The 115,343-nt window shown below is 35.9% G+C and carries 114 protein-coding genes, 1 rRNA gene, 1 pseudogene, 3 riboswitches and 1 other annotated feature (1 of these 120 running past the window's edge); of the genes and pseudogenes, 39 read left to right on the top strand and 77 right to left on the bottom strand.

Going from position 1 to position 115,343, the window contains the following annotated elements; translation table 11 throughout:
- Together WAX74_RS10985 and WAX74_RS10990 are read right to left on the bottom strand one after the other, a co-directional pair.
- Positions 1-345: ribosomal RNA gene (locus WAX74_RS10985) — 16S ribosomal RNA — on the bottom strand; the annotation flags it as partial.
- A 334-nt stretch (positions 346-679) separates the two neighbouring features.
- Positions 680-1,543 carry a nucleotidyltransferase-like protein gene (locus WAX74_RS10990; protein WP_336497709.1) on the bottom strand — a complete coding sequence of 288 codons (864 nt, stop codon included), beginning with the start codon at positions 1,541-1,543 and terminating at the stop codon, positions 680-682.
- A 212-nt stretch (positions 1,544-1,755) separates the two neighbouring features.
- Here WAX74_RS10990 and WAX74_RS10995 point away from each other — a divergent pair, with 212 nt between their 5' ends.
- Complete coding sequence (locus tag WAX74_RS10995; RefSeq protein ID WP_053592040.1) at positions 1,756-2,100, top strand: YgzB family protein; 345 nt, start codon at positions 1,756-1,758, stop codon at positions 2,098-2,100.
- A gap of 49 nt (positions 2,101-2,149) precedes the next feature.
- On the opposite strand, the gene perR is transcribed toward WAX74_RS10995, so the two are convergent.
- From perR to bcp, 3 genes are all read right to left on the bottom strand, one after another.
- On the bottom strand, positions 2,150-2,593 hold the full coding sequence (perR, locus tag WAX74_RS11000; RefSeq protein ID WP_336497710.1) for a peroxide-responsive transcriptional repressor PerR: 444 nt from the start codon (positions 2,591-2,593) through the stop codon (positions 2,150-2,152).
- Positions 2,594-2,705: 112 nt separating this feature from the next.
- A complete protein-coding gene (locus tag WAX74_RS11005) occupies positions 2,706-3,650 on the bottom strand; it encodes a D-2-hydroxyacid dehydrogenase (RefSeq protein WP_336497711.1) in 945 nt (314 codons plus the stop codon).
- 2 nt (positions 3,651-3,652) lie between these two features.
- On the bottom strand, positions 3,653-4,135 hold the full coding sequence (gene bcp / locus WAX74_RS11010) for a thioredoxin-dependent thiol peroxidase (protein ID WP_336497712.1): 483 nt from the start codon (positions 4,133-4,135) through the stop codon (positions 3,653-3,655).
- Between the two features lie 195 nt (positions 4,136-4,330).
- Here bcp and WAX74_RS11015 point away from each other — a divergent pair, with 195 nt between their 5' ends.
- A complete protein-coding gene (locus WAX74_RS11015) occupies positions 4,331-5,620 on the top strand; it encodes a glutamate-1-semialdehyde 2,1-aminomutase (RefSeq protein ID WP_336497713.1) in 1,290 nt (429 codons plus the stop codon).
- Between the two features lie 41 nt (positions 5,621-5,661).
- Positions 5,662-6,744: an FUSC family protein gene (locus WAX74_RS11020; RefSeq protein ID WP_336497714.1), complete on the top strand. Its 1,083-nt coding sequence runs from the start codon at positions 5,662-5,664 to the stop codon at positions 6,742-6,744.
- Between the two features lie 581 nt (positions 6,745-7,325).
- Here the strand turns inward: WAX74_RS11020 and WAX74_RS11025 are convergent.
- The 10 genes from WAX74_RS11025 to mutY all read right to left on the bottom strand — a co-directional run bounded on the left by WAX74_RS11025 (position 7,326) and on the right by mutY (position 17,703).
- The gene (locus WAX74_RS11025; protein WP_413788957.1) at positions 7,326-8,228 is read right to left on the bottom strand and encodes an ABC transporter permease; all 903 of its coding nucleotides are present in this window, start codon (positions 8,226-8,228) and stop codon (positions 7,326-7,328) included.
- 14 nt (positions 8,229-8,242) lie between these two features.
- Positions 8,243-9,247 carry an ABC transporter permease gene (locus WAX74_RS11030; protein WP_336497715.1) on the bottom strand — a complete coding sequence of 335 codons (1,005 nt, stop codon included), beginning with the start codon at positions 9,245-9,247 and terminating at the stop codon, positions 8,243-8,245.
- Between the two features lie 68 nt (positions 9,248-9,315).
- Complete coding sequence (locus WAX74_RS11035) at positions 9,316-10,959, bottom strand: ABC transporter substrate-binding protein (protein WP_336497716.1); 1,644 nt, start codon at positions 10,957-10,959, stop codon at positions 9,316-9,318.
- A gap of 25 nt (positions 10,960-10,984) precedes the next feature.
- On the bottom strand, positions 10,985-11,968 hold the full coding sequence (locus tag WAX74_RS11040; RefSeq protein WP_336497717.1) for an ABC transporter ATP-binding protein: 984 nt from the start codon (positions 11,966-11,968) through the stop codon (positions 10,985-10,987).
- Complete coding sequence (locus WAX74_RS11045) at positions 11,943-12,962, bottom strand: ABC transporter ATP-binding protein (protein WP_336497718.1); 1,020 nt, start codon at positions 12,960-12,962, stop codon at positions 11,943-11,945. Before WAX74_RS11045 ends, WAX74_RS11040 begins: the two co-directional genes overlap by 26 nt.
- A 233-nt stretch (positions 12,963-13,195) precedes the next feature.
- Positions 13,196-14,947 carry an ABC transporter ATP-binding protein gene (locus tag WAX74_RS11050; RefSeq protein WP_336497719.1) on the bottom strand — a complete coding sequence of 584 codons (1,752 nt, stop codon included), beginning with the start codon at positions 14,945-14,947 and terminating at the stop codon, positions 13,196-13,198.
- A 58-nt stretch (positions 14,948-15,005) separates the two neighbouring features.
- On the bottom strand, positions 15,006-15,545 hold the full coding sequence (ntdP, locus tag WAX74_RS11055; protein ID WP_336497720.1) for a nucleoside tri-diphosphate phosphatase: 540 nt from the start codon (positions 15,543-15,545) through the stop codon (positions 15,006-15,008).
- A 132-nt stretch (positions 15,546-15,677) separates the two neighbouring features.
- On the bottom strand, positions 15,678-15,854 hold the full coding sequence (locus tag WAX74_RS11060; RefSeq protein WP_336497721.1) for a gamma-type small acid-soluble spore protein: 177 nt from the start codon (positions 15,852-15,854) through the stop codon (positions 15,678-15,680).
- Between the two features lie 38 nt (positions 15,855-15,892).
- A complete protein-coding gene (fabL, locus tag WAX74_RS11065; protein ID WP_336497722.1) occupies positions 15,893-16,639 on the bottom strand; it encodes an enoyl-[acyl-carrier-protein] reductase FabL in 747 nt (248 codons plus the stop codon).
- The gene (gene mutY, locus WAX74_RS11070; protein WP_336497723.1) at positions 16,636-17,703 is read right to left on the bottom strand and encodes an A/G-specific adenine glycosylase; all 1,068 of its coding nucleotides are present in this window, start codon (positions 17,701-17,703) and stop codon (positions 16,636-16,638) included. The genes fabL and mutY overlap by 4 nt, the downstream gene beginning before the upstream one ends.
- 123 nt (positions 17,704-17,826) lie before the next feature.
- Between mutY and WAX74_RS11075 the strand changes: the two genes are divergently transcribed.
- Positions 17,827-18,819, top strand: coding sequence for a metal-dependent hydrolase (locus tag WAX74_RS11075; RefSeq protein WP_336497724.1), 993 nt, complete (start codon positions 17,827-17,829; stop codon positions 18,817-18,819).
- 731 nt (positions 18,820-19,550) lie between these two features.
- Here WAX74_RS11075 and WAX74_RS11080 read toward each other — a convergent pair.
- The 3 genes from WAX74_RS11080 to recX are packed head-to-tail and all read right to left on the bottom strand — an operon-like array spanning position 19,551 to position 20,953.
- On the bottom strand, positions 19,551-19,817 hold the full coding sequence (locus WAX74_RS11080; RefSeq protein ID WP_336497725.1) for a YfhJ family protein: 267 nt from the start codon (positions 19,815-19,817) through the stop codon (positions 19,551-19,553).
- A 1-nt stretch (position 19,818) separates the two neighbouring features.
- Positions 19,819-20,148 carry a YfhH family protein gene (locus tag WAX74_RS11085; RefSeq protein WP_336497726.1) on the bottom strand — a complete coding sequence of 110 codons (330 nt, stop codon included), beginning with the start codon at positions 20,146-20,148 and terminating at the stop codon, positions 19,819-19,821.
- Positions 20,141-20,953 (bottom strand): recombination regulator RecX, encoded by an 813-nt coding sequence (recX, locus tag WAX74_RS11090; RefSeq protein ID WP_336497727.1) that lies wholly within the window; start codon positions 20,951-20,953, stop codon positions 20,141-20,143. Before recX ends, WAX74_RS11085 begins: the two co-directional genes overlap by 8 nt.
- 97 nt (positions 20,954-21,050) lie before the next feature.
- Between recX and WAX74_RS11095 the strand changes: the two genes are divergently transcribed.
- The 3 genes from WAX74_RS11095 to rlmD all read left to right on the top strand — a co-directional run bounded on the left by WAX74_RS11095 (position 21,051) and on the right by rlmD (position 24,345).
- Positions 21,051-21,947 (top strand): TIGR01777 family oxidoreductase, encoded by an 897-nt coding sequence (locus tag WAX74_RS11095; RefSeq protein WP_336497728.1) that lies wholly within the window; start codon positions 21,051-21,053, stop codon positions 21,945-21,947.
- A 52-nt stretch (positions 21,948-21,999) separates the two neighbouring features.
- Positions 22,000-22,806, top strand: coding sequence for a polysaccharide deacetylase family protein (locus tag WAX74_RS11100; RefSeq protein WP_336497729.1), 807 nt, complete (start codon positions 22,000-22,002; stop codon positions 22,804-22,806).
- 162 nt (positions 22,807-22,968) lie between these two features.
- Positions 22,969-24,345, top strand: coding sequence for a 23S rRNA (uracil(1939)-C(5))-methyltransferase RlmD (gene rlmD / locus WAX74_RS11105; RefSeq protein ID WP_336497730.1), 1,377 nt, complete (start codon positions 22,969-22,971; stop codon positions 24,343-24,345).
- Between the two features lie 19 nt (positions 24,346-24,364).
- On the opposite strand, the gene WAX74_RS11110 is transcribed toward rlmD, so the two are convergent.
- The 5 genes from WAX74_RS11110 to WAX74_RS11130 form a co-directional block, all read right to left on the bottom strand.
- Entirely contained in the window at positions 24,365-24,637 is a 273-nt protein-coding gene (locus WAX74_RS11110; RefSeq protein WP_336497731.1) for a hypothetical protein, read from the bottom strand.
- Between the two features lie 94 nt (positions 24,638-24,731).
- Entirely contained in the window at positions 24,732-25,160 is a 429-nt protein-coding gene (locus tag WAX74_RS11115; RefSeq protein ID WP_336497732.1) for a GNAT family N-acetyltransferase, read from the bottom strand.
- A 4-nt stretch (positions 25,161-25,164) separates the two neighbouring features.
- The gene (locus WAX74_RS11120; RefSeq protein ID WP_336497733.1) at positions 25,165-25,377 is read right to left on the bottom strand and encodes a hypothetical protein; all 213 of its coding nucleotides are present in this window, start codon (positions 25,375-25,377) and stop codon (positions 25,165-25,167) included.
- Between the two features lie 28 nt (positions 25,378-25,405).
- Positions 25,406-25,627: a hypothetical protein gene (locus tag WAX74_RS11125; RefSeq protein WP_336497734.1), complete on the bottom strand. Its 222-nt coding sequence runs from the start codon at positions 25,625-25,627 to the stop codon at positions 25,406-25,408.
- 79 nt (positions 25,628-25,706) lie between these two features.
- Positions 25,707-26,150, bottom strand: a complete 444-nt coding sequence (locus tag WAX74_RS11130; protein WP_336497735.1) for a hypothetical protein — start codon at positions 26,148-26,150, stop codon at positions 25,707-25,709.
- A 170-nt stretch (positions 26,151-26,320) separates the two neighbouring features.
- Here WAX74_RS11130 and WAX74_RS11135 point away from each other — a divergent pair, with 170 nt between their 5' ends.
- A complete protein-coding gene (locus WAX74_RS11135) occupies positions 26,321-27,091 on the top strand; it encodes an SDR family oxidoreductase (RefSeq protein WP_336497736.1) in 771 nt (256 codons plus the stop codon).
- 20 nt (positions 27,092-27,111) lie between these two features.
- Here the strand turns inward: WAX74_RS11135 and WAX74_RS11140 are convergent, their stop codons facing one another.
- Positions 27,112-27,834: a class I SAM-dependent methyltransferase gene (locus tag WAX74_RS11140; RefSeq protein WP_336497737.1), complete on the bottom strand. Its 723-nt coding sequence runs from the start codon at positions 27,832-27,834 to the stop codon at positions 27,112-27,114.
- 17 nt (positions 27,835-27,851) lie between these two features.
- Entirely contained in the window at positions 27,852-29,027 is a 1,176-nt protein-coding gene (locus WAX74_RS11145; RefSeq protein ID WP_336497738.1) for an MFS transporter, read from the bottom strand.
- Positions 29,028-29,454: 427 nt separating this feature from the next.
- On the opposite strand from WAX74_RS11145, the gene WAX74_RS11150 reads away from it, so the two are divergent.
- The 4 genes from WAX74_RS11150 (at position 29,455) to WAX74_RS11165 (ending at position 34,186) form a co-directional block, all read left to right on the top strand.
- Positions 29,455-29,640 (top strand): SE1561 family protein, encoded by a 186-nt coding sequence (locus WAX74_RS11150; protein WP_336497739.1) that lies wholly within the window; start codon positions 29,455-29,457, stop codon positions 29,638-29,640.
- A 410-nt stretch (positions 29,641-30,050) separates the two neighbouring features.
- A complete protein-coding gene (locus tag WAX74_RS11155) occupies positions 30,051-31,580 on the top strand; it encodes a fumarate hydratase (RefSeq protein WP_336497740.1) in 1,530 nt (509 codons plus the stop codon).
- A gap of 144 nt (positions 31,581-31,724) precedes the next feature.
- Positions 31,725-33,635 carry a heavy metal translocating P-type ATPase gene (locus WAX74_RS11160; protein ID WP_336497741.1) on the top strand — a complete coding sequence of 637 codons (1,911 nt, stop codon included), beginning with the start codon at positions 31,725-31,727 and terminating at the stop codon, positions 33,633-33,635.
- 269 nt (positions 33,636-33,904) lie between these two features.
- Entirely contained in the window at positions 33,905-34,186 is a 282-nt protein-coding gene (locus WAX74_RS11165) for a hypothetical protein (RefSeq protein ID WP_336497742.1), read from the top strand.
- A 518-nt stretch (positions 34,187-34,704) separates the two neighbouring features.
- On the opposite strand, the pseudogene WAX74_RS11170 reads toward WAX74_RS11165, so the two are convergent.
- Positions 34,705-34,926: pseudogene (locus WAX74_RS11170) on the bottom strand (oxidoreductase); the annotation flags it as partial.
- A 140-nt stretch (positions 34,927-35,066) separates the two neighbouring features.
- Between WAX74_RS11170 and WAX74_RS11175 the strand changes: the two are divergent.
- Positions 35,067-35,342 (top strand): transporter, encoded by a 276-nt coding sequence (locus WAX74_RS11175; RefSeq protein ID WP_336497743.1) that lies wholly within the window; start codon positions 35,067-35,069, stop codon positions 35,340-35,342.
- 3 nt (positions 35,343-35,345) lie between these two features.
- Here WAX74_RS11175 and WAX74_RS11180 read toward each other — a convergent pair whose 3' ends face one another.
- From WAX74_RS11180 to WAX74_RS11200, 5 genes are all read right to left on the bottom strand, one after another.
- A complete protein-coding gene (locus WAX74_RS11180; RefSeq protein ID WP_336497744.1) occupies positions 35,346-35,627 on the bottom strand; it encodes a hypothetical protein in 282 nt (93 codons plus the stop codon).
- A gap of 98 nt (positions 35,628-35,725) precedes the next feature.
- Entirely contained in the window at positions 35,726-36,016 is a 291-nt protein-coding gene (locus WAX74_RS11185; protein WP_336497745.1) for a DUF5316 family protein, read from the bottom strand.
- A 269-nt stretch (positions 36,017-36,285) separates the two neighbouring features.
- The gene (locus WAX74_RS11190; protein WP_336497746.1) at positions 36,286-36,720 is read right to left on the bottom strand and encodes a GlcG/HbpS family heme-binding protein; all 435 of its coding nucleotides are present in this window, start codon (positions 36,718-36,720) and stop codon (positions 36,286-36,288) included.
- Between the two features lie 182 nt (positions 36,721-36,902).
- Complete coding sequence (locus WAX74_RS11195; RefSeq protein WP_336497747.1) at positions 36,903-37,874, bottom strand: YihY/virulence factor BrkB family protein; 972 nt, start codon at positions 37,872-37,874, stop codon at positions 36,903-36,905.
- Positions 37,875-37,890: 16 nt separating this feature from the next.
- A complete protein-coding gene (locus WAX74_RS11200) occupies positions 37,891-38,283 on the bottom strand; it encodes a YtxH domain-containing protein (protein WP_336497748.1) in 393 nt (130 codons plus the stop codon).
- Positions 38,284-38,452: 169 nt separating this feature from the next.
- Here WAX74_RS11200 and WAX74_RS11205 point away from each other — a divergent pair, with 169 nt between their 5' ends.
- Together WAX74_RS11205 and WAX74_RS11210 are read left to right on the top strand one after the other, a co-directional pair.
- Entirely contained in the window at positions 38,453-39,820 is a 1,368-nt protein-coding gene (locus tag WAX74_RS11205) for an alanine/glycine:cation symporter family protein (protein WP_336497749.1), read from the top strand.
- Positions 39,821-39,882: 62 nt separating this feature from the next.
- On the top strand, positions 39,883-40,104 hold the full coding sequence (locus WAX74_RS11210; RefSeq protein WP_336497750.1) for a DUF1128 domain-containing protein: 222 nt from the start codon (positions 39,883-39,885) through the stop codon (positions 40,102-40,104).
- Positions 40,105-40,149: 45 nt separating this feature from the next.
- Here the strand turns inward: WAX74_RS11210 and WAX74_RS11215 are convergent, their stop codons facing one another.
- The 4 genes from WAX74_RS11215 to motA all read right to left on the bottom strand — a co-directional run bounded on the left by WAX74_RS11215 (position 40,150) and on the right by motA (position 44,780).
- Complete coding sequence (locus WAX74_RS11215) at positions 40,150-41,061, bottom strand: pseudouridine-5'-phosphate glycosidase (protein ID WP_336497751.1); 912 nt, start codon at positions 41,059-41,061, stop codon at positions 40,150-40,152.
- On the bottom strand, positions 41,058-42,158 hold the full coding sequence (locus WAX74_RS11220) for a PfkB family carbohydrate kinase (RefSeq protein WP_336497752.1): 1,101 nt from the start codon (positions 42,156-42,158) through the stop codon (positions 41,058-41,060). The genes WAX74_RS11215 and WAX74_RS11220 overlap by 4 nt, the downstream gene beginning before the upstream one ends.
- A 1,067-nt stretch (positions 42,159-43,225) precedes the next feature.
- A complete protein-coding gene (motB, locus tag WAX74_RS11225) occupies positions 43,226-43,993 on the bottom strand; it encodes a flagellar motor protein MotB (RefSeq protein ID WP_336497753.1) in 768 nt (255 codons plus the stop codon).
- Complete coding sequence (gene motA / locus WAX74_RS11230) at positions 43,977-44,780, bottom strand: flagellar motor stator protein MotA (protein ID WP_336497754.1); 804 nt, start codon at positions 44,778-44,780, stop codon at positions 43,977-43,979. The genes motB and motA overlap by 17 nt, the downstream gene beginning before the upstream one ends.
- A gap of 189 nt (positions 44,781-44,969) precedes the next feature.
- Here motA and WAX74_RS11235 point away from each other — a divergent pair, with 189 nt between their 5' ends.
- The 4 genes from WAX74_RS11235 to WAX74_RS11250 all read left to right on the top strand — a co-directional run bounded on the left by WAX74_RS11235 (position 44,970) and on the right by WAX74_RS11250 (position 48,413).
- Entirely contained in the window at positions 44,970-46,202 is a 1,233-nt protein-coding gene (locus WAX74_RS11235) for an aminopeptidase (RefSeq protein WP_336497755.1), read from the top strand.
- 91 nt (positions 46,203-46,293) lie between these two features.
- The gene (locus tag WAX74_RS11240; protein ID WP_336497756.1) at positions 46,294-46,428 is read left to right on the top strand and encodes a hypothetical protein; all 135 of its coding nucleotides are present in this window, start codon (positions 46,294-46,296) and stop codon (positions 46,426-46,428) included.
- Between the two features lie 258 nt (positions 46,429-46,686).
- On the top strand, positions 46,687-47,694 hold the full coding sequence (gene mreBH / locus WAX74_RS11245; RefSeq protein ID WP_336497757.1) for a rod-share determining protein MreBH: 1,008 nt from the start codon (positions 46,687-46,689) through the stop codon (positions 47,692-47,694).
- 149 nt (positions 47,695-47,843) lie between these two features.
- Positions 47,844-48,413, top strand: coding sequence for a beta-class carbonic anhydrase (locus WAX74_RS11250; RefSeq protein ID WP_336497758.1), 570 nt, complete (start codon positions 47,844-47,846; stop codon positions 48,411-48,413).
- Positions 48,414-48,513: 100 nt separating this feature from the next.
- Here the strand turns inward: WAX74_RS11250 and WAX74_RS11255 are convergent, their stop codons facing one another.
- Both WAX74_RS11255 and WAX74_RS11260 read right to left on the bottom strand, forming a co-directional pair.
- On the bottom strand, positions 48,514-49,059 hold the full coding sequence (locus WAX74_RS11255) for a GNAT family N-acetyltransferase (protein WP_336497759.1): 546 nt from the start codon (positions 49,057-49,059) through the stop codon (positions 48,514-48,516).
- 6 nt (positions 49,060-49,065) lie between these two features.
- Positions 49,066-50,868 carry a M3 family oligoendopeptidase gene (locus tag WAX74_RS11260; protein ID WP_336497760.1) on the bottom strand — a complete coding sequence of 601 codons (1,803 nt, stop codon included), beginning with the start codon at positions 50,866-50,868 and terminating at the stop codon, positions 49,066-49,068.
- Between the two features lie 153 nt (positions 50,869-51,021).
- On the opposite strand from WAX74_RS11260, the gene WAX74_RS11265 reads away from it, so the two are divergent.
- Positions 51,022-51,750 (top strand): TspO/MBR family protein, encoded by a 729-nt coding sequence (locus tag WAX74_RS11265; RefSeq protein WP_336497761.1) that lies wholly within the window; start codon positions 51,022-51,024, stop codon positions 51,748-51,750.
- A 32-nt stretch (positions 51,751-51,782) separates the two neighbouring features.
- Here WAX74_RS11265 and map read toward each other — a convergent pair whose 3' ends face one another.
- A complete protein-coding gene (gene map / locus WAX74_RS11270; RefSeq protein WP_336497883.1) occupies positions 51,783-52,532 on the bottom strand; it encodes a type I methionyl aminopeptidase in 750 nt (249 codons plus the stop codon).
- Between the two features lie 169 nt (positions 52,533-52,701).
- Positions 52,702-53,283 (bottom strand): energy-coupled thiamine transporter ThiT, encoded by a 582-nt coding sequence (gene thiT / locus WAX74_RS11275; RefSeq protein ID WP_336497762.1) that lies wholly within the window; start codon positions 53,281-53,283, stop codon positions 52,702-52,704.
- A 62-nt stretch (positions 53,284-53,345) separates the two neighbouring features.
- Positions 53,346-53,437, bottom strand: a riboswitch (TPP riboswitch).
- Between the two features lie 106 nt (positions 53,438-53,543).
- On the opposite strand from thiT, the gene WAX74_RS11280 reads away from it, so the two are divergent.
- Complete coding sequence (locus WAX74_RS11280) at positions 53,544-54,611, top strand: M20 family metallopeptidase (RefSeq protein ID WP_336497763.1); 1,068 nt, start codon at positions 53,544-53,546, stop codon at positions 54,609-54,611.
- Between the two features lie 57 nt (positions 54,612-54,668).
- Complete coding sequence (locus WAX74_RS11285) at positions 54,669-55,004, top strand: DUF4870 domain-containing protein (RefSeq protein ID WP_336497764.1); 336 nt, start codon at positions 54,669-54,671, stop codon at positions 55,002-55,004.
- Positions 55,005-56,018: 1,014 nt separating this feature from the next.
- Here the strand turns inward: WAX74_RS11285 and WAX74_RS11295 are convergent.
- The 6 genes from WAX74_RS11295 to WAX74_RS11320 form a co-directional block, all read right to left on the bottom strand.
- Entirely contained in the window at positions 56,019-56,888 is an 870-nt protein-coding gene (locus WAX74_RS11295) for an SGNH/GDSL hydrolase family protein (protein WP_336497765.1), read from the bottom strand.
- Between the two features lie 13 nt (positions 56,889-56,901).
- Positions 56,902-58,131, bottom strand: a complete 1,230-nt coding sequence (locus WAX74_RS11300; RefSeq protein ID WP_336497766.1) for an aminopeptidase — start codon at positions 58,129-58,131, stop codon at positions 56,902-56,904.
- A 3-nt stretch (positions 58,132-58,134) separates the two neighbouring features.
- A complete protein-coding gene (locus WAX74_RS11305; RefSeq protein WP_336497767.1) occupies positions 58,135-59,286 on the bottom strand; it encodes a DEAD/DEAH box helicase in 1,152 nt (383 codons plus the stop codon).
- A gap of 206 nt (positions 59,287-59,492) precedes the next feature.
- Positions 59,493-59,648 carry a Fur-regulated basic protein FbpA gene (locus WAX74_RS11310; protein WP_336497768.1) on the bottom strand — a complete coding sequence of 52 codons (156 nt, stop codon included), beginning with the start codon at positions 59,646-59,648 and terminating at the stop codon, positions 59,493-59,495.
- 63 nt (positions 59,649-59,711) lie between these two features.
- Complete coding sequence (locus WAX74_RS11315) at positions 59,712-60,284, bottom strand: VanZ family protein (RefSeq protein WP_336497769.1); 573 nt, start codon at positions 60,282-60,284, stop codon at positions 59,712-59,714.
- A 55-nt stretch (positions 60,285-60,339) separates the two neighbouring features.
- Entirely contained in the window at positions 60,340-61,062 is a 723-nt protein-coding gene (locus WAX74_RS11320) for an AAA family ATPase (protein ID WP_336497770.1), read from the bottom strand.
- Positions 61,063-61,118: 56 nt separating this feature from the next.
- Between WAX74_RS11320 and WAX74_RS11325 the strand changes: the two genes are divergently transcribed.
- The 4 genes from WAX74_RS11325 (at position 61,119) to WAX74_RS11340 (ending at position 63,442) form a co-directional block, all read left to right on the top strand.
- On the top strand, positions 61,119-61,316 hold the full coding sequence (locus WAX74_RS11325) for a hypothetical protein (protein WP_336497771.1): 198 nt from the start codon (positions 61,119-61,121) through the stop codon (positions 61,314-61,316).
- A 102-nt stretch (positions 61,317-61,418) separates the two neighbouring features.
- Entirely contained in the window at positions 61,419-61,616 is a 198-nt protein-coding gene (locus WAX74_RS11330; RefSeq protein ID WP_336497772.1) for a hypothetical protein, read from the top strand.
- A gap of 173 nt (positions 61,617-61,789) precedes the next feature.
- Positions 61,790-62,569, top strand: a complete 780-nt coding sequence (locus WAX74_RS11335; RefSeq protein WP_413788958.1) for a DUF2935 domain-containing protein — start codon at positions 61,790-61,792, stop codon at positions 62,567-62,569.
- Between the two features lie 96 nt (positions 62,570-62,665).
- Positions 62,666-63,442 (top strand): HAD family hydrolase, encoded by a 777-nt coding sequence (locus tag WAX74_RS11340; protein WP_336497774.1) that lies wholly within the window; start codon positions 62,666-62,668, stop codon positions 63,440-63,442.
- 678 nt (positions 63,443-64,120) lie between these two features.
- Here WAX74_RS11340 and serA read toward each other — a convergent pair.
- Positions 64,121-65,707, bottom strand: a complete 1,587-nt coding sequence (gene serA / locus WAX74_RS11345) for a phosphoglycerate dehydrogenase (RefSeq protein WP_336497775.1) — start codon at positions 65,705-65,707, stop codon at positions 64,121-64,123.
- Positions 65,708-65,813: 106 nt separating this feature from the next.
- Positions 65,814-66,041 (bottom strand) — a binding site (T-box leader).
- A 380-nt stretch (positions 66,042-66,421) separates the two neighbouring features.
- Here serA and WAX74_RS11350 point away from each other — a divergent pair.
- Entirely contained in the window at positions 66,422-67,786 is a 1,365-nt protein-coding gene (locus WAX74_RS11350) for an aspartate kinase (RefSeq protein WP_336497776.1), read from the top strand.
- Positions 67,787-67,830: 44 nt separating this feature from the next.
- Here WAX74_RS11350 and WAX74_RS21000 read toward each other — a convergent pair whose 3' ends face one another.
- From WAX74_RS21000 to WAX74_RS11380, 5 genes are all read right to left on the bottom strand, one after another.
- Entirely contained in the window at positions 67,831-68,808 is a 978-nt protein-coding gene (locus tag WAX74_RS21000; protein ID WP_413788959.1) for a GNAT family N-acetyltransferase, read from the bottom strand.
- A 406-nt stretch (positions 68,809-69,214) separates the two neighbouring features.
- Entirely contained in the window at positions 69,215-70,492 is a 1,278-nt protein-coding gene (locus tag WAX74_RS11365) for an MDR family MFS transporter (protein WP_336497777.1), read from the bottom strand.
- Positions 70,493-70,612: 120 nt separating this feature from the next.
- Complete coding sequence (locus tag WAX74_RS11370) at positions 70,613-70,960, bottom strand: YbjQ family protein (RefSeq protein WP_336497778.1); 348 nt, start codon at positions 70,958-70,960, stop codon at positions 70,613-70,615.
- Between the two features lie 76 nt (positions 70,961-71,036).
- Positions 71,037-72,323, bottom strand: a complete 1,287-nt coding sequence (locus tag WAX74_RS11375) for a globin-coupled sensor protein (RefSeq protein WP_336497779.1) — start codon at positions 72,321-72,323, stop codon at positions 71,037-71,039.
- A gap of 165 nt (positions 72,324-72,488) precedes the next feature.
- Entirely contained in the window at positions 72,489-74,246 is a 1,758-nt protein-coding gene (locus WAX74_RS11380) for an extracellular catalytic domain type 1 short-chain-length polyhydroxyalkanoate depolymerase (RefSeq protein WP_336497780.1), read from the bottom strand.
- 375 nt (positions 74,247-74,621) lie between these two features.
- On the opposite strand from WAX74_RS11380, the gene WAX74_RS11385 reads away from it, so the two are divergent.
- Entirely contained in the window at positions 74,622-75,134 is a 513-nt protein-coding gene (locus WAX74_RS11385; protein ID WP_336497782.1) for a hypothetical protein, read from the top strand.
- 131 nt (positions 75,135-75,265) lie between these two features.
- On the opposite strand, the gene WAX74_RS11390 is transcribed toward WAX74_RS11385, so the two are convergent.
- From WAX74_RS11390 to WAX74_RS11415, 6 genes are all read right to left on the bottom strand, one after another.
- Positions 75,266-76,546, bottom strand: a complete 1,281-nt coding sequence (locus tag WAX74_RS11390; RefSeq protein ID WP_413788960.1) for a nucleobase:cation symporter-2 family protein — start codon at positions 76,544-76,546, stop codon at positions 75,266-75,268.
- Entirely contained in the window at positions 76,543-77,130 is a 588-nt protein-coding gene (locus WAX74_RS11395) for a xanthine phosphoribosyltransferase (RefSeq protein ID WP_336497887.1), read from the bottom strand. Before WAX74_RS11395 ends, WAX74_RS11390 begins: the two co-directional genes overlap by 4 nt.
- Positions 77,131-77,277: 147 nt before the next feature.
- Positions 77,278-77,379, bottom strand: a riboswitch (purine riboswitch).
- Positions 77,380-77,470: 91 nt separating this feature from the next.
- Positions 77,471-77,764: a hypothetical protein gene (locus tag WAX74_RS11400; protein ID WP_336497783.1), complete on the bottom strand. Its 294-nt coding sequence runs from the start codon at positions 77,762-77,764 to the stop codon at positions 77,471-77,473.
- 139 nt (positions 77,765-77,903) lie between these two features.
- A complete protein-coding gene (locus WAX74_RS11405; RefSeq protein ID WP_336497784.1) occupies positions 77,904-78,812 on the bottom strand; it encodes a methyl-accepting chemotaxis protein in 909 nt (302 codons plus the stop codon).
- 26 nt (positions 78,813-78,838) lie between these two features.
- Positions 78,839-79,927, bottom strand: a complete 1,089-nt coding sequence (locus WAX74_RS11410; protein ID WP_336497785.1) for an NAD(P)/FAD-dependent oxidoreductase — start codon at positions 79,925-79,927, stop codon at positions 78,839-78,841.
- Between the two features lie 2 nt (positions 79,928-79,929).
- Positions 79,930-80,961, bottom strand: coding sequence for a S66 family peptidase (locus WAX74_RS11415; protein ID WP_336497888.1), 1,032 nt, complete (start codon positions 80,959-80,961; stop codon positions 79,930-79,932).
- Between the two features lie 124 nt (positions 80,962-81,085).
- Between WAX74_RS11415 and ypfJ the strand changes: the two genes are divergently transcribed.
- From ypfJ to WAX74_RS11440, 5 genes are all read left to right on the top strand, one after another.
- Positions 81,086-81,934 (top strand): KPN_02809 family neutral zinc metallopeptidase, encoded by an 849-nt coding sequence (ypfJ, locus tag WAX74_RS11420; protein WP_336497786.1) that lies wholly within the window; start codon positions 81,086-81,088, stop codon positions 81,932-81,934.
- A gap of 123 nt (positions 81,935-82,057) precedes the next feature.
- A complete protein-coding gene (gene dapF / locus WAX74_RS11425) occupies positions 82,058-82,918 on the top strand; it encodes a diaminopimelate epimerase (protein WP_413788961.1) in 861 nt (286 codons plus the stop codon).
- A gap of 23 nt (positions 82,919-82,941) precedes the next feature.
- Entirely contained in the window at positions 82,942-84,279 is a 1,338-nt protein-coding gene (locus WAX74_RS11430; RefSeq protein ID WP_336497787.1) for a response regulator, read from the top strand.
- Positions 84,276-85,322: a HEAT repeat domain-containing protein gene (locus WAX74_RS11435; RefSeq protein WP_336497788.1), complete on the top strand. Its 1,047-nt coding sequence runs from the start codon at positions 84,276-84,278 to the stop codon at positions 85,320-85,322. Before WAX74_RS11430 ends, WAX74_RS11435 begins: the two co-directional genes overlap by 4 nt.
- On the top strand, positions 85,319-86,740 hold the full coding sequence (locus tag WAX74_RS11440; protein WP_336497789.1) for a glycosyltransferase family 2 protein: 1,422 nt from the start codon (positions 85,319-85,321) through the stop codon (positions 86,738-86,740). The genes WAX74_RS11435 and WAX74_RS11440 overlap by 4 nt, the downstream gene beginning before the upstream one ends.
- A gap of 118 nt (positions 86,741-86,858) precedes the next feature.
- On the opposite strand, the gene WAX74_RS11445 is transcribed toward WAX74_RS11440, so the two are convergent.
- Positions 86,859-87,530, bottom strand: a complete 672-nt coding sequence (locus WAX74_RS11445; protein WP_336497790.1) for a hypothetical protein — start codon at positions 87,528-87,530, stop codon at positions 86,859-86,861.
- Positions 87,531-88,139: 609 nt separating this feature from the next.
- On the opposite strand from WAX74_RS11445, the gene WAX74_RS11450 reads away from it, so the two are divergent.
- Entirely contained in the window at positions 88,140-88,694 is a 555-nt protein-coding gene (locus tag WAX74_RS11450; RefSeq protein WP_336497791.1) for a 3D domain-containing protein, read from the top strand.
- Positions 88,695-88,732: 38 nt separating this feature from the next.
- Here WAX74_RS11450 and WAX74_RS11455 read toward each other — a convergent pair whose 3' ends face one another.
- The 3 genes from WAX74_RS11455 to WAX74_RS11465 form a co-directional block, all read right to left on the bottom strand.
- A complete protein-coding gene (locus WAX74_RS11455) occupies positions 88,733-89,359 on the bottom strand; it encodes an NUDIX hydrolase (RefSeq protein ID WP_336497792.1) in 627 nt (208 codons plus the stop codon).
- Positions 89,360-89,468: 109 nt separating this feature from the next.
- The gene (locus WAX74_RS11460) at positions 89,469-90,110 is read right to left on the bottom strand and encodes a FusB/FusC family EF-G-binding protein (RefSeq protein ID WP_336497793.1); all 642 of its coding nucleotides are present in this window, start codon (positions 90,108-90,110) and stop codon (positions 89,469-89,471) included.
- Between the two features lie 150 nt (positions 90,111-90,260).
- Positions 90,261-90,524: a CD3324 family protein gene (locus WAX74_RS11465; RefSeq protein WP_336497794.1), complete on the bottom strand. Its 264-nt coding sequence runs from the start codon at positions 90,522-90,524 to the stop codon at positions 90,261-90,263.
- A 255-nt stretch (positions 90,525-90,779) separates the two neighbouring features.
- On the opposite strand from WAX74_RS11465, the gene WAX74_RS11470 reads away from it, so the two are divergent.
- Entirely contained in the window at positions 90,780-91,916 is a 1,137-nt protein-coding gene (locus WAX74_RS11470; protein ID WP_336497795.1) for a polysaccharide deacetylase, read from the top strand.
- A 173-nt stretch (positions 91,917-92,089) separates the two neighbouring features.
- Here the strand turns inward: WAX74_RS11470 and WAX74_RS11475 are convergent, their stop codons facing one another.
- Together WAX74_RS11475 and WAX74_RS11480 are read right to left on the bottom strand one after the other, a co-directional pair.
- Positions 92,090-92,335 (bottom strand): DUF3006 domain-containing protein, encoded by a 246-nt coding sequence (locus WAX74_RS11475; protein ID WP_336497796.1) that lies wholly within the window; start codon positions 92,333-92,335, stop codon positions 92,090-92,092.
- The gene (locus tag WAX74_RS11480; RefSeq protein ID WP_336497797.1) at positions 92,322-93,536 is read right to left on the bottom strand and encodes a lamin tail domain-containing protein; all 1,215 of its coding nucleotides are present in this window, start codon (positions 93,534-93,536) and stop codon (positions 92,322-92,324) included. The genes WAX74_RS11475 and WAX74_RS11480 overlap by 14 nt, the downstream gene beginning before the upstream one ends.
- Positions 93,537-93,651: 115 nt before the next feature.
- Positions 93,652-93,696, top strand: a riboswitch (PreQ1 riboswitch).
- Between the two features lie 7 nt (positions 93,697-93,703).
- Between WAX74_RS11480 and WAX74_RS11485 the strand changes: the two genes are divergently transcribed.
- A complete protein-coding gene (locus tag WAX74_RS11485; RefSeq protein ID WP_336497798.1) occupies positions 93,704-94,186 on the top strand; it encodes a QueT transporter family protein in 483 nt (160 codons plus the stop codon).
- A 128-nt stretch (positions 94,187-94,314) separates the two neighbouring features.
- Here WAX74_RS11485 and WAX74_RS11490 read toward each other — a convergent pair whose 3' ends face one another.
- The 9 genes from WAX74_RS11490 to WAX74_RS11530 form a co-directional block, all read right to left on the bottom strand.
- Complete coding sequence (locus WAX74_RS11490) at positions 94,315-95,208, bottom strand: glycine betaine ABC transporter substrate-binding protein (RefSeq protein WP_336497799.1); 894 nt, start codon at positions 95,206-95,208, stop codon at positions 94,315-94,317.
- A 6-nt stretch (positions 95,209-95,214) separates the two neighbouring features.
- On the bottom strand, positions 95,215-95,859 hold the full coding sequence (locus WAX74_RS11495) for an ABC transporter permease (protein ID WP_336497800.1): 645 nt from the start codon (positions 95,857-95,859) through the stop codon (positions 95,215-95,217).
- Positions 95,860-96,822: an ABC transporter ATP-binding protein gene (locus WAX74_RS11500; protein WP_336497801.1), complete on the bottom strand. Its 963-nt coding sequence runs from the start codon at positions 96,820-96,822 to the stop codon at positions 95,860-95,862. It lies immediately after the preceding gene.
- Between the two features lie 123 nt (positions 96,823-96,945).
- Complete coding sequence (locus WAX74_RS11505) at positions 96,946-97,962, bottom strand: LLM class flavin-dependent oxidoreductase (RefSeq protein WP_336497802.1); 1,017 nt, start codon at positions 97,960-97,962, stop codon at positions 96,946-96,948.
- 753 nt (positions 97,963-98,715) lie between these two features.
- Positions 98,716-100,449 (bottom strand): methyl-accepting chemotaxis protein, encoded by a 1,734-nt coding sequence (locus tag WAX74_RS11510; protein ID WP_336497803.1) that lies wholly within the window; start codon positions 100,447-100,449, stop codon positions 98,716-98,718.
- A gap of 581 nt (positions 100,450-101,030) precedes the next feature.
- The gene (locus tag WAX74_RS11515) at positions 101,031-102,011 is read right to left on the bottom strand and encodes a ring-cleaving dioxygenase (RefSeq protein ID WP_336497804.1); all 981 of its coding nucleotides are present in this window, start codon (positions 102,009-102,011) and stop codon (positions 101,031-101,033) included.
- Between the two features lie 673 nt (positions 102,012-102,684).
- Positions 102,685-103,494: an alpha/beta hydrolase family protein gene (locus WAX74_RS11520; protein WP_336497805.1), complete on the bottom strand. Its 810-nt coding sequence runs from the start codon at positions 103,492-103,494 to the stop codon at positions 102,685-102,687.
- A 167-nt stretch (positions 103,495-103,661) separates the two neighbouring features.
- A complete protein-coding gene (locus WAX74_RS11525) occupies positions 103,662-104,645 on the bottom strand; it encodes an ornithine cyclodeaminase family protein (RefSeq protein WP_336497806.1) in 984 nt (327 codons plus the stop codon).
- Positions 104,646-104,716: 71 nt separating this feature from the next.
- Positions 104,717-106,063 carry an MFS transporter gene (locus tag WAX74_RS11530; RefSeq protein ID WP_336497807.1) on the bottom strand — a complete coding sequence of 449 codons (1,347 nt, stop codon included), beginning with the start codon at positions 106,061-106,063 and terminating at the stop codon, positions 104,717-104,719.
- A 166-nt stretch (positions 106,064-106,229) separates the two neighbouring features.
- Between WAX74_RS11530 and WAX74_RS11535 the strand changes: the two genes are divergently transcribed.
- Positions 106,230-106,739, top strand: a complete 510-nt coding sequence (locus WAX74_RS11535; protein ID WP_336497809.1) for a helix-turn-helix domain-containing protein — start codon at positions 106,230-106,232, stop codon at positions 106,737-106,739.
- 398 nt (positions 106,740-107,137) lie between these two features.
- On the opposite strand, the gene WAX74_RS11540 is transcribed toward WAX74_RS11535, so the two are convergent.
- The 3 genes from WAX74_RS11540 to WAX74_RS11550 all read right to left on the bottom strand — a co-directional run bounded on the left by WAX74_RS11540 (position 107,138) and on the right by WAX74_RS11550 (position 110,738).
- Entirely contained in the window at positions 107,138-107,587 is a 450-nt protein-coding gene (locus WAX74_RS11540; protein WP_336497810.1) for a GNAT family N-acetyltransferase, read from the bottom strand.
- 318 nt (positions 107,588-107,905) lie between these two features.
- The gene (locus WAX74_RS11545) at positions 107,906-109,495 is read right to left on the bottom strand and encodes a long-chain-fatty-acid--CoA ligase (RefSeq protein ID WP_336497811.1); all 1,590 of its coding nucleotides are present in this window, start codon (positions 109,493-109,495) and stop codon (positions 107,906-107,908) included.
- Positions 109,496-109,529: 34 nt separating this feature from the next.
- Entirely contained in the window at positions 109,530-110,738 is a 1,209-nt protein-coding gene (locus tag WAX74_RS11550; protein WP_336497812.1) for a CaiB/BaiF CoA transferase family protein, read from the bottom strand.
- A gap of 183 nt (positions 110,739-110,921) precedes the next feature.
- Here WAX74_RS11550 and WAX74_RS11555 point away from each other — a divergent pair, with 183 nt between their 5' ends.
- On the top strand, positions 110,922-112,376 hold the full coding sequence (locus WAX74_RS11555) for a phospholipase D family protein (protein ID WP_336497813.1): 1,455 nt from the start codon (positions 110,922-110,924) through the stop codon (positions 112,374-112,376).
- A gap of 469 nt (positions 112,377-112,845) precedes the next feature.
- Here the strand turns inward: WAX74_RS11555 and WAX74_RS11560 are convergent, their stop codons facing one another.
- The gene (locus WAX74_RS11560; protein ID WP_336497814.1) at positions 112,846-113,994 is read right to left on the bottom strand and encodes an MFS transporter; all 1,149 of its coding nucleotides are present in this window, start codon (positions 113,992-113,994) and stop codon (positions 112,846-112,848) included.
- A 90-nt stretch (positions 113,995-114,084) separates the two neighbouring features.
- Between WAX74_RS11560 and yeiL the strand changes: the two genes are divergently transcribed.
- Complete coding sequence (yeiL, locus tag WAX74_RS11565; protein WP_336497815.1) at positions 114,085-114,783, top strand: transcriptional regulator YeiL; 699 nt, start codon at positions 114,085-114,087, stop codon at positions 114,781-114,783.
- Between the two features lie 98 nt (positions 114,784-114,881).
- On the opposite strand, the gene WAX74_RS11570 is transcribed toward yeiL, so the two are convergent.
- Positions 114,882-115,343 carry the 3' portion of an NUDIX hydrolase gene (locus WAX74_RS11570; protein WP_336497816.1) on the bottom strand. It continues 18 nt past the right edge of the window, so the window shows 462 of its 480 coding nt (coding positions 19-480); its start codon lies beyond the right edge, outside the window — the gene reads right to left on this strand; the stop codon is at positions 114,882-114,884.

Raw genomic sequence — 115,343 nt, forward strand, 5'->3', positions numbered from 1 at the left:
CTGGGCCGTGTCTCAGTCCCAGTGTGGCCGATCACCCTCTCAGGTCGGCTACGCATCGTCGCCTTGGTGAGCCGTTACCTCACCAACTAGCTAATGCGCCGCGGGCCCATCCTGTAGTGACAGCCGAGACCGTCTTTTAACATTTCCCCATGTGAGGAAATGGATTATTCGGTATTAGCCCCGGTTTCCCGGAGTTATCCCAATCTACAGGGCAGGTTGCCCACGTGTTACTCACCCGTCCGCCGCTAAATCAGAAGAAGCAAGCTTCTTCATCATCCGCTCGACTTGCATGTATTAGGCACGCCGCCAGCGTTCGTCCTGAGCCAGGATCAAACTCTCCATAATAGAGAACTTAAAAAGCTCATTTTGTTTTGCTGGCATCATCATTAAATGATGTCAAAATTGTTTGCTATCTGACTAACCGAAGTTAGTCTATCAAGCTATATGTCTTAACGTTTTGCATGTTCAGTTTTCAATGTTCATTTTGTTATGTCGTTTTTTGCGACTTCTCTAATTTATCATCACTCAAGCGATGAGTCAAGAAGTTTTTCAAAAAACTTTTTCGTCAATATTTTTTATTTCGTTTTTGACGACGCTTATTATAATACTACTATCTCGATAGTTTTGTCAACAAAAAAACGAACAAAAGGTTATGTCCGTTTTTTTCGAGATTTATAAATCACCTAACTTTGTAGTATCTATGCATGATTTCATTGCTTTTAGTAGGTTGTTTTTCAATTAATATAAAACCTTTTTCTACTAAAAATTCTATAAAGACTTCTAGATCCACAGAGTAATTTTTTAATTCTTCTTGCTCATGAATCTCTTGGATTGTCCAAAACTCTTTTGAAGCTAGCACATCTAATATATGTTGTGCTCCCTCTTTTATTCTAGAATGAATTAAAAACTCACTTGCTAAAAACAAGAGTTCCAATCTCTTTTCTATAGTTTCTTCACTAGAAACAAGCTCATCGTATAATTTATAGATGGATGGATCTAACTGTTTCACTTGCTTCCATACCATCACTTCTGGATGCAATCCGTGTTCAAATACAGCCAAACGAGCTAAATGATGTAAAGACTCTACTATATGGTTATAAGCATCTAGATAATTCAACTGCTCAAAAAAATGTTTACTTTCTAAATATCTTTTACTTAATTTAGCAAACTCAATCCCCATTCTCACTTTTCTACCGTTAATCGGAAACTCTTGTAACTCTTTTTTCAATTCTTCTATATATTCATTTCGATCAAAAATTACTCGGCCGTTAATTAACCAATCTACTAATTTAGGATTTGTTCCTAGCAATAACCATTTTTTTAACTGTTTCTCCGTTATCACATGCATAGCTGCTTTTTTATCATTAAACGTATAATGTTTTGTAAAAATAGGTTGTTCTCCATCTCTAGTCAATATAAATAAAATAGAATCAAATGTATCTGTTATCGGACTAACCTCTTCACGTTTTTCTACAAATATAATACCTAGTGTATTAGGGTCACTTGCTCTTTCTTGATAAATAGGTCTCAAAAGTGCTTCCAAAATTGCGCCTCCTTTATTTCCTTATAATAGTTTTTCGACAACTATTTTATAACTCCTTCTATTAAATCGCTCAAAACATTATTTTAACATCAACGTCAAGAAGTCTAACACAATAGCAATTATCATGGGTATTAAGAAATGAACTCGAAGTAAAAGGGAAGTAGTTCAAACCAAATTATGATATAGTGGATTTAGAAATTAGGAGGATGAAAATGAAACCTTATAAAAACAAAATAAATAGAATACGTTCCTTTGCATTGGGACTAATATTCTTCGGATTCATCATTATGTATGGCGCAATATTCTTTCGCGAAAATGCTATTCTAGTAACTATTTTTATGACTCTTGGATTAATTTCTATTATAGCAAGCACTGCTGTTTATGGTTGGATCGGATTACTTTCCACTAAAGCTGTACAAGTTGTATGTCCGAATTGCGGAAAACATACTAAAGTTTTAGGGAGAGTTGACATGTGTATGTATTGTAAGGAACCATTGACACTGGATCCATCACTTGAGGGTCAAGAATTCGATCAATCTTTAAATAGAAAGAGATAACTAAAGATAAAATCAAAAAAACCGAGCGATATGTTTCCGCTCGGTTTTCTTATTGTACTTTCGTTGCCTGTTCTTTACACGTTGGACATGTTCCATAAATCTCCATACGATGTGAACTAACTTCAAATCCCGTTAAATGGGAAGCTAAATGCTCTACTTCATCTAATCCTGGGTAATGAAAGTCAACAATTTTCCCACATGAGTTGCAAATCATATGATAATGATCATTTGTTATGAAATCGAATCTACTAGAAGAGTCTCCAAAAGTAAGTTCTTTTACTAGCCCAGCTTCTCTAAATACACGTAAATTGTTATACACTGTCGCAACACTCATGCTAGGGAATTTACTTTCAAGTGCTTTATATATATCGTCCGCAGTTGGATGTGACATTGATTGGATAATAAATTCCAATATCGCATGGCGTTGAGGTGTAATACGTACACCAGTAGATTTTAATGTATCTAAAGCATCTCTCAAATGTACTTCCGTCATCGCAATGCACCTCTTTTCGTATTATTCTTAGTTTGTAATTGTTACAATAAGTATAAGGAAAAAGAGCATTAGATGTCAAACTTTACAGTCTTAAAGGGAATATGTACTACTATTAGTATCCTCTTTCCAAATCAATTACGTTAATTAATGAAGGGTCCTCATCTAACCATTTTGTTAAATTCTCCGTAAAAATATCCAATGCACGAACGATATATTGAGAAGAATGGCTGGAAACATGAGGAGAAACGACTACATTCTCCATTTTCCAAAAAGGATGATCTTCTTTTAGCGGTTCGCTTTCAAAAACATCTAGTACCGCATAAGCAATATAGTTATTTTGTAATGCTTGTAAAAGCACTTCCTCTTTAACTACATCTCCTCTACCGAAATTCATAAAGATAGCGGTAGGCTTCATACAATGAAAATGCTCATTGGTTAATAAATTCTTTGTTTCTACTGTACTAGGTAATATAGAAATAACGAAATCTGCTTTAGGCAGCGCTCTTTTCAATTCTGAAAAAGAAGTCATATCATCCATAAAATCGGATGGCTCTCCGCTACGATTACATCCGATTGTATGCACGCCGAAAGCTTGTAGGATTCTTCCCACTTCCCCTCCTATTGCACCGGGACCTAGAATTAATGCAGTAGAGCCATAAAGTTCCGATGAATACACTTTCTTAGACCATATACTATTCCTTTGGTTTTGAGCAATAATCGGAAGTGATTTTTTTATGGATAAAATATGCGCAAGAATAGACTCTGCCATCGGTATTTTATGAATACCTCTAACATTAGTCACAAGTATATTACGGCTTGCTATTTCCTTCAAAGGCATTTTTTCTAAACCAGCGGAAGCTACCATAATCCATTTCAAGCGGTCTGCCGCTTCCAAATGAGATGCATTAATATCTTCTCCATACGTTACAAATACTTCTGCATTACGTAAGGTCTCTTCATCAAATGGTTTTTGAAAATAAAATTTTACATGTGGAAATCTTTCTATTAAGTTTGCTTGTTGCTCTGGTTTAGGTAAAAAAGAAAATAATATGTTCATTTTTATTCTCCAGTATTCACAATGTTTTTCAATGTTTCAAGCGCTTCTTCTACGTGCCCATCTACCTTTACTTTACGCCATTCTTTTATAATTGTTCCTGTTGGATCAATTAAAAATGTAGATCTTTCAATTCCCATAAATTCTTTACCAAACATCTTTTTCAATCTCCACACCCCATATGCTTCTGATATTTCATGGGTATCATCGACTAACAATGAGAATGGTAAACCATGTTTCTTAATAAATTTCGTATGATCATTTTCATTATCAGCACTTACACCAAGAATAACTGCATTTAAATCAGAAAAGGCTTCATGTGTATCCCTAAAATCACATGCTTCTGTCGTACAGCCTGGAGTTGAATCTTTCGGATAGAAATATAACACAACATACTTCTTACCAGCAAAATCATCTAATGATACTATTTTTCCCGTTTCGTTTTTTAAAGAAAATTTTGGTGCTATCATACCTTCTAATGTTTGCATATTGATTCCTCCCTTAGTTACTGCTTTCATAGTATCGGAATTTTCCAGTAAGTTCAATTTTCTTTCGCGTTTTTCAAAAAAATTGACTACAATTAAATAGAACAGTTATAGCCTGAGTCACTGGACAGTGGCTCGTTCGTAACGTTATACTTTCATTTTAGTGAAGCAAGCCAAATCAAGCGGAGGTTTTTACAATTGGAACACATTAAATCTGAACAAATACAAAAAGAAGCACTTGAACATATCGTAGGTGGGGTAAACAGCCCATCTAGATCATATAAAGCTGTTGGTGGAGGGGCTCCAACTGTCATGGACAGAGCAGAAGGTGCTTATTTTTATGACGTGGACGGTAACAAATATATCGATTACTTAGCAGCTTATGGCCCTATTATTACGGGACACGCACATCCACATATTACTGAAGCAATTACTAAAGCAGCTCAAACAGGACTCCTTTATGGAACTCCAACAAAGCATGAAGTTACGTTTGCAAAAATGTTAAAAGAAGCAATTCCTTCTATGGATAAAGTACGCTTTGTAAACTCAGGTACAGAAGCAGTCATGACAACAATTCGTGTAGCCCGTGCCTATACAGGAAGAACGAAAGTTATGAAATTTGCTGGTTGCTATCATGGACACTCTGATTTAGTTTTAGTGGCAGCGGGTTCGGGTCCTGCCACGCTTGGTACACCAGATTCAGCAGGAGTTCCTAAAACCATTGCAGAAGAAGTAATTACTATTCCATTTAACGATCCAAAAGCTTATGAGGAAGCGATGGAAAAATGGGGAGAAGAATTAGCTTGTATTTTAGTAGAACCAATCGTAGGAAATTTTGGTATGGTTGAGCCAAACGAAGGATTTTTACCAATTGTTCACAAGATAGCAAAAGACAAAGGAGCTCTAGTAATATATGATGAAGTAATCACAGCATTCCGCTTTCATTATGGGGCTGCCTCTACTATGTTAAATCAAACTCCCGATCTTACTGCACTTGGTAAAATAATCGGTGGTGGCCTTCCAATTGGAGCATATGGCGGTAAAAAGGAAATTATGGAACAAGTAGCTCCACTCGGACCTGCTTACCAGGCAGGAACAATGGCAGGTAATCCTGCGTCTATGCAAGCAGGTATTGCATGTTTAGAAATTTTACAACAACCTGGTATATATGAAGAATTAGATAGACTTGGTAGTATATTAGAAGCAGGTATCCTAGAAGCAGCAGAAAAAAATAATATAACGATAACTATTAATCGTATAAAAGGTGCTCTTTCTGTTTATTTTACTGATGTTAAAGTGGAAAACTATGAGCAAGCAGAAGCAACAGATGGGGAAATGTTCGCCAAATTCTTCAAGCTTATGCTAACTCAAGGCATCAATCTTGCACCTTCTAAATACGAAGCATGGTTTGTTACAACAGCACATACAGAAGAAGATATTAAAGATACAATTGCTGCTGTTGATAAAGCCTTTGCACAATTAAAGTAAACGTTACCTGGAACCTGTAGGAAATGAAAGGATAGGATTGAATGAAATTAGGAGCTCGCGTTTTTAAGACTGGAGTAGCGATTGTTTTCTCATTATTCATAGCAGATTTACTCCAGCTTCCTAACCCTGTCTTTGCGGGAATAGCTGCTATATTCGCAGTTCAACCTTCTATATATAGATCCTATTTGACTGTTATTGAGCAAATACAATCGAATTTAATCGGAGCAGCGATAGCAGTTATTTTCGCTTTAGTATTTGGAAATCACTTTATTGCAGTAGGTTTTGCCGCAATATTTGCTATCATGATTATGTTGAAGTTCAAACTTGAAAAAACAATTTCTTTAGCACTAGTAACTGTTATTGCGATAATGGAAGTTCAAAGCGATGACTTTTTAACATTCGCATTAATACGATTTTTAACTATTCTCGTAGGAGTTGTATCCGCATTTCTCGTGAATTTAATATTTATACCGCCCAAATTCGAAACGAAACTGTTTAATGCAATTCATTATACACAAGACGAGATTATACGCTGGATTCGAATTGCGGTAAGAAATGCGTCCGACCATAGCTCTACAAAACAAGCAATTAGTCAAATAAAAGATCGATTATCTCGGATAGATCAGATTTATTCTTTTTTTAAAGAAGAACGCGGCTATTCGAAAAAAGCAGCCTTTACAAAAGGAAGAAAATTAGTCGTTTATCGAGAACTAATCTCCGTTTCCTATAAAAGCTTGGATGTTTTAAAAAGACTTCATATCCATGAAAACGAGTTATTAGAGCTTCCCGAGCATTTTAGAATGATGATCAAAGAACGTTTAGATGCTCTTCTCACTTATCACGAACAGCTTCACTTGAAGTTTATAGGAAAGTTAAAACCGGAGCATATAGAATGGAATGGGTCAGAAGCATTCATTCAAAGGCAAGAAGTAATGGATATTTTTGTCCAACAAATTGCCCTTACTAAAATTGAAGAAGAATTTTCGACCTATCACTTACTTCATATATTATCGGCTATTTTAAAGTATGAGGAGCAATTAGAACATATCGATACGCTAATCACTTCGTATCAAACCTTTCATAGCACAGAACTTACAGTACAAATAGAAGAAACACCATATTAAGAAATTCCCAAAAGCACACATGCCTGCATCGACAAAGTTTCTTTGCACCAGTGGAAAAAAGCAGGCGCATAGCGAGGGCACGGAAAAAGTCTATGAGGGTGAGAAAGTCCTCACTGAGATTTCATAACAGTATGTGAACGACAAGTTGTTCACATACTCGATTTTTATTTCGAACCCGTTGATTTCTGTTCCAGGCGGACGCTTTCCGCCGGCATGGCTTCAGCCGCTTCCTTCGCTACGCTCAGTCCAGGGTCTTCAGCTCATGCTATTCCGGCTGGAGTCGCCGCCTTCCACTCCAATCAACTATTATCTGCTTTTCAATTAGAAAATCATCATGCCATTAAAGAGTAAGTTTTTTCAATTGTATCTATAGAAAATCGTTGAAAAAGGCGACACTCCTGCGGGAATAGAGTTAGCCGAAGACCCCGCAGCGCAGCGAGGAGGCTAAGGCAACTCCCGCGGAAAGGGAGCCGTTTCAACGATTTTCTTATTTATCGGACGATATTATTTAGTAAAGTCAAATTCAATCAAGTTTGTCAAAAGTCTAAAACGTGTCACCTATTTACAAGGTGACACGTTTTTTAGTTTTTCATGCGAGGATCCAATGCGTCTCGTAGTCCATCCCCCATTAAATTAAACCCAAGTACTGTTAGCATAATCGCAAGACCCGGGAAAATCATTGTCCATGGTGCGTTGCGTAAAAACATTCGAGCATCCGCTAACATTTTTCCCCATTCAGGTGCAGGTGCCTGCGCCCCAAGACCAAGAAACCCTAAAGCTGCTGCTTCAATAATCGCCGATGCAATGGCCAAGGTGCCAGCAACAATTACGGGAGCCAGCGAGTTGGGCAGAATATGAGAAAATAATATACGTATGTCTTTCATCCCTATTGCTTTGGCAGATGTTATGTATTCCTCCTCTTTAATACTCAAAACTTTTGAGCGAATGAGTCGACCAAAGTTAGGAATATTAATAATGGCGATTGCTATTAATGCATTACGTAAGGAAGGACCTAATACAGAAACAACTGCTATTGCCAATAATATACTTGGGAATGCTAGCATTACATCGAATACTCGGGAGATGATCATATCCACCCATTTTCCATAATAACCAGCAATAATTCCTAGAATACTACCAACTACTACGGACCCTATAACAGAGAAGAATCCTACTCCAAGCGATATTCTTGCTCCGTGGATGATACGTGAAAAAATATCTCGACCAAAATCATCCGTCCCAAACCAAAACTCACTGGACGGCGGTAGCAATCGATGATCTTTAATAGACTGTTCATTAATCCCTTGAGGTGCTAGCCACGGACCAAATACTGCTAAAAACACGAAGAAAAGAACAATCACTGCTCCAACTAACGCTACTTTGTTTTTACTAAAGCTGCGCCAAGCATCGCGCCAAGGACCGGTCGATGTATCTTTTACGGCAACTACTGTTTCATTTATCGAGTTCGGAACCATTTCGGACATCCTTATTCCTCCTTTTAGTCGTATTTAATCCTTGGATCAATTAAACCGTATAAAATATCAACAAATAGATTAATCATTACAAATATAAAAGCTACAATTAATATTCCGGATTGAATGACAGGATAGTCACGGAACTGAATTGCATCATAAATATAACGTCCAATTCCTGGCCAACCAAATATAGTTTCTGTTAATATTGCTCCCCCAAGTAAAAGACCCATTTGCAAGCCGATAACAGTTAAAACTGGAATAATAGCATTTTTCAAAGCATGCTTGTAAACGACCCAAAACATTTTTTGTCCTTTTGCTCGAGCAGTACGAACATAATCTGCTCTCATTACTTCTAACATACTAGAGCGGGTCATTCGCGCAATAATGGCCATTGGAATAGTTGCAAGTGCAATTCCTGGTAAGACTAGATGTTTTAACACTAGACCTAGCTGATCAAAACGACCATTTAATATTGTATCTATTACATATAAATTCGTGACAGAGGAAACGGGATTCCTTACTTCCTCTCTTCCTGTTGTCGGGAGCCATTGGAGTTCTATTCCAAATATCCATTGCTCCATCAAACCTAACCAAAAGATTGGCATTGATACTCCTATTAACGCTAAAATCATCGCAAAATAATCAAACCAAGAGTTTTGGAACCAAGCAGAGATAATTCCCGCATTAACACCAATGATAACCGCAATGATAATGGCAAATATCGCCAATTCAAAAGTTGCCGCTAAATATGGCCAAATTTCTTTTGCAACTGGCTGAACAGTTCGCATCGATTCCCCTAAATCTCCTTTTAGAAGACCAAATAGGTAATCAAAGTATTGCGTATACCACGGATTATTTAATCCAAGTTTTATTTCCAATGCTTCTATAGCTTCTTTCGATGCTAGCTGACCTAATATAACCTGCGCTGGATTCCCAGGGATAGCCCGAATAATCATAAAGACGACAAATGTCATACCAAGCAAAACAGGGATTAACTGTAATAATCTTTTTCCGATATAGTGAAGCATTGTCTTCACCTCTCCTACTAAAAATAAAGAAAGGGAGAAATCACGAAGACCTCTCCCCTTCAAGCTAGTTACTTAAAGTCGACATTCGTTAATTTATCAGATCCAGTAGGATGTGGTAGGAAGTCTACCAATTCCGCTTTCCCTGCAAGTAATGGAGTTGAGTGTGCAAGTGGTACCCAAGGAGCATCTGCAAAAATGATTTCTTGAGCTTGCTTATACAATTCATTACGTTTATCTTCGTCAACTTCTGTTTGTGCTTCAATTAGGATTTTGTGTAGATCGTCGTTGCTATAGTAAGTGTAGTTGTTGCTTCCTATATTGTCTTGGTCTAGCAATACATAAAGGAAGTTATCCGCGTCACCGTTATCACCAGTCCACCCTAGCATAAATGCGTCTGCTTCTCCGTTACGCGCTTTTTCTAAATAAGTAGCCCACTCAAAAGAAACGATATTCGCTTTAACCCCAATATCCTCTAAGTTCTTTTGAATTGCTTCAGCCACTTTCGTTCCATCTGGCATATATGGTCTTGGTACAGGCATTGCCCATAAATCCATTTCAAAACCATCCGCAAATCCTGCTTCTGCTAAAAGTTCTTTTGCTTTTGCCGGATCATATTCATAACCTGGAATATCATCATTGTATCCACTAATAGAAGATGGCATTGGATTTTTCGCAACTTCTGCTTGACCTTCAAAGAAAGCATCTACAATCGCTTGTTTGTCGATTGCATGATTAATAGCTTGTCGAACTTTTACATTATCAAACGGAGGACGTGTTGTTGTAAGACCAAGATATCCTACGTTCATAGATGGACGTTTAAATAATTGCAGAGTTGAATCCCCTTCAACTGTTGCACCATCTGCTGGATTAACTCCATCAGCTAAATCAATTTCACCAGTGAGAAGAGCATTTAAACGAGCTGAGTTATCTGGAATAGAGCGGAAAACAATTTTATCAAGCTTTGGAAGTCCTTCAGCCCAATAATCTTCAAATTTTTCAACAGTTATTGAATCATTACGTTTCCATTCAACAAATTTAAACGGACCGGTACCAACAGGATTGTCTCCAAAAGCGTCCCCTGCAGATTCAAACGCTGTCGGGCTAGCAATTCCAAAAGGACTCATTGCAATATTTTTTAAGAACGGTGCTTGTGCACGTTTTAATTTAAAAATAACTGTGTAATCTCCTTCTGCAGTTACAGATTCAATTACATGACCTTCATCTCCAACAAAACCACCAAACATAGAAGCATAGTACGGGAATTTGTCTTCCGAACCATTTGCCCATCGTTCAAAGTTTTTCACTACAGCCTCTGCATTGAAGTCTGTTCCGTCGTGGAACTTAACACCTTCACGAAGCGTAAATGTATAAGTAAGTCCATCTTCTGAAGGCTCCCATTTTGTTGCTAATCCTTCATTGATTGTTGTATCTTGTTCCCCAAAGTTCAAAAGTGTTTCAAATACGTTTTGTGTTACTTTGAAAGATTCCCCATCTGTTACTGCGGCAGGATCTAATGAAACGGAATCTCCACCACGACCAAAAATAAGTACTTTGTTGCCAGTAGATGCTGATCCCCCATCAGTAGCACCCTCACTCTTTTTGTCTGTACTGCTAGTGCCTTCCGATGAATTACCCGAAGAACATGCTGCAAGAACCACTGATAGGGCAACTAACATCAGCAATAAAAATGACCATATTTTCTTCTTCCCCATATTAACCCCTCCGTAAAAAATATTATCAATGTTGAACTGCCTCTTTATATAAATGGCAGGCAACAAAATGACCTGTTTTCACTTCTTCTAATTTCGGTACAACGGTTGTACAAACATCCATCTTAAAAGGACATCTTGTATGAAACGTACAACCTGTCGGTGGATTAGATGGACTCGGAATATCCCCCTCTAATATAATTTGTTCCCTTTTAAATTCTGGATCGGGAACAGGAACTGCTGAAAGCAGCGCCTTTGTATATGGATGCAGTGGTTCCGCATAAAGGGATTCACTTGTAGCAAGCTCAGCCATTTTACCTAAATACATAACTCCAACGCGGTCACTTATATGCCGCACCACCCCTAAATCATGTGCGATAAAGATATAAGTTAGCTTTAGTTCTTTCTGTAAATCTTGCATGAGATTAAGTACTTGTGCTTGTATAGAAACATCAAGCGCGGAAACTGGCTCATCTGCAATAATCAACTTTGGATTTGTCATCAATGCCCTTGCAATCCCAATTCTTTGTCGTTGCCCACCACTAAATTGGTGTGGATACCTTTTCGCATGATAACTACTAAGTCCTACAATTTCTAAAAAGTCATATACTTTCTTTTTACGACTTTTTGCATCCCCAATGTTATGGACAATCAGAGGCTCCATTAAAATCTTCTCAACAGTATGGCGGGGATTTAATGATGCATAAGGGTCTTGAAAAACCATTTGAATCTCTCTTCGTGCTTTTCTCATTTCTGAATTAGAAATATTCGTCAATTCTTTTCCATCAAAAGTTACTTTGCCCTCCGTCGGTTCTAGTAATCTCATAAGCATTCGGCCAGTAGTAGATTTACCACAACCTGACTCGCCTACAATACCGAGTGTTTCACCTTCATTGACATAAAAAGACACATCGTCCACTGCTTTTACGTAACCTGACTGTTTCCCTAATAAGCCCGAGTGAGTCGGAAAGTACTTTTTTAATCCTTCAACTTGTAGCAGCGGTTTTGTCATGTACTCCAACCTCCTTTTCATCATATAAGAAACATCTCGTTTTATGACCTTCGGATATTTCGTATAGAGGAGGACTTTCAAGCGTACATCGACCAAACACTGATTCACAACGTGCAGCAAACCTACACCCTTCTTTAATCGTGCCTGGCTTTGGAACATTTCCTGGAATAGAATAAAGTCGCTGTTTTTTGAAACGCATATCTGGAACTGAAGCTATTAACCCTTTCGTATATGGATGTTGCGGATTATTGAAAATTGTCTCAACTGATCCCTCTTCCACTACTTTTCCCGCATACATAACAACAACTCGTTCACATGTTTCAGCTACAACTCCTAGATCATGTGTAATTAATATAACCGCTGTATTCAATCGCTCATTCAAGTCTCTCATCAACTTTAAAATTTGAGCCTGAATCGTTACATCTAAAGCAGTTGTTGGTTCATCTGCAATAAGGACCTTTGGGTCACACACTAATGCCATAGCAATCATGACACGCTGTCTCATACCACCAGAGAGTTGGTGAGGATAATCTCTCATCAATTCTTCTGCCCTCGGTAATCCTACTAGCTTCAACATTTCAATTGCTCTAGCTTTCGCTTGCTTTTTACTCCAGTCTTTTTTATGTAATGTTATTGCTTCTATTAGTTGATTTCCAATTGTGAATAAAGGATTTAATGAAGTCATAGGTTCCTGAAAAATCATCGCAACATCATTTCCACGAACGCCTCGCATTTCCTTCTCTGAAAATTTCGTTAAATCTTTTCCCTTAAATAAAATTTGTCCGTTTGTTATTTTCCCTGGAGGACTAGGCACCAAGCCCATGATTGAAAGAGATGTTACACTTTTACCGCAACCTGACTCGCCTACAATTCCTAAAATCTCTCCTTCTTTTACATGAAAATCAACATAGTCAACGGATGGTATAACACCATCATCTGTGAAAAAGGAAGTTTGAAGATCTTTCACTTCTAAAATTACTTGACGATTTTGCATATCGCTCCCCCTTTCCGAATAATCAAATTTTTCTTTCTTATCTTACTATATTAAATATTCTACACATTTTAAATGACTATGCAATACCTTTATTAAAGTTGATGTATCCATACTCACATATAACTTCCAATTTAATCTGTATTTTCATACAATTATATAAATAACCATTCGACTATCTTTTATAGCAAAAAACACCCTATAAGCTAATGTTCACTTATAGGGTGTTTCCTTATTTAATTTACTGTATCTAAATGTTGTATTTGAAAGAGATTATAATATACACCTTTTTGATTCATTAAGTTATGATGATTTCCATTTTCAACGACCTCACCATTTTCTATAACAAATATATTATCAGCATGTGTGATTGTCGAAAGTCTGTGAGCTACAATAATAGTAGTACGATCTTTCGCAAGTTTTTCTAATGAATCTTGAATTGAAGCTTCACTCTCTAAATCTAATGCAGAAGTCGCCTCATCTAGAACTAAAATTGCAGGATTTTTTAAAAACACTCGTGCAATTGCTACCCGTTGTTTTTGTCCACCAGAAAGTTTTACTCCTCGTTCTCCCACTTTTGTTTCATAGCCTTCTGGTAGTTCCATGATGAATTCATGAGCGTTAGCGGCCTTAGCAGCTTCTATTACCTCTTCATCGGTGGCATTTGGATTACCCATTAATATATTTGATTTTACCGAATCGCTAAACAAAATATTGTCCTGTAATACTATTCCGATATGTTTCCTTAAGGATTCAATTGTTACATCCCGGACATCTTGACCATCAATTTGGACACTGCCACTTGTCACATCATAAAATCTAGGTATAAGACTTATGATAGTAGACTTTCCTCCACCGCTCATTCCGACAAATGCTACTGTTTCACCGGCGTTCACATGAAAATCAACATGATTTAAAATCGTAGTTCCATCTTTGTCATATTGAAATGACACATTAGAAAATGTAACATTACCAAGTGAGCGATCTATTGTGTACGCTCCTTTTTTATCCTCAATATCGTATTCTTCATCCATTAATTCAAAGACACGATCCATAGATGCAAATGATTGCGTCAATGTTGTAGATGAATTAACTAAACGCCGTAATGGACTGTATAAACGTTCGATATACGCAATAAATGCTGCCATCGTCCCTACAGACAGTCTTCCGTTGATTGCCTCATATCCTGCATAAGCTATCACAAGTAACGGTGCAATGTCAGTAATTGTATTTACGACAGCGAAAGCTTTTGCATTCCAAATCGTTTGGTCAACTGCTTTATCTAAAAATTCCCCATTAGCTTCATTAAATAATTTTTGTTCATGCTTCTCCAATGTAAAGGTTTTAATAATACTCATACCTTGTACACGTTCATGTAAATAGCTTTGGACTCCCGCTAATGCCTGCGAACGTTTTCTTGTGAGATCTCGTAGTCTGCCGAAAAAGTATTTCACACTAAAAGCATAAAATGGAAATGCTAGCAAAGTAACAAGTGTCAACTTTACATTCATTGTAAGCATTATTCCAATTGCAATTAGAATAGTTGCTAAATCTAACCAAACATTCATTAAACCAATCATGACAAAATTTTTAGTTTGTTCTACATCATTTATAACTCTTGAAATAACTTCCCCAGCTCGTGTATTCGAATAATACTTCAAACTTAATTTTTGCAAATGAATATATAGTTTTTGACGTATATCATATAATATTTTATTGCTCACTAATTGCGCCAAATATTGTCGATAATACTCGATTGGCGGGCGAACTATTAAAAATACTAACGCAGTGCCTCCCAGCCAATAAACCAATTGCTGTATCTTTTCTTCCGAAGTCATGTCGCCACCAATAATATCATCAATTACGATTTTTATAAGAATTGGTATAAATAAAGGTATAGCAAATTTTATAATACCAATAACAATCGTTAATAATATTTGAAGGTTATATGGTTTTACAAATTGCATATACCGCTTCATCGAACTCATAGTATTACTTCCTTTCAAAATTGCAAAAACCTGTTGTGTTTCTCAACAGGTTTTCCAACTAGTCATTTAACTGTTTATAAAAATGATAACGACTTGTCCACGCTTCGATGAAATCTGGAGCAAATGGACCTCTTCTTTGCTTTATCCAAGAAATTAGTTTTTCTATATTACGGTCAAGAATCCCGTCTATCTCTCTTGGATAATTCATTTCCTTTTTATGCTGTTCGTACTCATCTTCATCTAGAATCGTATAGGTCATGTCTGGGAAAACCTTTACATCTAAATCATAATCAATGTATTTTAATCGTTGATTATTGTAGACAAATGGCGAACTCATATTAATGTAATAATATACACCATCTTCTCGAAGCATACAAATAATGTTGAACCAATATTCTGCATGAAAGTAACAAATAGAAGGCTCTCTTGTAATCCAGGTTCTTCCGTCCGCCTCAATGACAAGTGTCCGCTCATTTGCTCCTATTACAATATTTTTGGTGCCCTTTAAAACCATCGTTTCCTGCCAGACACGGTGGATGCGGCCATTATGCTTGTAGCTGTGAATTTGAATAATTTCTCCTTCGATTGGAATCGCCATGATTTAGCCACCTTTTCATCAAGCGCAATATTGAATTTTAACTTATTTACTCATTATAGCAATCCATACAAAAAAACTGTAGTAAAAAAATCAGCGAAGGCAAAATGCCTTCGCTGAATTTGGTGAATCCACTTATTTACTTGAGTTAAAAGAACGATTTGCTCTTGAACCGCTTGCTTGTTGTTTTTTCGTTTCAGCTTGACGGTTTTGTCCTTTTACATTTTGAATATCAGTTTCTGATGCAAACTCTTGGCTCTTGTTTGATTGTCTACTGTTATTCTTTTTCATGGATTTCACCTCCGTACACATATATGATGTACGCCATAGAAGTTATTATTCGTTTTATTTTACATTTTTATCGATCTTCCACCGTCAACAATTATCGTTTGCCCTCTAATCATCATGGAGTCATCGGATAATAAAAACATTGCAGTTTTCACCATATCTTCGATTTCGACCATTCTCCCAGCAGGAGTATTTATACGAGCATCTTCTAATAGTTCTTCACGGTTTGGAAAGTGTTTTAGTGCATCTGTATCCAACGCTCCACCAGAAACCGTATTAACAGAAATCCCTTTTGGGGCTAATTCTACAGCTAAATATCTAGTGATAGATTCAATTGCTGCCTTTGATACACCGACAGTCGTATAATTTTCTAGATAACGAATGGAACCAAGTGAACTTATTCCAAGAATTTTCCCACCGTTATTCATTAATTTAGCTGCTTCTTGGGCACCAAAAAGCATTCCTTTTGCGTTAATATTCATTGTCCAATCCCAATGGGACTCTTCTAATTCCATTATTGGTCTTAATACACCAGAGGCAGCATTGCTAACAAATATATCTAATCGACCGAATTCTTCTTTAATCGTTTGAAACATTGCACGTAGTTTTTCTACATCTCCCACATTTGCACGAACAAGAAGCGCTTTTCTTCCTAAAGCTTCTATCTCCTGCACTGTTTCAAGTGCTGCGGATTTACTTCTTGCATAGTTAACTACGATATCATATCCACTTTTAGCAAGTTCTATCGCTATTGCTTTTCCTAAACCTCTACTACTTCCCGTTACTAGTGCTACTTTGCTCGTTGTCATTGTTCCAAATTCCTTTCTTTCCATGCGTTCCAGATTTTCAACATTGGAACTGGCATCGGTTGATTTTCAACTTCTATCTTTGTAAACCATTTGCAGTTAGTCGGTAGTCCTTTGTCTTTTGTTAGCTTCGCTTCAAAACTTTCCATTTCCCACGTTAAATGTGAAAAGATATGCTTGAAGCTAGCTATTTCTTTCCCTTTTACAATACTTATTCGATAATCATGTTCTATTACCTCTTCTACTGTATGAGTCGCAGTGGGAAGTTCGACCATTGGAAATTGCCACATATTCGCTAGCAGCCCTTTACTCGGACGCTTTTCCAAAAGAATTTTCCCATCTTCTTCAATGACAACTGCTTTCATTTTATGTATTTTTGTTTTTTTGTTAATTGTTTTAACTGGCAGTTCTTCTTGCATTCCTTCAAAAAATGCTGTGCAATATTCTCTTACAGGACAAAGCAAGCATTTGGGTTTAGTCGGTGTACATATTACTGCTCCTAGTTCCATCAATCCTTGATTGAAAGAAGAAGGATTCTCCCTATCGATCAACTCCATGACAGCCTCTTCAAAAACTTTTTTCGTTTTTGGTTTGGCGATATCTTCTTTTATTAATAATAGACGGGAAAGCACTCTCATGACATTTCCATCTACTGCATGCTCAGGTACACTGTATGCTATACTTAATACCGCTCCTGCTGTATATGGACCGACTCCTTTAAGCTTTGATATTTCTTTTCTCGTCGATGGAACGATACTACCATAATCCTCGACCACCTCTTTTACTCCTGCCTGTAAGTTACGCGCTCTAGAATAATATCCTAAGCCTTCCCATTCTTTTAATAATTCTTCTTCATCAGCGCTCGCTAATGATTCAAGCGAAGGATATTTTGAAATAAATCTTTCATAATAAGGTATAACGGTATCCACTTTTGTTTGCTGTAGCATAACTTCCGAAACCCAAATTTTATAGGGATCTTTTGTTTTACGCCAAGGTAAGTCACGTTTTTCTTCCTCAAACCAAGAAACTAATTCTTTTCGTACTTGTTGTTTATATAAATCGTTCAATGTAAATTCCTTCCTTGCGATTACTGTCATTAATAATCGGGTATAAGTTAGTATGTGCTTTGTTATTTATTCGATTTTATTTTATGATTAATTTAACTTGTTGTCCAAAAAGGAGATGGTAAAGTGGATACAGGTACACACATTGTAATGGGAATAGCCCTCGGAGGCATAGCATTTGCAGACCCAGTAGTTGCAAGTAGTTCTCTTACTACTACTGCTGTGATTGCTGGAACTATTATCGGTTCCCAAGCACCTGATATAGATACAGTTTTAAAATTACGCAGTAATGCAGTATATATAAGACATCATCGCGGGATTACACATTCCATTCCTGCGGTCATTTTATGGCCCTTACTCATTTCATCCGTACTTTGGTTGATTATACAAGAAGCAAATTTCCTTCATCTTTGGCTTTGGACATTTTTAGCCGTTTTTTTACATGTATTTGTAGATATTTTTAATGCCTATGGAACACAGGCAATCCGACCTTTTTCAAGGAAATGGGTAGCACTAGGGGTTATTAATACTTTTGATCCGATAATTTTTGGCTTACATGTCTTAGGCTTACTATTATGGATGTTTGGTGCTAATCCAGTTCCAACCTTTCTTATTATGTACGCAGTAATCGTGTGTTATTATATTTTACGATTTGCAGTACAAGCAGCGGTTAAAAATGCCGTCAAACATACAATTCCAGATGCAGAGCAAATTATAGTTGCACCAACCATGCGTTTTTTTCAGTGGCGTGTAGCCGCTCTATCCAAGACACACCATTATGTTGGACGAGCATATGGTCGCTCTATTACCATTTACGATAAATTCGAACGAGTTCCATTACCTGATTCTGATTTGGTGAAAGCAGCCTTAAAAGATAAAAACTTAAGCGCTTTTCTTTCTTTTTCGCCTATTTATCGTTGGGAAATCACTAAGTTCGATCAATTATATGAAGTCCGCCTAATCGATTTAAGATATAGAAGTAATGATTATTATCCTTTTGTAGCAGTAGCACATTTGAATGAAGAATTGGAAATCGTCAATTCTTATACAGGTTGGATATTTAGTGAAGACAAACTACGAAAAAAATTAGATTTCACGCCAATTGATGAAATAAAATAGAAATGCTAGGAAATCAATTTCCTAGCTTTTTTTATTTAGCTTGTCTAACTTCATTGTAAGAAAAAAATATATATTACTAACTATCGGCATTCGCGCTGGCCGCACGTCCGCATGAGTACATTCGATTAAACGTATTGTTATCAATAATTCCTGAAAACAGGATGTAGGATTGCTATCTTCGATAATTATTTCAAATTCATCGGGATGTCTTTAGGATGTGCGCCTTACAAGCCGCAAGAGCGCGAAGAATGAGACCCCGTAAAGGATGTGGGAGTGACGAAGGAACGACTCATCCTGCGGAGGCTCATGCGTAGCGTGCGGCAAGCGCACATCCGTGTTTCTACTTTCAACGAACTTTTTATGCATAGACTGGAACGGATAAATCACCAACTATTGGCATTTGCGCTGGCCGCACGTCCGCATGAGCCGCTGTATGCGCTAGCGCATTTCGCTGTCTCATACGGCACGTCATGCGGCTGGCAAGGCGCGAATGCCAGTGTTTTCTTTTTATAAGATATAAAGTATATTCTATCAAATGTAGTGTTAATTTATAATCCTGATTACAGGATGTGCGCCTTACACGCCGCAAGAGCGCGAAGAATGAGACCCCGTAAAGGATGTGGGAGTGACGAAGGAGCGACTCATCCTGCGGAGGCTCATACGAAGCGTGCGGCAAGCGCACATCCGTGTTCTTGGGTATTAAAAATTATCCGTAATAAATAACAAAGCCTTTAATTTAAGAAATCGTCTACTTCCAAAAGATGCTTGTACTTCTCATTCGTGCTGGCAAATTCATGTAACTGGTTACCATAGCCTTCAATCCATTTCTTGATGACCATTTCGGTAACTGCTGCTCCCTTATAATCATATCCAGCTTTCGCATAGGATGATTCAAAATCTGACCAAAGCAGTTCAATCCATGCTCTAGCCTTTGCCGCGGAAAGTTTATCGTTTTTTTCTATTAGCTGATTTGTTAAAGAATCTATTTTATCCTGCATCTTATTTCCCTTCCTTTAAAGGCAGTAATAAAGAAATTGGTAATGCTTCTTCATACTTGTTTCCACCTAATCGGTATCCCCAGGCAAATCTTCCTTTTAGATATTCCACTTGAAAAAATACTCCTGGATCACTTGAGATACGGTACATCTCACCTGGTTTAATAGAAGCTGGATCTGTTAAAAATGCTTGCGCCATTGTAGCTTTTCTTTCATATACTGCATATTCATTTACAATACCTAATTGTTCTGCTTTTCTTGCTTTCTCTTTTAGTCTAGCTATTTCAGAACGTAGCTCTTGTTCTGTCATTTCACTATATTTTTTCTCACTCATCTTGTTGTTCCAGCTCCTTCTTCTCTATAAATAAATCTATGTGCTCTCCGGGAAATCCTTTTTGGTATAGTGCTTGTTTTACCTTGTTCCTTAAATCATATCCCGTATATTTGGATGCATATTTTCTCCAAACCTTGTCTCCTTGAGTTGAAATGATATCTTCCCATTCTTCCTGTTCTTTTTCAAGTTCGAAAGATCCTATTGCTTGGGAAATAATCGAGAAGTTATAGCCTTTACGTTGTAATGCATCCTGCACCTTTTGCTTAATTTGTATTGGAGTTTTTTCTGAACTTTGATTAATAATTTTTTCGGTTAGTGTGCGAGCAATAGTCAATTGTTCGTCTTCTGTATAAGTAGCTAAAACCTCTTCTTGTAGCTCTTTTTCGATTCCTTTTTTCTTAAGTTCTTGCCGAATCGCTGCAGGACCCTTTTTGCTGTTTTTCTTTTGTGTAGCGACTAACGCTTTCGTAAAGCTCTCATCATTTAAGAAGCCATGTTCATATAGTTTTCGAATTGCTTCTAACACTACTGCTTCCCCAAAATCACTCGTTAATAATTTTTTCTTTACTTCATGCTCACTTCTCATCTGATAACTCAAAAAGTTAATTGCTTTATTATAAGCCTTTCTTACTTCATCATCAAAAACGATTTCATCGATTGTAAAAGCTTCTATCACTTTCCCTTTTGTAAGCTGATACTTGATCAATACTGCTTCATCTACACTAAGAGCATATTTTTCATCCAAATATAAATTATATCGTTCTTTATTATTTTTTTGACGACCTATTTTTGTAATAATCGGCATTTAGTAAACCTCTCCATTCATCACTACTATTATAACGTATATTTTAATAGGTGATAACTTTAGGGAATGTTAAGATATTGCTAAAGGAGGCTTGGATATGAAAATTGCTATTACTGGAGGTACTGGATTTGTAGGTAGAGAACTAACAAGGCTACTTGTCCAAAACGGGCATGAGGTTTATATTTTAACTCGCTCGTCGAGTAAAGACATTAAGAATGTATCGATTGTAAATTGGTTATCGAGCAATACCTTACCTGAAAAGGAACTAGAGGGAATTGACGCAATGGTTAACCTCGCAGGTGAGTCTATAAATAATGGAAGATGGACGGAAGAACAAAAAAAGAAGATTTACGATAGCAGAATGCAAGCGACAGATGAAGTAATTCGAATATTACATGCACTACAACATAAACCAAAAGTTCTAGTGAATGCTAGTGCAATCGGAATTTATCCTGCCTCAGATGAAAATATTTATAAAGAAAAGAACAACGAAGTAGGTACAGAATTTTTAGCGAAAACAGTTCAGGACTGGGAAGTAAAAGCAAAGACAGCTGAACAACTTGGAATTAGAGTGGCTTATGGAAGATTTGGAATAATTTTAGGTGAAAGTGAAGGAGCACTTCCTCTCATGGCACTTCCATATAAACTATTCGTTGGTGGACCTATTGGCGTCGGGAAAAATTGGATGTCCTGGGTTCATGTTAGAGATGTTGCAAAGGCTCTACTATTTGCCATCGAGAATGACATAAAAGGACCTTTTAATGTCGTAGCACCGGATCCACGAAGAATGAATGAATTTGGCAAAATATTAGCAACTATATTAAAACGACCTCATTACTTCCCGGTACCTTCTTTTATTTTAAAACTAGCTCTTGGTGAAAAAAGCCAACTTGTCTTGGAAGGTCAGCATGTATTACCCGAAGTTTTAATAGAAAATGGATTTGTTTTTGATTTTCCAGATTTGACAAAAGCTTTAACTAATATTTATTCATGAATAAATAAAAACCACTAGCGCAACCTACTTAAAAAAGGAGGTTGTGTTTTCTATGTGGAAATATCATGTATTCGGAATAGTATTAGCTGCATTTGTCATAAGTATGGGATTCTTCTATCAACCATTCTCCGCTCAATCCCAAGAAATCCATTGGGGATTGAAGAAAGCTAAAAATCAAATTCCTGCAGAAGCTGGCTCAGAGTTAGATGCAATGCTTGAAAGAAATGGCGCCATATATAAAGGTCCATCAGATAAAAAAATTCTCTATTTTACTTTCGATAATGGCTACGAAAATGGCTATACGGAAAGTATCTTAGATACGCTAAAAAAAGAAGATATTAAAGCTACTTTCTTTCTAACTGGTCATTATTTAGAAAGTGCTACTCCCTTAGTTAAACGTATGATTGAAGAAGGTCATCAAATTGGAAACCATTCTTATGGTCATCCGAACTTAGCAAAGCTCTCAAAAGAAGGTGTAAAGAAAGAACTCCAAAAGTTTGACCAACGTTTGAGCGAGTTAACTTCCATTAAGAGAACTACCGTTACCCGCCCCCCAGAAGGAATCTTTAATGAACAAGTATTACAGGCAGCAAACGAAATTGGCCATCAGCATATATTCTGGTCAATTGCTTTTATCGATTGGCACAGGGACGTTAAAAAAGGCGGCAAATACGCTTATGATCAGTTAATGTCACAAATTCATCCTGGTGCCATCATTCTCATGCACACTGTTTCGCCTGATAACGCAGAAGGTCTTCCAATGTTCATTCAAGAAGCAAGAAAAATGGGATATACATTTGGAACAATTGACGAATTAAATATGAATAATCTGGAAATTCCAATTGATTTGCAACCTTAATATTGTCCTTTATAATAGAAGCAAGATTATAAAGTGAAACTTCATTCAGCATATTGTTGGAAGCAAGTTGAAACAATCGGACTTTTACTTTTAGTTAATCCCCACCGAATTATGTAGTGGGGATTTTACTACTAGTACAAGCGGGATAAAGGACGTGAAGGAATGACAGAACAAACAGCAATACAAGTAGGACAAGAATTTCCTCTAACGATAAAAAGACTGGGAATAAACGGTGAAGGTGTAGGTTTCTTCAAACGAAATGTTATTTTCGTAAAGGGTGCATTACCTGGTGAAGTAATTACAGCAAAAGTAATAGAAGCTAAACCGAAGTATGCAGAAGCAACAATAAGAAAAATCAGGCAAGCATCTCCTGACCGCATTACTCCTCCATGTCTCATTTATGAAGCATGTGGTGGCTGTCAGCTTCAGCATATGACTTACGATAGACAGCTCATCGAAAAGAGAGATTTAGTTATCCAAGCATTGGAGCGTTATGTGAAAGAGCTAGCTCCAAACATTGAAGTAAGAAAAACAATAGGCATGGACGATCCATGGCGTTACCGCAATAAAAGTCAATTTCAAGTAAGACAATCTGGCAATGAAGTGATTGCAGGATTATATGCAGCAAGCTCTAACAAGTTAATCGACATTAATAAATGTATAGTCCAACATCCAATAACGACACATATTACAAACGAAATCAAAGGCTATTTACAAAAGCTGAATATTCCAATTTACGATGATAAAAATCCAAATGGTATTGTTCGCACTATTGTTGTTCGTACAGGTGTAAAAACAGGACAAATTCAAGTAACTCTTGTTACAACAAAAAAGAAAATGCCTCAAAAAGAAGAACTTGTTCAACTTATACGCGGAATCGATTCTAATATTGTGTCCATTAGTCAAAACATTAATGCAGAAAAAACATCTCTTGTTTTTGGTGAAACGACATTCAATTTATTTGGAAAAGAAACGATTCATGAAAAGCTTGGAGAATTGGCATTTGACTTATCAGCAAGAGCATTCTTCCAACTCAATCCTGAGCAAACTGAAAACTTATACACTGAAATTGAAAAAGCAGCTGCTCTTACAGGAAAAGAAACAGTAGTAGATGCTTATTGTGGGGTTGGAACAATCGGACTTTGGCTTGCAAAAAATGCGAAAGAAGTTCGAGGAATGGATATAATAGAAGAATCTATTCAAGATGCTAAAAAGAATGCGAAGCGAAATGGCTTCAATAATACAAAGTATGTTCATGGTACTGCGAAACAATGGCTAACAACATGGAAAAACGAAGGCTTTGTTCCTGATGTATTAACTGTAGATCCTCCAAGAACAGGTCTTGAGGACGAATTTATTAAAACCATTTTAAATATCAAACCAAAACGTTTTGTTTACACTTCATGTAACCCTTCCACTCTTGCAAAAGATTTACAGCAGCTGACAAAGCTTTACGATGTGAAATATATTCAACCGGTAGATATGTTCCCTCAAACTTCTCATGTTGAGGCAGTAACTCTATTAGAATTAAAAAACTAAAAAAAAGCCAGAGAATCTGTTAAAGATTCTCTGGCTTTTTAGCATGGTTTCGTTTCTTCACCTGTATTATAAGATGGTCATCATTAAGGCCGGCTACCGCTATTAAGGATTTATTCTCATTATAAACCCCATATAGAGATTCTCCTTGCTCACTAATAGTATTGGTTCCGTCCTTATAATCATTAAATAGTCTTTCAAGAAAACGGAATCCATCTGCTTTACTTTCTTCTACGAGTTGGGATAATGCGCTTATAACTAAATTTTCTATTTTACTTATTCTAAAGTCTTCCATCTATTCACCTCCGTAGCTCCGTAAAATTTCTGTATAGATATTTCAACCCAAGCAGAATAGTTACTTTAGCGACAAGACAAATATCCAACTAAATTTAGTCGTTATTTATACTTCTATCATTAGTTAACTCACACATAAAACGTTCAACGCCTGGATATTTTTCTCCTAAACTCTTAATCTTAAATCCATACTTCCGATAAAATTCAACTGCATCTCTATCCGTTTCAGCTTGGATGCGACAAAAAGAAAAGTGAGCACAAACGAAATCAATCATTTGGCTCCCTCTTCCCTTTCCTCTTTCACTAGATGATACAGCGATATGCTTTATTTCAATAAGATTTGAGCTTATTATTTCAATCCCTATACAGCCAATTAGACTTCCCTTACTCTCTAGTACATATAATGATCGTTCATTTAAAGATACGTATTTTTCATATTCTTGATCTATTTTATCAAGAGAGGTTGCATAAGACAGTAGCTGCCTTAGATCGGGATGTATCGATTTGGTATTAATTTTTATCAACTAATTACCACCTATTCGTCCTTCCACTCTTTTCTTCCAGACTTATTCTTTTAAGCTCTATAAGGCCACCTATAAATGAAACAAACCCACCCATTCCTATAATCACTGGAAGAAAGGAAACAGTTGTCATAGTATCTTTTGTCATTAAAAAATACATGATATAAAAGAACAAAACAAGGCTACTAGTAGCTCCAATAATTACACTAACTTTTCTCATAATCATTCAACCCTTCGACACATCGGTATTAGAGAAATAGAAAAATTGAAATTACAAAATATACAATACCTGATCCTATTTCTGTAAGTACAACCTTTCTTTTAGCTTTGTGGTAAAAACTTTCTATACCATCTATTGTCGAACCAATGCCTCCCAATGCGATGACAAAACTTAGTAAAGAGATATCCAAATCGTTAACAATTGCCATTATCAATAAAATAACCATTGCTAGAATTATTAAAAATCTCATTATTAGTATAGGCCTAGAACTTTTCTTTCTTTTCGTTTTTTCAATAGACAATTCCATTCCACTTACCTCGTGTCATTTATTAATTGCTGTTATTAGTATTCCTATTTTCAAAAATTCCAATCATTATGGATAAACCTGCGACGATTGCTGGAATGCCTAGTTCATTTATCTGGTATATCCAATATGGAACAGGAGCAGAAAAATTAGATGATTCAGAAGTTGTGTATTGTATTACGGTGACTATAACTGGACTATAAAATGCAATAAGCAAACTTGGTAAACTTATACATAATAATAGAGGCCAATTCAATTTAACTGTCCAACTTCTAATAAATAGTACTGATATATATAGCCCAAATACTAAAAATGTAGTCGTTATAAACCAAAAATACGGAATTAAGTTAAACGTTATTGCGCTATTTTCCCGTATATTCTGCCCTAATAAGGAACTTAATAATATTAAAGCGATTAAACCTACTAGCCAACTTAATTTCCAAACGTAATTTGACCAATTAGCGCTCATATGAGATCCTCCTTACATAATCGTTACAAAAAGCCTTTTAATAACATACGTTTCAAATAGAAAAATAGTTTCAATTTTTGTAATATTTACCGTTTTTTCAAGTCTTCCTTTTTGAATTGAAATAGGTTTTACAGATAGAATAGTTGTATTAAATAGAAACGGGTGATGAAATGTTTGAAGGAAAAACTTGTGTCATAACAGGTGGAGCAAATGGAATTGGCAGATGTCTTGTAGAGGAGTTTTCAAAGCTTGGATGCTCTATTGCATTTATTGATAAAGATGAAAAAGCTGGTCAAAAATTGCTTAGTACCTTATCTGGTAATCATTTATTTATTGCAGGAGATTTAGCAAAAAAAGAAGATATCGAGAATTTTGCCAGTCAAGTCATTCAACAGTATGATTCAATAGATTTCTTATTGAATAATGCATGTTTTAGCAATAAAGGTATTTTAAGTGATTGTAGTTATGAAGATTTTACTGAAATATTGAATGTAGGAATAACTGCACCTTATATGTTGTCGAAGCTTTTTATGCCTCATTTTAATAGAAAAGCTGCTATCGTCAATATGGCTTCAACTCGGGCATTTATGTCCCAATCGGACACGGAAAGCTATAGTGCCACCAAAGGAGGTATATCTGCATTAACCCATGCTCTTTCTATTAGCTTAGCAGGAAAAGTCCGTGTGAATGCAATCAGCCCTGGTTGGATTGAAACCGGTGCTTACCATGAGGTAAATGAAATCTATACAGCGTCAGAAGAAGATCGGCTTCAACACCCTTCTCAGCGAATTGGGAATCCCCTAGATATCACAAGAGCAGCAATTTTCTTATGTGATCCCAAAAATGATTTTATTAATGGAGAAAACATTACAATCGATGGCGGCATGTCTAAACTAATGATCTACCATGGAGATGGCGGTTGGAACTATACTAAACAATGAAAAAGAAAACACTTGGTGATCTAATCCCAAGTGTTTTCTATCTTTTTTCCTTTTACAATCATAAAATGAGGATTTTTCATTAGTCTTTCATATTTTTCAGGTTCTCTCATTTTAAAATTTTCTGTTGGTTGGGGTTCAATTAACTGCTCAATTGAAAAATGTGCAAGTGTGTCATTTAGTATCATCTGAAGAGGCCGACGGTAGAATGGAACTTCAATCATTTTCCCTTCTCTTTCCCATTGATCGATAATGAATTCATTTGAAAAATAATCTCCATTCTCGGATAATTTAAAATCCATGAATGGGTGGTGGACGGAAAACAATAGTTTTCCACCGGGTTTTAATATTCTCCGAAACTCCTTGAAAGTGCTGTTCCAATCCTTTATGTAATGAAGCACTAGAGAGCTTATAATCCAATCAAATGTTTCATTTTCGAAAGGCAGCTTTTCTCCCAAATCTAAACACAATACTTTTGCATTTTCACCAACTCGTCTTCTTGTTGCATCGACCATTTTAGGACTAAGATCAGTTCCGGTTACATCTGCACCTAAATGGACCAATTGAATTGTATACCAACCAGCTGCACATCCTGCATCGAGAACTTTATTATTACTTAAATCGGATGGCAATAGATTCATCATCGCAGGTCTTTCATATTCCGTATTGAATAGACTTTTTATATCTACGTTATGTTCATAGTCATTCACAAGTTGATTGTAGGTTTCTTCTACTCTTTTATTCATATTTCACCTCGACTCCTTCATACATAGCTTCTCTTTTGAGGATTAGATACAAAGATAACAAAAGATAAAATGCCAAGTAATAAAGCAACTAATACTAAAAAGCTAATACCTTCAAATAGCTGAATAAATAGACCGCCTAAAAAAGGACCAGAAAGGCTACCTAGACTAAAGGAAATACCACAAATTAAGTTACCTGTTGGGAGTAGTTCCTTCGGCGTTAAGTCAGCCATATAAGAAATTCCAAGTGAGAATGTCGATCCTACGAACATTCCGGCTATAAAAAATAATATGGCTATTACCGTGGCAATAGTTTCAAAAAGACTAGCAATTCCAAATGTCACTGCACCAAGGCCGAGCATTATTATTAATACTTTTCTTCTTCCTATTTTGTCACTTAATACTCCGAGTGGTAGTTGTGATACAACCCCCCCTATTGAAAAGGCCGCTAATATGTAGGACAAGCTTGTAACTTCAATGGAATTTCGAAGTGCATAAACCGGATAAATTGCGTTTAAAGATGATTCCAAAAATCCGTAAGAAAACGGAGGAATAAATGCTACCCACGCCACTGCGAAGGCTGCTCCAAATCGTTTCCATGTTCCTGCTTGAGCTGATGAGCTGGTATGAATTTCCGGTTTTTCATTTTTAACAAAAAAGACTAACAACCAGGCTCCTAAACACAGAAGACTAGATATGATAAACGGAAGCCCTTCAAAGATTTGTACCAGTTGGACAAGCAAAGGACCTACTGCAAATCCTACACCAAATGAAAGACCGTATATCGCTATATTTCTACCTAATCGATGTTGTGGAGAAAAGCTAGTAATCCATGTTTGTGTAGAGAAATGAAGAGCATGATCTCCAATCCCTATCAATAATCGTAATACAAACCAAAATGCAACACTCTTCCATAATGGAAAAAGCATTAATGAAATAATTACGAGAAGACCACCTATTATAATAATGGGCTTGTATCCAAACTTACGGAGTGGTGGCTCAATAAATGGAGATATTAATAATGTACCTATATAAAGACCTGTTGCACTTAATCCATTTATAGTCGCACTTACCCCGTCTTGCTCAAATATTACGGAGATGAGTGGCAATAACATCCCTTGTGAAAAACCCGATATGGATACAATCATGACAAGTATCCAAAATCGCTTACGTTCAACTGCTGTAAATTGCTGCATATCCTACCTCGTTTTATATATTCTAAGTTGTTCTAAACAGTAGTGTAGCAGACAAATCGATCACATTATATATATTTTTCTTAAAAATTGGGTAAGCTATAGAAATCAGACATCAACAAAAGGCCCAGTCGATATCTACATGAGATCTGACTGAGCCTTTTACATATAACTATTATTCACTTGTATGTTCATAACTGCATTTGCGGCCTCTATGCCGGTGAAATGTCTGAATCCCCTCCTTCTCTCGATTGAATGGTTTTCGACTATTCACTACGGCCTCCCTTCTATGTATGCGTTAGAGATACTTTAACACATAATAAGAAAAGAGTAAATATTCTAAATACATTAATTATTAAAATAACTCTTTAGACCTATCTTTTATACCTTTTTTCATTTATTCTTAAATCATAAAGTGAGGTGTTATTCTGTGGGTAAACAAATTTCAAATCCAGAACAACAAGTATCTTATTTAAAAGATCGTCTACAAATGTTTTTAGAGGTATTAGATTCAATTGAACCTGAAACGACTGAACTAGAAGATATAGATCGACTTATTCAAATGATGGATGACTTAGAGTTAAAGATGGAACAATTTAAAAGTTCAAAGGATTAAATTACATGATAAAGAAGTTCGGAATGCATCACATTGCGAACTCTCAGATTGTGATCAAAAGGTATCGAGAGACCTCCTCTCGATACCTTTTGTCAATTTATAGAACCAGATCAGTATTCGTCAGCATCTGATGTACATTCTTGGCAGATGCTTTCCGCGGACAGAGTCGAGCCGCTTCCTTCGCTATGCTCGAGGAAACTTAAAAACTCGCAATTAGTATTTTTGTACAAACTATTAAACTTACAATTTCTTTATAGATGATTATGATGAAGAATTAGAATTTGTATGGAAGCACTCTTTCCCCACCAAATCCCCATTTTAAATATCTGAATCCTCTCTTTTTTTCGAAGTGATTAAATAGTATACTTGTAATGTTTAAGATATACATACATAGAAGGAGCGTTTATCCCATGCAATTGGAGCAATTAGAAAAAAGTATTTATGACTTAATAACTGAAACTTCTACAAATTTACCAAAAGATGTCCGTCGAGCAATTAAAAAAGCAAAAGCAGCTGAAAATGCAGGTACTCGTGCCGCAATGAGTTTAGATACCATTACAAACAATATCCAAATGGCCGATGATAACGTCTCTCCTATTTGCCAAGACACTGGGTTACCAACATTCAAAATTAAAACACCAGTTGGCGTTAACCAATTAGAAATTAAAGCAGCGATTAAACGTGCAATCGTGAGTGCTACAAAAGATGCAAAGCTTCGTCCTAACTCCGTTGATTCATTAACAGGGAAAAATAGCGGCGACAACCTTGGTGAAGGTGTCCCAGTAATGAAATTTGAGCAATGGGAAAAAGATTATATTGAAATGAAGCTTATCCTAAAAGGTGGCGGCTGTGAAAACAAAAACATCCAGTATAGCCTTCCTACAGAACTAGAAGGCTTGGGCAGAGCTGGACGCGATTTAGACGGAATTCGTAAATGTATTCTACATTCTGTTTATCAAGCACAAGGTCAAGGGTGTTCTGCTGGCTTCATCGGAGTTGGTATCGGTGGAGATCGTTCCTCAGGATATGACTTGGCTAAAGAACAATTATTCCGTCATGTAGAAGATACAAATCCTAATCCTGATTTAGCACAATTAGAAGAGTATATTGTAGAAAAAGCAAATACTCTAGGCATTGGTACTATGGGATTCGGAGGAGAAGCAACTCTACTTGGCTGTAAAATTGGTGTGATGCACCGAATTCCAGCAAGCTTCTATGTATCTGTTGCTTACAACTGTTGGGCATATCGTCGTATGGCAATCAATATTCATCCAACAACAGGTGAAATCATTGATTGGCATTACCAAGATGGAGAAAAAATTGAATTTAAAGAAGAAACTACTGAAGAAGCTCCTAAAAAAGTGGTGGAACTTCAAGCTCCTATCTCAGAAGAACAAATCCGCTCTCTACAAGTCGGAGATGTTGTTTCAATCAGTGGTCGCATGTACACTGGGCGTGACGCAATCCACCATCATTTAATGAGTCATGATGCTCCAGTAGATCTAAACGGACAAATCATTTATCACTGTGGTCCAGTTATGCAAAAAGACGATGAAGGTAATTGGCACGTGAGAGCTGCTGGTCCAACTACTTCAATTCGAGAAGAACCATACCAAGGCGATATTATGAAAAAGTTCGGTATTCGTGCGGTTATAGGTAAAGGTGGTATGGGACCTAAAACACTTGCCGCTTTATCAGAACATGGTGGTGTTTACTTAAATGCGATCGGCGGAGCGGCTCAATACTATGCAGACTGTATTAAAGGTGTCGAAGGTGTTGACTTAATGGAGTTTGGTATTCCGGAAGCAATGTGGCATTTACGAGTGGAAAACTTCACAGCTGTTGTAACAATGGACTCACACGGCAATAGTTTACATGCAGATGTAGATAAGTCTTCATTAGAAAAATTGTCGGCTTATAAAGAACCTGTGTTCAACTAAACGTTTAAATTGACATTAAATAACTTCTAAATTATAATAATTATAAAGTAGTAATGAATATAAAATGGGTTTCCAACTGGGAATCCATTTTCGTCATTTTATAAGCTTAATAAGAGTGAAATTCATTATCAAGGAGGTATTTACATGTCTACTATAAAGGAAACAAATGAGAATTCATCATTTTTTAAATCCCTAATTCCCCATTTGGAGCTAATTGCCGCTCTCTTCTCTGGGGTATTAATTCTCGTTGCTTGGTTGCTTAGTAATGCTGCCCAAGAGACAGCTTCTATCGTATTTTATTTATTAGCATTTGTCATTGGGGGCTTCGCAAAAGCCAAAGAAGGTATAGAAGCAACCATTGAAGATAAAGAATTGAATGTAGAAATGCTGATGATTTTAGCAGCAATTGGTTCTGCTATAATCGGTTATTGGACAGAGGGTGCTATATTAATTTTCATCTTCGCTGTTAGTGGTGCACTTGAAACCTATACTATGAACAAAAGTAAAAAAGAGATATCTTCTCTCATGAAATTACAACCGGAAGAAGCATGGAAACTAAACAGTGACGGCTCTACAATTCGTGTCTCCGTAAACGAACTTGTAGTCGGAGATCAATTGGTTGTCAAACCAGGAGAAAGAATACCTGCAGACGGAATCATTGTAAGTGGCTTTACAGCAGTAGATGAAGCTGCAATTAGCGGTGAGTCTATTCCTGTTTCCAAACAAACAAAAGATGAACTATATGCTGGTACCGTGAATATTAGTGGGGCTATTACTATGGAGATGACAAAAGCAAATGAGGATTCACTTTTCCAAAAGATTATCCAACTTGTTCAATCTGCTCAAGATGAAAAATCTCCTGCACAACAATTTATTGAGAAATTTGAAGGTACTTATGTAAAATTCGTATTGCTTAGCGTGGCAGTTATGATGTTTCTTCCACATTACTTACTTGGCTGGGACTGGACGACCACGTTGTATAGAGCGATGGTTTTATTGGTAGTAGCATCACCTTGTGCTCTTGTAGCTTCAATTATGCCTGCTACACTTGCAGCTATTTCAAATGGTGCAAAAAGTGGCATTTTGTTTAAAGGTGGAGTCCATTTAGAAAACGTAAGTGAAATGAAAGCAATTGCTTTAGATAAAACAGGTACATTAACACAAGGGAAACCAGTTGTAACAGACTTTTTTGTTCGAGAAGATTTAGATAAAATTACAACTTTGACAATGCTGGCAACGATTGAAACACAGTCGAATCACCCACTTGCACAAGCAATAACTTCTTTTGCCAAATCAGAAGGAATAAGTCAACTACCCCTTATCCATATTGAGGATAAACCTGGATTTGGCTTAGAAGCAACTATTGATGGTCAAACAATTATTGTAGGAAAACCTGAATTTGTGAATAAAGAAGATGCCTTTGCTTTTCAAAATGGCATTGCAGCAACATTAGCGGATGAAGGAAAGACCGTCATCTTCATGCGAGATGAAAAAGGAATTGCTGCTGCCGCAGCTCTAAAAGATACAGTTCGTGAAGAAGCAAAAGAAGCTATAAAGTTACTTCAATCATTAGGAATAAAAACCGTGATGCTAACAGGGGATAATGAAAAAACAGCGAAAGTAATTGCAAAAGAAGCAGGAATCGATCAATATATCGCTGAATGTCTACCTGAAACGAAAGTAGAACATATGAAAGCATTGTTGAATGAGTATAAATTCGTTGGAATGGTCGGTGACGGCATTAATGATGCTCCTGCATTAGCAACCGCAACAACAGGATTTGCTATGGGTGAAGGATCAGATGTAGCACTTGAAACTGCAGATGTAGTCTTAATGAAAAATGATTTATCAAAAATCGCATATGCAGTTAAAATGTCTCGAAAAATGCAACGAATAGTAAAACAAAACATCGTCTTTTCTATTTCAGTTATAGCCGTGCTAATAATCTCAAACTTCCTACAAGCAGTTGACCTTCCACTTGGGGTTATCGGTCATGAAGGAAGCACTATTCTAGTAATCTTAAATGGTTTAAGAATGTTAAATAGAAACATTTAAAATAATATTGAAATTTTGGTAAGTCAAAAAGGACTTATTACAGTCCTTTTTGATTCCTTCTTAATAATGGCATTTCCTACTTCTGCAAACCTGCCCCGTTCTTTGAAATAGCACCTACTCTGCTAATTTTTTTAAAGTAAAAATACCCTATTTTTCTTTGCTACGTCTACCGGTATACCCATCCAAATTTTTCTTTTATAAAAAAATTTAACAATATGAATTGGTCACAAATATAATATAGTAAATGTAAAGGTAGGGAGTTTGAAGGTATGGGGCTACACATTCATCAAGTAAAAAAAATTCTTCAAGATGTAGAGTTTGATTTAGTATTTAAAAATGTCGCGGACCTAGCTGGTGTTGTATGGGAAATATACCACATTGTTGATCCTAGCCAGGAAAATTTAGTAGTTGCCATCCTTAAACATACTGAAGGACAAAATTTGGGTACCCAAAACTTTATTCATCCCAATGCTGAAGGTTTAGAAGAGGTTGTGGAATTCAGCGAGGCTCAATTAAGTGCTTTTACTAAGATTGTCGCTGCCAGAAATTAATAAAAATTCTCACCTCTAAATCATCGGTACGATTTTTATTAGAGTTACGATATCAGTATTCCTTCAACTAAAGCACCCGATAGCCATCCATGCAGCAAAAACGCTGCACCACAGAGAATGAAAATTGTTTCAGAGCGGGTATATATAGGTACGGCTGGCGAAGAAGGTCATGAACTATGGTGCATAGAGCCCAGCCGCTAGTCTGACTCAAACGACCAGGGTGCATCACAGACTGCCACACCCATTACGGGTAGAACTCATGGAAGATTAATCCTACTCTGGTTATTGCACCAGCCTTACCTTTTATTCTATACAAAATAGATGTTTCTTGAGTACCCAATCAAACCCAAGTTAATCAATTTTAAGGCTCAGCCTATTTTAAAAAAGCATATTCTGAGTCTCTTTTGTTTTGCAATTTTTTAGATTTTGAGCATTTTTTAATTTTCATGGGAGCTCAACAAGAACTCATATAAAAACAAGCTAATTCGATAAAAAGAATTAGTTTGTCATTCTATCTCCTACAGTTCAAATTCTTTAATAACAGCAGTTGGTTGTAATACTTTTTCCGGTTCGAACTCTTTTAAAGGCTCTTCATTTTGAACTTTCTTTACCCAATCGTGATTAGCCAATGCTCCTTTTCCTAAAGTTACAATATCAGCATGACCATTAATAATAATTTCAGTAGCTCTATCTGGCTTCTCTAACTGTCCGTTTGCCATAATAGGTAATTGACTATATTTTTTTGCAAGTGCTACAAGTGAATCTTCTCCCGTTTAACGCCCCGTTAGTTTCTTCACAATTTTTAGTTTTCGATAGTCCATTCCTCTTACTTCTTCTTAACATATAATGTTAAGGAACTGACTAAAAGGAGTGAAAACCCATGGGTTATTTTCCGTCCCAAGGACCAATGAGACCACAATCACCTCCTCCGACCGTAAGGCCGCCAAAACCATATGTGTCCTATATCATCGACTGTGTATATCAAAACACTTATATATGGCTTAGAGATGGGAGACAATTTTGGTTTTACCCAACTCGTATAGAGATGGATGAAATATCTGGATATAGATGGAACGGTGCTTACTGGGAATTCTATGGATTTGATGAAGGATTGATAGATGCTGTTAGCTGTCCTGCTACCCCTACCCTTTACTAAAATTCAAAAAGCCTTGTGGTAATTAGAAACCACAAGGCTTTTCCTTAAGCTATTATATATCTTGTTGAGTTTAAGTACATTATCCAAGGTAGTACAGAGAATAAGAAAGTAGTTGTAGTAAACTATGCCCCCATAGGTTGGGTTCAATAATTTTTTGGTTGCTCTCCAGAACAAATGCCCTTCTATATCTTCTTCGTTTTCTGCTTTCTTAACCTTCTTTCTGTAATCAATCCAACTACTAATCAATACAATCGAAATGATAATTACATATGGAAGTTCATCCAAATAGAATCCTCCTTATCCCACAAAAAAGAAACCTCTTCTTAAACTAAACTGCTCCGTTAGTAAAAAAGCGTTTCCACTTATTGCGGAAACGCACCCAGTTAGTTCGATAAAAAATAAAAAAAAATTGCTACCACAAAACTTGGAATTGCAATCAAAGCTGAACGAAAACTAACATTATTTCTTTGTTTTCTATCCTCATCAGATTCAGTTGCAAAGTTAGCTCTCATTCTATCTCCACTTACTAAGACACCTGAAAAAATGAATGATATTCCAATAAAAAAGAAACCTATTCCACTAGTAATTGTAGTAACCATTTCAATATCCCATATTACAATAGATACTAAGACACCTATAAGAGATAGAAGAATTCGAATTAGAAAATACCTCAAGTTATCTCCCCCCTTTTTATCCCTTTTACTTTTATACGAATGAAATGAATAGTGGTTCTAATTTTCTGCTATTGGACTAAACTCCTAACTATAAAAATTGAGGTATCAACGGTTTTCATCAATTCATAATGTAGAAAAAATATTTTTCATCTATTTTATAAACAGAGTCTTGAAATTTATAGTTCTTTAATTAACTTGCCTAGAACTGTTCCAAATGAAAATAGAGCCACCTAAGCAGCTCTGAGATTACTTGAAGAGTACTAAAATTTTTAATTATTTGTATTAGCAGGGGTTATTGTCATACTTTCAAAAAAACGAACCGCTGCATTAGCTACTTCAATGTCCTGAGCGCTTGTTGCACCACTTACACCTATACCTCCAACTATCCTTTTATTATATATCAGTGGAATTCCTCCACCCAATATGACAATTCGCCCTTGGTTTGTTGTATTAATTCCAAATGATGGCCCTCCAGGAAGTGCAGCACTAACGAGATTTGCTGTTGGAACTTGCAATGCTACGCTGGTCCATGCCTTGTTTACAGCTATATCAATCCCTGCAATTTTAGCATTATCCATTCGATGGAAGGCAATCAAATTACCACCTTCATCAACAATTGCTATATCTTCTGAAATACCCATCGTCATTGCTTGTTTCTCTGCAGCTTCTAATAGTGCTTTTGCTGTTCTTAGAGAGATGATCAATAACTGTGCCCCTTTTTAGTTTTTCTTTATTTTATGAACAAATTGATTTTCCGTTACGAGAGTCAGCATATTTTTTATATATCGCGAAGTATTTATTATCTATCGTCCTAACAGCGCTGTAATGCTAAATTTATTGGTATTGACTTGAAACCGACAATTTTATACAAAAAGAAGCAAAAGAGCTAATGCTCCTCTGCTTCTTTTTGTTCTAATGCAATTTTTCTTTCTTGCATCACTGCATTCACTTGCCCACCTACTAGTAGCATTATTCCGGAAAGATACAACCAAAGCATCATTACGATAATTCCTCCAATGCTTCCATACGTAGAGGAATAATTTCCAAAATTACTAACATAGTAAGAGAATCCTAACGAAACAACGATCCAACCAATTGTTGCAAATGCTGCCCCTGGAAAAACACTTCTTAAAACCAATTTTTTATTTGGTACAATCCAGTAAAGAGCCGCTAATATTAAAAACATAACAATTGGACTGATTGTCCATCTAATATTATTCCATAATTTTACAAAACTCTCTTCAAAACCGAAATAAGAAAATAGAATAGTTCCAATTTGCTGACCAAAAACTGGTAATACGAGTGCAACAACTAATAAAAATATTAAAAGTAACGTAAAGACGATCGATAATCCTCTCACAATAAAAAAAGGTCTCGTTTCATCTAGATCATAAGATCTGTTTAATGACTTTACAATTGCATTCATCCCATTAGATGCTGACCAAATAGTAGCTATAATCCCGAAGGATAATAATCCTCCATTTCTGTATTGCAAAACATCCGAAACTGTATCTTCAATTAGAATATAAACATCTTCTGGAGCATAGTTTTCTAGAAAGCGAAATACTTGTGCCTCGTCCAAATTTAAATATGGCAATAAGGTAACTAGAAAGATAATCATTGGAAATAGTGATAATAAGAAAAAATAAGCAAGTTGAGCAGCAAGTCCTGTAATATCTGTTTCCTGAATATGTTTAATCAGATGCTTCATGTATCCAGACCAGGTGGTTAAGTCTTGCCTCTCACTTTTTTTCTTTTCTTTCTTTTTAAAATTTAAAAACCTCAGTCGATCATACCATTTAGTGGAGGACGAAGTGTTTGTATCTGATAATTCCTTATTAAAATGATTAGGTTCCACCTCATCCCCACCTCTCTTATGATTTATTGCTTTTTTCTTCATAAATACTTGAATACTCTTGTGCGGGTATAACAAGTGATTTGTATTCATCTTTTGACTGTGAAAATGCATCTTTCGTATCAGTCAGTAAAGTTTTAACTTGAGGCGTCATTTCTTTTACTTCATTTACTTTTTGAGATAAATACTTTGCATCTGAAGAAAATTGATCATAAAATGCTTTCCATTTCGTCACTTGCGATTCAATAGTTGTTTTTAATTCTTCACGGTTTTTACTGTAGTATACAATTTCATTTCTAATATATCTTGATTTGTTCATAACAGAATCACGAGTCTTTCTATCAAGCATTGTAATAGCGCCACCAAGCAATGCACCACACATAATACCTTTAACTAATTTATTTTCAGACATATACTTACCTCCATTTTTCGCTATATATATTTATAATTATACCCTTGACTTAATGGAATAAAACAAATTAATAATTAAAAAATAGCTTGACTAAGTCTCTGAATTTTAAGAACATTGGTAATAAGGAAAAAATAAATAGATTTGAAGAAAAAATGGGGGTTAGTAGTCGATGGAGAAATTAAACGAGTTTTTAGGAAGTGTATCATCTTTTTTATGGGGAATACCGCTATTAATATTAATCGTAGGGACAGGTATTTATTTAACAATTCGAGTAGGATTTTTACAAGTTAGGCTTTTACCTGTAGCTTTAAAACTAGTATTCTCTAAAAAGCATGATAAGGCAGCAGAAGGAGACATTTCTCAGTTTCAAGCACTTACAACTGCGCTTGCTGCAACTGTAGGGACAGGGAATATTGTCGGAGTTGCTACCGCTGTAGTTCTTGGTGGACCTGGTGCAATTTTCTGGATGTGGTTCTCCGCATTTTTCGGTATGGTTACGAAATATAGTGAAGCTATATTAGCAGTAAGATATCGTGTAAAAGATGCAAACGGTCAAATGGCTGGTGGTCCGATGTATTACTTAGAACACGGACTAAAACAAAAATGGCTTGCAGTTTTATTTGCAATCTTTGGTGCAATAGCAGCCTTTGGCATTGGAAATGGAACACAATCTAACTCCGTTGCTGGTATCGTAGATGCAACGTTTGGAATTGATACATGGGTTACTGGAATTATACTTACTATTTTTACTGCACTAGTTATCCTTGGTGGGATTAAATCAATTGGTAACGTTACTGCGATATTCGTTCCAGTTATGGCCTTATTCTATTTAATTGCCGGTTTAATTGTGATGGTTACAAATATCACCGCTATTCCAGAAGCATTCGCAACTATCTTTAGAATGGCATTCTCTGGGGAAGCCGCTGCTGGTGGTGCAATTGGTGCCGCTATTCGTTATGGTATTGCTCGTGGTGTTTTCTCCAATGAAGCTGGTTTAGGTTCTGCTCCTATTGCTGCTGCTGCTGCAAAAACAGATCTTCCCGGCCGTCAAGCACTTGTTTCTATGACTCAAGTATTTTTAGATACTTTCTTAATTTGTTCTATTACTGGAATAACGATTGTATTGTCAGGACTATACCAGGATAAAAATCTTGCAGCAAATGAATTGACTTCTGCTGCTTTCGGACATTTCTTAGGTGACTGGGGACCAATTGTTGTAGCAATCGGATTAGTTTTCTTTGCTTCCTCTACTATTTTTGGTTGGGCTTATTATGGAGAAAAATGTTTCCAATATTTATTTAAAAATCCTTCATCCTTAATTGTTTACCGTATTGCTTTCGTTATAATGGTATTTATTGGTTCAGTTGTTTCTCTAGATTTAATCTGGACTTTCTCTGATATAACTAATGCATTGATGGCAATTCCGAACTTAATAGGATTACTTGGTCTATCTGGGGTAGTTATATATGAAACGAAACGGATTCAAGATAAATTAAAAGAAGAAAAACTAGCAGAGAAAGCTGAGAAATCTATTTAGTAATTGACAATCGTTGCGTAGCGTGAAATGATACTTAATGTATGAAAGGTAGGTACAAAAAAATGAATTTATCTGAGCCTTCGGTTGAAAATGTTGCGTATATGATTGAAACAATAAAAGAAAAGCTTCGCATGGTAAACGTTGATGCAATGAAATCAGAACATTTTAATGCTAGCCAATATGAAGATTTAGTTTATTTATACGAAATGGTTAGTAAAAGAGACTCTTTTTCTCCAAGTGAAATGCAAGCCATTGCTGCTGAATTAGGTAATTTAAGAAAATGAAATTAGAAAATCCTTCACCCCAAAAATGGTGAAGGATTTTTTATATTAAAGATTATTCAATTCAACAGCAATCTTCGCTCCGACTTTTGCATTGTTATAAACAAGTGCAATGTTCGATTCTAAGCTTTTGCCTTCTGTTAATTCTTTTACTTTTCCAAGTAAGAAAGGTGTTACATCTTTCCCTTTAATACCATTTTCTTCTGCTTCTGTTAAAGCTTTTTCAATGATATTGGTAATGTACTCTTCGTCCATAGAATCTTCTGCTGGGATTGGATTTGCAATGATTGCTCCTCCATTTAACCCTAATTCCCATTTCACTTTTAGCATTTCTGCAACTTCCTTAGGCTCATCTAAACGGAAGTTTGAATTGAATGCACTTGTTGCGGAATAAAACGCTGGAAACTTGTCCGTTTGGTAACCTACTACAGGAACCCCTTTAGTCTCTAAATATTCAAGTGTTAGACCAATATCCAAAATAGATTTTGCTCCTGCGCATACAACTGCTACATTCGTAGATGCTAGTTCTTCCAAATCCGCAGAAATATCCATAGTTGTTTCTGCTCCTCTGTGCACTCCACCAATACCGCCAGTTACAAACATTTTAATACCCGCTAGCTCTGCACAGATCATTGTTGTAGCAACAGTTGTCGCTCCAATTTCTTTCGAAGCTACCACGTAAGGAAGATCTCTACGTGAAGTTTTTCGTGCATTGCTACTAGTACCTAGAGTTTCTAATTCTGCATCTGATAAACCTATCTTGATTTTACCTTCCATTATTGCAATTGTGGCAGGAACTGCACCATTATCACGAATAATCTGTTCTACAGTTCTAGCCATTTCAACGTTTTGTGGGTAAGGCATACCATGTGAAATAATAGTTGATTCTAAAGCAACAATAGCTTTGCCAGCTGCCATTCCTTCTTCTACTTCTTTTGAAAATGTTAAAAATTCTCTCATGATAAATATTCCTCCAGTTCATTATTTAAAATTACATTTGATAACTCTGTTCGAACAGTTTCAGCAGATTGTAATGTCTTGCTTGCATTGACCATGCCTGCAATTAACGCTGATTCCATCGCAGTTCCATCTAACCAGGCGTGAAGCATACCAGAAACAAAAGCATCTCCTGCGCCGGTGACATCAACAATTTCATTGACATCTATTGCCGGCACTATTATCCCTTCGCTAGAGCTACTAGCATACATAGCTCCTTTACTACCGTGAGTGATAACAACATGTTTTATACCCTTCTGCACAAAAGTTTGTGCAGCTTTCTTCCATGATTCCTGATCTACTATTTCCATTTGTAAATAGGTTTCAGACTCATCCTTGTTCAAAATAAGCAAGTCTATTCCTTCTAAGTTATCTGGCATTCTCTCCATTTTAGGAGAAGAGACCGGAATAATCGCTAAGGGGATATTCTTCCCAATCGATATTGATTGTAAATATTCAATTACTTCTTTTGGACAATTCATGTCTACAATTATTAATCGGGCGTTTGTGAGATGAGCTTCTTGTCTTTTAACGTAATCTACGGATAACTCATCGTATATTTCCATATTGGCTAATGCTAAGAGCATTTCTCCATCATTATCTAATATGGCTGAATACGTTCCAGTTGAATAATTGGTAAGTTTCTCAACAGAAAATAAGTTCATCCAATGACTAGATGCTTTTTCAATTATTTGATATTCCATATCATTTCCAACTACAGATAATAATCGCACATTATGCCCAAGTCTACCTAAGTTTTCAGCGATATTTCTTGCTACACCTCCAACACTCTGCATGCTTGTCGTCGGATTTGAAGTACCCATCTGTAATTTATTTTTCACTATGTATTTTCGGTCTACATTAGCACCACCAATACAAATAACCTCTTTGTTTTCAGGAATAATATATGCTCTCCCTGTAATTTCACCATTTTTAATTAATTGAGAAATCGTGTTTGCTACAGCAGGTCTAGACATTTGGAGATTATTAGCTATTTCCTGTTGAGAGGCATATGGATTATTTTTAAGGTACTGAAATACTTGAAGTTCTTTTGGTTGCATGTTTCTAACCCTCCTCCAAATACAAACTTTTGTTTTTATTATAAACTTTTGTTTTGAAATGTCAAAACAAAAACTGACAACTTTCTAAAAAAGTTGTCAGCTTACATAGAATACAAAAGGCAGTTGGTTAATTGGTCTCATTTATTATTTTTATTTATTGTCATTATTTCCTACTACCTCAAGATTATTCATCCTAAGTATATAAAAAATACGGTAGAATTTTATTGGTTTGGAGAAGTGTCTTCTTGACTCCTGCGGGAAAATCGAGACAGACTAGACCATGCAGGAGCGTAGTGAGGTCACTGAAAAACTCTTCAAGGAACGACATTTCGTTCAGATACTCGCTTCTTGTCTGGGTGACATTGATTTCCGTTCCAGGCGGACGCTTTCCGCCGGCATGGCTTCAGCCGCTTCCCTCGCTACGCTCAGTCCAGGGTCTTCAGCTCATGCTATTCCGGCTGGAGTCGCCGCCTTCCACTTCAATCAACTATTGTATGCTACTATAGAAATAAGGCACTTTCTGTTCAATTTCGAACAGAAAGTGCCTTATTTTGTTCAAAAAACAATTAAACCATTTAAAACTCAGGCTCTTTGGTGCCCTAAAGCGTAGCGGCTCGGCTTTAGCCCGCGTAAAGCAGCAAGCTTCGGAAAACCTGAAACCTATATAAAAATATATTCAAGTTTTGCTACATTCCGAACTGACAACTTTATGAAAAATTGTCAGCTCAGCTTAACTACAAAAGATTTTTTTATAAACTGTTATGAAGAATAATAAATCTCCCTAAAGAGAGGTTGCTATATCCAATTAAAATTAAAATAGTAGATTTCTATAAGGAATTGTTTATAAGGCAAGGATCACCACGAAGACTCCTGTGGGAACAGCTTGAGCAGAAGACCCCGAAGGAATGCAGTGACGAGGAGGCTGAAGCCAAGCCCACGGAAAGCGAAGTGGTGGTCCTTGCCGAATATTCAATGTACATCTCTATGCACCGAAATTGGTTTGGTACAGTTTGAGCTTTGATTAGACAGCTCAAAATTCTAATGTATTAACAGACCGTTCGTCTGAATTATTTTGGTGCATCGTTTAAAGTTCCATCTTCCAGCACACGTGGTTGGATCAAAACTTCTACACGTCTATTTTTAGCCCGACCTTCAGCGGAATCATTAGGTGCTACTGGTTTAAATTCACCATACCCTTTTGAACTAAAATAAAGTGGATCAATTGTATTATTTTCAACTAAAATCTTTAAGAAATTAACCGAACGCATAACACTAAGTTCCCAGTTAGAAGAAAATTCACTACTAGAAATAGGAACATTATCCGTATGACCTGTTATGACAACATGACGAGGGGGATCAAACACTAATAGATCAGATATATCTTTAGCAATTTGGAGATACTGCGGATTCACTTCTGCCTCACCTGTATCAAACAAAATACTATCCCGAATTGTTACTAATAGGCCTTCATCCGTTAATTGTGTTGCAAATTGCTTTTCTAATGCATTGACAGCAATATACTCATCTACGCTATCTTGAATCTCTGATAATGCTTGTTGGTCTTCAATATATGCTGTACTTTGCTCATTACTATTAGTTTTGTTTGGTGTAATCGGCACATCCAGCGGCGACGGATTTTCCATTAGTCCCACTCCGCCATCAAACACTTGACTAAAAACCTGGGACATCTGCTCCAGTTTTTCCTGATCTACTGTACTGGATGCAAACAAAACGATAAATAACGCCAACAATAAAGTTAATATATCCGCATAAGGAAGAAGCCAAGATTCACTCATTTCCTCTTCTTCTTTATGTTTCTTATGCTTCTTTGCCAAGGCCGACCTCCCCGCTTTCATTTAAAACTTTTTTGCGTTCCGACATTGAAAGATATGAAGCCAGCTTTTGTTCAATAACTCGTGGAGAATCTCCTTCTAAAACAGAAAGTATACCTTCTAACATCATTGTTTTTTGACGTATTTCTTGTTTAGATTTACGTTTTAATTTATTTGCAAATGGATGCCAAAGTACATATCCAGTAAAAATCCCTAGCAACGTTGCTATAAATGCGGCAGAGATGGCGTGACCTAGTTTTTCTACATCATTCATATCGCCCAGCGCTGCTATTAACCCCACAACGGCTCCTAGAACCCCTAAAGTAGGAGCGTATGTACCAGCTTGTGAGAAAATATGTGCACCACCTGCATGTCTCTCTTCCAATGCATCTATCTCTTCGGTTAATACATCACGTATATAATCCGCATTCTGACCATCAATCGCAAGTGTCAAACCATTTTTTAAAAATGGATCTTCTACTTCCGTTGTCTTACTTTCTAATGCAAGTAATCCTTCTCTTCGAGCTAAATCTGCCCAACCAGAAAACATTTTAATAACGTCATAATCAGGCAATAACTTTACCTCTTTAAATATAACGCCAAAGAGCTTAGGAACACGTTTTAACTCATTCATTGGGAACCCTATAACAATTGTAGCTATTGTTCCAAAGATAATGATTAAAATAGCTGCTGGATTAAAAAGAGCAACTAATGGTACTCCCTTTAAAACTATCCCAACTAATAAAGCAACAAATCCTAGTACAAGACCAATTACGGTAGACTTATCCATTCATTTTCCCCCACATTCTATATCTAACATTTATTTCGGTTATTCTGCATTTTTTTTAATAATAAACTTCCTTTTACATAATTAAATTTCATAATATATGAACTATCTATGTCTTTAATCCTGTAACAATGAGTATTCAACTGATTTAAAAACTGATATTATGAAATTAATACAGAAAGGAGTCGAAATATGTCATCTTTTAATGAAAATTTAAATAAGTATGCTGCTTTGGCTGTAGAAGTTGGAGTTAACATTCAACCAGGTCAAAATTTATTTATTGCTGCATCAATTGATAGTGTAGAACTCGTTCGATTAATTACGAAAAAAGCTTATGAAAATGGTGCGAACCAAGTTTTTGTAGATTTTTCAGACGATGAGATTACTCGCTTACGTTACGATTTAGCACCTAAAGAGTCCTTTGACTTCTTCCCGTCTTGGAAAGCACAAGAAAAGGAATTACTAGCGGAGCAAGGTGCCGCTTTCATGAGCATTATAAGTCAAAGTCCAGATCTATTAAAAGGAGTAGATGCAAGTAAAATTGCAGCGTTCCAAAAAGCTGCTGGTACTGCGTTAAACAAGTATCGTCAGTACACTCAATCCGACAAAGTTAGCTGGACAGTAATCGCATCACCATCTAAAGCGTGGGCAAGTAAGGTTTTTCCTGAAGTTGCCGAAGAAAAACAAGTTTCTGCTTTATGGGATGCTATATTTAAAGCGGTTCGTGCAGATTTAGAGGAACCAGTTGCAGCTTGGAAAGAGCATGACGAATTACTTCATACTAAAGTAGATTATTTAAATAATAAAAACTATAAAAAACTACACTATACAGCGCCTGGTACAGATTTGACTATCGAACTACCTACAGGACATCTATGGTGTGGAGCAAGTAGTGTGAATGAAAAAGGAAACGATTTCATGGCTAATATGCCAACTGAGGAAGTTTTCACAGTTCCTTTAAAAACTGGAGTTTATGGGTACGTAGCAAGTACAAAGCCTCTTAGTTACGGAGGAAATATCATTGACAATTTCACTGTGACATTTGAAAAAGGTCGTATTGTGAAAGTAGAAGCTGAACAAGGTCAAACTGTGTTAGAGAATCTTGTTGCAACAGATGAAGGCTCTCATTATTTAGGAGAAGTAGCCCTTGTCCCACATGATTCACCTATCTCTAATTCAAACTTACTATTCTATAACACACTATTTGATGAAAATGCTTCTAACCACTTGGCAATAGGAAGTGCATATGCATTTTGTTTAGAAGGTGGTAAAAAAATGAGCAGAGAAGAACTAGCTCAAAACGGTTTGAATGAAAGTATTACGCATGTAGATTTTATGATAGGATCGGACAAAATGGATATTGATGGAATCCATGAGGACGGTACAATCGAGCCAATTTTCCGCAATGGAAATTGGGCATTCTAATCTACTTAAATAGATTTCTATAATATTCTACTTACTTTTTATAGTATTTTAAGTTATAATATTAGTATCATGACTAGTGAGGTGTTTAATAATGGGCTTATTCACAGTTACAGTTCTTGGAGTTGCTGGAGGTATAGGAGTAGTAGGTTATGTAATAATTAGCTACTTCGCAAAAGCAATGAACACACATGATTCAATTACAGTTGATCCAAAACCTTCTAAATAATCCAAAACAACCGCAATCTTTGCGGTTGTTTTTTTTTCGAGAATACCTGATACTATTTCTCATTTTCTTTTCATTTACAAGACATTTTTATGTCAATTTAATTACCTTCCAGTACTATATATTTATTTTGAACAACTTTAAAGGTAAAAACGGACTATTATTATATGAAACAATTGTAAACTTCCACAAACTGACAAATGGCATTACGTCCTTTATCCTTTATACTAAATAAGTATGATTGAATGGGAGGTATAATATATGTTTTCAAATACGCATATTGGAATAGATTTAGGTACAGCAAATACATTAGTATATACAAAAAGCAAAGGCTTACTATTAAATGAACCGACTGTTGTCGCATTAGACACTAAAACAAAAGAAATTATCGCATTTGGTGAGAAAGCAAAAGAAATGATCGGTAAGACACCCTCTTCTATTGAAGTTATTCGACCTTTAAAAGATGGTGTAATTGCTGATTTTGATGTCACGACAGAACTATTAAAACTGATTATGCAAAAAGCAGGCAAAAAGCTTGGAACCGCTTTAAGAAAGCCTTCTGTTGTTGTTTGTACCCCATCGGGTGCAACATCCGTCGAACGAAGAGCAATTCAAGATGCAGTTAGACAGAGTGGAGCAAAAGATGTACAACTGATGGAAGAACCGGTAGCTGCTGCAATTGGTGCAGGACTTCCTGTAAATGAACCAGTTGCGAGTATGATTGTTGATATTGGTGGCGGTACTACAGAAGTTGGAATTATCTCATTTGGTGGCGTTGTTGCTTCCAACACTGTAAAAGCTGCAGGAGATAAAATGGATGAAGCTATTATTAATTTTATTCGCAAAGAATATAATATTTTAATTGGAGAACCAACAGCTGAAGAAATCAAGAAAACAATTGGACATGCATTGGTACCACACACCGTTGAGCAGATGGATGTAAGAGGAAGAGACGTCGTAACAGGATTACCAAAAACGATCCATCTTTCTTCTACACAAATACAGGGAGTTTTAGCGGAATCACTTGAAACTATTTTAGAAGCAATTCGGGCTACACTGGAAATTTGTCCCCCTGAGTTAGCTGGTGATATCGTGGATCATGGCGTTGTTTTAACTGGTGGAGGAGCACTGTTAAAGGATATAAAAGAATGGCTTTCAACGGTTATTGAAGTACCTGTTCATATTGCTCCTGAACCTCTACAATCAGTAGCTATCGGTACAGGAAAATCATATTTCATCTCTGAGCGAAAACAAAGACTAGCGAAATAAATAATTAAATAAATGCCACTCAAAGTTCCTTACCTGAGTGGTTATTTTTCATGAGAATATTTATTTTTTTTAATCTGTATACTTATTAGAGGAAATCTTTATTGGTTTCATATAAAATAATAGATGTAGAAATTTGAAGGGGGAATTCCATGCCTAGTTTACAAGAGATATTAGCTTACAATGAATCATTTGTACAAAAAAAGTTGTATGAACCATATTTAACGACGAAATTTCCAAATAAACGAATTGTAATTTTAACATGTATGGACACAAGGCTCGTAGAAATGCTCCCTAAATCCATGAACTTTAAAAACGGTGATGTTAAAATTGTAAAAAGTGCTGGTGCAGTGATCAATCATCCGTTTGGTGGTATTATGCGTAGTCTAATCGTAGCGGTTTATGAACTTCAAGCAGATGAAATATATGTTATCGGGCACTATGATTGCGGTATGAGTTCTATTCAAACAGATAAAATCATCGATAAAATGACAAAAAGAGGGATAGATCCAAAAGTTATTGATATATTAAAGAAATCCGGCGTAGAAGTTGAAAAATGGTTAGAAGGTTTTTCTGATGTCAAGGACAGTGTTTTACATAGCGTCGATATGATTAAAAATCACCCACTTATGCTAAATAGTATACCTGTACATGGGCTCATCATTGATCCTAATACTGGTAGATTAGATTTGGTGAAAGATGGAAATCTCGACGTAGAATAGAATATTTCCCGGGAAATCGACAAAAGCTGGTTATTCATCAATTGATGAATAACCAGCTTTTCGTTTTGGAAAGAATTTTTTTATAAATACTCTTACCCTTTCAGAAGTCCTCACTAATACATGCATAAATATAATGATCTTCCCACTTACCATTAATATACAAAAGACTTCGAAGCAATCCTTCTCGATGAAAAGCGTTATTTTCTAGAACTTTAATTGAACCAAGATTTCTAGGTGATACATAAGCTTCCATACGATTCAGATTGACATGTTCAAACCCAAACAGCTTAACAAGGTGTACAGCTTCAGAAGCTATTCCTTTTCCAGTTAATTTTTCGTCTATTGAATAGCCGATTAGTCCACTAGAAAAAGGCATTCTCTTTAAGCTATATAATGAGATACTACCAATCATTTGATCAGTATTATGCTCAAATACCCCAAAGCTATATTCTCTTTTTTCATTCATCAATAAGAGAGACTCACGTATTTTTTCTCTTTGCACTGCTGTTGTATAATAATCATCTCGATGCAATGGTTCATATACAGCCCAATATTTTTTATTTCTATAAACAAGATTTGCAAGATTGGGTGCGTCCTTTACATTTAATGTCCGTAAATAACATGTGTCTCCTTCTAAATAGATCAAACATCGTCACCCTTTTGCATTAGTTAATTGAATGAACTCGTTGACATCTTGAATGCAAAGATTAATGCCTTTAATCCAAAAATCTTCTTTTGTAATATCTTCACCAAGATGCTTCATCGCTAAATCTTCTACTGACATTACCGCAGTATCCTGAAGAAGTGCAATATATTTTTCCTCAAAATTTGTACCTTCGTTAATTGCTTTAGCATAAATACTTAACGAAAATAAATAACCAAACGTGTATGGGAAATTATAAAAAGGAACCCCTGTAATATAAAAATGTAATTTAGAAGCCCAGAAATGTGGATGCGTTGTTTCTAGTGAGTCACCATATGCTTCATTTTGAGCAATTTCCATTAGCTCGTTCAATCGAGCAGCTGAAACGATTCCATTTTTACGCTCTTCATAAAATCTTGTTTCAAATAAGAAGCGAGCATGAATATTCATAAAGAAAGCAACGCTTCTTTGGATTTTATCCTCTAGTAAAGCAATCTTCTCGTCGTCTGTTTTTGCTTCTTTTACTGCTGCGTCTGCTACAATCATTTCTGCAAACGTAGATGCCGTTTCTGCTACTCCCATTGCATACTGACGATTCATCCAATGTACTGGTCTTAAAGCATATGAATGAAAAGCATGTCCCAATTCATGTGCTAGCGTAGAAACATTTGACATAGTTCCACTGTAAGTCATGAAAATACGGGATTCTTCTGAAACTGGCATTCCCGTACAAAAGCCACCTGGACGCTTGTTTGGACGATCTTCTGCTTCAATCCAACCTTTTTCAAAAGCATTTCTTGAAAAGGCTTCTAATCTTGGTCCAAATTCTTTAAAATGCTTTAAGATAAATTCTGCACCTTGTTGGTATCCCATTTTCTCTGTTGAAGCACTTACTGGTGCATCCAAATCGTACCAATGCATCCCTTCTTTACCTAGCATTGTCGATTTTACATTTAAATATTCGACGAAAGGAGCTTTATTTTTGGAGATAGCGCCCCACATTGCATCCAATGTCTCCTGCTTCATCCGATTAATTTCAAGAGGTTCTGGTAGGACAGACTCCCAGCCTCTTTTTTCGTAAATAGCTAATCGAAAACCTGCTAAATGATTTAAAGTTTTTGCAAAAAATTCTTCTTTATCTGTCCAAGCTGCTTCTAGCACTTCGAAAGCTTCTTTACGTGTAATAGCATCTTCATGAGAGCTTAAATTATTTGCTTGTCCTACTGAAAGTTCTTTTTCTACTCCATCTACTTTAACTTTTACGCGAATATCGCCTACCAATAGATCATATAGTTGTCCCCAAGCATGATATCCATCTACACCAAGAGCTGTAATCATAGACTCTTCTTTTTCAGAAAGCATTCTCTTTGCTTCGTCTCTCCACTCATTTAAAACAAATGAAAATTCAAGTAATTGATCAGAATTTATTAATTCATTCCATACCTCTTCCGTTGTCTTACTAATCGTTTGTTGAAAACCTAACATCATAGAAGAAAACTTAGCATACAGACTTCCTATTTCCCCTTCTAAAAGAGAAGCTTTTTTATCTGTAGTGTCTTGGGCTTGAAAACAGCCAATTACCGCTCCAGCTTCCGACAAATTAGTCGCAATATCTTTTAATTCATCAATTATACTAACGATTTTACTTGATTCCTGAACTGATGTGGGAGTTGTAAAACTTTCTAATTTTTCTCCAAACATCTTTAGCTTTTCTTTTACTACATCTAAATGGTCTCGCAACGCTTTAGATTCACTTCCACCTTCAAAGAACACATCTAAATCCCAAGTAATCGGATATTCTAATTTCCCCATTATTTTTCCCCCTTAAAAATTCATACTAGTTCGAAATATATTATATCATGATTTTTATTTTCCGTTATTCTGGGTTTTGCCATGAAACATTCACAAATGAATTTGTCGCAATAAAATTTCAAAGGTATACTATAATAAATAGGAGGGATGCGTATGATTAAAATAATCTTTTTGATTATAAGCTTGTTCTCTACCATCATGGTAAATATACTCGCAAATACTCTACCGATTAATCATCAAACAACCGGAGAAATTTCAAATAGACTACCTTCATTATTTACTCCTGCAAGCTACGTATTTCTCATCTGGATTGCCATATATTTATTACTTGCATATTGGATTTGGAATATTGTAAAAGAATTTAAAAGTGGAGAATCCATATCCGCGACAAGAGTAATATTATTTGTAAGTAGCTCCATTTTAAATATTCTTTGGATTTTCTTTTGGCATTACGAGTTATTTTTATTCGCCCTTATTGATATATTTGCTTTATTAGGAGTACTGTTTATATTATATAAAACGTATTCTTCTGATGAGCAATTATGGATAAAGAGGCTCCCTATTTCTATTTACTTAGGGTGGATATTCGTCGCAACCTTTGATAATATTGACTACTATCTTACTTATGTAGAATTTGGTGGTTGGGGCATGACGAAATCACTTTGGGTTGTTATCTTTCTTACAATTGCTACAGCAATTGCATTACATATTCGTTTCCATTATAATGACCCAGTGATTGTATTAGTCTTTATTTGGGCGTTTATCGGGATTGCCTACCGACATATGTTACATGAATTATTAATAACCTCCGCATCAATTTTTTTAAGTTTTGTACTTATAGTAGGAATATTATTTATAAAAAAAATGCCTCGGAAATCTTAATTTCCAAGGCATTTTTTACTATCCATTTTTTATCAATCTAATTTGGTCAAAAATAGCGGACCTTCTTTTGTCACGACAATTGTATGCTCAATTTGGGCAACTAATGATTTATCAGGTGTCACAAAAGTCCAACCGTCTCCTGATTCTACAATATGTTCAGCTTTTTGAGAGATAAATGGTTCTACTGCTAGCACCATTCCCTCTTTTAAAATCGTTGGATCCCATGCATCATAATAATTGAGTACGTGCTGTGGAGCTTCATGAAGTGATTTACCAATCCCATGACCAGTTAAGTTCATAATGACATGTAAACCATTGTCTTTCGCTTCTCTCTCAACCTCTTTTCCGATTCTATTCAGGCGAGATCCAGCTTTCACTTTTAACATAGCCCGATTAAACGCACTTTCTGCCACTGCACATAACTTTTCTTTTTCTTCATAACCTTCACCAACAACAAAAGAAATGCCTGTATCTGAAAAATAACCATCATAAGATCCAGATACGTCAATATTGACAACATCTCCCTCTTGAATAATGCGTGAGCCTGGAATACCATGTGCCACTTCTTCATTTACGCTTATACAAGTATATCCCGGAAAATCATACTCACCCATTGGTCCTGATATTGCCCCATGGTCTTTAAAAAGCTTACCACCAATTTCATCCAATTCCTTTGTGGTAATACCAGGCTTTGTTGCAACTCTCATTGCGTCACGAATTTCCGCAACAATACGACCTATTTTTTTTAACGCTTCTAATTCTTCATTTGTTTGTACAATCATCTTTACAAGATCCCTTCTCATATCAAATACGCCTTGGCGTATTTGTGTCTAGATTTTGTATCGTGCTTGCACGATTATGTCTTATACAAAATCTGTGACATCCGCCGAAGGCTTAACCTGTATTAACTTATTCTAATACAGGTTAAACTGTACAACAATCATATCATATTTATGCTTTGTTCGGCAGTATAAGGCGCGGAGCCTTAATGAATAAAATCACACAAACAAATGCTGCAAGTAAAAATACAGGGATCATATAAGTAGAGTTATAGATAAATGAATAAACTACGACGTTTTGATTTCCAGCAAATTCACCAAAAAACAAAATTCCAGAAGTCACATGGGCTAGATAGCGAAGAAATGCTGCTATAAATGCTCCAGTAATGACCGCAGTCGCCATTTTCATTTTATCTTTGTTTTCATATGCCTTTAAAAAAGCAGGTCTTAATAATCCTGCAAAGCCTGCTACCATGAATGCAATAAAATAGTCTATTCCCACTTGTAGAATGACAATTTCTAAGGATAATGGTGCAGCATAAAAACGAGCTGTTACTACTTGCAGCATTCCTATTAAAAATCCTGTTATAATGCCCGCCATTATCCCTCGACGAAAAGCTATTAAAATTACAGGAACCAGTACAAAAGTGACTGTGCCGCCCTGGGGCATACCAAATCCTATAATATCTAAAATATATCCAAGAGCCGCAAAAATTGCGATTTCCACTAACAATAAAACGCGTTGATTTTTCATAGTAATCTCCTTTTTCGACCACAAAAAAACGACGTCGGGATAGACCCAGACATCGCGCGATTGTCAGTTTCCATCCACATCCCTACGCAAGCATGAACTTACAGGTTCGAAGGGTACTATCTCAGCCGCATAAGCGACGCCCCTTGTGGTAATGAATTATTTAGTTCGTGTTCATTGTAGCCCAATGAAATAAGTAATGCAACCCCCTGTTGTTCATTGTTATACTTATGAAAATATAATATGAAAATGGAGGAACTTACATGATAGATTTGTTGAAAGACTTAATTCGTATAAAAAGTGATAATGTGGACGGAGCAAATGAAGCACTTTTATTTTGTAAAAAATGGCTTGAAGAAAAAGGTATTAGTACAACTTTACATAAAATAAATTCTAAGCTTATGCTTGTATCTGAAATCGGTAATGGTAAGGAATGCGTTATTTGGAATGGACATGTAGATGTAGTTCCTGGCAACAAAGAGCAGTTTAATCCTTTTATAGAAGGTGATCAATTATTTGGCCGGGGCTCTGCTGATATGAAAGCGGGAGTTGCTGCTATGATGCAAGCATTCTATGAACTCTCCAGAGAACCTGAACAACTTACGAAACAAATTCAACTACATCTTGTAACCGACGAAGAAACAACTGGAGAAACATCCAAGTATTTAGTTGACCAAGGTCATCATGGAGATTTTGTTATTTGCGCAGAACCAACCCACTTGCATATCGGCCTCCAAGCAAAAGGAATTGTTCAACTTGATATTAAAATGAAAGGCAAATCAAGTCATGGTAGTCGCCCTTGGGAAGGAATAAATGCAATTGAAGAGGCATTAACTTTAGACAAAGAAATTCGACAACTCTCTTTTTTAACTGCTAGTAATGAATATTATGATTATCCTTCTCTAAACTTGGCTAAAATACATGCAGGCGACAGATACAATGTTGTTCCAGACGAATGTGTCATAAGCTACGACATACGCTTTGTTCCTGGACAAAACCCCACCGAGATAATTAAAGAAATAACAGAGGTTGCTCACAAACATTTTCCCGGAAATGAAGTACTTGTTTATGCCTCTGAGCCAGCGGTCACAACTAAAGACAAAAATCCCTATGTAATTAAGCTACAATCCGTAACTAATATAAAAACTGGACGAAATACTAATTTATTTGGGCAACATGGATCAGCGGATACCCGTTTCTATGCAAAAAATGGAACAGGAGCTGTAGAGTTTGGGCCATCAGGAGCAGATTGGCATGGAGAAAAAGAGTATGTTTCCATATCATCAGTAGAAACATATAAAGATATATTAGTTTCCTTTGCTAAAAGCTGAAACTAATTTTGTAAAGATACGTATATTAGATAAGTAATCGGAGAGGAGTGTATTCATATGGAAAACAACCGAATTTTATCTGCACTATCTTATTTTAGTGTATTGTTTGCACCTTTTATACTTCCGATCATTGTCTTCTTTGTTTCCCAAGATACCGAAGTGAAACATCATGCGAAAAGGTCGCTAATTTCACATCTTATCCCCTTTATATTTATGATCGTATTATTTATAGCTCTATTCTCGAGCTTTTTTACCGTGTTTATGAATGCAGCTGTTAATGAACAATCGCTTTTTATGGCATCGGCACCGTTTTTATTTGTATTTTTATACTTAGTTAGTTATATTATTATCCTTGTATGGAATATTATCCAAGGTGTGAAGGTATTAAGATAATGTTTATACTACCGTTATAACGGGAACAAAATTAATACTAATTAATCTTTGGGAGCGATTCTAATGAAAATAAAAAACGTTGCAAAAATCGTGATAAAATGGGCACCAGTGGTCTATCCAATTATTCGTAAATTAATGAAATCAAAAAAGACAATAAAATAAATAAACCTGCTCCCAGATAAGTTTTAACGGGGAGCAGGTTTTTTTATTGTTGAAATTCATTATTAATATGCGCTAAGTATGTGCACTCGCGTTGGCCACGTCCACATGGGCCGCTATATGCTAACGCATACATCTGTCTTATACGACACATCATGGAGGCCACTGAAAAACTCTTCAAGCTATCTCTTAGCTAATATGTACCCCGTTGATTTCCATTCCAGGCGGACGCTTTCCGCCGGCATGGCTTCAGCCGCTTCCCTCGCTACGCTCAGTCCAGGGTCTTCAGCTCATGCTATTCCGGCTGGAGTCGCCGCCTGAAACGAAAATCAACTATTGTATGCTTACAATCAAGTCTTTCTTCAATCAAAAAACATCGTTTTCCTGTGTAATAAATTAAAGTAAATGCAGGTAGATGTTACCCATGGTTTCACCCCAAGGAACCCTCCATTTAAGTCCATTAATGGCGATTTAATAAAGCACTTTCTGCTCAAAATTGATTAGAAAGTGCCTTATTTTTGTTCAAAAAACAATTACCTCATTTAAAACGTAAGTTTTTCAGTGTCCTCCACATCACGCTGCTTGCAAGGCGCGAATGCAAGTGTACTTTCTTGATTAATGTAGATTCTCTTACATTTTCAACAATTAATAGTCAAGAATTGCTGACTCTGCTTTCACTCTTATTATTGAAAGGCACTGTATCATCGGTTGTTTCTAGGATGTGCGCCTTACAAGCCGCAAGAGCGCGAAGAATGAGACCCCGTAAAGGATGTGGGAGCGACGCAGGAACGACTCATCCTGCGGAGGCTCATGCGAAGCGTACGGCAAGCGCGCATCCGTGTTAGAGCCTAAATTTCATATCAAAGACCTTAATTCCGTAAGTGACAAATAACCATCAAGACCTTCTACTCTAGATACAGGAGTCTTTGCTTTTTCTTTTTGACTATTAAGGATTTGTTCAAAAGTTAAAGGATTTGGAGCAGGCAGTTCATTAGGATTTATTTGTAAATTCGTGTTATACCTTTTAAAAAAAGCATTAGCCATAAGACGATATCCTTCCATAGTAGGGTGTACATCCGATGGATTTGGTATTAACTCTTTTTCTTTATTAGAAAAAGCTTCTTCAACGGATATATATGTCGCCCCATTAGCTTCAGCTTCTGTCTTTAAAATAGAATGCAATGTATTTAACTCTTTTTTAATACCTACACTTTGTGATTCCCGTATATGTGGATATGCAAAATAGTAGCCCATAACATATATTTTGGCTGTTGGTGCAATTACTTGAACTTCTTTCACAATTGCTTCCATATTTTTGCGTACGGTATTTAAAGCATAATTTGCCTGGATTTGCTTATACGCAATGGAACCATTCGCAGCATTAACTTGCACAAGTCTTAGTAAATCATTTGCACCAGCTGAAATGGTAACAATCGTTGCATCTTTAAGTAATTGTTTTGCTTCTTTCGTGCGAACTGTTTTTAACACATCAGCAGTTGTATATCCTGGAAAGGCAAGAGCCTTAGAATAAAAAGCAAGCTGATTAGATTTTTTCAATTCTTGTGCTATTAAATCTGTATAGCCTGCATCTATCGCTCTGTTTGGAGTTTGGCCGGCAGCTAGAGAGTCTCCTAAAGCAATATATACCTCTGCGCCTTTCGCTTCTGCAGAAAAAGATGTGAATGGAGACATTAAGAGTAAGATTGCAACTATCCACTTTTTCATCTAGATCTACTCCTTAAAATGCCCAAGAACCTTTTTTGAAAATAGGCTCTATTGTACCATCTTCTAACTCTCCCATAATATCCATATCTGCAGAACCAATCATGAAGTCTTCATGAACAATAGAAGTATTCAGCCCTAGGTTTTCAAGCTCACTTGGTGATAATCCACGCGCACCTTCCACACATGTCGGATAAGCTTCTCCAATAGCAAAATGATTCGAAGCATTTTCATCAAATAGGGTATTAAAAAATAAAACATTAGATGCGGAAATTGGCGATTCATGTGGGACTAGCGCAATTTCCCCTAAATATTTTGCGCCTTCATCTGTTTGTGTTAATTCTTTTAAAAGCTCCTCACCAGTAGCAGCTTCTACCTTTGTAATAGCACCGTTTTCAAATGTTAATGTAAAATTATCAATAACATTCCCTTTATATGCTAGCGGCTTAGTGTTTTTCACATAACCATTAACTCCAGTTTTTAAAGGAGCAGTATATACTTCTTCCGTAGGCATATTTGCTATAAAAGGAACGGATTGCTCATTTTTACTAGCTCCAGACATCCAAATATGACCTTTTGGTAGTTCTACTTGAATATCTGTCCCTTCTGCTATGTAATGTAATTTCTTGTAGCGCTTAGCATTCAATAATGATGCACGGCTTTCTAAATTTTCGATATGCTCTTTCCATTGTTGAACAGCTGTTCCTTCACCTATTCTTACTACTTTAAATATTAATTCCCAAAGAGCTTGCATTTGCTCTTCTTCTGGTAATTGAGGAAATACCTTTGCGGCCCATTTTTCCGAAGGCATCGCAATAATTGACCAAGTAATGACATCATTCATAACCGCTTTTCTATAGTTTTCAAGTGCTTTACCGCTTGCTTTATGAAAGTTTGAAATTTTTTCAACCGAGACACCTTCCAATAAATCTGGATTCTCTGCATCGATCCATAAAAGAGCACCTTTATTTTCGATCAACTCATCTCGTTGCATTGCTGCCCATTTCGGAAATTCATGAAAAGCTTCGTCTGGAGCTAAATCATAAAAAGATCTTGTATTTGGTCCATCTGAATAATTCACATCTACTCGCTTCGCCCCAGCTTCATACGCTTTTTTTACGACAAGTCTGGTAAATTCAATCGTTTCCGTAGTTGTATTAATAAGTAATGGTTGATTCTTTTGAATATTTAAACCAACCTTTACGATAAGCTCAGCATATTCTTCTAATTTTTGTTGAAAACTCATTGTTTATCTCCCCTTTTGCTGTATTGTTTTCGAAGAACCTTCTATTAATTCTCCGCGGTACCAAATTTTTTGAACTGGCTTACTCGGAAGCTCTTTTGTCCATTTTTTATACGTCTTTTCATCCGCATACGTTAATAAGGTCAATACTTCTCCATCTTTTCCAGCGCGTCCAGTACGGCCTGAACGATGCAAATATTGTTCGATAGAATGTGGTACATCAACATGAATTACATGTGTTAAACCAGAAATGTCTAGACCTCTAGCAGCAACATCTGTTGCTATAAGTATATTTACTTTACCGTTTTTAAAGTCGTCTAATGCTTTTTTTCGTTCTTCTTTTTTCATTTCCGAATGAAGTGAAATAATCGGAGCATCTCTATAAGAAAGCTTTGTATCCTTCATTAAGACTTGATCTAAACTATTTACAAACGCTAGTCCCTTCATACCTTCTAAATGGGAAAGCTTTCTTAAAAATTCCGTTTTATCCCTTGCTTCAGTTTTGACAAAACTATGAATAACTTCTCCCTTTGAAGGAATTTCCTCTACCGTCACTTGTATACGAACAGGATTATTCATTATTCTTTCTGCAACTAATTCGATTTCTTCCGTAATTGTGGCAGATGTTACAACTAACTGTCTTTCAACGGTTGCATCAATTAATCCTTTGACAGTCGTACGATTTTCTCGACTTAACAACTGATCCCCTTCATCTAGGACGATAGTTTTTATTTCGTGCATTTTTAATTTTTTTAGTTTCACCAGTTCTTGCAATCGCCCAGGTGTTCCTACTACAATTGTTGGCTTCTTTTTCAGTGCATCAAGTTGTCTTTGAATATTTGCACCACCAATTAATTGCGCAACGGTAATGTCGGTACCTGCCACCCACTCACGAAACACTTCAACAATTTGCATACCTAGTTCTTGAGAAGGTACAACGACCAACGCTTGTATTTGCTTTTTTGAAGGATCAACCTTCTGCAATATTGGAAGAACATACGCTAATGTTTTTCCTGTTCCAGTGGGAGATTCTGCAACGATATCTGAACCATCAAGCATATGTGGTATTAGTTTAGTTTGGATAGGCATTTCAAATGTAAAATTCGCCTTTGCCCATTTTTCTTGTAATGTTTCATTTAAATTTTGTATAAAAGTCAATTTGTTCTCCACCTCATCTGTGTTTGAGACAAGTGTACCACATTTTTCTTCTAGACAATTAGCTATAAATAGCAGAAGTGGCCATTTTCCAAGACACTTTTCTTCTACTACAATCTTTCCTCAGAACAAGTATTTAGCAGTTTGTCTTTAGGGGCTGGCACATAGAATCTGTTCAGACGAAAAAAGTGCCGATATGATCGGCACTTTTAGTTTTCTTCTTCTGTTATATATTCTTTTGTTAGTTCATACAGATTCAGCTCATATAGTTGTCTTCCATCGATTTTAAATACACCTTTATTTACTAGATCTTCAATCATATTATCTCGTTTTTCTTCAATTTTAGATTCTTTTGGTATAATCATTTTGTTACGCTCCTTGCATTTTGTTTCCGTAATATATTTACCCGATACTTAGATTTATAAACTTTATTCCTTCATTTTTTTAAATGCCAAAGTGAATGATGGATATTTCCTATTGATTACTAAATAGCATATATAGCCAAGTAATGTTCCAAGTGTATTTAACCATAAATCATCTACATCACTACTTCTATTTTGGGGAAGTTGCATTATTTCAATAAAAAGGGAAACCAATAAACCTATGACTACAGTGTAAGGGAAATCCTCCATTCTTCTAGAAAGAAGGGGAAGGAGAAATCCGATGGGCATGAAAAGAATAATATTCCCTAAAAAATTAATATAAAACGGTTGCCAAAATCCTAAATATTTTATTGCATTGTAAGTCTCTTTGATAACCCGAAATAAATCTAAGTTCACATTCGTTAGCGAGGGTTGCATCAATCCATATCTCGGAATAATGGTTTGTGAAAACAAACCAATGAGCACTAATACAAGCAGAAATATTCCCAACTCATGTAAGCTTTCTTTTAGCTTAAAGCCCCTTTTTCTCCAACGACTAAAACGCCAAACAAAAACAAATGGAAGTGCTACACAGACGAAAAAAAGCATATCATCTAAATAATGAAATATTATGTTCATTTTTTTCACTCCCAATACAAGATAGAACGATTTTAAGTAAATTAAAGTTTCATTTTCAATCGTCTTCTAGTAACTCTTTTAAAAATTTCTCGCGATGGTCTAAAAAGTATTTTGTTATTTGATAATGGCTCGTCATTTCATATTCTATTTCTTCAATCTTGCCATTATCAAAACTTAGGATTGTCGCATTTGGATAGCCTAAAATAATAGGTGAATGTGTTGCAATAATGAATTGGCAATCCTCCTCAATTACTAAATCATGTATTATTTTCAAAAAAGAAAGCTGTCTTTGAGCTGAAAGTGCAGCTTCCGGCTCATCTAGTAAATAAATAGCTCTTCCATTAAATCTATTTAAAAATAACGACAGAAATGATTCTCCATGAGATTGTTTGTGAAGAGACTTGCCTCCGTAATTTTTAATACTACCTGGCTCTAGTCTTTCCATCTCATCAATATGCGATGCAAATTGATAAAAAGATTCGGCACGTAGAAAAAAGCCATTTGTAATTTTCGGCATCCATGATAAACGTATGTATTTCCCCAATGCACTTTCCGATGCATCTACTTCATACACATTGTTTCTGCTTCCTCCAGCTGTATTAAACTCACAGTTATCAGCAATCCCTTCCAATAAAGTAGATTTACCTGTCCCATTTTCACCAACTAAAAAGGTAACATTATTTGTTAATTCTAATTCTTTTAAATGTTTTATAGTTGGAATCGAAAATGGATAGCCCTCTTCGTGATCTCGTGAAATTGTAATTTTCTTCAAAAACATATACAGTTCCCCCACTCATATAAAATGAACGATTATAACAGGAAAGGTGAGAAAAAATGGGTTTACCTATCCATATTGAAACAAAGTTTATTCGTTCACCAAAAGTAAAAGTATCTTATCCTATTGTAACGAAATTACCTCTTCCGCATATAGAAAGAAAGATAAATAATGAAATTATTTCTAATTTGAACAACATGTTGATAGAGGAAGGATTTTATAATAAGAACTTAATGGAAATGATCGGTCATTACTAAGTAAAAACGAATGAACGTGGAATTTTAAGTTTATCCTTATCAGTTTATTCATATACTGGTGGCGCTCATGGATTAACTATTATTCAGTCATTAACTTTTGATGTGACGACAGGAAAATTAGTTGAATTAAAGGATTTATTTGAACCAAATAGCCAATACGTAAAAATTTTGTCAGAAATAATTGATAAGAAAATCGCAGAATGGGAAGTCCCTGTTTTAGAGGAGTTTAAAGAGATTCGTATGGATCAATATTTTTACCTAGCGGACCATAATTATTGTTATTTATTTTCAAGTTTATGAATTAACACCATACGAATATGGCTTTCCATACTTCCCCATCGCTATAAATGATATAGAGGAAATTATTCTTCCTGGTGGACTTCTTGATAAATTGCGCATTTCTTGTCATTTTATCATTTTTTTCATCGGTACGAATACAATAAGAAAAAGGAGTGATTTCAGTCAATTTATTTGTGACAAGGTCGTTAGATGAGATTCGTTTTTGGTCAAGGATAATGAAAGAGCATGCTTTGTTTTTAAGTTTGGGATTCAGTTTTGACGACAAAAAATTAATTCAAGAAGCACTGCAATTTGTTTCATTATTCGAGAAGATCGAAGAACAACTAAGTACCTATTCTCCACAATCTGATCCAGAAGAAATACGAAGATTTAATATTCAAGTGTATCAAGCAGCTACTGCGATATGGGCTTATAAAAGAAAAGTACTAGGACTTATATTACGTTGTGAAATTAGATCAAATAACTATGCATTATTAGTGGATCATACAAGTAGAGAAGCAGCTTATTTTGTTAACCGATTAAAAGAGCTCAATGCAGGAAAGCTCGAACCTACACCTGATGACATTATTAAGGAAAATGTTTTCTTCTTAAAAATTATGGCAGACCATTCTAAATTCATCGGCCACCTTTTGGACCCTTCCGAAAGAAAGCTAGTAGACCAAGCTCGAGAGTTCAGTCATGATTTTGACCAGCTTCTTTTTCAGGCACTCGATTTAGATTCAATGCGTCCACAATCAGAAACCGTACCTATGTTGGATCAATTTTTGGATCAAAATCGTGTATCTGTTGTATCCCTTAGAGATTTTAAAAAATCAGCAAGAGACCTAATAGAAGCTTGTCGTATTAAAAGCAATATTCACCCTCTATTGGCTGATCATGTTTTCAGAGAGGCAGAAAGATTCCTTCATATTATAGATATGTTTGAAGATACTCTTATTTCTAACAACAATTAATTATTTTAAATTGAAATTCATACGGTAACTCTAGTGACAGTCTTCCTTCACTGAGGTAAAGTAAATAGATAAGAAAGTGAAGGGAGTATTTAATAAATGAAGGCTATTTTTTTTGATTTAGATGATACTTTATTATGGGATAAAAAAAGTGTTGAAACTGCTTTTCATAAAACTTGTGAATTTGCAGCGAAGAAAGTTGACATTGACCCAATAGCTTTAGAGCAGGCAGTTCGAGATGAAGCAGCCAAATTATACGATACATACGAAACACGTCCATTTACGCAAATGATTGGAATAAACCCTTTTGAAGGATTATGGGGAACATTCGATGATCCATCTGAAGATTTTCAAAAGATGAAAACAATCGCGCCAGTCTATCAGCGTAAAGCCTGGACAATAGGATTACACAATTTAGGAATTGATGACGAAATGCTTGGAAAAGAATTAGCAGAGTACTTCCCAAAAATGCGAAAAGAAAGTCCTTTTGTTTACGAAGAAACTTTTAAAGTTTTAGACCTTTTAAAAGATAATTACATTCTTCTCTTAATAACAAATGGATCGCCGAGCTTACAAAATACGAAGCTGGAAATTACTCCTGAGATAGCACCTTACTTTGACCACATTATTATCTCCGGTGCATTTGGTAAAGGAAAACCAGACTCATCCATTTTTGAACATGCATTAGAAGTTGCTGGTGTTAGTAAGGATGAAGCATTAATGGTAGGAGATAACCTAATGACGGATATCCTCGGTTCCTCTAAAATAGGTATGAAATCAGTTTGGATTAACAGAGAAGACAAACCACAAAATGAAGAAGTAAAGCCTACTTATACGATTAAAAACTTACAAGAGTTATTCACAATCTTAGGATAATAGAATAAAAGCTAACACTGAGGACACTGAAAAATCTTTAAGGTATCTCTAGCGAGTATGTGAACGAAATGTCGTTTACATACTCGCTTTTTGTCTGTTCCCCGTTGATTTCCGTTTAAGACGGACGCTTTCCGCCGGCATGGCTTCAGCCGCTTCCTTCGCTTCGCTCAGTCCAGGGTCTTCAGCTCATGCTATTCCGGCAGGAGTCGCCGCCTAAAACGAAAATCAACTAGTGTATGCTTACAATTAAGCCTATCTTATATCGAAGTTGTATTATAAATTAATGTAGAAGCCAGGTAGTTGCTCCCCTTGAATTCAACTCATGAAAACTTCAATTTAAGATCATACATTGCGATTTACGATATTGTTAATCCCAGAGATCCTTTGCTGCGTCAAAACTATGATATGGTAAATTTTCCACTTATATTGGTAGAGATATGGCACCTGCCAAAGTTCCGTATTGCGTCTAAAAGACGAGGGTCTATTTAATATGCTTATCAGAATAAAATAAAATAAGTAAGAAATAGACAAAGAAATAAGGCACAATTTGTTCAAAATTGAACAGATTGTGCCTTATTTCTTTTCAAAAAAACAATTAAGTCTTTTATAACGTAAGTTTTTCTGTGACCTCTATATCAATAGGGCCAACTTTTAATTATAGTGATTGTTAAATGTGGATTAAAGATCAATTGTTGTTGCATCCGAAATATCTTCTAGTTGTTTTAACTGCTCGATTCCTGATTCCTCGACATGTTTGTCAATAGAAAGCATCATGATTGCGTCTCCACCCACTTCAGAACGGCCAACCTGCATTGTTGCGATATTGACACCTTCACCAGCTAAAAGTGTTCCTACGCGACCGATTGCTCCTGGTTGGTCTTTATGGCGGATAAATAATAAATGACCTTCTGGCACTACGTCAACGATAAAGTCGTCTACTCGTAATATACGTGGTCCTAATCCATTTAATAGTGTTCCTGCCACTTTTCTTGTTGCTGAAGCAGTTTTAACTTCAACGGTGATTAAGCTTGTAAATCCTTTTGCTTTAGTTGTTTTTAATTCATTTACTATAATCCCAATGCGATCTGCATGGAATTTTGCATTTACATCATTGATAGACTCGCCTAGCTTGCTTTTTAATAGACCCTTTACAGCATTTCGAGACAATGGTCGCACGTCGATATTAGAAAGTTCACCTGAATACGTAATGTTCACTTCTTCTGGAACTCCGTCTGTCAAATCGCTTAAGAATGAACCTAGTTTCTCAACAAGGTTAAAGTATGGCTCTATTTTAGCTAACACATCTTTTGGTACGGATGAAAGGTTAACTGGATTTTTTACTACCCCATCTTTTAAAAAGCTTACAACATCATGCGAAACGTCGATCGCTACGATTTCTTGAGCTTCCACAGTACTTGCTCCTAAGTGAGGTGTCGCAATAACCTGTGGTAAAGTCAATAATCGATGATCAACAAAAGGTTCTTCTTCGAATACGTCTAGTGCTGCACCTGCAACTTTCCCAGAGACAATCGCATCGTATAATGCATCTTCGTCTATAATTCCACCGCGCGCACAGTTTACGATTTGAACGCCATCTTTCATTTTTTCAAACGCTTCTTTATTAATTATATGACGAGTTTCTTTTAATAATGGTGTATGCACTGTAATGAAGTCTGCTGCTTTAATAACATCTTCAATAGTTCCAAATTGTACACCTAGTTTTTCCGCTTTTTCAGGAGTTAAGAATGGATCATAAGCAATCACATTCATACGTTGTCCTTTTGCACGAGCAGCAACCTCTGCCCCAATTCTACCTAGCCCTACAACACCTAGTGTTTTATTTTTAACTTCTACCCCAATAAATGATTTGCGGTCCCATTTTTGATTTTTCAATGCATGGAATGCTTGCGGGATATTACGTGCCAGTGACATCAACATGGCAATTGTGTGTTCAGCAGCAGAGTTTGTATTTCCATCTGGAGCATTAACAACGATAATCCCACGTTCAGTAGCTGCTGTTAAATCAATATTATCTACCCCAACACCTGCACGACCAATAATCTTTAAGTTTGTGCCTTTTTCAATAATTTCACGCGTTACTTGAGTTTGGCTACGCACAAGCAGTGCATCGAATTCACCGATTCTCTCTCCAAGTTGCTCTGGAGTCAAGTCTGTATCAACTACAATATTAAATCCTTCTGCCTGTCTTAAAGGATAAATCCCATCTTCGCTAAGTGGATCACTGATTAAAATATTATATGCCATTTTTATATTCTCCTTCTATTGTTTATATTTTTTTGTCTTGGAAATGTTATCGTTTCTACTGTCCTCCTTTTATAAAAACAAAAAAAGCCCTCCCCCCCTACAAAATGTAAGGGGCGAAGAGCTTGTATAAACTCACGCGGTACCACCCAAATTTACTGCATAAATGCAGCCTCTTAGTTAAATGCTTAACGCGCATGACACGAATGAACCTACTATATTGTTCAGTTCACCAATTCAAGAGTGCTACTTTACAATAGAAACCACTGATTTGCACCATCCATCAGCTCTCTTTAGATTCCATAAAAGTAAAGCTTATCTCTGTCAAAATTGTTTAAGTTGTATTGGATTAAACCCATCATACTCACACTCTTTTCAATTGTCAATATAGTTAAAAAATTTGAAAACGCTATCATTTTAAAACTTCTTAAAAAAAGCTTGATTTGACGCTACTTAGTTCAATAAAAAAAATAACAAAAAAATTATCATTCGTGTTTATTGGTGTTTAATAACTAATTATATTTATTATTACGACTAAATTATATAAATATACGAACTTTATTAAATAATTTAATTAAATCATTCACTTTAAAATAAAATAAGTTATACTTAATGCAACAAATATATTGACGTTTTACAATATAATTTGTACACTGTATAAAATCATTTGTTTTTTCTGGAAATACAATATAACTTAATAAGTAAGGATATGATGATATGAAAGTAAGTAAATTTGGGGGAACTTCTGTCGCAAGTGCAGAACAGATTAAAAAAGTGGCTTCAATCGTCCAGTCGGATCCAACTAGGAAATTTATAGTTGTTTCAGCACCAGGAAAGCGTTTTGATTCAGATAAAAAAGTTACGGATTTACTGATAGATCTAGCAACAGTAGCATTAAACAACATGGAAGTAGAAACACAACTTCAACTTGTGCTAGATCGGTATAAAGAAATTGCAAAAGGTCTTGGCCTAGAACAACCAATATGCGATGTAATCGAAGAAGATTTGCGTCAACGTGTGTTAATAGACAAATCAGACAAAGAATTCTTTATAGACAATATTAAAGCTAGTGGTGAGGATAACAATGCAAAGCTTATTTCTACATACTTTACAAGCATCGGACTCCCTGCTCAATATGTTAGCCCTAAAACTGCTGGACTTGTAGTAAATAATTATCCAGAACGTGCACTTGCTCTACCAGAAGCGTACGAAAACTTAAGCAAATTAAATGATATAAATGAAATAGTAGTATTCCCAGGATTCTTCGGATTTACGGCGGATGGTCTATTACGTACATTTGATCGTGGAGGATCTGATATTACTGGATCTATCTTAGCAGCAGCTGTTCATGCAAGCCTTTATGAAAACTTTACAGATGTCGATTCTGTATTTTGTGCAAACCCTAGAGTTGTAAACGACCCAATGGAAATCGAAGAAATAACCTATCGAGAAATGCGTGAACTTTCCTACGCTGGATTTTCCGTTTTCCATGATGAGGCTTTAATGCCGGTCTATAAAGCTGGTATACCTGTTTGTATCAAAAACACGAATAATCCATCTGCTACCGGAACAAAGATTGTTTCTATTAGAAAAGGTAAGCATCGACCAATTACTGGAATATCTGCAGATAGCGGATTTTCAATTTTATACGTGAGCAAATATTTGATGAACCGAGAAATCGGATTTGGAAGAAAATTACTTCAAATTTTAGAAGAAGAAAACATTTCGTATGAACATACACCGTCTGGATTAGATGATATCTCGGTTATTTTTCGAAGTCATCAGTTAACTACTGAAAATGAAACACGAATTATTAAACGTGTGAAAGAAGAACTGCATGCAGAAGATGTCCATTTCCGACATGAGTTTTCTATGATTGTTCTTGTAGGAGAAGGAATGAATAACAACACCGGACTTGCCGCACGTGCTGCCACTGCTATTTCAAGAACAGGGGCGAACATTGAAATGATAAATCAAGGGTCCTCTGAAGTGAGCTTGTCTTTTGGTGTTCATAGAAGTAACGAAAATAAGATTTTACAAGAACTTTATAAAGAATTTTTCGCAGCCGTTACGGTAGGTTAATCAAAATAAAGCATCCTAATATCAGTTAGGATGCTTTTTCTAATTCAAAGAGCCTTCATTCGTTTTAAATCTGAATTTTTGACGTAATGAACAAGGGTCATTTTATCATTTACTTTCCATCTATCTACAGTTAAAATATACCCCATCTTTTCATATAAATAGCAGTTTCTTTTCTCCTCTAGAATCGTGTCGAGCTCCCAGCTGCTTGCTTCTGGATACATCGTTTCTAATCGACTCATTACTTTTTGAGCTATTCCCTTCCCTTGAAAGTCTTCTAAAATGTTAATCATATGTAGTCGCATAACTCCAGGGAACTTTTTATATACATGGACACTCCCAGCTAACAAATCATCCTGATAGATTTTAAAGTAGTCTCCTGTTCCTAAACGTTCTGTAAATCTTTCAAAGGTCTGTAACACAGGACTTGTTTCATGGTCTTCATATTTTTCATAAAGTGGTGTAAAAACTTTTTTCTGTAATTCAAATAGCTCCAATGCATCTTTAGGTGTCGCCTTCTTCAAGGAAATTTTTGACTGAATAATTTCAAATAATGATTTAAGTATAGAATAAGGAATAAATTCTCCGCTTTCGACAAGTTCAAATATCTCTTCCATAGTAGCCCATTTGGCATTTGCAACTTCTTCATATTGCAGGCTTAAGCTTTCAATATCAATGTTTTGTCTAACTAAGAGATGATCATCAAACCCTCTCGAAAATTTTATGGTAAACAACACTTCACATCGTTCCACTTGCAAATCAATTCCAAGCTCTTCTTTCGTTTCTCGTATTGCAGCTATTTCACTATTCTCCCCAGCAAGTGCAGAACCAGCTGCAGCACAATCCCACATATTGGCCCATCCCGTTTTCCACGGTTGCCGCTGCTGAATTAATAATTCACCTTTATCATTCATTATCCAAACATGAACTACTGAATGAAAATCTCCTTCTTGCATATTCTCGCCTCTTATATGCGTCTTTCCTGTCTTCTCTCGTCTATCATTATAAATATCCCAAACTTCCATTCTCTCACCCTCTCGCATAAAATTAGATTGAAATAGTATAGCATGTGTTTATCAGTGTAGTATATTAGATTATTGACTTTTTATAAAAATTATGAGACAATATAGTTTGTTAACATTTTTGGTAGTGCATAAATCAAGAAATTTGGCATTCTGCTTTATGTGTTTTTGATTATACTTATTCACACTGGAGCGACTACAGGGTCGCAAGGACGTAAAAGCAGGTAGGGTTTACGTTGCTTAGGTTAGAAGGCAACCAGTGGAACAATTTACCGCGGCATTGAAAGCTGAGGCTTTCATGGAGATTCTTCCCCAATGTTTTGGGATGAAAATTAAATTCAAAATTTTATGTGTTACCATATACACAAATCAAGGGATGATCTCATATGAGATCATCCCTTGTCCAATTTTATACACTTATTTCTTTTTGCCTTTTGCTATATTCCTTAAATGTCATCAGATAAATTACTCCACTTAGAACTGCTAAAATGGCTAAAATAACAAAAGTCCATGTAAAACCGATCCACGCCACTAACGGGAAAACTAATGGCGCAATCGTTCGTCCAATAGTGTAACGTAAACTAGCCGCCGCAAAATATTGACCGCGCATGTCTTCTGGTGCCAGTTTAGATACAAAGCTTTCTTGTAATCCTACTGTCATTAATTCTCCTAAAGTGAATACGGCCATCGCAAAAAGGAATACCCAAAAATTTGCTGTGAGCGGAAAAATCAGCATAGCAACTGCATACATAATAGAGGATAAAAAGAATACGCTTTTCTCCGGATATTTCGTCATCCATTTAGTGACGAAAACAGTGAACAGCACAACTAATAATCCATTCTCCGATAAAAGTATACCAAATGAACCTTCTCCGGTGACTGTCCATTCTCTACCAAATAAATTACCGAGAACTTGAACATCAATCGCATCTTTCATATAAACAGGTATCAACATATCTAATTGCATATACGTTTGAGCAAGTAAAATGCCTGCAACGACAAAAAGAAAAAAGACTTTATCCTTAACTATTAAGCCATATGCTTTTATTTGATTGACAACTACTTGTATCCCACTATTATTCCCACTATTCTTAAGCTGTTCTCGTACTTCTGCAGGGAGCGTTTCCTCTGTTAAAAATCTTATTGCTATTCCAACTAAGATAAATATAATTCCAGATACTAGTAATAAAGCAAATCGATATTGAAAGAATAAAACAGCCCCAACAATTGGTCCTATAACAACGGAAATATTGATGGACGTATAAAAGATTGAAAATACACTACTTCTTGCTTGTTCAGGTACTACATCTGCTACAATCGCCTGACTTGCCGGATGATAAAAGGAGCCTGCCATCCCTGCAATTGTAAACGCAATAAAACTAACGATCGGCGAATCCAGCCAAGGAGAATTAGCATAAGCAAATAATATAAACGCTATCCCTTCTATGGTAGCAGAGAAGAAAATCATTGTCCTTCTACCAAATCTGTCTGCACAATATCCACCTATTAAGTTAGCACCTACCGAAAAGACCTGTGAAACCACAAGCAATATCCCCGCCATACTCGTTCCAAATTCATCAGCAAAGTAAATTGCTAAAAACGGAAACACCATCCAAAAACTTAAATTACTAAAAAATTCCCCAAATAAACGTACTTTTAAAGCTCGATCCCAATCTCTTATTCTCATCTTCTGTTCCTCACATCTTGTGTCTGATACAATTCTACCATAATATTGAAATAGTAGAAATATTGTTTTTTAATTTCAGTAAGTGAGTCATTTAGTATAAAAATTAGAAAAGTCGTAAGCTCATAAAAGCTTACGACTTCTTATCAAAACATCTTCACGGTACGTAACAGCAGTTCCTGTGGCAACACACATCATCATGCCTTCACGAATTGTTTCAAAATCAAGATCAATCCCGATAACTACATTGGCACCTAATTTATTTGCAAGAACTTTCATATCTTCCAATGCAATTTGACGACCTTCTGATAATTTATTCTCATAAGATGAACTTCTTCCCCCAACAATATCTGTCACAGATGCAAATAGATCCCGAACTACGTTTGCACCCATAATTGCTTCTCCACTCACAATCCCATGATACGTTTCAATTGTTTTACCTTCTATTGTATCCGTTGTTGTTACTAGCATGTGCATTCCTCCCTCTACTATTTATTTTCACCATACAATATTATTTTAAAATAGCATTTCCCAACTTATTAACAATCTAGATTTGCTTAATAGTATTATCTAGTAGCTTTGCTGAATCTAAAATTTCAAGAGATGCATTTCCAATCGATTCAACAGCTGTAGTTAAGCTATTTATCTCTGTACCAACCACTTTTGATTCTGCAGCAACTTCTTTTATCATTAATGAAATATTAGAAAAAGCTTCTGCTGTTAGATTACTTTCTTCTAAGCCTAAATTAGCTAATTGTTGAATTCCCAAAATAGCATCCACAACTGTTCTTTGTGCCTCATTCGATTCTCCAACAAGTATATCTATTTGTTCCACTGAACTTTTTGTTTGTTCTGCTAGCTTTCGTACTTCCTCTGCAACAACTGCAAAACCCTTTCCATATTCACCAGCCCTTGCAGCTTCAATAGCAGAGTTCAAGGCAAGTAAATTTGTTTTATTTGCGATGTCTTTAACGATTTTCACCACAATAAGTATTTCTGTCGAAGTCTGATTTAATTTATCAATCATATTAGACATAGAAGAAGTTTTATCAAATATTTCTTGGGTGTTATTTGTTAATGATTCAATAGTTTGTTTACCTTTTTCAGCAGTACGAATTGTTTCAATAGAGGTTTCTATTCCATTCGTGACATCTTTCTTTAATGTGTTTGTAGTCCCTATCAGTTCTTCTACAGAGGTACTTGTATCAGAAGATTGATCTTCCAAAACATTTACAATACTTCCTAATGTATCTTTAATTTTCCCTCTAATCTCTTCTTGTTCTTCTCTTGATTTTTCTGCAGCATATCGATCATATTCTTCCACAACCAATTGCTGTTCATAGCTTATAATCTTACTAATTGCATCAATGAAAATACGCTCTTTTTGCTTTGTTAGGTCCTTTAATAGAATTTCCTGTATAAAGCTATTATGCAAATTATGACAAGCAGCTAAATACCATTTCGTTTCTAATCCAATATGTACATGCATTTTTGCTATTTTCTTTCTTCTAGTAATGTAATCATCGTCTATAACCCCATTAAACCATTCGGTTATGTGCTTTTGTAAGGTTTTTTCTAAACGCGCACGGGTGCTATTGGTACTTATTATTTCCACCAACTGAGGATTTTCCATTATGGAATCGTAGAAATAGCTTACTGCTTGGGAAATATAGTCTTCTAGATATAACTTCATTTCATTTAATGATTGAAGTACCTCCTTTGTTAATTTAATCAATTGAAGTTGACGCAAACTTTCTTCATCCACTACTGCCAATTCTCCTACAAAATCCTGCTTCACAGCTTCGACCTTTTTCCATTTATTAAAAAACATCATCACTTTCCTCTTCTCTAATGAAAATAGTAAAAAAGACTCTCTCATTATATATGCTAGCAAATTAACGTTGTAATTACAGTGACTTTTCTCACATATTTTTTATTATTCTTCAAAACTTAACAAAAAAACACGAAGGATTATAACCTTCGTGTTTTCGTAAATATCCTAATTGCTATTAATAATTAGTTTAGGTGCATAATCGACGGTTTCTCCTCCATAAAACTCTATGAAATTAGAGTTGAACCCTGCCGTAGTGTCAGCTTTTAATCGGATTTGTGTAGAACCGTTCAAGTTAATCTGAGACAAGTAATTACTTGGAATATTAATATCGATATATTCACCTTCTGCAGGCGTGACACTGCTTATATTAGATTGGGTAGCTGAATTGGCGTAATCTGATTGTTCGATAGTAGAACTACTTCCGAATACCCCAGTTTTAATGTCTAATCGGAGTAATGAAATTGTTCCTTGTTTCGACTTAGGGTATAAACGAATTTTAGCAGATTCTATAGGTTCAGCTATTATGCTTGTATCAAAGGATAGAATTCCTCTATACGTATCTATATTATACATTCCTTTATCGCCAACCTTTATCGTCGCATTGCTTTTACCATCTGCAGTGTACTTTCCTACATACCCATCTTCATTCCCAATGGATGATATTGTAGTCTCATTACCGGTGTCTCCTGTTTTAATAATATACACTTCAGTTTTGACCGATTCCGTGTTGCCATTATTGTCACGACTAAAGAATTTTAAAGTTGTGTTTTTTGTAAATGTAAGCGATTGCAAATATATTGTCGAGTTAATAGTTGGTTGAGTTCCATCTGTAGTAAAATAGGTAGTTCCTTGTTTATTAGAAAGAAGCTCTACACTCACAGAATCATTGTAAGTTCCACCACCTGGCGTTGCAGTTGTTATAGGTATGTCTACAGGGGGGTTTACTACTTCAGATTGAAAGAATTCCCACATCATTCGACTAGCATCAGGACCTTGAGGATCCGTATAGCTTCCTTGTGAACTTCCTCCAGACCATGCATGCCCCATATTTAGTATGTTTACTTTTTTCATCCAAACTTTTTCATCCTGTGCCTTATAATCATATACCGTATAGCTTTTTCCTGATGGAACTTGTAAATTCTGAGTGTTATCCGCTTGATCATCTAGCCAGCCTTCCGCCCCAGTCTTCGCTAGGCTATTTGTTACTGCCCATTGGGAAATGACTTGATCACCATTTACTTTATTAACTGTGTAGTCAGAAGTTCCATGAAAAACGATTACCTTCAATGGTTTAGCTCTACTTCCCATTGCGTTATAGGCATCTCTACCTCTTTGGATGGGATTTGGTCCACCACTAGACATTGCAGTAAATGCTTCGTTCATGCTAGTTGCCGCCTTATACTCTAAGCCTGCTCCAACTCCAATACCGGAAAAAATATCTGGGTACGTTGCGCCCATAATGACACTCATTGCAGCCCCAGCTGACAGTCCAGCAACATATACTTGATCATTCTGAATAGAATAATTCGATTTAATGGATTGCACCATGCCAGCTATTACGCTAGGCTCACCGCTTCCACGTGACTGATGGCTTGTTTCATACCAATTCCAGCATTTATTAGAGTTAGCGCTAGAGTTTTGCTCTGGATATAGCACAAGAAATCCCTTTTCCTCTGAAAGCGCATTCATTTTTGTCCCAGTTGAAAACTGAGTAGCATCCTGAGTACAACCATGTAACATAACGTATAGCGGGTAACTTTTACTAGAATCATATTGACTCGGCACATATAACTTATAGGTCTTTCCTCCATACGTTCCAGAGATAAAACCTCCTGATGCTTTTGTAATAGAAGGAATACCGACAATAGAACTAATTAACACTAGACAGAAAACAATTAGCCAAATTCTTTTGGTTCTTAACAATAAAACAACCCCTTTCCATTTTGTGTGACCAATCGTAAGGGATTAGAGTTACAAATTAGTTACAAAAAGCTTCAATCCCGAGACATCAGAAGATTAAATTTTATTATTTTTTTGTGGTTTATAATAAATTTAAGATAACCCCAACTAATGATTTATTAGGCTACAAATCTCCAAATAAACAAGGCAAATCGGCATCCCCCTTAGTCCTTCTAAAAACAATCCAATCAATCTGTTGTGAATTTGATTAGAATTTTTAGATATAGTACTAAATAGGTAATACTCTTTGTATAATAGTAAATATTCGGAAATTAAAAAGGGGATTTTGGAATGCTTTATAATACCGTTCTATTTTTGCACATTTTAGGAGCAATTTTTATGTTTATAGGTGTGGGAATTACACTGTCTGCTATGATTGGGATGTTATATTCTAAAAAGATTGATGCAATATTTAATTGGTCAATATTAGCTGTTAAAGCAGATGGACTCCTACCATTCAGTACAATTTTAATCTTATTACCTGGATTTTATTTAGTAATTACCTCGTGGGGATGGGGAACTGCTTGGATAAATATCTCACTTACAGCCCTTGTAGCGATGATTTTTTTGGGACCTATTATAAATTTACGTCGTTTAAAAGCAATTTTAGAAATCGCTAAAAATGAATATGAAGCAAATATAACAAACCCGAGTACAGAGTTAGTGGATAAGATAAGAGATCGAGTTTTGTGGAATTCTATTTCAACCATGACAATGCTTGCTTTTGCCATCGTCTTTTTAATGACCGTCAAACTAGAAATTCTTGGTTCTTTAATTACTATAGCGATCGCTTTTGTTTTAGGTTTTATTGTGCCTAAGTTATTACTAAAAACAACGAAACATCTAGCTTAAATGCAATAAACAATCCATAATAGTAGTAATCTAGCCAAGTACTTAGTTCTCATGTAGATAAATAAATGTCCCCTACTTTCTCTAAATGATTAGAAATAGTAGGAGACATTTTTTCGTAATTCCTCAAAAACTTATTGCTTAGCTACTTTTTTAGATGGAAGCATATTGAATAATATATTTAAAATAATTGCAGTCATACTTCCTGCCACAATACCATTACTTGTTAAGATTTGAATGCTAGTTGGAAGTGCACCAAATAAATCAGGTACAACTGTAACCCCTAAGCCTATACCAATAGAACATGCAATAATCATAGAGTTTTCCTGAGATTCTGTAATGATTGTACTAAGCATTTTAATTCCTTGCGCTACAATCATACCAAACATCGCAATCATCGCTCCACCTAAAACAGATGTAGGAATAATCGTTGTAAGCGCAGCAATTTTTGGAATAAAACCAAGTGCAATCAGCATCCCTCCAGTGATATAAATAACGTTTTTCGTTTTCACACCAGAGATTTGCAGTAGGCCAACGTTTTGTGAAAATGTTGTATATGGGAATGAATTGAAAATACCCCCAAGTAAAACGGCGATTCCTTCCGCACGATAACCTTTAGTTAAATCTTCTTTTTTGATTTTTTTATCAAGAATATCACCAAGTGCAAAATATACACCTGTAGACTCAACTAAAGAAACGATCGCCACTAAAGTCATTGTAATAATTGGGGACCATTCAAAAGTCGGTGTTCCAAAGTAAAATGGTTGTATCATATGGAAAATATCAGACTCCCTTACAGGAGTGAAATCCACTTTCCCCATAAATACTCCGGCAACTGTACCAGCAATAATACCTAGTAATATAGAAATAGCTTTTATAAATCCAGTAGCAAATCGATATAACAAGACGATGAAAATTAATGTTCCAAATGCTAATGAAATATTTGGAATCGATCCAAAATCGCTTGCTCCTTGCCCCCCACCCATATTATTGATTGCAACAGGGATTAAAGTTATCCCAATAATAGTCACGACAGAACCGGTTACAACTGGTGGGAAAAACTTAACAAGCTTTCCGAAAAAGCCGCTTATTACAATTACAACAAGTCCTGAAACAATAATAGCGCCATAAATGGACGATACCCCATATTCAGCACCGATCGCTATCATCGGGCCAACTGCAGTAAAAGTACAGCCTAAAACAACTGGTAGACCAATACCGAAAAAACGATTACTCATTACTTGTAAAATCGTAGCTACACCACACATTAATATATCTACTGCTACTAAATAGGTTAATTGCTCAGAATTAAGACCAATAGCTCCCCCTACTATAAGAGGTACAAGTATTGCTCCTGCATACATGGCAAGAAGATGTTGAATACCTAAAGCAGTATTTTGGATTGCGTTTTTCATCGAGTTGATGCCTCCTCAAAAAATTCCACTTTCCCATTTGCTAACGATTTAATATTAGCAAGAGAATCTACTCGGATCCCACGCTCTCGAATAATACCTCCACCTGTTTGGAAACCTTTTTCAATGACAATTCCAACACCAGCTGTCTTTGCATTAGCTTGTTCAACAATATCAAGTAAGCCTAGCACTGCTTGTCCATTCGCAAGGAAGTCGTCTATGATTAAAACAACATCATCACTAGATAGGAAGTTTTGTGAAATTGATATATCATTTGTTTCATTTTTCGTGAAAGAATGCACTTTTGACGTGTATAAATTGTCTGTAAGAGTTAAGGATTTACGTTTTCTAGCAAAAACAACAGGGACGCCAAGAGTCAAACCAGCGAACATCGAAGGAGCAATACCAGATGATTCAATCGTTACGATTTTAGTAATTCCTTCATCTTTATAACGAGTAGCAAACTCTTCTCCAATCGCTTGCATCAATTCTGGATCAATTTGATGATTTAAGAATGTATCTACCTTTAAGACATTTTCCGATAGAACTTTACCTTCTTGAGCAATCTTATCCTTTAATAATTTCATGTTAATTGAATCCCCTTCAAATGTATTTTTACTGAACACAAAAAAGCTCGAAGACATTAACCATCCATATCTGGAGTGGAATAATGTCATTCGAGCTTGAAAATTTCGAATAGAAATAATAGAAATATCGACAAATTGTCCTATTTCTACGATTTCACTTCCACTCATAGTCAGCTTATTTACGGTAAGCCGGTAGAAACTTGCAGGCCTTATTCCTGCGATTATACGAGTTAAATGCTATTAGAATATTTATCATTATAGCACGAAAGATATCAATTACAACGACCTAGAAATATATTTAATAATTCATAAAATTATGTAGAAAGTTGTCAAATCGAGATTACAAACTTCTTACTTTTAAAGACTTAAAGGTTTGTATAAAAGGATTCGGATCCTCCTGAATTTTATAGGAAAATACACCTTGATTTGTATGTAAATATAAAATACCTCCACCAAATGAAAAACTCTTATGGGAAACATCATGAACATGTTGAAGCTCAAACTGATGACGAGCCGACTTGATTCCTTCCATACTCAAATGAAGCTCATATTGAAGCTCAATCTGTTTCTGCTGAAAATAAAAATCTATTTGTCGTTCAATTTCAATATAAACAATCGAATGCTCACTCAACATTCATCCCTCCAATACCACTATTTAGTGTACCATGCCCCAAAGAAAATATTCAAAGCACCACCCCAAAGGTATCGAAATTATTACAGGAAGATTACTGGTGCCAGGCACCAGTAATCTTCCTGTAATCTATAGTTATAAGTTATATTAGTTTGATGAATTCGGCTGTTTGGGCTTCTAGCTTTTCGGAGGCTTTGGAGATGTCATTGAATTCTTCTAATGCAATTCGAATTTCCTCTTGGCTTTTTTCTATGCTTGCTTGTGATTTCCCATTACTGATTGTTACTTTATCGACTTCTTTTGTTATTCCATCGATATTCTCACGCACTTCTACGATGGATGCTTCCACTCTTGCTGCTAGCTTGCGAACTTCTTGAGCGACTACATTAAATCCTCTTCCATGTTCACCCGCACGAGCAGCTTCAATTGCAGCATTCAAAGCGAGTAGATTTGTTTGTGCAGCGATTTCTCGTATTGTTTGAACAATCCCTTTGATAGAATCCGCTTGCACTTGTAGATTACTTAACGTTACTGTGTTTTCACTAGAAACCGCAGCAATCTCATCAATTGTTTCTAATAATTCCTGGGATCTTTTAATACCTACTTCCGCACGAGTACTTAATTCTTCGGACATATCATTTAGCTCTTCTGTCACAGCCATAATGGTTTGATGGCGATCGGTTACATTTGTAGCTACTTTTGTAACACCTAGTACCGTGCCTCTTTCACCAAATACCGGCATATAGGTTGCTTCAAACATGATGCTATTGCCTTTTGCATCTTTACGTTCTACTTTGTTTTGAATCGTCTTCCCACCAAATAATTCTCTCCAAAATGTTTCATATTCTGGGCTTTTTGCAAACGTTGCAAAACAAAAATCCCGATGGTTCATTTTCATTACTTGATCTTTTGTATAACCCAATTCGTTAGCAAAGTTATCGTTTACATATGCTACATCCCGATTTAAATCAAAACGAATAATTGCTAAGTTTTTTTCTAAAGCATCCACCACTGCCATATCATTTACTTCTTCAACGTGTGAATAATTCATCCTATTTGCCCCCATACCTTTCTCAATTAAACTGGTGCATATGCAGTTAAATCCAGTTCTGTCTTTTCCCCTAATGCCAAACGAGCTAATTCTGCTCCAACGAATGGGCCTGCAGTTAATCCGGAAGCTCCTAATCCATTTGCAAAATAAATAGACTCAAACCCAGGTAAATTCCCAATAACGGGTAGAAACTCTGGTGTATAAGGTCTAAAGCCTACTCGCACTTCCTCGATTTTTGCTGTTCCCAAGGATTCTGCGATATAAGTGGCTTTTTCTAATAACTCTTCTTTCCCAGCCTCAGTCACAAGAACATCAAAACCTGTGTTTTCTTCGTACGTGGAACCAGCCACTACTTTTCCATGGTCAAACGTAAGCAAGTATTGGTTAGTTGGAGGAAGTACAACGGGCCAATTACCCGTTGCATCATTTTCTATTTTAAAATGCATGATTTGGGCTTTTTGAAAACTTACCTTCATATCAACCCCAAGTGTTAAAGGAAGTTCATTTCCCCAAGCACCAGCTGTTAAAATGACTGAATCTGCATCCATTTGTTTTCCGTCAACTAATAAAACCCCATTAGAAAATTCTGCATTACCGCTAATCACTTGTGCTCCTAGCTTTTGCGCCCCTTGAATTAATGCATTTCGCATTGCTCTTCCATCGACACGAGCTGCTCCTTCTACATATAACGAGGTAAAGTCCTCCGATATTAGTGGAAACATTTTTCTCGTCTCATCACTAGACAATATTTTTAACTCACCTATTTCAGGGGCATCCACTCTTTTTTCCGTTGCACGCTCGAGCATTTTTAGCAATTTTTTCTCATCATTTTGAAGTGCTATAGCTCCTACCTTTTTATAGCCAGTAGAAGTTTCCCCTAAGGCTTCCAACTCTCCAACAAGCTGCTCGTAATATCTGGCACCATTTTTTACAAGCTCGTACCATTTTTTATTTCTTCTTTGGGAAATCCACGGGCATATAATTCCTGCAGCTGCTTCAGATGCCTGTCCCACATCTTTACGATCGACGAGAATTACTTGCACATTATGTTTTGCAAGATGATAGGCAGTGGAAGCTCCTAAAATCCCACCACCTACAACAACATAAGAAGACACAATTACTCAACTCCACTATCTAAAATAGAAAACGTAACTCTCTCACAATCAATTTCAGCCATCGCTCCATATGGAAGAACAAACTTTGGTTCGGTATGCCCAAAATTCAAATTATAAAGAATGGGTAACTCATTTAAATCAAGTTCCTTCATAATTCCTAAAATAGATTCTTTATATTCCTCATAGTATCTCTCATGTTGAGGCTTTGCAAAAACTATTCCTTTTATATTTTGCAAAATTCCTTGCGAGCCATAATTCCTTAGCCAATATTCAATGTAAGATGGCTCAGGAAGATCCTCGGATGTTTCGAAAAATAATATACTTTCTTTCCAATACTTTTCTTCCGGCCAAAGAGAAGTTCCCTTAGCAAACTCTAAAACCTCGATACACCCTCCGATTAATCTACCTTGGACGACTCCAGAGCCTTGCAGCAATTCATAGCCTTGATTTGCATTCATTTTACGTTGTTTATCTTTATTTTCAATGAGCCATTCTAATCGTTCACTCGTCCATTCAGAAGCTGGTTTAACTTCTCCAATTACTTCATTTGTGAATAAAGTCTTTTTCAAAGCATCCACTGTATAAGCATGCATCTCCACATTTTCTGCAAAGTCTGTCAGTATTGCTGGGCCATAAAATGAAGAAATTCCAGCTTTATGACAAAATAAATGAGTCACGGTTGCATCTGAATAACCAATAAAAATCTTCGGATTATTGCGGATGACATCAAAATCAATATAAGGTAAAAGTCTAATACTTTCACTCCCACCAATATTGGAAACAATCCCTTTTATCGTCGGGTCCTTAAAGGCATTCATTAGATCTTCTGCACGTGCTTTTGGGTTATCATATAAATAATCTGCACCCTTTAAGCTATTTGGCATAGGTACTACTTCTAATCCAAACACCTTTTTTAATCGTTCAACACCTTGCTCATATCGCCATCTCAATTCAGGTTCTCCTGCTCCACCCCAAGACAAACTAATTGTCGCAACTTTATCACCAGGTTGCAGCATTTTAGGTTTTAATAGCATCATAAACACTCCCCTTTATTTCATTATAATTCAAACCATCCAAGTTGGATGTCTAATTTTATAAATTTTGGGTATAAAGACAATACACATATTTATTGATGAGCTGTAGAAGGAGTTGAACTAGATGAAATGGAAGGGACGAGCTGGTAGCTCAAATGTAGAAGACCGGCGTGGTATGAGCGGAGGAAAAGCAATTGCCGGAGTTGGTGGCGGTCTCGGATTAATTATAGTAATTATAATATCATTGCTTGGCGGAAATCCGGGTGAACTTTTGGGTAATCTTGGTACAACAGAACAATCTAGTTCTGTTCCCTACGAAGAGAGTGCACAAGAAAAGGAATTAGCGGAGTTTGTATCCGTCGTACTAGCAGATACCGAAAAGGTATGGACAAAAATATTTGAGGAAAATGGTTTGAAATATGTGGAACCAACGCTTGTATTATATTCGGGTAGTGTAAATTCAGCATGTGGAACGGCAGGAGCTTCTGTAGGTCCTTTTTATTGTCCAGGTGACCAAAAGCTTTATATTGACTTAAGCTTCTATCAGGAATTACAGGATAAATTCAAAGCTCCTGGAGACTTTGCGATGGCGTATGTCATAGCTCACGAAGTAGGACATCATGTGCAAACGCTCTTAGGAACAACGGAAGAAGTAATGCCATTACGCCAAAAACTTAGCGAAGAGGAATTCAATAAATACCTTGTACGCTTTGAACTTCAGGCTGACTATTTATCAGGGGTTTGGGCAAAGCACGCACAAGGTTTAGGTTACTTGGAAGAAGGAGACTTAGAAGAAGCATTGACTGCAGCAAGTGCTGTTGGAGATGATACGTTACAAAAGCAAGCAAGAGGTTATGTGGTACCAGAAAGTTTTACACATGGCACTTCAGAACAACGAAAAAACTGGTTCTATAAAGGTTTCGAAAACGGAAAGATTCAAGGTGGAGACACTTTTAATACGAAAACACCATAGAAAAATAGACAGTCGCAATTCTATTCTTGTTTTTGCGACTGTTTTTCTTTAGTCATTCATTGACCATGATGCTTTTAAGTAACTATAATAAATGAAATTGTATTTATAAGGAGATTTCGAATAATGAATATTACATTTACTAAAATGCATGGTTGTGGAAATGATTATATCTATATAAATTGTTTAGAAAACATGATCGAAAATCCTGAAGGCCTTAGTCGTTTAGTTTCAGATAGACATTTTGGAATTGGTGGAGATGGTGTGGTATTAATATGTCCATCTGAAATTGCAGATGCAAAAATGAGGATGTTTAATGCGGATGGTAGCGAAGGTAAAATGTGCGGCAATGCTATTCGATGTGTCGCAAAGTATTTATACGATCATCAGATCGTACCAAAAAATACGATGAGCATTGATACTTTAAGTGGTGTGAAAATTATTCAAGTTTATGCTGAAAACGGCAAAATGACTTCAGCTACTGTTGACATGGGGAAACCAAATTTAGAACCTTCCGCATTACCTATTTTAATGGATCGAACTGAAAGTATAGTAAATATGCCATTTACAATTGAAAATAAAGATTATCATATTACTACTGTATCTATGGGAAATCCCCATTGCGTTATTATAACTGATAATATTGAATCTATTAATCTTCCAATAGTAGGTCCAACATTCGAATTAAATCCTATTTTCCCCGAGAGTGTGAACACTGAATTTATTGAAATAGTAAGCCGCACTTCAATTAATATGCGTGTTTGGGAACGTGGCAGTGGAGAAACGTTAGCATGCGGGACAGGAGCTTGCGCTTCAGTTGTTGCAGCAGTATTAAATGGGCATTGTGACTTTGATACTGATATTGAAGTAAATCTTTTAGGTGGTAAGCTTATTATTCGATATTCTGATCATGGGGTATTTATGACGGGACCTGCTACTACAGTATTTAAAGGTGAAATAGAATGGGATGGTTATCTCATTAGATAATATATTTTAAAGGAGGTTTACAGTTGTTCACGAATAACTCAAATATTAATCCTCGCAACAAGCTGGGACTTCTTTTGTTAATTGCTGAAGACTTAACGGAAGTATCTTCTATTAAAAATGACTTAGAAACGGAAGGCTATACTACTTTAGTGGCACCAAATGTAGAAAAAGGAATTGACTTGTTCAATACAAATGAAATTGACGTTTGTTGCGTTTCAACTAATTTATCTGACTCTTCTGCTTTTACCTTTCTAGATAAAATGAAACAGACTGCACAAGAACGTTTTATTCCAATACTTGTTTTAAATTTTAATAATGAATTTTCTTCGATAAAAACTGAATTCATTCGTCATGGAGCAACGGATATGATACATCCGAAAAAAGGAAACAATCTCCTTCTTGCGATTGTTTCCAATATATTATCACATCGAAATTTTATTAAACATCTTCAATCGATTGACCCGCTTACAGGTGCACTTAACTATGCTAGCTTTGAAAAAAAAGCGCTCGATTTAATAGACACTTTTAATAACGAAGGTACCACTTTTTCCCTTTCTATAATAGAAGTACATGATTTACAACAAAAAAATAAAGACTTTGGATTTTCTTATACAAATGAGATACTAAGCACTTTCAGTGAATTGGTTCACACTAACATCTCACCCAAAGAAAGCTTTTATCGATTACATGGGGCAACCTTCGCTCTCCTTCATCCAGCAACTAAAGTAGAAGAAGCACTTAAAAAATTGGAGAACTTAAATAAATCTTTTCTTTCTAACACTTTTGATAAAGATGGGCAAAGCTTTCATATTCAAATAGTATCAGGTATTGCAGAATGGAACTCTTCTTATGAGCATATCCAGCAACTAGTAGTGAATGGTAAGCAGGCATTAAGTGTTGCCAAACAGTCAAAAGAGCCATCCTGTATTTCTTATAACGACATGAACTTGGAGTCGATTAAGCCAATAGTGCGGGTATTTATTGTAGATGACAACAAGCTGAGTAGAACGATGCTAGAGAAACAATTTTTCTCGTGGCACTCTCCTCGATTTCAGATAGAAGTTTCTGTTATGGATAACGGCTTTGACTTTATTCACTCCGATTGGTATCATCCTGCTGATTATCATATCCTACTTTTAGATGTAATAATGCCTAAAATGGATGGCTTGGAAGTATTAAATTACATACGAGAAAAGTATCCAAGTGATCGTATTATCATTTCCATGCTAACGTCTCGAAACAATGATCAAGATATTATACATGCGTTAAACATAGGAGCGGACGATTATTTGATTAAGCCTTTCCATCCACAGGAAGTACTCGCTCGAATTCAACGTCTTGCCAGTAGGTTATTTGTATGAATATTGATCTTATTTATTTCTACTGGACTATTGGTATTCTTTTGGGATTTCAATTAATATTACTAGCCCTGCTATGCATAAGGAAATGGCAAAGAAATAGAGAAAACGATAGACAAAAGCAAGTTTATGAGGACAATCTAGAATTATTTGTAGATTATTTAATGACGGATAACTGGATGATTCCTAAAGCACTTGTATTAAGAAAGAATTTTGAAGTGGCAGAACGAATTTTTAGTGAAACAATTAACGATGTAAAAGATACGTATATGTTAGAAAAGCTCGAGCAAGCAGCAGAATCTATATTTTCTGAAACCTATTTAAGTCAATTGAGAAGAGGATCTTGGTCTACTCGGGTAAATACACTATACTTTATCGAGGATTTTAAACTAACATCGTTAAAGTCTTTTCTACAACAGCATTTAAAGAAATTAAAAGTATGGGATGAGGAAAAGAATCAAACTGTTCGGGCACTTGCAGCATTAAATGACCTTTCTATTATTGATTACTTAAATAAAGATAGATCTGCAACATTACAACATTATTTAGATGTATTTAGTAGATTTGATGATGATACGTTCGGAAATGCTATAAAACTTAGTAAAGAAAACTATAATCCGATGTGTAGGGTTGCCATCCTGTCCTTTATAGGGTTAACAAAAAATGTACGGTACCAACCAATTTTGGAGGTTGAATTACAAAATGAAAATTTGGAAATGCGCATCCAGGCACTTAAAGGCCTTTATAGGTTAAGTTATATAAGCAATATTGAACTACTCATACCATTTTTCGACTCTTCTTCATGGCAAGAAAGAATGTTCAGTTGCCGTATTTCAGGAGTACTAATGTTGGAAGTCTATGAGCCATTCTTAGAAAAATTATTAGGAGATAAAGAATGGTGGGTTCGAAATGCTGCTGCTGAGTCTTTGCTACAAATATTTGGAGAAGAAAAGCTTCTCTTCCTGTCTAAAAATCATCTAGATCTATATGCAAGAGATATGGCAGTGCAATGGATCAGTTCCAAAAAAGGGGGAAGTAAGAAGTGAAGGATATTGTTATTTTCTTATTCCAAGAAACCTCCTTCTTCGTCATACTATATATGGGAATCACTACAATAGGTTATATTATTTTGTTTTTATTTTCCATCAAAAATGTTATGCGCGAAGGAAGACTTATTAAAACCGAATCACTTGAAGATATGGCGATAAGTGAAAGTACGTATCCGGTTTCTATCATTGTTCCTGCCTATAATGAAGAAGTTGGAGTGGTCAGTACGGTTCGATCATTGTTAGCGCTCAATTATCCTGAATATGAGATCATTGTGGTAGACGATGGGTCAAAAGATGAAACATTATTAAAATTAATCGATGAGCTTAAGTTAGAAAAAATAGAACTGGCAGTTCGAGAACATATGAAAACTCAACAGATACGATCCACTTACCGCTCTACAATATACTCAACCGTTACGGTAGTTTCCAAATCTAACGGTGGAAAAGCCGATGCGTTAAATTGTGGGATAAATATATCCAAGTATCCATATTTTTGTGCAATTGATGGAGATTCCATATTAGAAAACGATGCTTTATTGAAGGTAATGAAACCAGTGATAGATTCGGAAGGAAAAACAGTTGCTGTTGGTGGTTCCGTACGAATTGCAAATGGGACAACCATTTCAAGAAGTAAGGTAGAATCAATTGATCTCCCCAAAAACCCTTTAGTTATCCTGCAAATAGTCGAATACTTTAGAGCGTTTTTAATCGGAAGACTGGGGTTTACAAAAATTAATCAGCTTCTTATTATTTCAGGGGCATTTGGTCTTTTCCATAAAAATACAGTAATTAAGTCCGGCGGCTATAAAGTGGATACCGTAGGAGAAGACATGGAGCTTATCGTTCGCCTACATCGAATTATTAAAGAACAAAAACTCGATCTTCAATTAAAATATATTCCAGATCCAGTTTGCTGGACAGAAGCACCTGACTCCTTTAAAGTCTTGAAATCTCAAAGAGTTAGATGGCAAAGAGGTTTAGCAGAAACATTGAATGCACATAGAAAGATGTTTTTAAATCCCAAATATGGACTTATCGGATTCATCGGCTTTCCCTATTTTTTTATGGTTGAATTATTAGGAGCAGTTATTGAATTGATTGGATATATCCTAATTTTTGGAGGATTATTATTTGGCTTCTTAGACCCATACATTATAGCGGTATTATTATTGATTACGTTACTTTACGGTTCTTTCATTTCCACCTTGTCTATTCTATTAGAAGAACTTACAATGTTTAAATATCCAAAAGTGAAGCATTTATTATTATTATTCTTATGGGCATTGACAGAATCCTTTTGGTTCCGTCCCCTTCTCGTTTTGTGGCGATTTGAAGGTTTGATTAGATCATTTCGTCAAAAGGAAGCAGAATGGGGAAAAATGGAGAGAAAAGGAATATCCACTGATTCCCAATAAAAAAAGTCCGATTGAGAAATGTTCAATCGGACTTGCAATTACTTGATACATTTTTCCTCCATAAAAAAATAGCCCAGCTTAATAAACTGGACTAAATTGTGTAAATATTGCTCTTGAATCATTTATTATTTAGTAATGCAAGTTTTGCTTTAGATGGAGTTTCATATTTTACGGTTACACCATTTAACATGGTATTATTTTGTACAATATAATACCCTCCTCCTAGTCCGTACATAGGAACATATCCATCAAGTGGTTGTTTAGCTGAATATACTCGATATTCTTCATTAGGTTTCAGTGTACGGATAGGTTCAAGACCTGGTTCAAGACCTTCACCTCCGTTATTTACCTTAAATAAAGTAGTCTCTTTAAGAATTGTAACCTTTCCAATCTGCCCTGCTTTAAGTTCCGTTTTTCCCCACATTACTTTTGTGGATGGAGCTTCTAGTAATGCAAGTTTTGCTTTGGATGGAGTTTCATACTTGATGGCAGAATGCTCAAGGACATATTCTCCTGCACCTATACCATATGCCCCTCCCCAAATATCTTTAGTATATTGATAGACACGGAATTCACTGCCTGCTTTTAATACTCTACCACGTACATGATTGCCTTTTTCATCTACATAAGCGATAGCTGTATCGGCTAGTATTGTTACCTTTCCAATCTGACCTGCTTTTAGTTCCGTTTTTCCCCACATTATTTTAGGGGATGAAGCTTCTGATGAGATGCTGAACGTAAACATCGCTACCAAAGTGAATACAATAGTAATTAACTTTTTCTTTTTCATTTTTCTACCTCCTTCAACATTATTGGTTTAATTGTAACAAAGGATATAGTTAAATTATGAAATTAATACTAACTATAAAGAATAGTACACAATGCGAACATGCTATGCTTCTTCAACTAACTTCCCCCCCTTTAGTCTAATAAGTAAAGAGAGTCGCCTAAGCATTTCGACGTTCTTTATGGAAAGCCCCAATAGTGAAACAAGACTTAATTATTTTTTCCTAAAAGCAAACAACGTTTCAAAAGTAACTGACAATATATCCTGTTGTCGTTCTATTTCATTTAACTCTTCTTTTACCTCAATAATACAGTTAAATAAAACATCACCTCGAGTAATTGTTTTATTTATTACAGTAACGTTACATCAATTTATTCTCAAATATGAAACAAAATAACTAAGAAAGTATGAAAAAAGTCCCTATAGAAATTATTCGTTTTACAAAATTCATTGTAATTAGCCCTCTTTCGATAGTACTTTTCCAATACAAATGAATCATTAACTTGTAACAATGTATCTACCATTTGTAACGCTAATGGTAAATTGCCGTAATATTCCTGTAACAATATATTGCTAATATATGATTAGACTAAATAGCAAGGGGTAGAGTATTTGAAGAAAATTCTTGGATCACTCATAATCACAATCGTACTATTAGTCAGCGGAGTAACACAAGGCTTCGCAGCTACTACCGTTCATACGGTAAATAAAGGCGAAACATTATATTCGATTTCCAAAAAGTATAAAGTATCAATTGACAATCTAAAGTCATGGAATAACTTAAAATCAGATAGTATCAAAGTAAAACAAAAGCTTAAAATAACAGGCAAGGAAAAAACAAAAAATCCTTCCAGATCCGATTCAGAGGACAAAGTCACAAAAGAAATAGTTGTATCGGCTAGTGCTTTCACTGCAAATTGCAATGGCTGCTCCGGTGTAACAAGCACTGGAATAAACTTAAAGCGTAATCCAGACATAAAGGTAATCGCAGTAGATCCAGATGTAATCAAGCTTGGCACAAAAGTGTATGTAGAAGGCTATGGCTATGCTATTGCTGGCGATACAGGTAGCGCAATTAAGGGAAACAAAATTGATGTATTTTTCTCTTCTAAAAAAGAAGCATATAAATGGGGCCGTAAATCTGTAACTATAAAAATATTAGAATAAAATAACTACCAACTTTCTATAGAAGAAAGTTGGTTTTTTTATGGACAAAGAATAGCTTGGATTCCAGATATTACAGCTTTATAATAAGAGTTCTCGTGTGGAACGAAAGCATCTTTTTCAACTATTTTTATTAGAGGAATCCTTTCTCCAAAATCATTCAACTGGTATCCTTCGATCTCTATTGAAGAAACTTCATTTGTCCAGAGTGCTGCAAACTGCTTAAAATCTGCACGAACAATCCCTGAAACTTCCTCTACTTGAAGGTTAAAATCTTCGAAATTAATATTGTTATTATACATAAAGACATTCGCTAACTCTTTATCTATAAGCTCACCCGTTGTTATGGAATAATCTATCACTCCAAGCGAAACGAACTCGTCAAAAGTTACTTCAATTCCAAGTTCTTCTTGTACTTCTCTTATCCCATCCACTACTTTTTCTGTAGCAAGTAAATGTCCAGCTGCCGTAATGTCTAGTAAGCTAGGATAATCTTTTTTATGATCACTACGAATTTGTAAATATATATACTCTTTCCCTTCCTTCCTACTTATAAACCAACAATGAAACGTTTCATGCCACAATCCAAGTCGATGAACTTCTTCCCGAGTCGCCGTTCCTATCTCCAATCTATTTTCATCGAAAATCCTCAGCATCTCATTTTCCATTGAATAACCCTCCTTATATGACAATTATATTACAAGTGCCTGGCACCAAAACAAACGTGAAAAACGTGAATGTTTAAATATTCACGTTTGTTTTGGTTTTATATACAATTTAAAAACCCATAATTAATTCTACAAACTCATTTAGTTTGTCATCGGAAACTATATTTTGATTGCATTTATGGCTGTCCTGGCAAATGTAGTTTCCTCTTTTAATATAGGCGTCCTGTGTTGCGCCTTTTACGGCAGATGTAAACATACCAATCTCTTCAAAGCGATTACATAAAGCACATATTCCTTTTTTATTGGAATTTTTGTAGCCACCGGAAATTCCAACAAGCTTACCATTGTGTTCGACAATCAAGAATTTTTTGTTTGACCCTTTGTCTAGCCAACCCAAATAAGATATTTCTTTAAAGTCTACTTCTTCTAATAAAGGTATTTTAAGCTTCTTTGCCTTAGGAAATAATTTTTTAATTGTTTGTTCTTTTATTTCCTTAAAAGGCACTATATAAGGTTTTGTTTGCTCTAAAAATCTTTCCACATCTGCTTTTTCTTTTACATCTACTATTGGATTTAGTAATTGTTTTTGTTCTTCATTTAATTCTTCAAACAATCCTAAAACTTTTTCAATCGTGAGTGATTTCAATGCCTTTAATACAGCTTGATCGTTGACAGTTGCGTGGCCATTTATTAACGCTTGGGTTTGATTTTTTATAAAGTTATATTGATCACTTCTAATGAAAGGATTCATTTCCATCCGTCCTATTCTCTTTTTTTTCAAGATCTTTTCTAGCTTATTGTAGCGGAAATACTTTTATTATAAATGGTAAAGATGGCTATGAAATATTGTCGCCATATAAAAAGCTGATAACCATGTAAAGAAGGATCATCAGCTCATTTTTTATTTGGAATAAATGATTTTCTTCACAGTTTCAATAGAAAGAAAATGCTCTTTTGCAAGATGATTCATGGGAATCCCATTTTTATACGCTTGCTTAAGAAGGGCATTTCTTTCGTCAATACGCTTTCTTTCTCCAGAAAGCGCTCCCCACTGCTTGTAACTTTTTTCTTGTTTTGGAATATAAATTGTTTCCCCTTGGATATACTTTTGAATTTCCTTCACAAGCTCCTCAGGTAAAACAGAATTTGCTTTTATATAGGTCATTGCGCTCGCTCCTTATTTTATGAACTTTAAATAAGGTGCAAAGCCACAAGTTGAAATGGCGATGAAAAATTAATTAATAAACTCCCCACGCAAAGTATCGCCTTTCCAAAATAGGCTTTGCATGAGACGCTGCGCTCTCTGGCAAGTTACTACTATTTGCCACTACCCTCACCCCCTTAGTAATCATCTTAATATATTCATATCACGATTACAAAACACATATAGTTTTAAGATGATAAGAAAATATAGTAACGGGTGGGTATAATCATAAAAAAATTTACTATTTTATGCGTAGCTTTTTTAATTTCTCTTATTTTTAGCACAACCACTGGTCAAGCAGCAATTGAATCACATTATGTTGGATTTAATGATCAATTATTAGATTTTAGTCATGTACAAGTTATCGGTGAAGATTCGAAAGTTCCACTTGAAGAAATAGCAGCATATTTAGACATTCCCTATGAAACAGAAAAAGGAATCACCTTTATACGAAAAAATGACTTTGAGATAAGTTATAACGAGAGCTCGAACATAACTACTAAAAATGGAACACCACTCAGTTGGGTTCCAATCGTCCAATTAGATGGAAAGCTATTCATAAGCGTTAAATTTATTGCTACAGAGATAGGATATAAAATTGAAAACTTTCCAAAACAGAAAACACAGCGAATCTATAGAGACGACTGGATTCATATGTCTCATGCAGATTATGAGAATTATTTAAACCAACAGCTGAAAACTAAACAAACACAGGCAAAGCCAACTAAAGCAACTATTTACTTAACATTTGACGATGGACCAAATAAATTTACAACTCTTAACAATTCCACCTTAAAAAAATACAATGTCCCAGGTACTTTCTTCTTTCTAGGAAACCATATGAAAAAGAACTCATCCATCGTAAAATCGGTCTTAAAAGACGGGCACTATATTGGAACACATAGCATGACTCATGATAAAACGAAAGTTTACCAATCCGCAAATACCTTTATAAAAGAAATGAACGAAGGAACAAAACTAATAAAAGAAATGACTGGGTTGGATTCAAAACTCGTTCGAACCCCATATGGCAGTAAGCCTCATATAACAGCGGCAATGAAAGATGAATTAATTAAAAACAACTACAAACTATGGGATTGGGACGTAGATTCACAGGACTGGAAATACACAGATAAACAAGCTGACCAAATCGTGAAGAACGTAAAAGTAGGAGTAGAAAAAGCCTATAAATCCGGAGATCGAGACATCATCATCCTGCTTCATGACAGAAGCCAAACAACAAAAGCCCTCCCTCAGATAATCGAGTGGCTCCAAAAAGAAGGTTATACACTAAAAACATACGAACCCAAACAGCACATCGTCCAAAACTTCCTACACGACAAATCTCTCTAACCAATTATTACAATAGTATTACTGGTGCCAGGCACCAAAACAAACATAACAAACATAACAATCGTGAAAAACGCGAAAAACGTGATTAACATGAATGTTCGAAAATTCATGTTAATCACGTTTGTTTTACTAATTGAGAAAGTTTTCTACTCCTTAGTTTCATAGTTGTTTTTTTATTTACCGTTCTTTAATTGCTCTAGTAACCTTTGAACTTTATCTCTTTGGTCCATCGTCTCCTTTTCATGTTTTTCAATTTTATAGGAGTTCTCCAAAACGGTTATGGACACAATATCTCCTTCTTCCAACGGTTCATTTATCTCTGAACGCGCCACGAGTAGGCTTTCAGTTTCATTTGGGTGCTTTAAAAATACCGCGTGTTCCCCTTCGAATCGATCTAAGGTGTACTTATTTGACCTCACTTATAACCTCTCCCTTCTCATTAAACAAGCTAGCTGCATCCCCATCGTTTCTCCAAATTTGCCTTTTTGTCCATTGAAGGAATCCTTGACCCTCCTTCGCGTCTGGGCCACTTGTGATATAGATGGTTTTCCCAGCATCTAGAACAATTTTTGGAAACTTATATACTTGATTGCCTTCGATCGATGTAAGTTCCCAGTCTTTTAAATTTACCGCTTCACCCCCGGTATTTGTTATACCCACAGTCTCTCCTTGCAAGTCCTTGCTTGATATGATGATGGATGGCGTGGATACAGTTTTCTTTGCTTCCACATGTTCTGGACTGTCTTGTGCGGAAACAGAATAATCAACTCCGTTAGTCGTTACTACAATATTACCTACTTCCGCTGTGGAATAAGCTTGGGAGTTTATTTTCTTAATATGGTTTACAACTTCTTGTTTTGGATGACCATAGGAGTTATCTTTTCCATAGCTTAAGATCGTAACTTCTGGTTTAACTTCACGAATAAACGCCTCCGAAGTACTAGTGTCGGACCCATGATGTCCGGCTTTCAAAAAAGTAGAATGCAGATTGTATTGTTGCATCATGCTTTTTTCAACCCCCATATCCGCATCACCTGTTAAAAGAAATGAAATTTCTCCGTATTGTACTTTCAACACAATAGAAGCTTCATTGTTATCATTCGATTCCTCTCCTACATTTAAAACGGTAATATCCAAATTGGAATCTAATGAAATTTTATCCCCTTTACTTGGCACGATAAATGGGATGTTCTTATCAGCGATAAGCTGGAGCATATTTTCATATGTTTGCGATGTATGTACTTTTCCTGAATCTACAAAGTGTTTAATGGAAATTGAATTTAACACAGCAAGAAGTCCACCAATATGATCGGCATCCGGATGAGTTGCGACGACATAATCTAACTTCTCTACTCCCTGATTACGTAAATAATTTACTACTTCTTTACCTGAGTCTTTCTTGCCCCCATCTATTAACATCGTTTTTCCTTCCGGTGATTGTATAAAAATAGAGTCACCTTGCCCTACATCAATAAAATGGACACTCATTTCTTTCCCAGAGGTTATTTTAGCGGCAGATGTTTCCACTTTCGTTTCAGTTTTTTCAGATTGTATTTCGGAAGTGCAGCCACATATAATAAAAATCATGCATGCACTGAGAATTGCAAAAAAATGTTTCATTTTAAAACCTTCCTTTTTTAATACTGTTTCCAATTTTAACATAGAAATAGATACTAGATTTCTATTTCCCTTGACATATGCCGACCCCTGTCATAGAATTAGCAATTGTGATTTATCAAACGTGGTTCGTGAACCTCCCACTTTAAAAAACTAAGGAGAAATGAATAATGAAAATAAAAACACTTGCTACAAGCGGTATTATTGCCGCTTTATATGTTGCAGTATCTTTACTGGTGGCACCTTTAGCATTTGGAGCAATACAGTTCCGTATAGCTGAAATGTTTAATCACCTAATCGTTTTCAATAAAAAATATATTTTTGGTATTGTACTCGGCGTATTTGTGACTAATCTGTTTTCCCCACTCGGTTTATATGATTTAACTTTTGGGGTAGCACATTCGATTATCACTTTATCCATCACAATTTTTGCTTCCAAGTATATCAAAGGTCATATTCCTCGTATGATATTCAATACATTGATCTTTACTGTAACAATGTTTATCATTGCAGTTGAATTAAACCTTGCATTGGAGCTTCCTTTCTTATATACATGGCTTACTGTTGCAGTTGGTGAGTTTGTCGTATTAGCTATAGGTATTCCTATAATAGCTGCTTTAAATAAACGTTTGAACTTTAAATCACTGATGTAGGAAATATATAGAGGGTGCCTCAAAATAGGTCGTTAAAAACGACTTTTTGAAGTCACCCTCTTTCCTTTTTTGGGGTTTGTTCACTGATATGATTTGGATTAAATAACTACCTACTAAAAAGATAATTACTACTTATCGATTAACCCTTTTTCCACCAAGAAATCGCTTGCTACATCTTCCGCTTTATCTCCATCGATATCCACACGTGCATTCATTTTCAGCATATCTTCTACAGATATTTTTCCTGCTAATTCATTCAGCACTTTTTCAAGTTCTGGAAATTTCTCTAAAGCTTCTAAACGAACGACTGGAGCAGCATCGTATTTAGGGAAAAACCCTAGATCATCTTCTGTTGTTTGTAAATCAAAACGTTCGATTCGGCCATCTGTTGTAAATGCAGGAATAATATCCACATCTCCATTTTTCACTGCTTCATACATGAGGTTGGGGTCTAAACTTTCTGTTCTTGTGAATGTAAATGGGTACGAATTAATAAAGTCATCATACCCGTCTCCCTCACGTTCATAAAATGCATGAGGTGCTCCAAATACCATATTTCCAGTTCTCGAAACTTCCACAAGATCCGAATACGTTTTTGCATCATAATCTTTATCCTTGGCATAAGCGAGTGTGTAAGTATTCTCAAATCCAAGTGGGCTTAACCAAGTCGCTTGAAACTTTTCTTCATATCCTTTTTTAACTCTCTCTAAAACACTTTCCGAGCTTTCACCGACTTCTGACTCTTCTTTCAGTACGTCCTTCAATCCTGTACCTGTATACTCCACGTACAAATCAATATCGCCTTTTTCTAAGGCGGGCGTCATAATCGCTACTTCCCCTAGCCCTTCTTTATACTCCACCTTATAGTCAGTCTTTTCCTCAATATACTGTCCTAATATTTGAGGTAGAATAAACTGTTCCGTCCAAGGCTTACCACTTATCACGATTGCTTCCTCTGAGTCAGAACATGCCCCTAATAATAAGGAGGCTGCCATTCCAATGGTTAATAGTGTTTTTTTCATTCCCGTTCATCCCCCTGTTTTCATTCCTTTTGGTGTAGCTTTTTTCTCAATCCATTTCAATGCAAAATCAAACAAAATAGCTAATAAAGCAACTGGTAAAGCACCAGCTAGCACAAGAGAATTATTATATGACTGTAGCCCTCGATATATGACATCACCTAAGCCACCTGCTCCTACAAATGTTGCTAAAGTTGCTATTCCAACAGTTAACACAGTTGCCGTTCGAATACCCGCCATTATAAAAGGCAATGCCAAAGGGAATTCAATTTGCCACAAGAGCTGATTTTTAGTCATCCCCATCCCTCTACCGGCTTCAATTATCGATCTATCAATACTAGTAACACCTGTATATGTATTACGTAAAATCGGTAAAAGTGCGTAGATTATCAAAGCAATTAATGCGGTTTTAGCACCAATCCCGATAAGCGGAACTAAAAAACCAAACAAGGCTAAACTAGGAATCGTTTGAAACACAGCAGTAATTCCGATTATCGGTTCCGCAAACTTACGATACCTTGCAACGAAAATACCTAGTGGCAGTGCGATTGCAATGCCAATAGCAAGTGCAATAAAAGATAAATAGATATGTTGAATAAAAGCCTCTTGTATTAAGTCAGATCTACTTTGAATGGTTTCTAAAAAGCTTTGCATCTATACAACCCCTTCCTTTGTAAGGATTGCACGAAGAAGGACGGATTGATTTACATATCCCAGCGGTTCACTTCCCCTTTTAACTAGCAAGCTTTTCACAGCATCATTTTCTAGTAATGCAATTGCCTCCTCTAACAATAAGGTGGCATCTACCTCTATATATGGAGTTTCCTGATCTAATTCAAAATACGTTGTAAACTCTTGTATTTCACGTAAGGACAGTGATTTTCTTCTATTAATTCGCTCAATTCCGATGAAATCTTTTACAAAATTATTAATAGGTTTTTCTATTAATTCAGTGGGAGAGGCTATTTGCTCTATTTGTCCTTTCCTCATTACAATAATAGTATCTGCAATCTTTAAAGCTTCATCCATATCATGTGTGACAAATACAATCGTCTTTTTAATCTTCTCTTGTAGATTCTTTGTTTCTATTTGCAATTGCTCTCGACTAATCGGGTCTAGGGCACTAAAGGGTTCATCCATTAAAACAATATCAGGGTCTCCAGCTAAAGCCCTTACTACTCCAATACGTTGCTGTTGTCCTCCACTAAGCTCTAAAGGATACTTACTTAAAAACTGTTCCGGATCAAGGCCCACCATTTCCATTAACACTCGAATCCGTTTGGCAGTTTCCTCTTTTGTCCATCCTATTAAATTTGGAACAAGTGATGCATTTTTTTCAATCGTCATATGTGGAAACAAACCAATCCGTTGAATTACATAACCAATAGTTCTTCTAAGCTTTACCTCATCTAACGTAGACACTGCTTTTCCATCTACAAATATTTCTCCAGAAGTCGGCACTACTAAACGATTAATCATTTTCATTAAGGTTGTTTTTCCACAGCCACTCGGTCCTATAATTGCCGTTAAGTGACCCTTTTCTATCGTTAAGGAGACATTATGTAATGCTTCAGTACCATCTTCGAATACTTTGGAAACCCTCTCAAATCGAATCAAACATCTTTCCTCCTTTATACACTATATTTAACTGTTATTATATATACCCTAAAAAGTTAGATTAAAGCCTCCTAAAAAAGAAAAAACCAGATCCTAAACTAACATAGAATCTGGTTTATAATATTAAGCTTTCATCCCAGTTACCTCGGCAACTATTTCATACGAACGTAAGCGGGCTTTTGGGTCATATATGGTTGTATTGATAATTATTTCGTCAGCATCCGTTTCGTCTAGAAATGCTTGAAGTTTTTCTTTAACTTCATCTGGATTTCCGATAATCGTTGATTTCAACTGACTCAAAATACTTTCTTTTTCAAAAGGTGTCCAAATACCTTCCATCGTTTCCACAGGAGGCTGTAATTGACTTGGCGTATTTCGTATAAGACTTAAAAACTGTAATTGATGCGATGTAGAAAGCATTTCAGCCTCTTCCGTTGTGTCCGCTGCGATGATATTTAGCCCCACCATTGCATATGGCTTCTCCAATACGGAGGATGGCTCGAAATATTCACGATATCTTTCTAAAGCAGGCAGCGTGTTTTGTGGCGAGAAATGACTTGCAAATGAAAAAGGTAAACCTAATTGAGCTGCCAAAGTAGCACTAAAGCCACTCGACCCTAGTAACCAAATAGGAATGTCTTGCCCCTCCCCTGGTATCGCTCTTACTTTATTGAATCTAGAATTAGCATCTAAATAACCTTGCAGCTCCACTAATTGTTGAGGAAAATCTTGCCCATTATTTCGGGGATCTCTACGTAACGCTGCCATTGTTACTTGATCCGTGCCGGGAGCTCGACCTAATCCCAGATCGATTCTTCCAGGATACATTGCTTCAAGCGTACCAAACTGCTCTGCAATTACGAGTGGTGCATGATTGGGTAACATAATTCCACCAGAACCTACACGTATTCTCTCAGTTGCACCTGCTACATACCCAATGACAACCGAAGTTGCTGAACTTGCGATACCTGGCATGCTATGATGCTCCGCAAGCCAAAAGCGGTTATATCCCCACTTTTCTGCGTGTTGTGCTAAGTTTTTTGTATGTTGAAACGCTTCACTTGGAGTACCACCTTGTGTAATTGGAGCTAAATCCAATACAGAATATTTAATTTGGTTTAATGATTTTTTTGCGTTCAATTAGCTCACTTCTTTCTTACTTTAATGAATGCAATTATAACGATAGCGTACATTTTCAAAAATACAAAGCAATTGAACTGAAAAAGGTAGCAGCTCGAGAGCTACTACCTTTAAACTGTAGGCAAACTCAATTATAGGTGCATAGTGTTGTGTATTAAATTCGGCAAGGCCCACCACTTCGCTTTCCGTGGGCTTGGCTTCAGCCTCCTAGGCCAACAGGATGTTGGTCATGCAATCGTTGCCGCAGGATGCGGCGAACTTAGATTGCCTTCCCCTCAACTGCGGGGTCTTCTGCTCAAGCTGTTCCCACAGGAGTCTCGTGGTGATCCTTATAAACAATCCTTATAGATATCTACTTTCCTTACTATTAAATTAATAAAGCAACCACTTTAGGATACTTATTATACACAACCGTTTATAAAAATACTTTTGTCGTCAAGCTGAAAGGGGCTGTCCAATAAGTCCCTAAAATAAAGCAGATAGAGAAAAAACTACTCATTTTTCTCCATCTGCTTTTGTGTTTCCATCTAATAATGTTGATTGAGTAAGTAAATTGATTGGAGTGTAAGGCGGCGACTCCTGCGGGAAAGCGAGACAGTCAGAGACCCCGCACGTAAGGAGGAGGCTCGGCGCTCGCCCGCGGAAAGCGTCCGCCTGGAACGGAAATCTATCACACTTTTTAATAGAAGATACGAAGAAAGAGGCTGCCCTTAAAAGTCATTTTTTTGACTTTCAGGACAGCCCCTTTATTTCCTATCTCAACTTAAAATCTGAAACTATATCTTGAAGTTTCTCTGACATTTCTGCCAACGACCTTGAAGCCGCTGTTATTTCAACCATCGAAGCATATTGTTCCTCTGCGGCTGCTAAGACATTTTGTGTATAACTAGTAGATTGTTCTGTTACATCTTTCGTTTTATTAACTTCGTTTACAAGAACTTCCGTATTACTATTGATTTCTTGTATTTCCTCGGAAATAAAAGAAAGTTTGTTATTAATTAGATTTACATCCTCTGCTATTTTTTCAAACGTTTTACCAGCATTCGAAACATAGCTCATTCCACTTTCTATCACTACTTTCCCTTCGTTAGCAGTTTGAACAGTATGTTTAGTATTTAACTGAATTTCACCAATTAAAGAAGAAATATTTTTTGCAGCGTTCCCGGATTCCTCTGCTAGTTTTCTCACTTCATCAGCTACTACCGCAAACCCTTTACCATGTTCCCCTGCTCTTGCTGCTTCTATAGCCGCATTTAAAGCTAGTAAATTGGTTTGCTCAGCTATACCTGTTATTACATTAATAATTTCGCCGATTTCTTGTGATTTATTTTCTAAAAGCACCATAGATTCTGTCGTCACCGAACTTTGATTATTAATTTGCTTCATTTGTTCTACTGTTTGCTTGATAACTTCATTACCAGCTAAAGAATCTTTAGAGGTTGCAATCGAAAGTTCATTTAATTCTTTAATATTTTTCGTTATTTCTGTCATACTAGAGGAAATATACGAAACAGAATTTTTCGCTTCCTCAATTCCCAACATTTGGCTTTCCTGCCCAGCAGAAATTTGTTGAATGGATCCCGTTATTTCCTCCGAAGCCCTACTAGTCTGTTCACTACTAGCTGTAAGTTGTTCGGATGTTGCAGCTACCTGCTGTGCTGAATCGGAAACAGAAGCAATTACTTCTTTTAGATTATTAGCCATTGTATTTATTCCTGTAGCTAAATGGCCAAGCTCATCTTTATTTTTTATGTTTATACTTTCAGTAGATAAGTCTTGTTTGGCAATTTGTGTGACACTTTGAGCAATATGTTGTATTGGTATTCCAAGATGTCTTGAGAAAAGATAAATAACAACAATACCTATCAATGCACTTATTCCTAGAGTAATTAGAATAGTCATAAGAATATCATTCGTACCTTCGTTAAACGCTTTCATATAAGTCCCTGCACTGATTACCCATCCCCAATTAGGTTCCACAGCATTATAGGTGATTTTAGGGGCTATCGTTTCTGGTTGATTTGGTAAATTCCATTTATACTGCGTGAAACCTCCGCCAGATTGTGCAACTTCAATCATTTTCTGAACAAAATAATTTCCATCCACATCCTGCTTGTCCCAAACATTTTCACCTTCTAATGATGGATGAGCTATTTCTAATCCATCTGTTCCATAAACTACAAAATAACCGTTCATACCTAAATCCACTTTAGACGTTATTGTTCGGGTGCCATCACTTTGCAAATCTCCAAGTAAATATTGTTTTGCTTGTTCTTGCGCATCCTCCAACGTCATATCTCCATTTTCCACCGAAGTATTCAATGAATCGATAACTAAAAGTGCCATTTCCACGCTATTTTTAAGCGTTTTTTCTCCAAGATTATCTAAATTGTTTTTCGCTGAATAGTAACTACTTACACCAATTATTAAACTAGGAATAAGTAATAAACTAATAGCAATAATAAAAAGTTTTGAACGGATCCTCATTCTTTCTCCCCCTTAGCCATAGAAAGCTAATGATAAATTGTAGTTACCTTATTAACCCCTCTAATTGAAAATAAGAATCTCTCTATGAGTTTTTAACTACTTATTTATTATATCGTCCGTTTTTCTAAATCTTTAGCATTTATGTATTTTAGGTAAAATTACTTATTAATAAGAAGAATTTGTTAACCCTCCTTGTTGTTTTTCTAAGAAAAAATCTGTTCTTCTATTGTAATGCTAACCACATGGAAGTGCGCTTGCCGCACGCTACACATGAGCCACCGTTAGGATGAGTCGATCGTTCCACTCACTCCCACAAAGCGGCGTTTCATTTTTCGCGCTCATGTGGTGTGTAAGGTGCACATCCTGATGACACCTATTGTTATAGTTCGTATTCATTTCATGACAGCATGGAGTATAGAATCACGTTTTTGAAATTTCGTACTTTTTACTAGTTGATACATGCGGTCAGCACAAATACATATAGGTATGGCATGAACTGTGCTTAGAGATAACAACAGTATCATTTAACAAAGCAAAAAATAAAAAAACCTACTTCTGAAAGCAGAAGTAGGTTAATAATATTAATACTCTTTTTCAAATTCTTTTGTGCTTCTTACTGTGTCAAAATGACGTACCATACTTTCAATCTCTTCCCGTTTAGGTTCTAAGAATGGAGGCAATGATAATTTTTCTCCAAGTGTTTCGTAAGGCTCGTCTCCCATGAATCCTGGACCATCTGTAGCGAACTCGAACAATAAACCTGGCGCAACTCTAGCGTATAAGGATTGGAAGAAAAAGCGGTCTACAAAACCAGACGTTTGAAAACCAAAGCTTGCCATACGCTGAATCCATTCTTCTAATACTGCACGATCTTCTACACGGAATGCTGCATGGTGAACTGTTCCGAATCCTTGACGACCTGGAGGAAGAATAATGTTTTTCTCTACGACTACTTGAGCACCATTACCACCTTCTCCAACCTCGAATAAGTGGAAGGATCCCTCTGTTGCGATTTCTTTAAATAATAAAACCTTTTCCATCACTTCTTTTAAATAATCAAATTCAGCAATTCTTATATGAATTGGCCCTAAACCAGTAATGGCATACTCTAAAGGAATCGGTCCTTTTTGCCATGGAGTACCGGATGGAAGTCCTTCATTATTTTCATCAGAAATTAATTGATATTGCTGATCATCAAAATCAACGAAAGAAAGTACTTTTGTTCCAAATTGCTCTTCAATTCCAGTATGCTTAACGTCCAGACGATCAAAACGCTTAACCCAATAATCTAATGCAGCATCACTTGGCACCCGGAAAGCTGTTCTAAAAATCTCGTTTGTTCCATGAGTTCCTTTTGGAATATTAGGGAAGTCAAAGAACGTCATATCTGTTCCTGCTCCTCCAACATCATCTGCAAAAAATAAATGATATGTTTGGATATCATCTTGGTTTACCGTTTTCTTTACTAAACGCATACCTAATACGTACGTGAAAAACTCATAGTTTTTTTCTGCACTACTTGTAATTGCTGTTACGTGATGCATGCCTTTTAAATGGTTCATATATTTCCCCTCCAAATTTATCTTTAATTAAAACATCTTTAATTCGAAGTAATCTTATCACGAAATAAATACCTTGTCAATTAAACAAGAACTCTCTTCTTTAGTATCGCCTTTACAACTTCAATCTTACTAATAACCTTTATTAAGCAAAATAAAACACACTTAGATAATAAGTGTGTTCAAAGTAGTAGATTAACAAGAATTTATAGATTAGGTTTTCCGAAGTTTACCGCGGGCGAGCCCTGAGCCGCTTGGGCCAACTGATTTCCGTTCCAGGCGGACGCTTTCCGCCGGCATGGCTTCAGCCGCTTCCCTCGCTTCGCTCAGTCCAGGGTCTTCAGCTCATGCTATTCCGGCTGGAGTCGCCGCCTTCCACTACAATCAACTATTGTATTCTATCTAAAAAACATCGTTAACTAAATTAAAGGAAATGGAAGTAGGTATTCCCCATGTTTTCAACCCTAGAAATCAATTTAATTACATATATGACGATTTACAATATCGTTGTGCCTAGAGATAATATGCTTCGTATAATGAAGCAACAAAAAGAAAAAAGTAAGAAATAGACAAAGAATAATGTAATAGAAAAAAATGACTAAAAAATCAACGAGACCATTTTTTTAACTGTCTTTTTTTCTTCAATCTCAACACATATAGAAAATAAGTCTGCTTCTCATAAGGCTATTTTCTCTCTAGTACCCGAAAATTTTTCAAGCCACTCAAAGGATTTATTAAATAACTCTTCTTCAAATGCATAACTGGAAAAGGTATGATCTGCTTGCTCCACAAAATGCTTCTCAACTTCTTTGTTACATCCTCTTTCTCGCAACGCTTTAAAATAGCTATATGTATGTTCTCTTGGAACGTCTTCATCCTCTTTTGCATGAATGATGAAAGCCTCCTCTTTATATGAACAAATAGCTTCTAAGGGATGATGATTTTTTAAGTCCTCTAAAAATGCATGACTTATATAAAATCCGTTATAATCCACTCTTCCATTTAGTTTCGCAGTTTCTACTGCCTCATTTCCCATAATGTTTGTAATATCTTCGTATGGTTTACCTACTGGTGACCATAAAATAAGTTTACGAATCCGTCTGTCTCGAGCCGCCGTTATTGAAGCTACAGCCCCACCTAGACTATGCCCAATCAGTATGATATTCTCGGCATCTACTTCTTTAATCGAAGATAAATAATTTAATACAATCTGTACTTCGTTTAATTGCTTCGTAACCATTACATTTGCATAATCACCGTCACTCTCACCACACCCACTGAAATCAAAACGGAATACACCAAGACCTTTTTCAGTAAAATAACGAGCAGCCTTTACAAACATTCGATGCTCACCTACTTTACTACCTAAAAAACCATGTAGTAAAACAATAAGAGGAATTTTCTGTCCATCTGAATTTGCAGGAAGATGGAGTGCTCCTGAGAGACATATATTATTCGAAAGGATCGAGACTGTTTGTTGTTTCATATTTAGCTTCCTTTCATAAGGTAATTTTTTTCTTTTTCTTCACTATTAGTTATATATAATAATAAAATTCACTAATTTAGTCAATTAAATATAGTGGTTTAGTCGGATTTAAAATAAAATACATTTAAAAAGAGGTCTCCATTACTGGATGACCTCTTTGAACATTATTACACTTCTATTTCCGTTCCTATTTGTTGTTCTTTTGCTTTAATATATACACCTTTTGCTACTGCTAAATCGAAGTAAGCTGCACCCACTGATTTAAAAAATGTAATTTCTTCCTCATTTTCACGAGCCTTAATTTCTCCTATTACAAGTTTGCCTATCTCACCATGAACATCTTCGAACGACCATTTTCCAATTTTCTCTGCATGCATTAATTCCCCTGCTTCTTCTTTTACCCCAGCAAGGTCATCTACCACAATTTTTGAAGCTCGAGTAATCGTCGTCACATCTACTTCCGACATATGAGGCAAATAAGAACCAACTCCATTTATATGTGTTCCAGGTTTTAAATCATCTCCATTAAATACAGGTTCATTGGAACGAGTAGCACAGCATATAATATCTGCTTGTCGAACGGCTGCTGATACGTCCTCTAAAACCTCATAAGGAACTTCCACGCCAAATGTCTTTAATTTTTCCCCAAACATTTCAGCCTTAAAAGCAGTACGATTCACTAATAAAATACGTTCAATTTTACGAACAGCAAGAACAGCTAATACTTGTTCGAATGCCATTGCACCTGTTCCAATAACCGTAACCACTTTCGCATCCTTTCTTGCTAAAAAATCTGTTGCTATTCCGCTTAAAGCACCAGTCCGAAGTCGTGTTAAGTAAGAGGCGTTTAGCATAGCAATATGTTCTCCATTTTGTGCATCTGATAGTAAAACCACTCCTTGGGTAGTCGGTTTACCCTTTTGCGGATTGTTCGGAAAAATTGTCACGACTTTAACTGCTGTCACTTCACCTACTAAGTCAGCACTTGGCATATATAATACAGAAGCTTCATGTTGCGGAAATTCTATCACTGTTCGGTGTGGGTTTGCAATTTTTTCTGTCTCTTTCGCTTTTAATACATCTTCCACATCTTTTATTGCCTCTGTCATTCCATATGTACGTATGATCTGTTTTTCATTTACTACTAACATTTATGTACCTCCATTTAAATAAAAAACTCGCCTTTCCTAATGATGGCAAAGACGAGTTATTCTTATAACTTTTATACTTGACTCAATCCTTTTGCATTGCTATTATTTGGAGTTGTTTTTTCAGAAACCGTAGCTTTATTTACATCATCTAAATGTTGTTGACTACGATCTTTTACAGCCCAAATCGCTACCAATGATACAAGCGCTGTAAAGATTATATAACAGGCTACCGGAATATAAGAGTTGTTAAATTCAAGCATTAAACTCGTTGCAACTAGCGGAGCAGTACCGCCGGCTAATGCAGCACCGATTTGGTAACCAAGAGTAATTCCTGTATAGCGTACCTTCGCGTCAAAGATTTCAGAGAACATAGTCCCAAGAACTGCAGTTATTGGTGCCCAAATAATTCCTAATGCTATCACTGTTGCAATTACTAATAACGCTACCGATTGTTGCTGTAACATCCAAAAGTAAGGGAAAGCAAATAACACCATACCAAGTGCTCCAGCGATATACACTTTCTTACGTCCAATCTTATCAGATAGGCTACCCATAATAGGAATAAGGATAGTTGTAACGATTGTACCAATCATCACAGCATTCAGGGTAGTAGTACGTGAGAAACCTAAATTTGTTGTTGCGTATGAAACAACAAATGTACCAAAAATATAGAACGGAGCTGTTTCCACAACTTTCGCTCCAATAGCAATTAATACTTCACGCCAATGATACTTAAATGTATCTACGATTGGAAGTTTAGGAATATCTCCTGATTCCTGTACCTTTTTAAAAGATGGAGTTTCCTCAATACCTTTACGAATCCATAAACCGAAAATAACTAATAGTGCACTGAATATAAATGGAATACGCCAACCCCAAGTCATAAATGATCCTTCAGGTAATAAAGTCATAAGAGATAATGCGATTGTTCCTAGAACCATCCCGATCGTCACACCCATTTGAGGGATAGCGCCATATAATCCGCGTTTTTCTTTAGGGGCATACTCGACTGCTAGTAGAAGAGCTCCACCCCATTCTCCCCCAATACCTAAACCTTGAACTAAGCGAAGCGTAATTAATAGTATCGGAGCCCATACTCCAATTGCTTGATAAGTTGGTAGTAATCCCATTCCAAAGGTTGCTACCCCCATTAAACTTAACGTGATAACTAATGTCTTTTTACGCCCTATTCTATCACCAATATGCGCAAAGATTACCCCGCCAAATGGTCGGATAAAAAAGGCCAAAGCAAAAGATGCATATGCTAGTAATAAACCAATTGTAGGGTCTTCTGTAACAAAAAATAATTGATTGAATACAAGAGCTGCTACTGTTCCATATAAAAAATAATCAAACCATTCAATTGAACTACCTACTAAACTTGCAATCCATACCTTCCGCATTTGTTTTGAATCCATATTACGTCCCCCTTTATAAAATTGAAGTGTCACTTTAATTCTCCCGTTTTTATTGTAGAGTCTTTAAAATTTTCTGTCAATATCTTTTAATCTATTAACATTGAGTGTACTTTCATAAGTAATGTATGATAATAGTAAGAACGCGATAATTAAAAGGAGAATATGCATGTCTTCTAATATAGGGACGATTTTAAAAACGATTAGAAAAGAACGTAAACTGACTTTAAAAGTGTTAGCCCGACAAACAGGTGTATCCATTAGTTTTCTCTCACAAGTAGAACGAGGGAGATCTAGTGTCACTTTAGAATCTTTAAAAAAAATTGCAGATGCATTAAAAGTCAATCCAACTGTATTTTTTCCTGAGAATGAAAAAGAAAAGGAGTTAGAGGAAATTAGACAACAATTTTACTACAAGGATTTATCATGTGGTATTCGTGAAGCTACCTACTCCCCCATTTTAGTTACACTGCAGCCAGGGCAAAATGAAGGAAATGCTTTCTCTCATGGTGGTCATGAGTTTATTTTTGTTATAGAAGGAACGTTAACTGTAGTAGTTGATGACCAAAAAGAGGAGTTAAAAGAGCATCAGTCAATTATGTTTGATGCAAATAGAACGCATTATTGGTATAACCTAACAGATCAACCAATAAAATTTTTAGTTGTCTCCTCGAAATGAATAAAATAAACGCTTGGAACAAATCCAAGCGTTCAGCTTAACGTCAAAAGTATTCTTATAAACGGTTAGGAATAATGATAAACCTCACTAAAGAGATTTATTTATTCAATTAAATGTAAAGACAGTATAAGGAATCGTTTATAAGGCAAGGACCGCCACGAAGACTCCTGTGGGAACAGCTTGAGCAGAAGACCCACAGTTGAGAGGTAAGCAATCTAAGTTCGCCGCATCCTGCGGCAACGATTGCATGACCAACATCGTGTTGGCCTAGGAGGCTGAAGCCAAGTCCACGGAAAGCGAAGTGGTGGTCCTTGCCGAATTTAATATACAACTCTGTGCACCAAAATTGAATTTGTCTACAGTCTGAACGCTTGGAACAAATCCAAGCGTTTTATATACTAAACTAATTTCAAACAGTATTCTACTTCACCTTCAATTATTTCGCCCGTTTCCTTAAATCCAAAAGATTCGTATAGCTTTCTTGCAATTCCATTTTCAGGCTCAGTCGATAAATAAATTGCATCACAGTCTTCTATCTTTTTCATTTCTTCTAGAATCATACCAATAGCTTTCTTTCCATAGCCCTTTTCTTGATATTTTCTATCAATCATTAATCGGCATATTTCATATTTTGAATAATCTTCTGAAAAACCATACATTGTAAATCCTATTAACTTCTCATCCACTTGAATTCCTTTAATAATCCATCCTGACTCAAACATCGACTGAACGATTGAAAGAGCATTCGAAGCAACAAACTTTTCTGTGATTGTTGCATGACCATTTTCATTTGTAGTTAAAAAAACTATTTTGAGCCAATTTTCCTTCGTAATATCTACTAAATTCATAATAAAAATTATCTCCTATAAATCTTATCTTTGCCTATTTTACTTGACTCAATTTCATAATAGAGGAATAAATATCAAAATTCGGACAAGGTTGATTTACGCTACAGGCGGACGCTTTCCGCGGGCTTGGCTGCAGCCGCTTCCCTCCCTTCGCTCAGTCCAGGGTCTTCAGCTCAAGCTATTCCCGCTGGAGTCGCCGCCTTCCGCTTCAATCAACGAAAAAAAAAATTTTATATTTACGAACAATCAATATATTTTTAGTATAAATTTTCCCTTTATAAATTAGAAAAAGTAATTATGAAATCGACCCAACTTATTTTAATTTACTTTTTTCGGTCCATTCCAATACATTTCTCTTAAACGGAATTTTTGAAGTTTACCTGTAGCGGTTTTTGGTAATGCCTCTACAAAGTCTACTGCTTTAGGAGCTTTAAAATGTGCCATATTGGAGCGACAATAGTCAATAATCTCCTGTTCTGTCACATGACGATCAGGATGTAAAACAATAATTGCCTTTGGTACTTCACCCCATTTTTCATCAGGTACAGCAATCACAGCTACTTCTAAAATATCTGGATGTTTATAAAGAACACCTTCAATTTCTGTTGAAGAAATATTTTCCCCTCCTGAAATAATCATATCTTTGATACGGTCCTGAATCTCGATATATCCATCAGGATAGGTTACTGCCAAATCACCTGTATAGAACCAGCCGTCTTTGATTGCTTCGGCAGTTTTTTCATGGTCTTTATAATATCCTTCCATCACAACATTACCCCTTGTGATGATTTCCCCTAATTCCTTTCCATCCCAGGCCACTTCTTTTCCGTCTTCTTGGCTCACTACTTTTGTTTCACCATTAAATGCAAGTTCAATACCTTGTCTTGCTTTAATCGTAGATTGTTCTTCCGAAGATTTGTCATCGAATTCTTTTTTCCACTCACAGTATAAAATAAACGGAGAGGTCTCTGTTAATCCGTATACATGCATCATGTTCAATCCAAGTATAGATTGTGCTTTTGCAATAAGAGCCGCTGCTGGAGGAGCACCAGCCGTAGCCATACGGGGGTTAGTTGTAATCTTGACTTCTTTTGCATTTGGTTCGTTAACCAGCATATTCACTACAGTAGGCGCCCCACATAATAAAGAGATTTTATGCTCTTCAAATAAATCTAATATTAGAGGAGGATCGACTTTTCTTAAGCATACATGAGTAGCTCCTGCTGCGGTTATTGCCCAAACCCCTCCCCATCCATTCGCATGGAACATTGGCAATGTGTGCAAGTAAACATCATCATGTTTCACGCTTAAGTGGAACATAAAATTAGCAGCGTTCAAGTAATTACCTCGATGTGTTAACATGACACCTTTTGGTTTAGAGGTTGTACCACTTGTATAATTCACTGTCAGCAACTGATTTTCATCAATTGGTGGTAAGGAAATTTCTTCTAGACTATGTTGAATAAAGTACTCATAATCAGTTCCATTTAATGAATGAGATTGTCCTTCTACAGACACAACGACAATTTTTTCTAGAGATAAATTATTTTGAATTTTCTCGATTGGTGCAGTGAACTCTTCATCGACGATGAGCATCTTAGAATCACTGTGTCGAATTATATATTCCAAATCCTCTGCATTCAAACGGTAATTCAGAGGTACCATTACTGCTCCAAGCTGACATATACCGTAAAAACATTCCAACATGTAATGAGTATTGGGAAGCATAACAGCTACATGGTCTCCTTCAGTGATACCTGCTTGTCGTAAAGCGTTGGAAAGCTTGTCTACACGATGCCCAAAGTCTTTATATGTAAACTTTTTCTCCCCATCTATAATTGCTATCTTTTCCGGATAGTATTTTACCGCTCTACGCTTCCAGTCTAGTGGTGTTAATGGTGAAAACATTATGACCAACTCCTTTTCTATTTATCTATAATATTTATAATGGAACAACCTTATTCTTTTTTGTCCCAAAAACTCCTTTTTGAGTGAAAGATTGAATCGTCTCTGGTTTGAAACCAAATTCCTCCATAATATCCTTAGAGTGTTCTCCCGTTTGTACTCCTGTAAATCGGTATTCTGGCAAATTATTAGAGAATTTAATAGGGAAAGCAATTTGATTTTGTGCTCCTCCTTGTTGCTTTGGAACGGAGACAACTAGCTCTCTTGCTTTAATTTGTGGATGGTTTACTGCTTCTGAAAAACTCAATACCGGTTCTACACAACCATCAAATTTGTCACCTAGTGTGATCAACCATTCATCAAATGTTTTTTGTTTAAACGTTTGTACTAATATCTCTTTGAAACTCTGTTGGTCCTCTTGGCGCTCACTACCACTTAGCTTTAGTAAGTTTTTATCACCAATTAACTCACAAAGTAATTCCTGAAATTTAGGCTCCAAGCTGCCAACTGAAAAGTAACGGTGATCCTTCGTCTCATAATAATCATAGAATGTACCGCCATTTAATAGTAAAGACTCTTCCATTGGCTCTTCTTTTCCCACCAAATATCCAGGACCATACATAGCATTTAAAGAAAAAGAAACGTCGGTCAAACTAATATCAATATGCTGTCCCACTCCTGTTTTGTCCCTATGATAAACGGCAGCTAATATTCCAATAACAGCCGGCATAGATCCACCAGCTATATCAGCCACCTGAATTCCAGCTGGCACTGGTACCTGATTTTTTCTAAATGAATACCCTGGAATTCCTGCTATCGATAAATAGTTAATGTCATGACCTGCCTTATTTCGCAGAGGACCTGTTTGACCATACCCTGTAATAGAGCAGAAGATAATTTTCGAATTGATTTCTTTTAATTTTTCATATCCAATGCCAAGTTTATCCATCACTCCGGGTCTAAACTGCTCAATTACAATATCGTAATCTTGAATTAATTTATATATTATTTCCTTTGATTCCTCTAACTTAAGATTTAATGCTAATGAGCGTTTGGATCGGTTTAGATGGGCGAACGTGGCGGATACATCACCATCTTTAGGCTCAATATGTTTGAGAAAGTCTTCTCGGTCTGGTGATTCTATTTTTATGATATCTGCCCCCATATCTGCCAACATCATCGAAGCAAATGGACCAGGTAGTAATGTAGAAAAATCTAAAATCTTTAAACCTTTTAATATCCCCATCGTCGTCTCCCCTTGAACATATTATTTTATCTAATTATTCTAATAATTATATACAATTTAATTGTAAAGAAATAAGCCAATGCTTTCAATATAATTTAAATTATTCTTATTGATTATTCGGTTTGCGATTACTCTTTAGTGGGAATATTACTGGAAAAACAAACAAACTAGGGGGAACGACAGATGGCTAGAAAGCCGAGCAAGCCATGGAGTAAACGAAAGCGAATAATTATGGGCTCTGTTGGTATTTTTGCACTTATTTATATAGCGGTGATTTTATGGCATACATATAAACCACTACCAGACGGTATCTCATTTGCTGGAAAGATTCATAAAACAGATACTGTTGAATTTATAACCGATTTGACATATGCTCAGGACCAAAAAGGAACAGGCATGGTGCATGAAAATCATATATTCGAGGAAGTATATACAATGATTGAAGAGGCAGAGAAATTTGTAGTGGTCGACTTTTTTCTCTTCGATGGATACTACGATGATGAAGTAAATTTCCCTCGCATTGCAGATACACTATCTATTACTCTAGCTAAGAAAAAGAAAGAAAATCCAGACATGCCTATTGTGTTTATTACAGATCCACTGAACAAAGGCTATGGTTCTTATGAAAACAAATGGTTTAAAAAAATGAGAGATGCTGGAGTCGAAATTGTGTACACGGATCTGGATGCGTTGAGGGATTCTACCCCTGTTTATTCCGGTATATATCGCATATTTTTTCAATGGTTCGATATAGGTGGAAAAGGTTGGATTCCAAACGGAATGGCAAATGAAGCACCAAAAATGACTTTAGCTTCCTATATGAAATTAATCAATATAAAAGCAAATCATCGTAAAACTGTAGTGACAGATAAAGAAGCCATGATCACATCTTCCAACCCACATGATGCAAGCGGATATCATGGAAATATAGCTTTAAAAGTAACTGGTCCTATTTTGAATGACATATTAGAGTCAGAGGAAAGCGTTTCATTATTCTCAGGAGGTCCTAAACTTCCACGGGTGGATGCAGAAAAATCGGATGGACAATATGAAGTGCAATACCTAACGGAGAAAAAAATTCTAGATGCTCTGCTTAATGATTTGGCTAAGACAAAAGAGGGAGATAAAATATGGCTAGGTATGTTTTTTATTGCTAAACGAGATATTGTAAATGCCTTAATAGACGCTACAAATCGTGGAGTAGAAGTAAAACTTATTTTAGATCCGAATAAAAATTCCTTTGGGCAAGAAAAATCAGGACTTCCTAATCGTCCAGTCGTGCAAGAAATGATAGAGGATACAGAAGGAAAAATGGATATACGCTGGTATAATACCGTTATTGGGCAATACCATACAAAAGCTATTTGGATTCAATCAGACGAAAATACTATCATATCGAATGGTTCCGCAAACTATACAGAACGGACATTAGATAACTATAATCTTGAAAATAATTTACGTGTTATCGCACCAAATGATAGTGATTTAGTAATCGAAATGGAAAATTACTTTGAAAGAATCTGGAACAATAAAGACGCTATGTATACCGTCGATCAAGATCAATATGAAAATAACTTCACATGGTGGCAACGTTGGATATACTCTATTCAAATTTTCTTTAAAGTAACAACCTATTGAAAATAACCCCCAAATCTAGGGGACACTGATAAACTCTTCAAGGTATCCCTTAGCGAGTATGTGAGCGACATTTCGTTCACATACTCGCTTTTTGTCTGGGCCCCGTTGATTTCCGTTTCAGGCGGACGCTTTCCGCCGACATGGCTTCAGCCGCTTCCTTCACTACGCTCAGTCCAGGGTCTTCAGCTCATGCTATTTCGGCTGGAGTCGCCGCCTTTCACTACAATCAACTATTGTATGCTTACTAATAAGCCTTTCTTCTATCTCAAAAATCATCGTGTTCCTGAATAATAAATTAAAGTAAATGCATGTAGGTGCTCCCCATGATTTCAACCCAAGAGAAACCCCCAATTTAAGTCCATTCAAGGCAATTTGCAAATTGACGAAGAAATAAGGCACTTTCTGTTCAAAAAACATTACGTCATGTAAAAAGTAAATTTTTCAGTGCCCCCAAATCTAGGGGGTTATTTTAGTATCCAAATCGTTTTCTTGTTAGGATAATGATTACAATTGCTGGAATCGTACAAATAATCATCCCAAGGAAAGCCAATCCAGAAGATATTTCATATAAATATCCTCCTATTAAAGTTAATACTGCTGTACTCCAGCTCAGTGCAAAAGCTGAATAAACACCTTGCGCATTAGGAAGCTGTTGCTTCGGTAAGTTTTTTGTTAGATAACTGATAAATGCAAAATGGGCTACGCCAAAGGATAATGCGTGTAAGCTCTGAGAAAAAATAAAAACCCAAACATTTGGAAACAAAAATACAAGTACCCAACGTAAAGTAGATCCAATTGCAGCTAATAACAACAAGGATGAAGGCTTCCAATTTTTAAATATTTCTGCCTTAGAAAAATAGATGATTTCAAAAATAACTGCTATATTAATAATCATTCCAATATAAAAGCTATTTACACCTAACTCCTGCAAATATATGTAACCATAATTATAATAGGACGCATGTGCACCTTGTAATAGAATTACCATCAGAAGCACAATAGGAAAACTTTTAACTTTCCACAGATCGCGTAGAGAAAGATTCTCCCTTCGATCTTTTTTTGTTGGCTTTACTAAAAGTTCTGCTGGTGACGGGAAAAAACGAATCAATAACATTAAACACAGCCCCACCATCATGCTCCATAAAATAGCCCCCTCCCCAAAGTAACCTGTGAGCATACTAATAATAAGGACTGAAATTATAAAGCCAAGCGATCCATAGGAACGACTCTTCCCATAATTTACTCCACTTTGCTGCACTAATGAGCTCGCTGTACTTTCAATAGCAGGAAGTAAGGTTGGATAAACAGCATTAAATATAATCGTAACAACAAAAAGCATGCCGAACGAGGTAACAGGAATATAAAGTACTGTTACTATTAATGAGATTATCGTTAGAACCAGCACAACAGTTTGACTGCTCATATATTTTGAAGCTATCGGAAAAACAAACATTGTAGCAATTCCTCGCGCCACTAATCCAAATCCCATAATTAAACTCGCGCTTGTTATACTTAATCCTTTATCTTGAACTAGCCAGCCTGTCCAATATGGTAGAAACACACCCCAGGTGATAAAAAACACAAAAAAGTTCTGTGAAAGCCATCGTTGTTTATTCATTTTATTCCCTCCGTAATAATTGCATCATACCACTTAAACACATACAATAATGTGAGATATCTCATACTTTTTCACTCTAGGAGGAAAAAAATGAAATTTTTAGATGAACCTATGCGTAGCTATTACATTGAAAAATATCCAATACAATCCTTATTTTCTTTTCCAATTATCTCTTATATTCAAGTTTGTCAATTTGATCGTGGTGAATTTATTTTAAAGGAAGATTCCAATCCGGAGTACATATACTATCTCGTAGAAGGAAAGGCAAAGCTCTATGTGACACATTCAAACGGAAAAGTGTCCCTAATCAATTTTTTAGAGGCTCCTATTTTTGTAGGAGAAATAGAATTGTTGAATTCTGAGAGGTATTCAAAAGGAATACAAACCGCTACTCAAACAACCTGTTTTGCTATCCCTATTCATTTATGTAAAGACAACCTTTTAAAAGATGCCACTTTCCTTCGATATTTGTGCATCTTTATCAGTCAAAAGATGACTACTATTTCAACAAAATATACACAAAGTCAAGCATTTCCATTAGAAAATCGTCTTGCAGAATTTATCCTTTTATCTGCAGATCAAGATTTTTATAAAGAGAAACACACAGAGGTATGCGAATATTTGGGTGTTTCTTATCGTCATTTACTACATGTTCTAGCTCAATTTTGTAAAGTAAATATTATTGAAAAAAAATCACGCGGTTATATTATTCGAGATAAGGAACGATTACAAGAACTAGCGAAGGAAGTCAAACTAAATTATCACACAGAAAATTTCAAAGCTTACTGATAATCCAAAAGTTACAACAGTCCATTTAAACCTCCATACATTTTTAGAGTTTATATAAAAAAGGTAACCACTTGAGTGGTTACCTCGGTCTACTCTATTTACAATTTGATTTCTACTAAGTGCTCAATTTCTAGAGGTAAATCTGTTATTCTCTCTTTTAAAAATAATGGATAAAGATTTAAAGCTATTAATTCTTCAAAGGGCTTCCAATAATACGTATGTATTTTTCCCTCTTCGTTCACTGTAAATTCGTTCCCTCTTATTAGAAATTCCTCGTCTTGCAACTCGAGTAAATAGAAAAAACAAATTTCATGAAACTTTTCATTCAATGTTGATTCTTCGAAAAAGTTTTCATTTACCCATAACAAGCGCTTAATATTTACTTCTAGTGAAAGCTCTTCTTTTATTTCTCTTCTGATCGCATCTTCACTTTTTTCATGCAACGTTATCCTGCCACCAGGAACATAATAATAGGGTTGATTTTCATCTTGCATAATTAGTAGTTTTTCATCATGTACTATTAAACCGGCCACACGATAATTAAATCTGCCTTCAGCTGT

Source organism: Psychrobacillus mangrovi (genome assembly GCF_037104765.1).
Lineage (GTDB): Bacteria > Bacillota > Bacilli > Bacillales_A > Planococcaceae > Psychrobacillus > Psychrobacillus mangrovi.

Bases quoted from the DNA above. Each gene is read 5' to 3' on its own strand.
- WAX74_RS10995 (WP_053592040.1), top strand. From the start codon at position 1,756: ATGAAACCTTATAAAAACAAAATAAATAGAATACGTTCCTTTGCATTG.
- perR (WP_336497710.1), bottom strand. From the start codon at position 2,593: ATGACGGAAGTACATTTGAGAGATGCTTTAGATACATTAAAATCTACT.
- WAX74_RS11005 (WP_336497711.1), bottom strand. From the start codon at position 3,650: ATGAACATATTATTTTCTTTTTTACCTAAACCAGAGCAACAAGCAAAC.
- bcp (WP_336497712.1), bottom strand. From the start codon at position 4,135: ATGCAAACATTAGAAGGTATGATAGCACCAAAATTTTCTTTAAAAAAC.
- WAX74_RS11020 (WP_336497714.1), top strand. From the start codon at position 5,662: ATGAAATTAGGAGCTCGCGTTTTTAAGACTGGAGTAGCGATTGTTTTC.
- WAX74_RS11025 (WP_413788957.1), bottom strand. From the start codon at position 8,228: ATGTCCGAAATGGTTCCGAACTCGATAAATGAAACAGTAGTTGCCGTA.
- WAX74_RS11030 (WP_336497715.1), bottom strand. From the start codon at position 9,247: ATGCTTCACTATATCGGAAAAAGATTATTACAGTTAATCCCTGTTTTG.
- WAX74_RS11035 (WP_336497716.1), bottom strand. From the start codon at position 10,959: ATGGGGAAGAAGAAAATATGGTCATTTTTATTGCTGATGTTAGTTGCC.
- WAX74_RS11040 (WP_336497717.1), bottom strand. From the start codon at position 11,968: ATGACAAAACCGCTGCTACAAGTTGAAGGATTAAAAAAGTACTTTCCG.
- WAX74_RS11045 (WP_336497718.1), bottom strand. From the start codon at position 12,962: ATGCAAAATCGTCAAGTAATTTTAGAAGTGAAAGATCTTCAAACTTCC.
- WAX74_RS11050 (WP_336497719.1), bottom strand. From the start codon at position 14,947: ATGAGTTCGATGAAGCGGTATATGCAATTTGTAAAACCATATAACCTT.
- ntdP (WP_336497720.1), bottom strand. From the start codon at position 15,545: ATGGCGATTCCAATCGAAGGAGAAATTATTCAAATTCACAGCTACAAG.
- WAX74_RS11060 (WP_336497721.1), bottom strand. From the start codon at position 15,854: ATGTGTACGGAGGTGAAATCCATGAAAAAGAATAACAGTAGACAATCA.
- fabL (WP_336497722.1), bottom strand. From the start codon at position 16,639: ATGACAACGAGCAAAGTAGCACTAGTAACGGGAAGTAGTAGAGGTTTA.
- WAX74_RS11080 (WP_336497725.1), bottom strand. From the start codon at position 19,817: ATGCAGGATAAAATAGATTCTTTAACAAATCAGCTAATAGAAAAAAAC.
- WAX74_RS11085 (WP_336497726.1), bottom strand. From the start codon at position 20,148: ATGAGTGAGAAAAAATATAGTGAAATGACAGAACAAGAGCTACGTTCT.
- recX (WP_336497727.1), bottom strand. From the start codon at position 20,953: ATGCCGATTATTACAAAAATAGGTCGTCAAAAAAATAATAAAGAACGA.
- WAX74_RS11095 (WP_336497728.1), top strand. From the start codon at position 21,051: ATGAAAATTGCTATTACTGGAGGTACTGGATTTGTAGGTAGAGAACTA.
- WAX74_RS11100 (WP_336497729.1), top strand. From the start codon at position 22,000: ATGTGGAAATATCATGTATTCGGAATAGTATTAGCTGCATTTGTCATA.
- rlmD (WP_336497730.1), top strand. From the start codon at position 22,969: ATGACAGAACAAACAGCAATACAAGTAGGACAAGAATTTCCTCTAACG.
- WAX74_RS11110 (WP_336497731.1), bottom strand. From the start codon at position 24,637: ATGGAAGACTTTAGAATAAGTAAAATAGAAAATTTAGTTATAAGCGCA.
- WAX74_RS11120 (WP_336497733.1), bottom strand. From the start codon at position 25,377: ATGAGAAAAGTTAGTGTAATTATTGGAGCTACTAGTAGCCTTGTTTTG.
- WAX74_RS11125 (WP_336497734.1), bottom strand. From the start codon at position 25,627: ATGAGATTTTTAATAATTCTAGCAATGGTTATTTTATTGATAATGGCA.
- WAX74_RS11130 (WP_336497735.1), bottom strand. From the start codon at position 26,150: ATGAGCGCTAATTGGTCAAATTACGTTTGGAAATTAAGTTGGCTAGTA.
- WAX74_RS11135 (WP_336497736.1), top strand. From the start codon at position 26,321: ATGTTTGAAGGAAAAACTTGTGTCATAACAGGTGGAGCAAATGGAATT.
- WAX74_RS11140 (WP_336497737.1), bottom strand. From the start codon at position 27,834: ATGAATAAAAGAGTAGAAGAAACCTACAATCAACTTGTGAATGACTAT.
- WAX74_RS11145 (WP_336497738.1), bottom strand. From the start codon at position 29,027: ATGCAGCAATTTACAGCAGTTGAACGTAAGCGATTTTGGATACTTGTC.
- WAX74_RS11155 (WP_336497740.1), top strand. From the start codon at position 30,051: ATGCAATTGGAGCAATTAGAAAAAAGTATTTATGACTTAATAACTGAA.
- WAX74_RS11160 (WP_336497741.1), top strand. From the start codon at position 31,725: ATGTCTACTATAAAGGAAACAAATGAGAATTCATCATTTTTTAAATCC.
- WAX74_RS11165 (WP_336497742.1), top strand. From the start codon at position 33,905: ATGGGGCTACACATTCATCAAGTAAAAAAAATTCTTCAAGATGTAGAG.
- WAX74_RS11175 (WP_336497743.1), top strand. From the start codon at position 35,067: ATGGGTTATTTTCCGTCCCAAGGACCAATGAGACCACAATCACCTCCT.
- WAX74_RS11200 (WP_336497748.1), bottom strand. From the start codon at position 38,283: ATGTCTGAAAATAAATTAGTTAAAGGTATTATGTGTGGTGCATTGCTT.
- WAX74_RS11205 (WP_336497749.1), top strand. From the start codon at position 38,453: ATGGAGAAATTAAACGAGTTTTTAGGAAGTGTATCATCTTTTTTATGG.
- WAX74_RS11210 (WP_336497750.1), top strand. From the start codon at position 39,883: ATGAATTTATCTGAGCCTTCGGTTGAAAATGTTGCGTATATGATTGAA.
- WAX74_RS11215 (WP_336497751.1), bottom strand. From the start codon at position 41,061: ATGAGAGAATTTTTAACATTTTCAAAAGAAGTAGAAGAAGGAATGGCA.
- WAX74_RS11220 (WP_336497752.1), bottom strand. From the start codon at position 42,158: ATGCAACCAAAAGAACTTCAAGTATTTCAGTACCTTAAAAATAATCCA.
- motA (WP_336497754.1), bottom strand. From the start codon at position 44,780: ATGGATAAGTCTACCGTAATTGGTCTTGTACTAGGATTTGTTGCTTTA.
- WAX74_RS11235 (WP_336497755.1), top strand. From the start codon at position 44,970: ATGTCATCTTTTAATGAAAATTTAAATAAGTATGCTGCTTTGGCTGTA.
- WAX74_RS11240 (WP_336497756.1), top strand. From the start codon at position 46,294: ATGGGCTTATTCACAGTTACAGTTCTTGGAGTTGCTGGAGGTATAGGA.
- mreBH (WP_336497757.1), top strand. From the start codon at position 46,687: ATGTTTTCAAATACGCATATTGGAATAGATTTAGGTACAGCAAATACA.
- WAX74_RS11250 (WP_336497758.1), top strand. From the start codon at position 47,844: ATGCCTAGTTTACAAGAGATATTAGCTTACAATGAATCATTTGTACAA.
- WAX74_RS11260 (WP_336497760.1), bottom strand. From the start codon at position 50,868: ATGGGGAAATTAGAATATCCGATTACTTGGGATTTAGATGTGTTCTTT.
- WAX74_RS11265 (WP_336497761.1), top strand. From the start codon at position 51,022: ATGATTAAAATAATCTTTTTGATTATAAGCTTGTTCTCTACCATCATG.
- map (WP_336497883.1), bottom strand. From the start codon at position 52,532: ATGATTGTACAAACAAATGAAGAATTAGAAGCGTTAAAAAAAATAGGT.
- thiT (WP_336497762.1), bottom strand. From the start codon at position 53,283: ATGAAAAATCAACGCGTTTTATTGTTAGTGGAAATCGCAATTTTTGCG.
- WAX74_RS11280 (WP_336497763.1), top strand. From the start codon at position 53,544: ATGATAGATTTGTTGAAAGACTTAATTCGTATAAAAAGTGATAATGTG.
- WAX74_RS11285 (WP_336497764.1), top strand. From the start codon at position 54,669: ATGGAAAACAACCGAATTTTATCTGCACTATCTTATTTTAGTGTATTG.
- WAX74_RS11295 (WP_336497765.1), bottom strand. From the start codon at position 56,888: ATGAAAAAGTGGATAGTTGCAATCTTACTCTTAATGTCTCCATTCACA.
- WAX74_RS11300 (WP_336497766.1), bottom strand. From the start codon at position 58,131: ATGAGTTTTCAACAAAAATTAGAAGAATATGCTGAGCTTATCGTAAAG.
- WAX74_RS11310 (WP_336497768.1), bottom strand. From the start codon at position 59,648: ATGATTATACCAAAAGAATCTAAAATTGAAGAAAAACGAGATAATATG.
- WAX74_RS11315 (WP_336497769.1), bottom strand. From the start codon at position 60,284: ATGAACATAATATTTCATTATTTAGATGATATGCTTTTTTTCGTCTGT.
- WAX74_RS11320 (WP_336497770.1), bottom strand. From the start codon at position 61,062: ATGTTTTTGAAGAAAATTACAATTTCACGAGATCACGAAGAGGGCTAT.
- WAX74_RS11325 (WP_336497771.1), top strand. From the start codon at position 61,119: ATGGGTTTACCTATCCATATTGAAACAAAGTTTATTCGTTCACCAAAA.
- WAX74_RS11340 (WP_336497774.1), top strand. From the start codon at position 62,666: ATGAAGGCTATTTTTTTTGATTTAGATGATACTTTATTATGGGATAAA.
- serA (WP_336497775.1), bottom strand. From the start codon at position 65,707: ATGGCATATAATATTTTAATCAGTGATCCACTTAGCGAAGATGGGATT.
- WAX74_RS11350 (WP_336497776.1), top strand. From the start codon at position 66,422: ATGAAAGTAAGTAAATTTGGGGGAACTTCTGTCGCAAGTGCAGAACAG.
- WAX74_RS21000 (WP_413788959.1), bottom strand. From the start codon at position 68,808: ATGGAAGTTTGGGATATTTATAATGATAGACGAGAGAAGACAGGAAAG.
- WAX74_RS11365 (WP_336497777.1), bottom strand. From the start codon at position 70,492: ATGAGAATAAGAGATTGGGATCGAGCTTTAAAAGTACGTTTATTTGGG.
- WAX74_RS11370 (WP_336497778.1), bottom strand. From the start codon at position 70,960: ATGCTAGTAACAACAACGGATACAATAGAAGGTAAAACAATTGAAACG.
- WAX74_RS11375 (WP_336497779.1), bottom strand. From the start codon at position 72,323: ATGATGTTTTTTAATAAATGGAAAAAGGTCGAAGCTGTGAAGCAGGAT.
- WAX74_RS11385 (WP_336497782.1), top strand. From the start codon at position 74,622: ATGTTTATAGGTGTGGGAATTACACTGTCTGCTATGATTGGGATGTTA.
- WAX74_RS11390 (WP_413788960.1), bottom strand. From the start codon at position 76,546: ATGAAAAACGCAATCCAAAATACTGCTTTAGGTATTCAACATCTTCTT.
- WAX74_RS11395 (WP_336497887.1), bottom strand. From the start codon at position 77,130: ATGAAATTATTAAAGGATAAGATTGCTCAAGAAGGTAAAGTTCTATCG.
- WAX74_RS11400 (WP_336497783.1), bottom strand. From the start codon at position 77,764: ATGTTGAGTGAGCATTCGATTGTTTATATTGAAATTGAACGACAAATA.
- WAX74_RS11405 (WP_336497784.1), bottom strand. From the start codon at position 78,812: ATGAATTATTCACACGTTGAAGAAGTAAATGATATGGCAGTGGTGGAT.
- WAX74_RS11415 (WP_336497888.1), bottom strand. From the start codon at position 80,961: ATGCTATTAAAACCTAAAATGCTGCAACCTGGTGATAAAGTTGCGACA.
- ypfJ (WP_336497786.1), top strand. From the start codon at position 81,086: ATGAAATGGAAGGGACGAGCTGGTAGCTCAAATGTAGAAGACCGGCGT.
- dapF (WP_413788961.1), top strand. From the start codon at position 82,058: ATGAATATTACATTTACTAAAATGCATGGTTGTGGAAATGATTATATC.
- WAX74_RS11435 (WP_336497788.1), top strand. From the start codon at position 84,276: ATGAATATTGATCTTATTTATTTCTACTGGACTATTGGTATTCTTTTG.
- WAX74_RS11445 (WP_336497790.1), bottom strand. From the start codon at position 87,530: ATGAAAAAGAAAAAGTTAATTACTATTGTATTCACTTTGGTAGCGATG.
- WAX74_RS11455 (WP_336497792.1), bottom strand. From the start codon at position 89,359: ATGGAAAATGAGATGCTGAGGATTTTCGATGAAAATAGATTGGAGATA.
- WAX74_RS11460 (WP_336497793.1), bottom strand. From the start codon at position 90,110: ATGAATCCTTTCATTAGAAGTGATCAATATAACTTTATAAAAAATCAA.
- WAX74_RS11465 (WP_336497794.1), bottom strand. From the start codon at position 90,524: ATGACCTATATAAAAGCAAATTCTGTTTTACCTGAGGAGCTTGTGAAG.
- WAX74_RS11480 (WP_336497797.1), bottom strand. From the start codon at position 93,536: ATGAAACATTTTTTTGCAATTCTCAGTGCATGCATGATTTTTATTATA.
- WAX74_RS11485 (WP_336497798.1), top strand. From the start codon at position 93,704: ATGAAAATAAAAACACTTGCTACAAGCGGTATTATTGCCGCTTTATAT.
- WAX74_RS11490 (WP_336497799.1), bottom strand. From the start codon at position 95,208: ATGAAAAAAACACTATTAACCATTGGAATGGCAGCCTCCTTATTATTA.
- WAX74_RS11495 (WP_336497800.1), bottom strand. From the start codon at position 95,859: ATGCAAAGCTTTTTAGAAACCATTCAAAGTAGATCTGACTTAATACAA.
- WAX74_RS11510 (WP_336497803.1), bottom strand. From the start codon at position 100,449: ATGAGGATCCGTTCAAAACTTTTTATTATTGCTATTAGTTTATTACTT.
- WAX74_RS11515 (WP_336497804.1), bottom strand. From the start codon at position 102,011: ATGAACCATTTAAAAGGCATGCATCACGTAACAGCAATTACAAGTAGT.
- WAX74_RS11520 (WP_336497805.1), bottom strand. From the start codon at position 103,494: ATGAAACAACAAACAGTCTCGATCCTTTCGAATAATATATGTCTCTCA.
- WAX74_RS11525 (WP_336497806.1), bottom strand. From the start codon at position 104,645: ATGTTAGTAGTAAATGAAAAACAGATCATACGTACATATGGAATGACA.
- WAX74_RS11530 (WP_336497807.1), bottom strand. From the start codon at position 106,063: ATGGATTCAAAACAAATGCGGAAGGTATGGATTGCAAGTTTAGTAGGT.
- WAX74_RS11535 (WP_336497809.1), top strand. From the start codon at position 106,230: ATGTCTTCTAATATAGGGACGATTTTAAAAACGATTAGAAAAGAACGT.
- WAX74_RS11540 (WP_336497810.1), bottom strand. From the start codon at position 107,587: ATGAATTTAGTAGATATTACGAAGGAAAATTGGCTCAAAATAGTTTTT.
- WAX74_RS11545 (WP_336497811.1), bottom strand. From the start codon at position 109,495: ATGTTTTCACCATTAACACCACTAGACTGGAAGCGTAGAGCGGTAAAA.
- WAX74_RS11550 (WP_336497812.1), bottom strand. From the start codon at position 110,738: ATGGGGATATTAAAAGGTTTAAAGATTTTAGATTTTTCTACATTACTA.
- WAX74_RS11555 (WP_336497813.1), top strand. From the start codon at position 110,922: ATGGCTAGAAAGCCGAGCAAGCCATGGAGTAAACGAAAGCGAATAATT.
- WAX74_RS11560 (WP_336497814.1), bottom strand. From the start codon at position 113,994: ATGAATAAACAACGATGGCTTTCACAGAACTTTTTTGTGTTTTTTATC.
- yeiL (WP_336497815.1), top strand. From the start codon at position 114,085: ATGAAATTTTTAGATGAACCTATGCGTAGCTATTACATTGAAAAATAT.